At 72.8% G+C, this 114,493-nt stretch carries 97 protein-coding genes and 2 pseudogenes (2 of these 99 only partly in view); 58 read left to right on the forward strand and 41 right to left on the reverse strand.

Annotated features, from left to right (window positions below):
- Nucleotides 1-827: the 3' portion of an Fpg/Nei family DNA glycosylase gene (locus PUR26_RS19030; protein ID WP_329873604.1), read on the forward strand. It extends 34 nt beyond the left edge of the window; only the last 827 of its 861 coding nucleotides appear in the window; its start codon lies beyond the left edge, outside the window; the stop codon is at nt 825-827.
- A gap of 54 nt (nt 828-881) precedes the next feature.
- On the opposite strand, the gene PUR26_RS19035 is transcribed toward PUR26_RS19030, so the two are convergent.
- Nucleotides 882-1,538, reverse strand: a complete 657-nt coding sequence (locus PUR26_RS19035; RefSeq protein WP_329873605.1) for a hypothetical protein — start codon at nt 1,536-1,538, stop codon at nt 882-884.
- Nucleotides 1,539-1,643: 105 nt separating this feature from the next.
- On the opposite strand from PUR26_RS19035, the gene PUR26_RS19040 reads away from it, so the two are divergent.
- From PUR26_RS19040 to PUR26_RS19060, 5 genes are all read left to right on the forward strand, one after another.
- Nucleotides 1,644-2,387, forward strand: coding sequence for a LytR/AlgR family response regulator transcription factor (locus PUR26_RS19040; RefSeq protein WP_329873606.1), 744 nt, complete (start codon nt 1,644-1,646; stop codon nt 2,385-2,387).
- A gap of 291 nt (nt 2,388-2,678) precedes the next feature.
- The gene (locus PUR26_RS19045; protein WP_329873607.1) at nt 2,679-2,948 is read left to right on the forward strand and encodes a hypothetical protein; all 270 of its coding nucleotides are present in this window, start codon (nt 2,679-2,681) and stop codon (nt 2,946-2,948) included.
- Between the two features lie 77 nt (nt 2,949-3,025).
- Nucleotides 3,026-3,424 (forward strand): hypothetical protein, encoded by a 399-nt coding sequence (locus tag PUR26_RS19050; protein ID WP_329873608.1) that lies wholly within the window; start codon nt 3,026-3,028, stop codon nt 3,422-3,424.
- A complete protein-coding gene (locus PUR26_RS19055; RefSeq protein WP_329873609.1) occupies nt 3,421-5,154 on the forward strand; it encodes a sodium/solute symporter in 1,734 nt (577 codons plus the stop codon). The genes PUR26_RS19050 and PUR26_RS19055 overlap by 4 nt, the downstream gene beginning before the upstream one ends.
- A complete protein-coding gene (locus tag PUR26_RS19060) occupies nt 5,151-6,365 on the forward strand; it encodes a histidine kinase (protein ID WP_329873610.1) in 1,215 nt (404 codons plus the stop codon). Before PUR26_RS19055 ends, PUR26_RS19060 begins: the two co-directional genes overlap by 4 nt.
- Nucleotides 6,366-6,409: 44 nt before the next feature.
- Here the strand turns inward: PUR26_RS19060 and PUR26_RS19065 are convergent, their stop codons facing one another.
- A complete protein-coding gene (locus tag PUR26_RS19065; RefSeq protein WP_329873611.1) occupies nt 6,410-6,961 on the reverse strand; it encodes a hypothetical protein in 552 nt (183 codons plus the stop codon).
- A gap of 176 nt (nt 6,962-7,137) precedes the next feature.
- Entirely contained in the window at nt 7,138-7,677 is a 540-nt protein-coding gene (locus PUR26_RS19070; protein ID WP_329873612.1) for a sigma-70 family RNA polymerase sigma factor, read from the reverse strand.
- A 453-nt stretch (nt 7,678-8,130) separates the two neighbouring features.
- Here PUR26_RS19070 and PUR26_RS19075 point away from each other — a divergent pair, with 453 nt between their 5' ends.
- Complete coding sequence (locus tag PUR26_RS19075; protein WP_329873613.1) at nt 8,131-9,348, forward strand: CapA family protein; 1,218 nt, start codon at nt 8,131-8,133, stop codon at nt 9,346-9,348.
- Nucleotides 9,349-9,352: 4 nt separating this feature from the next.
- On the opposite strand, the gene PUR26_RS19080 is transcribed toward PUR26_RS19075, so the two are convergent.
- Together PUR26_RS19080 and PUR26_RS19085 are read right to left on the reverse strand one after the other, a co-directional pair.
- On the reverse strand, nt 9,353-10,801 hold the full coding sequence (locus tag PUR26_RS19080; RefSeq protein ID WP_329873614.1) for an amino acid permease: 1,449 nt from the start codon (nt 10,799-10,801) through the stop codon (nt 9,353-9,355).
- A gap of 283 nt (nt 10,802-11,084) precedes the next feature.
- Nucleotides 11,085-11,555: a universal stress protein gene (locus PUR26_RS19085; protein ID WP_329873615.1), complete on the reverse strand. Its 471-nt coding sequence runs from the start codon at nt 11,553-11,555 to the stop codon at nt 11,085-11,087.
- Between the two features lie 244 nt (nt 11,556-11,799).
- Between PUR26_RS19085 and PUR26_RS19090 the strand changes: the two genes are divergently transcribed.
- Nucleotides 11,800-12,621 carry a polysaccharide deacetylase family protein gene (locus PUR26_RS19090; RefSeq protein WP_329873616.1) on the forward strand — a complete coding sequence of 274 codons (822 nt, stop codon included), beginning with the start codon at nt 11,800-11,802 and terminating at the stop codon, nt 12,619-12,621.
- Nucleotides 12,622-12,637: 16 nt separating this feature from the next.
- On the opposite strand, the gene PUR26_RS19095 is transcribed toward PUR26_RS19090, so the two are convergent.
- Nucleotides 12,638-13,294, reverse strand: coding sequence for a class F sortase (locus tag PUR26_RS19095; RefSeq protein ID WP_329873617.1), 657 nt, complete (start codon nt 13,292-13,294; stop codon nt 12,638-12,640).
- 310 nt (nt 13,295-13,604) lie between these two features.
- On the opposite strand from PUR26_RS19095, the gene PUR26_RS19100 reads away from it, so the two are divergent.
- A complete protein-coding gene (locus PUR26_RS19100; protein WP_329873618.1) occupies nt 13,605-14,114 on the forward strand; it encodes a hypothetical protein in 510 nt (169 codons plus the stop codon).
- Nucleotides 14,115-14,294: 180 nt separating this feature from the next.
- Here the strand turns inward: PUR26_RS19100 and PUR26_RS19105 are convergent, their stop codons facing one another.
- Nucleotides 14,295-15,035, reverse strand: coding sequence for a hypothetical protein (locus tag PUR26_RS19105; RefSeq protein WP_329873619.1), 741 nt, complete (start codon nt 15,033-15,035; stop codon nt 14,295-14,297).
- A 196-nt stretch (nt 15,036-15,231) separates the two neighbouring features.
- Nucleotides 15,232-15,996 carry a bestrophin-like domain gene (locus PUR26_RS19110; protein WP_329873620.1) on the reverse strand — a complete coding sequence of 255 codons (765 nt, stop codon included), beginning with the start codon at nt 15,994-15,996 and terminating at the stop codon, nt 15,232-15,234.
- An 812-nt stretch (nt 15,997-16,808) separates the two neighbouring features.
- Between PUR26_RS19110 and PUR26_RS19115 the strand changes: the two genes are divergently transcribed.
- The 3 genes from PUR26_RS19115 (at nt 16,809) to PUR26_RS19125 (ending at nt 21,066) form a co-directional block, all read left to right on the forward strand.
- Nucleotides 16,809-17,834: an SCO0930 family lipoprotein gene (locus PUR26_RS19115; RefSeq protein ID WP_329873621.1), complete on the forward strand. Its 1,026-nt coding sequence runs from the start codon at nt 16,809-16,811 to the stop codon at nt 17,832-17,834.
- A gap of 245 nt (nt 17,835-18,079) precedes the next feature.
- Nucleotides 18,080-18,892: an SAM-dependent methyltransferase gene (locus tag PUR26_RS19120; RefSeq protein ID WP_329873622.1), complete on the forward strand. Its 813-nt coding sequence runs from the start codon at nt 18,080-18,082 to the stop codon at nt 18,890-18,892.
- On the forward strand, nt 18,889-21,066 hold the full coding sequence (locus PUR26_RS19125; protein WP_329873623.1) for a putative bifunctional diguanylate cyclase/phosphodiesterase: 2,178 nt from the start codon (nt 18,889-18,891) through the stop codon (nt 21,064-21,066). Before PUR26_RS19120 ends, PUR26_RS19125 begins: the two co-directional genes overlap by 4 nt.
- An 84-nt stretch (nt 21,067-21,150) precedes the next feature.
- Here the strand turns inward: PUR26_RS19125 and PUR26_RS19130 are convergent, their stop codons facing one another.
- Nucleotides 21,151-22,053 (reverse strand): LysR family transcriptional regulator, encoded by a 903-nt coding sequence (locus tag PUR26_RS19130; protein ID WP_329873624.1) that lies wholly within the window; start codon nt 22,051-22,053, stop codon nt 21,151-21,153.
- Between the two features lie 95 nt (nt 22,054-22,148).
- Between PUR26_RS19130 and PUR26_RS19135 the strand changes: the two genes are divergently transcribed.
- The 6 genes from PUR26_RS19135 (at nt 22,149) to PUR26_RS19160 (ending at nt 28,613) form a co-directional block, all read left to right on the forward strand.
- Entirely contained in the window at nt 22,149-22,853 is a 705-nt protein-coding gene (locus PUR26_RS19135; RefSeq protein WP_329873625.1) for a succinate dehydrogenase cytochrome b subunit, read from the forward strand.
- Between the two features lies 1 nt (nt 22,854).
- Entirely contained in the window at nt 22,855-24,846 is a 1,992-nt protein-coding gene (locus tag PUR26_RS19140) for a fumarate reductase/succinate dehydrogenase flavoprotein subunit (protein ID WP_329873626.1), read from the forward strand.
- The gene (locus PUR26_RS19145; RefSeq protein WP_329873627.1) at nt 24,843-25,589 is read left to right on the forward strand and encodes a succinate dehydrogenase/fumarate reductase iron-sulfur subunit; all 747 of its coding nucleotides are present in this window, start codon (nt 24,843-24,845) and stop codon (nt 25,587-25,589) included. Before PUR26_RS19140 ends, PUR26_RS19145 begins: the two co-directional genes overlap by 4 nt.
- A gap of 318 nt (nt 25,590-25,907) precedes the next feature.
- Nucleotides 25,908-26,291 carry an apotyrosinase chaperone MelC1 gene (gene melC1, locus PUR26_RS19150; RefSeq protein WP_329873628.1) on the forward strand — a complete coding sequence of 128 codons (384 nt, stop codon included), beginning with the start codon at nt 25,908-25,910 and terminating at the stop codon, nt 26,289-26,291.
- Between the two features lie 23 nt (nt 26,292-26,314).
- The gene (melC2, locus tag PUR26_RS19155; protein ID WP_329873629.1) at nt 26,315-27,142 is read left to right on the forward strand and encodes a tyrosinase MelC2; all 828 of its coding nucleotides are present in this window, start codon (nt 26,315-26,317) and stop codon (nt 27,140-27,142) included.
- A 430-nt stretch (nt 27,143-27,572) separates the two neighbouring features.
- Nucleotides 27,573-28,613: a glycosyl hydrolase gene (locus tag PUR26_RS19160; RefSeq protein ID WP_329873630.1), complete on the forward strand. Its 1,041-nt coding sequence runs from the start codon at nt 27,573-27,575 to the stop codon at nt 28,611-28,613.
- Between the two features lie 60 nt (nt 28,614-28,673).
- On the opposite strand, the gene PUR26_RS19165 is transcribed toward PUR26_RS19160, so the two are convergent.
- On the reverse strand, nt 28,674-31,028 hold the full coding sequence (locus PUR26_RS19165) for an excinuclease ABC subunit UvrA (RefSeq protein WP_329873631.1): 2,355 nt from the start codon (nt 31,026-31,028) through the stop codon (nt 28,674-28,676).
- On the opposite strand from PUR26_RS19165, the gene PUR26_RS19170 reads away from it, so the two are divergent.
- The 5 genes from PUR26_RS19170 to PUR26_RS19190 all read left to right on the forward strand — a co-directional run bounded on the left by PUR26_RS19170 (nt 31,027) and on the right by PUR26_RS19190 (nt 39,199).
- Nucleotides 31,027-31,581: a hypothetical protein gene (locus PUR26_RS19170; protein WP_329873632.1), complete on the forward strand. Its 555-nt coding sequence runs from the start codon at nt 31,027-31,029 to the stop codon at nt 31,579-31,581. The genes PUR26_RS19165 and PUR26_RS19170 overlap by 2 nt on opposite strands.
- A gap of 244 nt (nt 31,582-31,825) precedes the next feature.
- Nucleotides 31,826-32,809 (forward strand): BtrH N-terminal domain-containing protein, encoded by a 984-nt coding sequence (locus PUR26_RS19175; RefSeq protein ID WP_329873851.1) that lies wholly within the window; start codon nt 31,826-31,828, stop codon nt 32,807-32,809.
- 352 nt (nt 32,810-33,161) lie between these two features.
- Nucleotides 33,162-33,689, forward strand: coding sequence for an effector-associated constant component EACC1 (locus PUR26_RS19180; RefSeq protein WP_329873633.1), 528 nt, complete (start codon nt 33,162-33,164; stop codon nt 33,687-33,689).
- Nucleotides 33,686-38,347: a caspase, EACC1-associated type gene (locus PUR26_RS19185; protein WP_329873634.1), complete on the forward strand. Its 4,662-nt coding sequence runs from the start codon at nt 33,686-33,688 to the stop codon at nt 38,345-38,347. Before PUR26_RS19180 ends, PUR26_RS19185 begins: the two co-directional genes overlap by 4 nt.
- A 357-nt stretch (nt 38,348-38,704) precedes the next feature.
- Nucleotides 38,705-39,199, forward strand: a complete 495-nt coding sequence (locus PUR26_RS19190; RefSeq protein WP_329873635.1) for a phosphatase domain-containing protein — start codon at nt 38,705-38,707, stop codon at nt 39,197-39,199.
- Nucleotides 39,200-39,319: 120 nt separating this feature from the next.
- On the opposite strand, the gene PUR26_RS19195 is transcribed toward PUR26_RS19190, so the two are convergent.
- Nucleotides 39,320-39,544 (reverse strand): dodecin, encoded by a 225-nt coding sequence (locus PUR26_RS19195; RefSeq protein ID WP_329873636.1) that lies wholly within the window; start codon nt 39,542-39,544, stop codon nt 39,320-39,322.
- Nucleotides 39,545-39,787: 243 nt separating this feature from the next.
- Between PUR26_RS19195 and PUR26_RS19200 the strand changes: the two genes are divergently transcribed.
- The 3 genes from PUR26_RS19200 to PUR26_RS19210 all read left to right on the forward strand — a co-directional run bounded on the left by PUR26_RS19200 (nt 39,788) and on the right by PUR26_RS19210 (nt 43,197).
- Entirely contained in the window at nt 39,788-41,038 is a 1,251-nt protein-coding gene (locus PUR26_RS19200) for an extracellular solute-binding protein (RefSeq protein WP_329873637.1), read from the forward strand.
- A 261-nt stretch (nt 41,039-41,299) separates the two neighbouring features.
- Entirely contained in the window at nt 41,300-42,172 is an 873-nt protein-coding gene (locus PUR26_RS19205; RefSeq protein ID WP_329873638.1) for a GNAT family N-acetyltransferase, read from the forward strand.
- Nucleotides 42,169-43,197, forward strand: coding sequence for a lysophospholipid acyltransferase family protein (locus tag PUR26_RS19210; protein WP_329873639.1), 1,029 nt, complete (start codon nt 42,169-42,171; stop codon nt 43,195-43,197). The genes PUR26_RS19205 and PUR26_RS19210 overlap by 4 nt, the downstream gene beginning before the upstream one ends.
- On the opposite strand, the gene egtD is transcribed toward PUR26_RS19210, so the two are convergent.
- Genes egtD through egtA form a run of 4 tightly spaced genes read right to left on the reverse strand, consistent with a single transcriptional unit; the run spans nt 43,092 to nt 47,405 of the window.
- Entirely contained in the window at nt 43,092-44,057 is a 966-nt protein-coding gene (gene egtD, locus PUR26_RS19215; protein ID WP_329873640.1) for an L-histidine N(alpha)-methyltransferase, read from the reverse strand. The genes PUR26_RS19210 and egtD overlap by 106 nt on opposite strands.
- A complete protein-coding gene (egtC, locus tag PUR26_RS19220; protein ID WP_329873641.1) occupies nt 44,054-44,812 on the reverse strand; it encodes an ergothioneine biosynthesis protein EgtC in 759 nt (252 codons plus the stop codon). The genes egtD and egtC overlap by 4 nt, the downstream gene beginning before the upstream one ends.
- Entirely contained in the window at nt 44,812-46,119 is a 1,308-nt protein-coding gene (gene egtB, locus PUR26_RS19225; protein WP_329873642.1) for an ergothioneine biosynthesis protein EgtB, read from the reverse strand. Before egtB ends, egtC begins: the two co-directional genes overlap by 1 nt.
- Nucleotides 46,116-47,405 (reverse strand): ergothioneine biosynthesis glutamate--cysteine ligase EgtA, encoded by a 1,290-nt coding sequence (gene egtA / locus PUR26_RS19230; protein ID WP_329873643.1) that lies wholly within the window; start codon nt 47,403-47,405, stop codon nt 46,116-46,118. Before egtA ends, egtB begins: the two co-directional genes overlap by 4 nt.
- A gap of 125 nt (nt 47,406-47,530) precedes the next feature.
- Between egtA and PUR26_RS19235 the strand changes: the two genes are divergently transcribed.
- Entirely contained in the window at nt 47,531-48,349 is an 819-nt protein-coding gene (locus tag PUR26_RS19235; protein ID WP_329873644.1) for a TIGR02452 family protein, read from the forward strand.
- 145 nt (nt 48,350-48,494) lie between these two features.
- Here the strand turns inward: PUR26_RS19235 and PUR26_RS19240 are convergent, their stop codons facing one another.
- Nucleotides 48,495-48,959, reverse strand: a complete 465-nt coding sequence (locus tag PUR26_RS19240; RefSeq protein WP_329873852.1) for a type II toxin-antitoxin system PemK/MazF family toxin — start codon at nt 48,957-48,959, stop codon at nt 48,495-48,497.
- A 77-nt stretch (nt 48,960-49,036) separates the two neighbouring features.
- Here PUR26_RS19240 and PUR26_RS19245 point away from each other — a divergent pair, with 77 nt between their 5' ends.
- On the forward strand, nt 49,037-50,125 hold the full coding sequence (locus tag PUR26_RS19245) for a glycosyl hydrolase family 18 protein (protein ID WP_329873645.1): 1,089 nt from the start codon (nt 49,037-49,039) through the stop codon (nt 50,123-50,125).
- A 29-nt stretch (nt 50,126-50,154) separates the two neighbouring features.
- Here the strand turns inward: PUR26_RS19245 and PUR26_RS19250 are convergent, their stop codons facing one another.
- On the reverse strand, nt 50,155-50,853 hold the full coding sequence (locus PUR26_RS19250) for an alpha/beta fold hydrolase (protein ID WP_329873646.1): 699 nt from the start codon (nt 50,851-50,853) through the stop codon (nt 50,155-50,157).
- A 174-nt stretch (nt 50,854-51,027) separates the two neighbouring features.
- On the opposite strand from PUR26_RS19250, the gene PUR26_RS19255 reads away from it, so the two are divergent.
- Both PUR26_RS19255 and PUR26_RS19260 read left to right on the forward strand, forming a co-directional pair.
- Nucleotides 51,028-52,053 carry a LacI family DNA-binding transcriptional regulator gene (locus PUR26_RS19255; RefSeq protein ID WP_329873647.1) on the forward strand — a complete coding sequence of 342 codons (1,026 nt, stop codon included), beginning with the start codon at nt 51,028-51,030 and terminating at the stop codon, nt 52,051-52,053.
- 37 nt (nt 52,054-52,090) lie between these two features.
- Nucleotides 52,091-52,354, forward strand: a complete 264-nt coding sequence (locus tag PUR26_RS19260; protein WP_329873648.1) for a hypothetical protein — start codon at nt 52,091-52,093, stop codon at nt 52,352-52,354.
- Here the strand turns inward: PUR26_RS19260 and PUR26_RS19265 are convergent.
- Nucleotides 52,318-54,036 carry an IclR family transcriptional regulator domain-containing protein gene (locus PUR26_RS19265; protein ID WP_329873649.1) on the reverse strand — a complete coding sequence of 573 codons (1,719 nt, stop codon included), beginning with the start codon at nt 54,034-54,036 and terminating at the stop codon, nt 52,318-52,320. The genes PUR26_RS19260 and PUR26_RS19265 overlap by 37 nt on opposite strands.
- 111 nt (nt 54,037-54,147) lie before the next feature.
- On the opposite strand from PUR26_RS19265, the gene PUR26_RS19270 reads away from it, so the two are divergent.
- Nucleotides 54,148-55,332 (forward strand): thiolase family protein, encoded by a 1,185-nt coding sequence (locus tag PUR26_RS19270; RefSeq protein WP_329873650.1) that lies wholly within the window; start codon nt 54,148-54,150, stop codon nt 55,330-55,332.
- A gap of 189 nt (nt 55,333-55,521) precedes the next feature.
- Here PUR26_RS19270 and trxA read toward each other — a convergent pair whose 3' ends face one another.
- Nucleotides 55,522-55,911, reverse strand: a complete 390-nt coding sequence (gene trxA / locus PUR26_RS19275; RefSeq protein WP_329873651.1) for a thioredoxin — start codon at nt 55,909-55,911, stop codon at nt 55,522-55,524.
- Nucleotides 55,912-56,081: 170 nt separating this feature from the next.
- On the opposite strand from trxA, the gene PUR26_RS19280 reads away from it, so the two are divergent.
- Nucleotides 56,082-57,512 carry a dihydrolipoyl dehydrogenase family protein gene (locus PUR26_RS19280; protein ID WP_329873652.1) on the forward strand — a complete coding sequence of 477 codons (1,431 nt, stop codon included), beginning with the start codon at nt 56,082-56,084 and terminating at the stop codon, nt 57,510-57,512.
- A gap of 284 nt (nt 57,513-57,796) precedes the next feature.
- On the opposite strand, the gene PUR26_RS19285 is transcribed toward PUR26_RS19280, so the two are convergent.
- Nucleotides 57,797-58,141, reverse strand: coding sequence for a tetratricopeptide repeat protein (locus PUR26_RS19285; protein WP_329873653.1), 345 nt, complete (start codon nt 58,139-58,141; stop codon nt 57,797-57,799).
- Nucleotides 58,142-58,453: 312 nt separating this feature from the next.
- Here PUR26_RS19285 and PUR26_RS19290 point away from each other — a divergent pair, with 312 nt between their 5' ends.
- Nucleotides 58,454-59,419, forward strand: coding sequence for a pirin family protein (locus tag PUR26_RS19290; RefSeq protein ID WP_329873654.1), 966 nt, complete (start codon nt 58,454-58,456; stop codon nt 59,417-59,419).
- A gap of 491 nt (nt 59,420-59,910) precedes the next feature.
- Here PUR26_RS19290 and PUR26_RS19295 read toward each other — a convergent pair whose 3' ends face one another.
- Together PUR26_RS19295 and PUR26_RS19300 are read right to left on the reverse strand one after the other, a co-directional pair.
- Nucleotides 59,911-60,327: a CBS domain-containing protein gene (locus PUR26_RS19295; RefSeq protein WP_329873655.1), complete on the reverse strand. Its 417-nt coding sequence runs from the start codon at nt 60,325-60,327 to the stop codon at nt 59,911-59,913.
- A gap of 396 nt (nt 60,328-60,723) precedes the next feature.
- The gene (locus PUR26_RS19300; protein ID WP_329873656.1) at nt 60,724-60,951 is read right to left on the reverse strand and encodes a DUF5133 domain-containing protein; all 228 of its coding nucleotides are present in this window, start codon (nt 60,949-60,951) and stop codon (nt 60,724-60,726) included.
- Nucleotides 60,952-61,228: 277 nt separating this feature from the next.
- Here PUR26_RS19300 and PUR26_RS34710 point away from each other — a divergent pair, with 277 nt between their 5' ends.
- Nucleotides 61,229-61,480 (forward strand): glycine cleavage system protein H, encoded by a 252-nt coding sequence (locus PUR26_RS34710; RefSeq protein WP_443077108.1) that lies wholly within the window; start codon nt 61,229-61,231, stop codon nt 61,478-61,480.
- The gene (locus PUR26_RS19305) at nt 61,414-61,614 is read left to right on the forward strand and encodes a hypothetical protein (protein ID WP_329873657.1); all 201 of its coding nucleotides are present in this window, start codon (nt 61,414-61,416) and stop codon (nt 61,612-61,614) included. Before PUR26_RS34710 ends, PUR26_RS19305 begins: the two co-directional genes overlap by 67 nt.
- Before the next feature lie 125 nt (nt 61,615-61,739).
- Here the strand turns inward: PUR26_RS19305 and PUR26_RS19310 are convergent, their stop codons facing one another.
- A complete protein-coding gene (locus PUR26_RS19310) occupies nt 61,740-62,144 on the reverse strand; it encodes a type II toxin-antitoxin system PemK/MazF family toxin (RefSeq protein ID WP_329873658.1) in 405 nt (134 codons plus the stop codon).
- 109 nt (nt 62,145-62,253) lie between these two features.
- Between PUR26_RS19310 and PUR26_RS19315 the strand changes: the two are divergent.
- The 7 genes and pseudogenes from PUR26_RS19315 to PUR26_RS19345 all read left to right on the forward strand — a co-directional run.
- Nucleotides 62,254-62,849 (forward strand): annotated as a pseudogene (locus PUR26_RS19315) (IS701 family transposase); the annotation flags it as partial.
- A gap of 365 nt (nt 62,850-63,214) precedes the next feature.
- Nucleotides 63,215-64,615: a DUF7507 domain-containing protein gene (locus PUR26_RS19320; RefSeq protein WP_329873659.1), complete on the forward strand. Its 1,401-nt coding sequence runs from the start codon at nt 63,215-63,217 to the stop codon at nt 64,613-64,615.
- 287 nt (nt 64,616-64,902) lie between these two features.
- Complete coding sequence (locus PUR26_RS19325) at nt 64,903-66,180, forward strand: peptide ligase PGM1-related protein (RefSeq protein ID WP_329873660.1); 1,278 nt, start codon at nt 64,903-64,905, stop codon at nt 66,178-66,180.
- A gap of 114 nt (nt 66,181-66,294) precedes the next feature.
- Entirely contained in the window at nt 66,295-67,158 is an 864-nt protein-coding gene (locus tag PUR26_RS19330; RefSeq protein WP_329873661.1) for a helix-turn-helix transcriptional regulator, read from the forward strand.
- A gap of 398 nt (nt 67,159-67,556) precedes the next feature.
- The gene (locus PUR26_RS19335; RefSeq protein WP_329873662.1) at nt 67,557-69,614 is read left to right on the forward strand and encodes a transglycosylase domain-containing protein; all 2,058 of its coding nucleotides are present in this window, start codon (nt 67,557-67,559) and stop codon (nt 69,612-69,614) included.
- The gene (locus tag PUR26_RS19340) at nt 69,611-70,924 is read left to right on the forward strand and encodes a hypothetical protein (RefSeq protein ID WP_329873663.1); all 1,314 of its coding nucleotides are present in this window, start codon (nt 69,611-69,613) and stop codon (nt 70,922-70,924) included. Before PUR26_RS19335 ends, PUR26_RS19340 begins: the two co-directional genes overlap by 4 nt.
- A gap of 668 nt (nt 70,925-71,592) precedes the next feature.
- Entirely contained in the window at nt 71,593-71,772 is a 180-nt protein-coding gene (locus tag PUR26_RS19345; protein WP_329873664.1) for a DUF6480 family protein, read from the forward strand.
- A gap of 84 nt (nt 71,773-71,856) precedes the next feature.
- On the opposite strand, the gene PUR26_RS19350 is transcribed toward PUR26_RS19345, so the two are convergent.
- From PUR26_RS19350 to PUR26_RS19380, 7 genes are all read right to left on the reverse strand, one after another.
- Nucleotides 71,857-73,506: a M4 family metallopeptidase gene (locus PUR26_RS19350; protein WP_443077109.1), complete on the reverse strand. Its 1,650-nt coding sequence runs from the start codon at nt 73,504-73,506 to the stop codon at nt 71,857-71,859.
- 516 nt (nt 73,507-74,022) lie between these two features.
- Nucleotides 74,023-75,441 carry a DEAD/DEAH box helicase gene (locus tag PUR26_RS19355; RefSeq protein WP_329873665.1) on the reverse strand — a complete coding sequence of 473 codons (1,419 nt, stop codon included), beginning with the start codon at nt 75,439-75,441 and terminating at the stop codon, nt 74,023-74,025.
- A gap of 314 nt (nt 75,442-75,755) precedes the next feature.
- Nucleotides 75,756-77,105, reverse strand: a complete 1,350-nt coding sequence (locus PUR26_RS19360; RefSeq protein ID WP_329873666.1) for a PucR family transcriptional regulator — start codon at nt 77,103-77,105, stop codon at nt 75,756-75,758.
- 104 nt (nt 77,106-77,209) lie between these two features.
- Entirely contained in the window at nt 77,210-80,143 is a 2,934-nt protein-coding gene (locus PUR26_RS19365; RefSeq protein WP_329873667.1) for a helix-turn-helix transcriptional regulator, read from the reverse strand.
- Nucleotides 80,144-80,378: 235 nt separating this feature from the next.
- Nucleotides 80,379-81,236 (reverse strand): bis(hydroxyethyl) terephthalate hydrolase, encoded by an 858-nt coding sequence (gene bdeA / locus PUR26_RS19370; RefSeq protein ID WP_329873854.1) that lies wholly within the window; start codon nt 81,234-81,236, stop codon nt 80,379-80,381.
- Nucleotides 81,237-81,755: 519 nt separating this feature from the next.
- On the reverse strand, nt 81,756-82,673 hold the full coding sequence (locus tag PUR26_RS19375; RefSeq protein WP_329873668.1) for a S1 family peptidase: 918 nt from the start codon (nt 82,671-82,673) through the stop codon (nt 81,756-81,758).
- A gap of 844 nt (nt 82,674-83,517) precedes the next feature.
- Nucleotides 83,518-84,603, reverse strand: a complete 1,086-nt coding sequence (locus PUR26_RS19380) for a chitinase (protein WP_329873669.1) — start codon at nt 84,601-84,603, stop codon at nt 83,518-83,520.
- Between the two features lie 182 nt (nt 84,604-84,785).
- On the opposite strand from PUR26_RS19380, the gene PUR26_RS19385 reads away from it, so the two are divergent.
- The 4 genes from PUR26_RS19385 to PUR26_RS19400 all read left to right on the forward strand — a co-directional run bounded on the left by PUR26_RS19385 (nt 84,786) and on the right by PUR26_RS19400 (nt 87,766).
- The gene (locus PUR26_RS19385; protein ID WP_329873670.1) at nt 84,786-85,793 is read left to right on the forward strand and encodes an NADP-dependent oxidoreductase; all 1,008 of its coding nucleotides are present in this window, start codon (nt 84,786-84,788) and stop codon (nt 85,791-85,793) included.
- 271 nt (nt 85,794-86,064) lie between these two features.
- Nucleotides 86,065-86,667 (forward strand): hypothetical protein, encoded by a 603-nt coding sequence (locus tag PUR26_RS19390; RefSeq protein WP_329873671.1) that lies wholly within the window; start codon nt 86,065-86,067, stop codon nt 86,665-86,667.
- A gap of 4 nt (nt 86,668-86,671) precedes the next feature.
- Nucleotides 86,672-87,274, forward strand: a complete 603-nt coding sequence (locus tag PUR26_RS19395; protein ID WP_329873672.1) for a hypothetical protein — start codon at nt 86,672-86,674, stop codon at nt 87,272-87,274.
- A gap of 9 nt (nt 87,275-87,283) precedes the next feature.
- A complete protein-coding gene (locus PUR26_RS19400) occupies nt 87,284-87,766 on the forward strand; it encodes an NUDIX domain-containing protein (protein ID WP_329873673.1) in 483 nt (160 codons plus the stop codon).
- Between the two features lie 253 nt (nt 87,767-88,019).
- Here the strand turns inward: PUR26_RS19400 and ribA are convergent, their stop codons facing one another.
- Nucleotides 88,020-88,676 carry a GTP cyclohydrolase II gene (gene ribA, locus PUR26_RS19405; RefSeq protein ID WP_329873674.1) on the reverse strand — a complete coding sequence of 219 codons (657 nt, stop codon included), beginning with the start codon at nt 88,674-88,676 and terminating at the stop codon, nt 88,020-88,022.
- 125 nt (nt 88,677-88,801) lie between these two features.
- Between ribA and PUR26_RS19410 the strand changes: the two genes are divergently transcribed.
- Both PUR26_RS19410 and PUR26_RS19415 read left to right on the forward strand, forming a co-directional pair.
- Nucleotides 88,802-89,566 (forward strand): creatininase family protein, encoded by a 765-nt coding sequence (locus tag PUR26_RS19410; protein ID WP_329873675.1) that lies wholly within the window; start codon nt 88,802-88,804, stop codon nt 89,564-89,566.
- Entirely contained in the window at nt 89,563-90,492 is a 930-nt protein-coding gene (locus PUR26_RS19415; RefSeq protein WP_329873855.1) for a RibD family protein, read from the forward strand. Before PUR26_RS19410 ends, PUR26_RS19415 begins: the two co-directional genes overlap by 4 nt.
- Here the strand turns inward: PUR26_RS19415 and PUR26_RS19420 are convergent.
- The 5 genes and pseudogenes from PUR26_RS19420 to PUR26_RS19440 form a co-directional block, all read right to left on the reverse strand.
- Nucleotides 90,424-91,353 (reverse strand): annotated as a pseudogene (locus tag PUR26_RS19420) (lysylphosphatidylglycerol synthase domain-containing protein); the annotation flags it as partial. The gene PUR26_RS19415 and the pseudogene PUR26_RS19420 sit on opposite strands and share 69 nt — an antisense overlap.
- A 29-nt stretch (nt 91,354-91,382) precedes the next feature.
- Nucleotides 91,383-92,372, reverse strand: coding sequence for a class I SAM-dependent methyltransferase (locus PUR26_RS19425; protein ID WP_329873676.1), 990 nt, complete (start codon nt 92,370-92,372; stop codon nt 91,383-91,385).
- Entirely contained in the window at nt 92,369-93,493 is a 1,125-nt protein-coding gene (locus PUR26_RS19430) for a glycosyltransferase family 4 protein (protein ID WP_329873856.1), read from the reverse strand. Before PUR26_RS19430 ends, PUR26_RS19425 begins: the two co-directional genes overlap by 4 nt.
- 47 nt (nt 93,494-93,540) lie before the next feature.
- On the reverse strand, nt 93,541-93,939 hold the full coding sequence (locus PUR26_RS19435) for a 6-pyruvoyl trahydropterin synthase family protein (RefSeq protein ID WP_329873677.1): 399 nt from the start codon (nt 93,937-93,939) through the stop codon (nt 93,541-93,543).
- 80 nt (nt 93,940-94,019) lie between these two features.
- Nucleotides 94,020-95,012, reverse strand: coding sequence for a zinc-dependent alcohol dehydrogenase (locus tag PUR26_RS19440; protein ID WP_329873678.1), 993 nt, complete (start codon nt 95,010-95,012; stop codon nt 94,020-94,022).
- 110 nt (nt 95,013-95,122) lie between these two features.
- Here PUR26_RS19440 and PUR26_RS19445 point away from each other — a divergent pair, with 110 nt between their 5' ends.
- Nucleotides 95,123-95,887, forward strand: coding sequence for a CDP-alcohol phosphatidyltransferase family protein (locus tag PUR26_RS19445; protein ID WP_329873679.1), 765 nt, complete (start codon nt 95,123-95,125; stop codon nt 95,885-95,887).
- Between the two features lie 157 nt (nt 95,888-96,044).
- Here PUR26_RS19445 and PUR26_RS19450 read toward each other — a convergent pair whose 3' ends face one another.
- Nucleotides 96,045-97,826 carry a sulfatase gene (locus PUR26_RS19450; protein ID WP_329873680.1) on the reverse strand — a complete coding sequence of 594 codons (1,782 nt, stop codon included), beginning with the start codon at nt 97,824-97,826 and terminating at the stop codon, nt 96,045-96,047.
- A gap of 290 nt (nt 97,827-98,116) precedes the next feature.
- Between PUR26_RS19450 and PUR26_RS19455 the strand changes: the two genes are divergently transcribed.
- The 7 genes from PUR26_RS19455 to PUR26_RS19485 all read left to right on the forward strand — a co-directional run bounded on the left by PUR26_RS19455 (nt 98,117) and on the right by PUR26_RS19485 (nt 105,839).
- Nucleotides 98,117-100,303: a hypothetical protein gene (locus PUR26_RS19455; protein WP_329873681.1), complete on the forward strand. Its 2,187-nt coding sequence runs from the start codon at nt 98,117-98,119 to the stop codon at nt 100,301-100,303.
- Nucleotides 100,300-101,256, forward strand: coding sequence for a hypothetical protein (locus tag PUR26_RS19460; RefSeq protein WP_329873682.1), 957 nt, complete (start codon nt 100,300-100,302; stop codon nt 101,254-101,256). Before PUR26_RS19455 ends, PUR26_RS19460 begins: the two co-directional genes overlap by 4 nt.
- Nucleotides 101,257-101,431: 175 nt before the next feature.
- The gene (locus PUR26_RS19465) at nt 101,432-102,052 is read left to right on the forward strand and encodes an L-threonylcarbamoyladenylate synthase (RefSeq protein WP_329873683.1); all 621 of its coding nucleotides are present in this window, start codon (nt 101,432-101,434) and stop codon (nt 102,050-102,052) included.
- Between the two features lie 165 nt (nt 102,053-102,217).
- Complete coding sequence (locus PUR26_RS19470; RefSeq protein WP_329873684.1) at nt 102,218-102,847, forward strand: hypothetical protein; 630 nt, start codon at nt 102,218-102,220, stop codon at nt 102,845-102,847.
- A gap of 111 nt (nt 102,848-102,958) precedes the next feature.
- Nucleotides 102,959-103,192 (forward strand): ferredoxin, encoded by a 234-nt coding sequence (locus PUR26_RS19475; protein ID WP_329873685.1) that lies wholly within the window; start codon nt 102,959-102,961, stop codon nt 103,190-103,192.
- On the forward strand, nt 103,189-104,583 hold the full coding sequence (locus PUR26_RS19480; RefSeq protein WP_329873686.1) for an NAD(P)/FAD-dependent oxidoreductase: 1,395 nt from the start codon (nt 103,189-103,191) through the stop codon (nt 104,581-104,583). Before PUR26_RS19475 ends, PUR26_RS19480 begins: the two co-directional genes overlap by 4 nt.
- A 23-nt stretch (nt 104,584-104,606) precedes the next feature.
- Entirely contained in the window at nt 104,607-105,839 is a 1,233-nt protein-coding gene (locus PUR26_RS19485; protein ID WP_329873687.1) for a cytochrome P450, read from the forward strand.
- Nucleotides 105,840-106,486: 647 nt separating this feature from the next.
- On the opposite strand, the gene PUR26_RS19490 is transcribed toward PUR26_RS19485, so the two are convergent.
- Nucleotides 106,487-107,761 (reverse strand): ricin-type beta-trefoil lectin domain protein, encoded by a 1,275-nt coding sequence (locus PUR26_RS19490; protein WP_329873688.1) that lies wholly within the window; start codon nt 107,759-107,761, stop codon nt 106,487-106,489.
- 271 nt (nt 107,762-108,032) lie between these two features.
- Between PUR26_RS19490 and PUR26_RS19495 the strand changes: the two genes are divergently transcribed.
- Together PUR26_RS19495 and PUR26_RS19500 are read left to right on the forward strand one after the other, a co-directional pair.
- Nucleotides 108,033-108,503: a MarR family winged helix-turn-helix transcriptional regulator gene (locus tag PUR26_RS19495; RefSeq protein WP_329873689.1), complete on the forward strand. Its 471-nt coding sequence runs from the start codon at nt 108,033-108,035 to the stop codon at nt 108,501-108,503.
- 38 nt (nt 108,504-108,541) lie between these two features.
- Complete coding sequence (locus tag PUR26_RS19500; protein ID WP_329873690.1) at nt 108,542-110,158, forward strand: MFS transporter; 1,617 nt, start codon at nt 108,542-108,544, stop codon at nt 110,156-110,158.
- Between the two features lie 79 nt (nt 110,159-110,237).
- On the opposite strand, the gene PUR26_RS19505 is transcribed toward PUR26_RS19500, so the two are convergent.
- The 3 genes from PUR26_RS19505 to PUR26_RS19515 form a co-directional block, all read right to left on the reverse strand.
- On the reverse strand, nt 110,238-111,764 hold the full coding sequence (locus tag PUR26_RS19505) for a glutamate synthase subunit beta (RefSeq protein ID WP_329873691.1): 1,527 nt from the start codon (nt 111,762-111,764) through the stop codon (nt 110,238-110,240).
- Nucleotides 111,765-112,072: 308 nt separating this feature from the next.
- Nucleotides 112,073-113,935 (reverse strand): glycoside hydrolase family 15 protein, encoded by a 1,863-nt coding sequence (locus PUR26_RS19510; protein ID WP_329873692.1) that lies wholly within the window; start codon nt 113,933-113,935, stop codon nt 112,073-112,075.
- 213 nt (nt 113,936-114,148) lie between these two features.
- Nucleotides 114,149-114,493, reverse strand: partial view of an NAD-binding protein gene (locus PUR26_RS19515; protein ID WP_329873857.1) — the final stretch only. The gene runs 1,572 nt beyond the window's last position; the window shows 345 of its 1,917 coding nt (coding positions 1,573-1,917); the start codon falls outside the window, past its right edge — the gene reads right to left on this strand; the stop codon is at nt 114,149-114,151.

The following is a 114,493-nucleotide window of genomic DNA, read 5'->3' on the forward strand; positions in this document are numbered from 1 at the left end:
AGTTCCTCGACGAGAACCTGGTGGGCAAGCGGATCGCCCGCGCTCTGCCCGTCGCGATCAGCGTGCTCAAGACGTACGACCCGCCCCTCGGCGCACTCGACGGTGCTACGGTCACCGCCGTCGGCCGGCACGGGAAGTTCCTCGACATCGAGGCGGGCGGGCTCCATCTGCTGATCCATCTCGCCCGGGCGGGCTGGCTCCAGTGGAAGGACGTCCTGCCCTCCGGCCCGCCGCGCCCCGGCAAGGGGCCGCTCGCCCTGCGGGTCGCGCTGACCGGAGGCGACGGCTTCGACCTCACCGAAGCAGGTACCGCCAAACGCCTGGCCGTCCACCTCGTGTCCGACCCGGCCACGGTGCCCGGCGTGGCGAGGCTCGGGCCCGATCCGCTCGCCGACGGCTTCGACCGCGCCGCCTTCGCGGCCCTGCTCGCGGGGGAGCGCCGCCGGATCAAGGGAGCCCTGCGGGACCAGAGCCTGATCGCGGGCATCGGCAACGCGTACAGCGACGAGATCCTCCACGCCGCCCGGATGTCGCCGTTCAAGCCCGTCCAGAACCTGGACGAGGAGGAGACGACCACGCTGTACGACGCCATGCGCACCACCCTGGGCGATGCCGTCGCGCGCTCCCACGGGCTCGCGGCGGGCCGGCTCAAGGCCGAGAAGAAGAGCGGGCTGCGCGTCCACGGCCGTACCGGCGAACCGTGCCCCGTCTGTGGCGACACCATCCGCGAGGTGTCCTTCAGCGACTCGTCGTTGCAGTACTGCCCCACCTGCCAGACGGGTGGGAAGCCGCTCGCCGACCGGCGGATGTCCCGTCTGCTGAAGTGACGTCTGCCGAAGTGACGCCTGCCGAAGTGACGTCGGCGCCGCCCGAGGCCGAGGTCAGGGGCGTACGGACACCAGCCGTTCCCCGTCCGTGGCCCGCACTTCCAGTCGTTCGATGTCACCGAGGCGCAGCGCCGTGCTCGTCTCCACGACCGGCTCGTCGCCGTCCGGGACGGCCCAGTTCAGCACCGCCCGCTCCGCTCCGTCCGCCCCGACGACGACCAGCTCGCACACCCGCGGCGCGCTCACCCCCGCCACGCGCAGCGCCACTTCCGTACCCCACTCCCGGTCCCGCAGCGCCACCGCCGCCGCCACCCCCGTGGCGGCGTCCGTCGCCGAGACCCGCCGCATCGCCGGATCGTCGTCGCCGAGCAGCAGGAACCCGCCCGGCACCGCCACCGCCAGTGCCGCGGCCGCCGCGACGAGATGCGTCCGCAGGCGGCGGGCGGGCGGCCGGGCCCGCCCACGACGCCGGCCGCCCCGCCGCGCGGCACGCCTCCCGCCCGCGGCCGACGCGTCCGGCGCGCTCCACGGCTCCAGGGGCGTGTTCCCGGCCAGTTGTGCCAGAGCCCTCGTCGCCGCGCCGAAGTCCGCCAGCTGAGCCGCGCACGGCACGCACCGGGACAGATGCTCCTCGCACCGCGAAGCGTCGGCAGGCTCCAGCGCGCCCAGCGCGTAAGCGGCGACATCGTGATGCCGCTCCTGCAGACCCATGGGTGTGCCTCGATTCCCCGTACACGCGTATGTGATGTGCTTACGTGAACTGGTACGCACACGAGTGGCTTCTCGCTCAATCACCCCCCGCTTACACTCCGCACCATGCTGCGCGTACTGGCCGTCGACGACGAAGAGCCCGCTCTCGAGGAACTGCTCTACCTCCTGCGCTCCGATCCGCGGGTGCGCAGCGCGGAGGGCGCCACCGACGCGACGGAGGCTCTGCGCCGTATCGGCCGCGCCCTGGAAGCGGGCCCCGACGGCGAGGAAAGCGTCGACGTCGTCTTCCTCGACATCCACATGGCGGGGCTCACCGGACTGGACATCGCCCGTCTGCTGGCGGGGTTCGCCCGGCCGCCGCTCATCGTCTTCGTCACCGCCCACGAGGGTTTCGCCGTGCAGGCGTTCGACCTCAAGGCGGTCGACTACGTGCTCAAACCGGTCCGCCGGGAAAGGCTCGCCGAGGCCGTGCGGAGGGTCAGCGAACTGTCCGCGCCCGCCCAGCCCGGCCCGGCGCCGGAGCAGGTCCCGGTCGAGCTCGGCGGCGTCACCCGTTTCGTGCCGGTCGACGACATCGCGTATGTGGAAGCCCAAGGCGACTATGCGCGTCTGCACACGGACGAGGGGAGCCATCTCGTGCGCATCCCGCTCTCCACGCTGGAGGAGCGATGGGCGGCCCGGGGCTTCGTACGCATACACCGGAGCCACCTCGTCGCGCTCGGCCGCATCGACGAACTGCGGCTGGACGCGGGGGCGACCACCGTGCGCGTCGGAAGCGCGGAGCTCGCCGTCAGCCGCCGACACGCCCGTCACCTGCGCGACCTGCTCATGCGGCACACCCGCGGCTGACCTCCGTCCGTGGGGGCGCGCGTCACGGAGCCGGACACCCGCCGACGCCACACCGTGATGGCCAGGCCGGTGACGGCCCCGAACGTGACGGTGCCGAGCCGCGACGAGGCCGGCCGAGCAGTGACGGTGCCGGTCCGTGACGGCCCGGTCCGTTCGCCGGCCGGACCGTTCGACGCCCGGTCGTGGGCCGTTCGCCGACCCGGCCCCACCGCACGGCGACGGGGCGCCCCACCGGCGCCGGAACCGCCACGGCGCTGCTCCTACCCTTGATCCGGAAGGGGGCCTGTCCTGATGTCGGAGATCGAAGCGCTGCTCCAGGAGCTGCGCGCGCTGCCGGACCTCCGGCCGGCCGGCCCGTGCGAGGTCGAGGCGCTGCTGGCCGGCGCCAGGAGCGCGGCCGGGCGCTGGGCCGACGTGCTGTACGAGATCCGGGATTCCGTCCACGGACTCGTCGGCCCCCATGCCGCGGCCGCCCTGGAGATGGCCTTCCGGCGGGCCGAGGAGTCCTACGTCGAGCTGGAGATCGCCCTCGGCGACGTCACCCGGCGCACGGGACGGTGACCCCGGCAACGGGTCTACCTTCGGTAATGCCTTCTGCGTAGACTCCAGCAACCGATCCACGCGACCCACGGACGACGATGTCTGCAGAGCCCCAGCCCGTGCGCCGGCCCCGGCGCGAGACCGTCACCGGCGTACCGCGCGCCGGCCGCCGCCCCCCGGGCCACACCCCCGCCCGCTCCGAGATCAGCGAGCAGACCACCCTCGGGCACACCTACGTGCGGGCCCTGATGCGCAGCCAGCTGCGCGCGGCGCTCTACGCGCTGGGCACGCTCGCCCTCCTCGTCGGCTCGCTGCCCCTGCTCTTCGCGCTCCCCGCGGCCGCCGCTCCCCACGGCCCCGGCCTGTCGCCCGAACCGTTCGTCTGGGCCGCCCTCGGCTTCGGCGTCTACCCCGTCATGTGGCTGGTCGCCCACGGGTACGTGCGCCGGGCGGAGCGCAACGAACGGGACTTCACCGGCCTCGTGGAAGGACGGTGAACCAGGCCTACGCGGTGGCCGCCGTCACCGTCGTCGTCCTGGCCACCGTGCTCATCGGCGCGCTGGGCCTGCGCATATCCCGCACCACCTCCGACTTCTACGTCGCCTCCCGCAGCGTCAAGCCCGGCCTCAACGCCGCCGCGATCAGCGGCGAGTACCTCTCCGCGGCCTCCTTCCTCGGCATCGCCGGACTCGTCCTGCTCCAGGGCCCCGACATGCTCTGGTACCCGGTCGGCTACACCGCCGGATACCTCGTCCTGCTGGTCCTCGTGGCCGCCCCGCTGCGCCGCTCCGGCGCGTACACCCTCTCCGACTTCGCCGAGGCCCGACTGGAGTCCCCGCAGGTCCGCCGCCTGGCCAGTCTCTTCGTCGTCGGCATCGGCTGGCTCTACCTGCTGCCCCAGCTCCAGGGCGCGGGCCTCACCCTGGAGATCCTCACCGGCGCCCCCGACTGGGTCGGCGGGCTCGTCGTCGCCGTCGTCGTCACCGGAGCCGTCGCGGCGGGCGGCATGCGCAGCATCACCTTCGTCCAGGCCTTCCAGTACTGGCTCAAGCTCACCGCCCTGCTGGTGCCCGCGCTCTTCCTCGTCACCGCCTGGCTGGGCGACGACGCGCCCCGCGCCGGGTTCGACGCCCCGGCCGTCTTCCGCCAGCACACCTCCGTCACGATCGACGACACCGTACGCGTCGACCTCGACAGCCCCCTCACGCTCGGCGTCTCCGGGCACGTCGATTCCCTCGCGTACGACGGGCAGGAGGTCACCCTCGCCGAGGGCACCCACCGCGTCGAGGCCGGCACGACCCTGCGCTTCCCCGAGGGCGCCCACGTCCCCGAGCGGGCCGCCACCGGCGCCGACCCCCTCGGCTGGTCCCAGCCGCTGTCCGGCGGCCGTGACGGCAACCAGCTGTACGCCACCTACGGGCTGATCCTCGCCACCTTCCTCGGCACCATGGGCCTGCCCCACGTCGCCGTCCGCTTCTACACCAGCCCCAACGGCCGCGCGGCGCGCCGCACCACGCTCGTCGTCCTCGGGCTGGTCGGCGCGTTCTACCTGCTGCCGCCCGTCTACGGCGCCCTCGGCCGGATCTACGCCCCGGAGCTGGCCCTCACCGGCGCGGCGGACGCCGCCGTCCTCGTCCTGCCCGACCGGATCCTCGGCGGACTCGCCGGGGACCTGCTCGGCGCCCTGCTGGCGGGAGGGGCGTTCGCGGCGTTCCTGTCGACGGCCTCCGGCCTGACCATGTCGGTGGCCGGGGTCCTCAGCCAGGACGTGCTGCCGTCGCGCGGCGTGCGCCACTTCCGGCTGGCGACACCGATCGCCATGGCCGTGCCGCTCACCGTCAGCGTGTTCGCCACCAATGTGCCGGTCGCCGACGCGGTGGGCCTCGCGTTCGCCGTCTCCGCGTCGTCCTTCTGCCCCCTGCTGGTCCTCGGCATCTGGTGGCGCCGGCTCACCCCGCCGGGCGCCATGGCCGGACTCCTCACCGGCGGAGGGGCCGCGCTCACCGCCGTGATGGCCACCCGGGCGGGCCTCGCGCCGGAGGGCTGGCCCCACACCCTGATGGCCTGGCCCGCCCTCTGGTCGGTGCCCCTCGGGTTCCTGACCATGATCGCCGTGTCGCTGGTCACGCCCCGGCACATACCGCCCGGCACCCCCGCCATCCTGGCCCGGCTGCACCTGCCCGAGGACCTGGCCGGCCGGCCGCAGCCCGAAGGAGCCGAACGATGAGCGGCACGGTCCTGGCCGCCCTGGCCGCCGTCGGAGCGGTGCTGCTGGCCGCCGGGTTCGCCCTCGGCCGGCTGACCGTACGGCGGGGGAGCGAGAACGTCCACGACCTCGGCACCCCCGTCGAGCGCGCCACCTTCCACACCCTGCACACCGCCTCGCTCGCCGCGCCGCCGCTGCGCGCCGGGCTCACCGGGGACACGGCCCGCAAGGCGGCCCGCCGGCTGCGCTCCCTGCTGGGCACCGAGGCACTGTGCCTCACCGACCGCACCGCCGTGCTCGCCTGGGACGGGCCCGGCGGCTCCCACCACCGCGAGCAGGTGATGGAACGGGTCGCCGAGCTGCTCGACTCCGGCCGCAGCCAGAGCGTGCGGGCCGGCTGCGACGACCCCGACTGCCCCCTGCGCTGGGCGGTCATCGCCCCACTGACCGGCGAGGAAGGCGTGCTGGGCGCGCTCGTCGCCTACGGCTCCCGCGAGTCGGCCGTCCTGGTGAGGGCGGCGACCGAGGTGGCCCGCTGGGTCTCCGTACAGCTGGAACTGGCCGAGCTCGACCGGTCCCGCACCCGCCTCATCGAGGCGGAGATCCGTGCCCTGCGCGCCCAGATCTCCCCGCACTTCATCTTCAACTCGCTCGCCGCGATCGCCTCCTTCGTCCGCACCGATCCCGAACGGGCCCGTGAGCTCCTCCTGGAGTTCGCCGACTTCACCCGTTACTCCTTCCGGCGGCACGGCGACTTCACCCAGCTGGCCGACGAACTGCGCTCCATCGAGCAGTACCTGGCCCTCGCCGGCGCACGCTTCGGCGACCGGCTCCAGGTGACCCTCCAGATCGCCCCGGAGGTGCTGCCGGTGACCCTGCCGTTCCTGTGCCTGCAACCGCTGGTCGAGAACGCCGTCAAGCACGGCCTGGAGGACTCCCGCACGGCCTGCCGGGTGACCATCGCCGCCCGGGACGCGGGCGCCGAGGCCGTCGTCACCATCGAGGACGACGGCGTCGGCATGGACCCCGACGTGCTGCGCTCCCTCCTCGCCGGCGAACGCCCCCCGTCGTCCGGCCTCGGCCTGCCCAACGTCGACGAACGGCTGCGCCAGGTGTACGGGGACGACTACGGCCTGGTCGTCGAGACGGGCGTCGGCGCGGGCACCAAAGTCACGGTGCGGATCCCCAAATACCGTGCGGGCGTCCACCGCGGCCCGTCCTCGGTGTACTGACCCGGAGCGTTGTTCACACGGCTGATGGGCGAAAGGCCGCAGCCTCAGAACAGCCGCAGGGCCAGGTGGCCGAGGGGCAGGCCCAGGTGCCAGGCGGGCAGCCAGACCCGGGCCGACTCGTCCACGGTGACGTCGGCCGCCGTGGCGGGCGGGCGGACATCGAGGTCCGTGGCCAGTTCGGTGGCGAGCAGCTCGGTGCTCTCCAGCACACGCCAGGTCTCCAGAGCGAGGTCCAGGTCCGGCTCGCCGTTACCGCCCGCGCGCTCCCGCCGGGCGGCCAGCCCGGCGCGTACCCAGTCCCGCCAGGGGTGGCCGCAGGAGGTGCGGATCAGCCACTCGTCGAGCATGGCCTCGGTCCCGGAGCCGTTGACGGTTCCGGCCGGGACGCCGCCACCGGCGCCGGCGAGGCCGTCCGTGCCGTCGCAGAGGTAGATCGTCAGGGCGAGCGTGCGGCGGCCCGCGCGGTACTCCAGCGAGCCGGGTTCGACCAGATCGCCCACCCGCATCAGCTCATCGGCCAGATACTCGGCACACAACCAGGCCATCGGGACCGCCAGCCCGCCTCCGCCGGTGCCGTTCGTGCTCTCGGGACGCAACGTTCCCACCTTCTCCCGGACGCTTCCGTGCTTGTCTCGACGACGAGCCTCCACCGTGAGGCACGGCTCCGGGCCGCTCTTTGCTCAACTTGACGCTGTGGTTTCGCATACGTTCCGCCCTGGTCCGTGACGCACGGGAGCGGAGGTGTCGAGGGTGCCGACAGGGGCGCAAGGGGTCAGCCGGGGAGTGAGCCGGAGAGGGTGCGGCTGTAGCCGGGGAGGCACCGTCCGAGCGCCCGCAACGCGTAGTGGGAACGCGACTTGACCGTCCCCGCCGGTATCCCGAGATCGGCCGCCGCCTCGTTCACCGTCAGGCCGTGGAAGTAGATCCGCACGAGGACCGCGCGGTGCTCCGCGCTCAGCTCCCGTACCGCCGCGCGGACGTCGAGCGCGGCGACCGCCGATTCGGTGACGTCCGCGGGGTCGGGCGTCGTCTCCAGCACCCCGTCCCCGATCTCGGTGGGGCGGGCCATGCGGGAGCGGCGGGCGTCGATCGCGAGGCGCCGGCCGACCGTGAAGAGCCAGGGCCGCATCGACTCGTACGGAGCCTCGAACGCCTCGGGGTGCTGCCACGCCCGCACCAGCGTCTCCTGCACCAGGTCCTCGGCGCGCTGCCGGTCGCCGTAGGTCAGCCCCAGCAGGAAGCTCAGCAGCGCGGGCCCGTGGTCACGCTGGAGCTCCACCAAGGCCCGTTCGTCGGTGGTCGCCGTCGTCATCGTCAACACCCTTTCCCGCCGTACCCGGCCCTTGCAGCGGTATCCGAACGCATGAAGGCGCGGAGGGACAGGCGGCGCACCGGGATGTGCGGCGAGCGGTCGCACCGGTCGGCGAATGGTGCGGCGAACGGTCCGGCGGGCCGCTACCGGCCACTCGTTCGGATCGTGCAGCGGGCACGGGGGCGCCCCCACCGCGTCGCCTCCCTCCTCCGCCGTGCGATCCGTCCCCTCGGCCCCGGAGGGCCTGGTGATCCCCGGCACCCGGCGCCGCTCACCGATCCGGCCCCGTCCGAGCGGAAGACTTCAGGTCCGTTTCGGGTAATTTATGCGATTATGCAGTATTAATTATTGACTGCGGCTTTCGTCCCGTGTGGATTCGAGTGGGTCCACCACGCCCTCCAGGCCCTCCCCACGGCCCCGGAAAACCTCGAAGCCCCTTACGGAGCCCGGTCCATGACCACACTCACGACGCGACGGAAGACGGTGGCCGCCACCGCCGTACTGCTCCTGGCGACGGCAGGCTGCGGCAGTCCGCAACCCCCGCGGACCACGACGGTGCACAGGGAAGCACCCGCCGGGCCGGCCCCCGGCAAGGAGGCCCCCGGCCCCTCGTCGGCCGGCGGAGCGGCCGCCGCCGAACGCCCCTTCACCCTCGTGGCCAGCGGCGACATCCTGCCGCACGACTCGGTCAACCAGCGGGCCCGCGCCGACGCGGGCGGCCACGGCTACGACTTCACCAAGATGCTGGCAGGCGTCCGCCCGGTGGTCTCCTCGGCCGACCTGGCGATCTGTCACATGGAGACGGTGTACGGCCCCGACGGCGGCCCCTTCACCGGTTACCCGGCCTTCAAGTCGCCGCCGCAGATCGCCGCCGCCCTGCGCACCACCGGTTACGACTCCTGCTCCACCGCCTCCAACCACACACTGGACGACGGCAGCGCCGGGCTGGGCCGCACCCTGGACGCGCTGGACAAGGCGGGAGTCCGGCACGCCGGGTCGGCGCGGACCGAGGCCGAGGCCGCCCGTCCGACGCTGCTCCGGGCGGGCGGCGCGACGGTGGCCCACCTCGCCTACACCTACGGCACCAACGGCTTCCCGCTGCCGGAGGGAGAGCCCTGGGCGGTCAACCTCATCGACGAGAGCCGGATCGTCGAGGACGCCCGGGCGGCCCGCACGGCCGGCGCCGACGTCGTGGTGGTCAGCCTGCACTGGGGCACCGAGTGGCAGACCGCCCTCGACGACCAGCAGCTGACCCTGGGGCGGGGTCTCACCGCCTCCGCCACCGACGGCCGCCCCGACATCGACCTGATCCTCGGCACACACGCCCACGTCCCGCAGGCCTACGAGAAGGTCAACGGCACCTGGATCGTCTACGGCATGGGCGACCAGATCGCCGGCGACATGATCAACAACCTGGGTGCCCGCGACCCGCGAGGCAACCAGGGCACTCTCGGCCGCTTCACCTTCGCGCCGCCCGCGGTACCCGGACAGCGCTGGGAGGTCAGGAAGGCGGAGTTCCTGCCGCAGTGGTACAACACCGCGACCGGCAGGGTCATCAACCTGAACGCGGCCATCGAGCGGGGCGAGGACCACACCGAGGTGCGCGATGTGATCCGGCGGGCCGTCCTCGACCGCGGCGCGGCCGAGGACGGTCTCCTCATGGGCAAGTAGGCCGTCAGAGCCCTGGCCCGGGCGGCCGCGTGTCCGTCCCCCGGGCCCCGGCCTTCGCCAGTTCCGACCGGTGGTACGAGTAGCCGAAGTACACCACCAGTCCGATCAGGAACCAGACACCGAACCGCAGCCACGTCTGCACCTGCAGGAACGTGATCAGCCAGATCGAGAAGATCACCCCGATCGCGGGAACGAACGGCATCCCGGGCGTGCGGAACGTGCGCGGGAGGTCCGGCCGCTTGTAGCGCAGCACGATGACCGCGATGCACACCACCACGAACGCGAGCAGAATGCCGATGTTCGTCAGCTCCGCCGCCTCCCCGATCGGCAGGAAGCCGGCGATCGCCGCCGACGCGAACCCGACGATCCAGGTCACCCGGGTCGGCACGTGCCGTGTCCGGTGCGTCTTGGCGAACCACTTCGGCAGCAGTCCGTCACGGCTCATCGAGAACCACACCCGGGTGACGCCCAGCATGAAGGTGAACATCACGGTCAGGATGCCGATGATGGCGCCCACGGCGATCACGTTCGCGAGACCGCCCAGTCCCACGGCCTTGAACGCCGTCGAGAAGCCGCTCTCCGGGTCGATTTCCGTGTAGTCCTGCATGCCCGTCAGCACCAGGCAGGCCAGCACGTACAGCACCATCGAGATGGCGAGCGAGTACAGGATCGCCTTGGGCATGTGCCGCTGGGCGTCCTTGGACTCCTCCGCCGCCGTGGACATGGCGTCGTACCCGAAGACCGCGAAGAACACCGTGGCCGCACCCGTGAAGGCGCCGCTCACACCGAAGGGGAAGAAGGGGGTGTAGTTCGAGGTGTCGATGTGGAAGAAGCCCACGACGATCACCAGCAGGACCACCAGCACCTTCAGCACCACGACGACCGTCTCGAAACGCGCGGCGTTCTTAATGCCGAGCGTCAGCAGATAGGCGATCAGCAGACAGAGCACCGCGGCGAAGAGGTCCACCTGATGGCCCTCGCCCGTCCCCGGCGCCCCCAGCATCCAGGTGGGCAGCTCCAGGCCCATCTCCCCGAGGAGGAAGTTGAAGTAGCCGGAGATGCCGATCGCCACCACCGCGACGATGGCGGTGTACTCCAGCAGCAGGTCCCAGCCGATGAACCAGCCCACGAGCTCCCCGAGGACCGCGTAGCCGTAGGTGTACGCCGAGCCGGCCTTGGGGATCAGGCCGGCGAACTCGGCGTAGCTGAACGCGGCGGCGGCGCTCGCCACACCCGCGATCAGGAACGAGATCAGCACGGCGGGACCGGCGACGCCGTTCGCCACGGTGCCGGCGAGGGTGAAGATCCCCGCGCCGATGATGCCGCCGACACCGATGGCGGTGAGCTGCCACAGCCCCAGCGTCCGGGTGAGCCGCTGGTCCTCGGTGCCCTCTTCGATCAATTCGATGGGTTTGCGGCGGAGGAATCCCTGCCCCGCACGGATTCTGGCCATGAGCGTCACCTCTTTGCAGACGGCATCGGCTGACGGCGGATCATGATGGCCCAGCCGTGCCCCCGGAGGAAGACGACACACGACAAGCGGAAGGCACACCTGCGCGGGGAGCGGGGCAGGGGACACGGCCGGGAGGCCCCGGCCGGAGAACCACGGCCACGGGGCCGCGGCGGCGACACCGCTTCAGGGCCCGCACACAGGGCCTCGCGCACCGCGCGGGCGACCGCAGTGGCCCTCGTGGTCCTTGTGGCCCGGCGCGCGGTGCGGCGGGACTCCCGGGCGGTTACGGGACGACGGTCACGGGCCACCGGCCCGCCTTGACCAGCCGCAGCGCCACCGAACCGATGAACCGGTGCCCTGCCTGCTCGGAGGCGCCCACCACCACGGCGTCCGCCCGCAGCTCGTCGGCGGCCGTCACCAGGCCGGTGTACGGGTCGCCCCGGAAGGTGTGGAACTCCCAGCGGACCTCCCATATGCCCTTCACCCGCTCGGCCGCCGCGCGGATCTCGGCCTCCAGGCCCTCGGCGATCTCCCCGGTCGTCTCCGCGACCGGAACGCCGAGCGCCGTGCCCGCCGGCATCACCGGCTGTACGTAGACGATGGCGAGCAGCGCGTTCTGCCGTCGTGCCAGTCCGCCCGCGTACGCCGCGGCGCGCAGGGAGGACGCCGATCCGTCGACGCCGACGACGATCACCTTCGGACCGTCGGTACCGCGTTCGAATCGATGCGGCGCCGGTTGCTGCTGCTCAGTCACATCCCCCAGGCTATCCGCCGGGCTCCCGCCCCCGGCGCGGCCCTCCTCGGAGAGGGGGTCTCCTCATCGGGACGACCGTCCGCGAGGCGCTGCCGTTACCGCTGGTCCGGTGCCCCTGCCCCCCCGTAACGCCGGACCGTTCCGGTGCCGCTGGTCCCATCGGGTGGATTCGGCGGCACGGCCGGTGTGGGTGAGAAGCGGTCGGCGAAGGCCGTGCGAGCCATTGATAATGAAAAAGGATCAGATGCTTCCGGGACGTCGGATGGTGCTGCGCATCGCCGCCGCGCTCGGGGCCACCGCCGCCGCCGGCCTGTTCTCCGCGGGCCGGTCGAGCACCCCGGGACCGCCCGCCACCGCACCGCCCGGAGCGGCGGGCCCGCACGCCGCCCGGCGCCTCGCCCCCACCTCGTACCGCCTCCAGCCCATGACCGGGTACACCCCCGCGCGCGTCCGGCGGGCCATGCCGCCCGTGCGGCAGCGGCCCTTCCTGCGGGTCTCCGGCGCGGGCCGCTCGATGGTCCTCACCTTTGACGACGGGCCCGACCCCCGCTACACCCCCGACATCCTGCGCATCCTGCGCGAGCACGACGTGCCCGCGATGTTCTTCGTCTGCGGCGAGCAGGCCGCCGAGAGCCCGGACCTGCTGCGGGAGATGGCCGGGGACGGGCACGTGGTGGGCAACCACTCCTGGTCCCACCCGCTCGTCACCAGGCTCGGCCCGTCGCGGATCCGCGAAGAACTGGGGACCACCAGCGAGGTGATCGAGCGGGCCGTCGGGTCGGCGCCGCTGTGGTACCGGGCGCCCTACGGCGCCTGGAACCGGCACTCGTTCGAGATCGGCGCCGAGCTCGGCATGGAGCCGCTCGCCTGGACCGTGGACACGCTCGACTGGACGGAACCCGGTTCCGACACGATCGTGCGCCGGGTCCTCGACGGTGCCGGACCCGGCGTCGTGGTGCTCTCCCACGACGCCGGCGGCAACCGTTCGCAGAGCGTGGCCGCTCTGCGCGCCTACCTGCCGGAGCTGCTGGAGGCCGGCTACCGCCTCACCGTTCCCCGCAGGTGACCCGGGCGGCGGCTGCTCAGCGGGTCTCCACCATGCGGGCGAAGACGACCACGTTGCCGTCGTACCCCCCGGCCTTCGAGTAGCCGCCGCCGCAGGTGATCACGCGCAGCTCGGCGTGGCCGGTGTCGCCGTAGACCCGTACGCCCGGGAAGTCGTCCTTGGAGAAGACCTCGATGCCGTAGACCTCGAAGACGGCCACCCGGCCGTCGTAGCGGGTCACCTCGACGTGCTGCCCCTGCTTCAGGGAGCCGAGGCCGTAGAAGACGGCGGGGCCCGCCTCGTTGTCCACGTGGCCCACGATCACCGCCGTACCGCGCTGGCCGGGGGAGATGCCGTTCTGGTACCAGCCGGCCATGTTGCGGTCCTGGGCGGGGGGCGCGTCGATCCAGCCGCCCAGGTCCAGGCCCACGTCCATCACCGGGGCGTCGACGTCGATGGCGTCGATCCGCACGCGCGCCGCGGGGGCGTAGGCCAGCGGTTCCAGGTACGGCGGCGGAACGGGAGCCGTGCCGAGCCGGCTGTCCGCCGGTGACGTCGCCGCCGCGGGTTGGGGCGGGCCCTCCTTGACGTCGACGCCGTTCCGCATCATCGCGAGACCAGTGAGCATGACGAGAGCCAGCGCGCCCCACGGTGAGCGCCTCCTCGACTCCGAGCGGCCGTGGTCCAGGCCCATGGTTCTCCCTTCGTGGCATCTGCCCGCACGTTAAGCGCGGCGGACCGTCACGGCGATCAGTGAAGGGCGAACGGGTGGCGCGCTTCCCGGTGCTGCGCCATCCGAGTCGCCGCCGGGACAAAATCTCTGACGGTCTGTGACCTGCGGCTCCATCAGCCGAGGGGGCGTCACGTCGGCGTGTCGGCTCACCGGGGTGGACCAGTGCCGAAATGCGATGATCAGCCTCTCTTGTGATGGTTCGTCATGGGAGGCGTACTCGTCGAATTTCCCGGAGCACCGCTTCGGGGCGTCTTCCACTGGAGGTTCAACGATGCGTGCTTCACGCGCCCTCGCGGTGGCCGCCACCGCATGTGTGGCCGTCGGGCTCACCGCCCCGCTGGCCGCCGCCACGGACGGACAGGACGGAAGCAACACCGGACCGCGCAACGTCACGGTCTCCCCGAGCCATGTGCACCAGGGCGGCCAGCTGGCGGTGAGCGCCTCGGGGTGCCCCAACGGCGGCAGCGTCTCGTCCAACGCCTTCCCCAGGACGGCCCTGACCCTCAACCGCTCCGGCCAGTCCGCGGCCACGCCCCGGATCTACGACCACGCCACCCCGGGGCAGTACAACCTGGCGGTGCGGTGCAACAACAACGACTCCCGGGTGGTCACCCGCGTGTTCTCGGTCATCTCCGGGCGCGGCGCGCAGGGTGGTCTCGGTGGCTCCATGGCACCGAGCTCCACCGAGATGACCGTGGGCGCGGCCCTCGTCGGCACGGCCGCCATCGGCGGAGGGCTGTTCATCAGCCGTCGCCGTCGCCTGAGCGGCGAGAAGGTCTGACCGGCCGGACCTCCCGGCGAACGATCACGCCCGTCGCCCCGTGTCCTGGCCCAGGACACGGGGCGACGGGCGTGCGCGGCCCGTGGGCGGTGCAGGGCCCGTGGGCGGTGCGGCGCGCTGCGCGGTGGGGTGTGTGCGGCCGGTCGCGAGCGGCGCCCGTGCCGGTGACGGCCGGCGGGTTCAGTCGCGGCGGGCGGCGGAACGGCGGCGCACCACGAGCACGGCACCGGCCGTGGCGGTCACCACCAGGCCCGCGCCCCCGGCCAGCTGCGCGGTGTTCCACCCCTCCACACTGCCGCCGAGGCCGCCGCGCACGCCCTGCGAGGGCGCCGCGGACACCCCGGCGCCGGCGGGCGTGGCGGTTCGGGCGGGGGTCGCGGTCCGGATCACCGTGGCGGTCCCGGCGGGGGTGGCGGTGGCCGTCCGGATGGTCGTGGCGGTCCTGGTGGCGGTGGCCGTCCGGATGGTCGTGGCGGTGGCCGTCCTGGTCGCGGTCGCGGTGCGGGTGGCCGTGGCGGTCCTGGTCGCGGTCGCCGTCTTCGTCACGGTCGGAACGGCGGTCGAACTGATCGTCGGGGTGTTCGAGGCGACGGTGAGATTCACGGTTCCCGGAGTGCCGCCCGCGCAGCTGAAGGCCACCGTGTAGACGGCGCCCTGCCTGGCGTCCCAGTCGACGGTGGCCGTGGCGCTGCCACCGCGGGGGATGGTGGCCGTGTCGAAGACCCCCGACGACGCCATCGCGGTACCACCGCAACCGGGCGCGGTCAGCACCACCCTGCCGCCCGGTCCGACCGTCGAGGGGCTGACGGCGAAGTCGCCCGGTGCGAAGACGACGGAACCCAGCGCCCCGGCGGCGGTGGCGGTCAGGGCGAGGGCGGCCGCTCCGAGCAGAGCAGCGGAGGCGGCACGTATCGCACGCATGATCGAACCTCCGGGTCCCCGAGGAGCAGCCGCGGAAGGGGTATCCGCACAACTCGTGAAGCGCGCCTCGATGCCCGAAACGCTAGGAGCGCCTTATCACGGCCGCGATCGCAGTCAGGCGAATGGGGCACCGGATTGCCCCGGACGGCCCACGGACTGTTTCCCGTGCGCCGTCCCGCCCCGCCCCCTGCCGGCCTCAGCCGGTCAGATGGGGGAAGAGGGCGACGAACGGTGTGGTGGTCGCCGAGACCCCACGCCCGAACGGCGCGTCGAAGTCCCAGATCAGGAACAGCAGGAAGGCGATCAGCGCGCTGAACACGCCCGCCAGCAGCAGTTCGTTGAAGGTCCGGCGGATCTGGAGCGTGAAGATCATGCCGACGGTGATCAGCGCTCCGACGATCAGGCCGAACCAGACCACCCCGGGCATGGTCGCCCCCGCGCTCTGGCCGCGTGCGTTGCGGGCGTCGTCCGCGGCCGCGACCTGGTCGACGAGCGGCTGGTACGCCTCGCCCTGATGATCGTCCGTCGGCCGGTAGTCGGAGACGCCGCGCCGCACCTTCTCCAGGAGCTCCGTACCCTTCTCGGTGAGCTCACCCCGCTCGGACATGACCTGCCACTCGGTGTCGACGACATGCGAGACGTACGCGTCGACGTCGGCGCGGATACGTTCCCGCACATCGGCCGGCCAGACCTCGACGCGGGTCTCCACCTCGTGCAGGGCCTGTGCCTCGTGGCGGACCGTCTCCTGGGCCGCGCTGCGGGCCTCCCACACCCCGGCGATGGCCAGACCGAGCACGATCGCGTACACCACGCCGATCATCATCGTCATGTACTCGATGACGTCCGGCGTCTCGCTCGGGTCGTCGTCGTCGCCGACGCGACGATGGTTGATCACGACGATGGTCAGGACGACCGTGCAGGCGGCGGCCATCGCGATGGACAGAACAAGCCATTCCGACAAGGCATTCTCCGGTGGTCGGGTCGAGGTGGGTCGGTTCGGTCACGAGCGGGAGCGCGGGCGCAGCGCGGCGGCGGCCAGCACCGCGGGTGCTGTCACCAGCAGCGTCAGGGAGACCAGGGACGGGCCCCCTTCCGGCTCGGCACGCTGTGCGCGCCGGTAGGCGGGCAGGGGGACCGGCGACGGCGAAGGAGGTTTCACCCGGACCGGCGGCGACGGCCGGGGAGCGGGCGGGGGAGCGGGTCGAGGCGGGGGCGGCGGCGCCGGAGGGGCGGGCCTCGGTGCCTCGGTGCGCACCGGCGGTGGAGGCGGTTCGGGTGCCGGCGTGGGTGTGGGCGTGGGCTTGGGCTTGGGGGTGGGCTTCGGTGTGGGTGTGGGGGTGGGCTTCGGCGTGGGCGGGGGAGGAGGCTCCGGAGGCGGGGAAGGAGGCGGTGGCGTCGGTGTCGGGCTCGGGGTACACGTGCGGGAGCCCGCGACGGAGACCGCGTCCTGGCCGCCGGGGCCGACCGAGGCATAGGCGCAGCTGTCCGCCGAAGCGGGCAGCGGGGTGGCCAGCAGCCAGGCGAGGGTGGCGGCGGCGAACAGCCGCGCGACGAACATTCCGTACACGCCGAAGAGCTTGATCAGTCGGAGGCCGTGGCATCAGCCGATCGGCGGCGATTCGCCTGATGGAGGGGTTTTCGGGCGGTCGTGTTTGCGGTTGCCGCAGAAGTTTTTCCCTACGCGTTGAACACGGAGGACGGGACCGCCCGTACATAGGGCCATGAACGGCGCACTTCAACGCCGCGAATGACCTTCGGATAACGGGAGTTGACATGATGACCTGGCGTAACGCCTCGCTCGCGGTGACTGCGGCGGCCGTACTCGCGCTGACGACGGCGTGCGGTCAGGAACAGGGCGACCAGCGCCCCAACGGCCAGTCGGTCGGCGCCGCCGCGCCCGCCGGAGCTCCCGCCGCGAACGGCAACGGCAACGGTTACGGGTCCGGCGCCGGTTACGGGTCCGGTGCCGGTTCGGGGGCCCAGGCGGCCGCCGCCAAGCCGGCCGGTCAACTCGCCATCTGGGACAGCAAGCAGTTCGGTGAAGTGGTGACCGACAGCGAGGGCTTCACTCTCTACCGCTTCGACAAGGACACCACCAGCCCGCCCAAGTCGAACTGCGAGGGCGAGTGCGCCAAGGCGTGGCCCGTGGTCTCCGCCCAGGGCGCCAAGCCCCCGGCCGGCGTGGACGCCTCGCTCATGGGTGAGGTGACCCGCGCCGACGGCAGCAAGCAGCTGACCATCGACGGCTGGCCCATGTACCGGTACGCCAAGGACACCAAGGCCGGCGACGCCAAGGGACAGGGTGTGGGCGGCACCTGGTACGCGGCCGCTCCCGACGGGAAGAAGGCCGCACCCGGTGACGAGGTCGACGAGGAATCCGGTGAGGACAAGGAGACCGGTGACGACAAGGAGGGCGGCGACGCCGCTCCCGCCGACCGGGCCGGGCTCTCGGTGCGAAAGGACCCCAAGCTCGGCGACATCATCGTCGACAAGAACGGAATGACGGTCTACCGGTTCCAGAAGGACTCCGCCTGGCCGATGAAGACCGCGTGCACGGGGGACTGCCTCAAGAAGTGGCCGGTGGTCGAGCCGGTCGACAAGAACGACACCGAAGGCATTAGCAAGAAGGGCAATGTGACGTTCGACCGGCCCGACGGGATCAAGCAGCAGACCATCGACTGCTGGCCCATCTACACCTTCGCCGGCGACGAGAAGCCGGGTGACATCAACGGCCAGGGCGTCGGCGGCACCTGGTTCGCGGTTTCTCCCGAGGGCAAGGTGGTCAAGACGTCCAAGTAGAGTCCCCACGCACGTTTTCGGCCACCTCGTGGTCCGGCCCGGCCGGACCGGACCACCGCACCGGCCCACCGTTCCACGCCCCCCGCGTGGCCCGGTGGGCCGGTCGCACGTGCCGAAGGCGTGTGACCAAGAACGGACCGCTAATTTCCGTTTCCTCTCGCTCTCCTGGCGGGCGATCAGTAGCCTCGGCTCGAACACCGGCCACGAACATGGCCGATCCCCGTGGCGACTTGTTGGAGACATCGATGGAGCGTCCCGCCTGGGCCCCGCCGAGTATCGATATTTCGGTACCGAGCGTGTCCCGCATTCACGACTACTACCTGGGCGGTTCGCACAATTTCGAGGTCGACCGGGAAACCGCCCGCAAAGCGCTGGACTTCATGCCGGGCCTTCCCAAGATCATGCAGGCGAACCGCGCATTCATGCGCCGCGCGGTACGCTTCGCCGTGCATCAGGGCATCACCCAGTTCCTCGACATAGGATCCGGCATTCCCACCTTCGGCAACGTCCACGAAGTCGCCCGGCAGGCCCGGCCCGACGCCCGCGTGCTGTACGTCGACCACGACCCGGTCGCCGTCGCGCACAGCCGAGCGGCCCTGGAGGGCGACGAACTCGCCGGCGTCCTCGCCGCCGACCTGCGCAAGCCCCACGACATCCTGTCGAGCCGCGAGGCCGGCCGGCTCCTCGACCTGGAACAGCCGGTGGCCCTCCTGCTCGTCGCCGTGCTCCACTTCGTCGAGGACGGTGACCAGCCGTACCGGGCCGTCGCCGAACTGCGCGACGCGCTCGCGCCCGGCAGCCTCCTGATCCTCACCCACGCCTCGTACGAGGGCGTTCCGCTGCCCCAGGAACGCACGGACGGCGCCCTCGACGTGTACAGCGGCATCCGCCGCCCGCTGGTGATGCGCCCGCGGGACGAAGTCGCCCGGTTCTTCGACGGGTTCGGCATGGTCGAACCCGGTCTCGTGCCGATGCCGCACTGGCGGCCGGAGAGCCCCGACGTCCACGAGGATCCGTACGCCTTCTCGGGCTTCGCAGGGGTGGGGCACAAGGCGTGAGCATGCCCGCCCAGGCGTCGGGTTCCACCACGGCACCCGACGACATCGAAGACAGACTCCGCCGGTTCGCGACGATCTGGAGCCGTGCGATCTTCCCGGTCACCGCCACGTCGATGACCCGGACCGAGTTCGAACAGCACCTCCTGCCGTCGGCCCGCCGGCTGAGCGACGCCCTCCACGAGCGGCCCTTCGACCCCGCGCCGGCCCACGGCGTCGGAGCCGCCCTGGTGGCGGCCCACTGCACCGACCCCGACGCGCTCAGCCGCACGCTGGGCGTGGTCGACTCCTACCTCGTGCTGTACTGCGGCGGCGGCTCCGACGCGCTGTGCGCCGAGGAACTGCGCGCCCGCTGCGCCCGGTTGCAGCACGCGCTGGCCGCCGGCTTCGCCCAGGCGCTGCGGGAGCGGACCCTGGCGGAACAGGAGGCCATCGCACGCTCCTCGCTGGCCGCCCGCAGCTTCGCCGAACAGGCTCTGCACGACACCGAGACCCGTTTCCGCGCGGTCTTCGAGGGCGCGGCCATAGGGATCGGCGTCGCGGACCTGGACGGCAACGTCCTGGAGGTCAACGACACCCTCACCCGGATGTTCGGCGGCCTGGAGCACCATGTGCGCGGCCGCAAGGTGAGCGAGTGGGTCCATCCCGAGGACGCGCCGCACGTCTGGAAGCTCTACGCGGAGCTGGTGCGCGGTGAGCGGGAGCACTACCGGGTGGAGAAGCCGTACTACCGCAACGACGGCACCGTCCTGTGGACCAACCTGGCGGTGTCGCTGCTGCGGGACGCCGAGGGGCGCCCCCAGTACCAGCTGGTGCTGATCGAGGACACCACGGAGCGCCGGCTGCTCAATCTGCGGCTGCGGTACGAGGCGACGCACGACGCGCTGACGGGGCTGCCCAACCGGACGCTCTTCTTCGAGCGGCTGGAGAAGGCCCTCACCGCGGGGGACGGTTCCCGCTTCGGCCTGTGCTACCTCGACATCGACGGCTTCAAGGCCATCAACGACAGCCTCGGCCACTCGGCGGGCGACCGCCTGCTGGTGGAGGTCGCCGACCGGCTGCAGAGCTGTGCGACGGCGCCGGGGGAGATGGTGGCCAGGCTGGGCGGCGACGAGTTCGTCGCCCTCACCACCGGCCCCGACACCGAGGGGGAGGTCGACGAGCTCGCGCACCGCATCCTCGCCGCGCTGGCCACCCCCATCCGCCTGGACGGCCGTGAGCTGACCGTGCGCGGCAGCGTCGGCATCGTCGAGGGGCCCGCGGGGGAACGGGGCTCCGCCGAGGTGCTGCGCAGCGCCGACATCACGATGTACCGGGCCAAGTCGGCCGGCGGCAACCGCTTCGAGCGGGCCGACCCCGAGGCGGACGCCCGCGCCATCACCCGCCACAGCCTGACCACCGCGCTCCCCGCGGCGCTGGAGCGCGGTGAGTTCTTCATCGAGTACCAGCCGCTGGTGCACCTCGACGACGGCAGTGTGTACGGCGCGGAGGCCCTGGTGCGCTGGTGCCATCCGCAGCACGGAGTGCTCGGCCCCGACCAGTTCATCCCGCTCGCCGAGCACACCGGACTGATCGTGCCGCTCGGCCGCTGGGTGCTCCAGGAAGCCGTGCGCCAGGCGAGGTTCTGGCAGGAGCAGCCGCCCCGGAACGCGGCGGGCCGGCCCCTGCGGATCAACGTCAACCTCTCGCCGACCCAGCTGCACCACCCCGGCCTGGTCACCGACATCGTGGACGTGCTGGAGCGCTCCGGTCTCGAACCGGGCGCCCTGTGCCTGGAGGTCACGGAGTCGGCGCTGATCGGCGCCGACGAGGACCTGCTCAAGCCCCTGCGGCAGCTGGCCGAGATGGGTGTGGACATAGCGTTGGACGACTTCGGCACCGGCTACTCCAACCTGGCCAACCTGCGCAGGCTGCCGGTCAGCGTCCTGAAACTGGACCGCTCCTTCACCCAGGGCATGCAGCAGCACCCGGCCGACCCCGTCGACCTCAAGATCGTCGAAGGCATCGTGTCGCTGGCGCACAGCCTGGAGCTGGCGGTGACGGTGGAGGGCGTGGAGACGGGCGCGCAGGCCGAACAGCTGCGGGAACTGGGCTGCGACACGGCCCAGGGCTGGTATTACGCCAGGCCCGGGGCGCCCGACCGCATCCACTCGCTGGTGCTGGCCGACGCGGTGTGACCGGGCCGGCGGGGCGCGGGAGTGCTGCCGGGCAGGCGGGGCGCGGGAAGCGCGGGAGTACTGCCGGGCCGGCGCGGGCAGCGCCTACCCTCCGGTGCCCGTCGGCCCCGTCCGGGATCGCAGCAGCACCCTCTGGAGCTCGCGGGCCGCGCGCGGCGGTGCCACGTCGCTGCGGTGCGCGAGGGCGATCGTCCGGCGCAGCCCCGGGCGCGCCAGGGCGGTGACGCGCAGGTCGCGGCCCGCCCTGGCCGCCACCATGCTCGGTACGACGGCGAGGCCGAGGCCGGCCCGTACGAAACCGAGCACGGCGTCCATCTCGCCGCCCTCCACCGTGAACGACGGTTCGAAGCCCTCCGCCCGGCACGCGGCGACCGTCAGCTCCCGCAGGTCGTAGCCGTGCCGGAACATCACCAGCGGCTCGCCCTGGAGGTCGGCGATCCGGACCGGGCGGCGCGGGGCGGGCGCCGCGGCCGACGAGACCACCACCAGGTCCTCCTGGAGCAGCTCCACGGTGGTGAGGGCGGGGGAGGGGGTGGGCAGGGGCAGCACGACCAGGGCGAGGTCGAGCGAACCGCGCGCCAGCTCCCGCACCAGATCGTGCGAGCCGCCTTCCTCGATCAGCAGCTGGATGCCCGGGTGCAGGTCGTGGAAGGCCCGCAGGACATCGGGCAGCAGACCGGTGCACAGGCTCGGCGTCGCCCCGAGCCTCACCCGGCCGCGGCGCAGCTGGACCAGCTCCTGCACCTCGTGGCGGGCGGTGTCGGCGTCCGCCAGGATGCGCCGGGCCAGCGGCAGCAGCGCCTCACCCGCGTCCGTGAGGGCGATGTTGCCCCGCGCCCGGCTGAAGAGCTCCGCCCCCAGCTCCTTCTCCAGCGCCCTGATCTGCTGTGACAGGGACGGCTGGGAGACGTGCACCCGCTCCGCGGCATGGGTGAAGTGACGGGTCTCGGCGACCGCGACGAAGTAGATCAGCTGCTGGAACTGCATCGTCCCAGCGTAGAGCAGCCATAGGGAATGCCTATGAAGATGAGCCGATCCATGTCTTGGACCTCTCGGGCCGGAGGCCCCTAGCGTCTGACGACATGGCTCTGGCAACGCGGACGGATCGAAAACCGTCCCTCACGCGCACGCTCTGGGGATCGACCCTCGGCAAGAAGACGGTGATGGCCGTGAGCGGCCTCATCATGCTCGCGTATCTGGTGGCCCATGTGATGGGCAATCTGAAGGTCTTCTTCGGGCCCGACGAGTTCAACGCCTACGGCCACTGGCTGCGCACCATGGGCGAGCCGGTCCTGCACCGCGAGTGGGGGCTGTGGATCGCCCGCGTGGTGCTGCTCACGGCCGTCGTCGCCCACGGCGTGTCGGCCTACCAGCTCAGCAGGAGGGACCTGAGGGCCAGGCCCGTCGGGTACGCGCACAGGCGCCGCCGGGCGAGCTACGCCACCCGCACCATGCGCTGGGGCGGGATCATCATCGCCCTCTTCCTCGTCTGGCACCTGCTCGACCTGACGACGCTCACCGTCAACCCGCACGCCCAGCCGGGGCATCCGTACGAGAACGTCGTCGCCTCCTTCCACACCTGGTACGGCAACGTCATCTACATCGTCGCGATGCTCGCCGTGGGGCTGCACGTGCGGCACGGCTTCTGGAGCGCCGCCCAGACCCTCGGCGTCGGCAACGCCACCCGCGACCGGGTGCTCAAGACCGTCGCCGACCTCCTCGCGGTGGTGCTGACCGCGGGCTTCGTCTCCGTACCCGTCGCCGTCATGACCGGAGTGGTGAGCTGACATGGACTTCGCCCATCCCGCGGCCTTCACGATCGGCGCGCCGCTCGTCGACACCAAGGCCCCCGAGGGACCCATCGCCGAGCGCTGGGACAAGCGCCGCTTCGAGGCCAGGCTGGTCAACCCGGCCAACCGCCGCAAGCACACCGTCATCGTGGTCGGCACCGGCCTGGCCGGCGGCTCCGCCGGCGCCACCCTCGCCGAACAGGGCTACCACGTGGTCCAGTTCTGCTACCAGGACTCTCCGCGCCGGGCCCACTCCATCGCGGCCCAGGGCGGCATCAACGCCGCCAAGAACTACCGCAACGACGGCGACTCCGTCCACCGGCTCTTCTACGACACGGTCAAGGGCGGCGACTTCCGCGCCCGCGAGTCGAACGTGCACCGGCTCGCCCAGATCTCCGTGGAGATCATCGACCAGTGCGTCGCCCAGGGCGTGCCCTTCGCCCGCGAGTACGGCGGTCTCCTCGACACCCGGTCCTTCGGCGGGGTCCAGGTCTCCCGCACCTTCTACGCCCGGGGGCAGACCGGCCAGCAGCTGCTGCTCGGCGCCTACCAGGCGCTCTCCCGCCAGATCGCGGCGGGCAACGTGGAGATGCACGCGCGGACCGAGATGCTCGACCTGATCGTGGCCGACGGGCGGGCGCGCGGCATCGTCGCCCGGGACCTGATCACGGGGGAGATCTCCTCGTACTTCGCCGACGCCGTGGTCCTGGCGAGCGGTGGCTACGGCAACGTCTTCTACCTGTCGACCAACGCCATGAACTCCAACGCCACCGCCGTGTGGCGGGCGCACCGGCGCGGGGCGTACTTCGCCAACCCCTGCTTCACACAGATCCACCCCACCTGCATCCCGCGCACCGGCGACCACCAGTCCAAGCTGACGCTGATGAGCGAGTCCCTGCGCAACGACGGCCGCATCTGGGTGCCGAAGGCCAAGGGCGACACCCGGCCCCCGAACCAGGTCCCCGAGGAGGAGCGCGACTACTACCTGGAGCGCGTCTACCCGTCGTTCGGCAACCTCGTCCCGCGCGACATCGCCTCCCGCGCCGCGAAGAACGTGTGCGACGAGGGGCGCGGCGTCGGCCCCGGCGGCCAGGGCGTCTACCTCGACTTCGCGGACGCGATCAAGCGGATGGGCCGCGAGGCCGTCGAGGCGAAGTACGGCAACCTCTTCGACATGTACCAGCGGATCACCGACGAGGATCCCTACACGGTCCCGATGCGGATCTACCCCGCCGTGCACTACACGATGGGCGGCCTGTGGGTCGACTACGACCTCCAGACCACGGTGCCCGGTCTCTTCGCGATCGGCGAGGCCAACTTCTCCGACCACGGTGCCAACCGGCTGGGAGCCTCCGCGCTGATGCAGGGCCTCGCGGACGGCTACTTCGTCCTGCCGTCCACCATCAACGACTACCTCGCCCGGGCCCCGCGCCTGGAGCCGATGACCCCGGACCGCCCGGAGGCCGAGGAAGCGGTCGCCGGGACCGAGGACCGCCTCCGTCTGCTGCTGGCCGTCGACGGTGACCGCACCCCGGACTCCTTCCACCGGGAGCTGGGCGAGCTCATGTGGGAGTTCTGCGGCATGGCCCGTACCGAGGAGGGACTGCGCAAGGCGCTCGACCGGATCCCGCAGATCCGTGCGGAGTTCTGGCGCCGGATCAAGGTCCCGGGGGCCGGGGAGGAGTTCAACCAGTCGCTGGAGAAGGCCAACCGGGTCGTCGACTACCTGGAGCTCGCCGAGCTCATGTGCCTCGACGCCCTGCACCGCGCCGAGTCCTGCGGCGGCCACTTCCGCGAGGAGTCCCAGACCCCGGACGGCGAGGCGGCCCGCAGGGACGACGACTTCTCCTATGTGGCCGCCTGGGAGTACCGGGGAGCGGGCGGCCGGCCGCCCGCGGCGGACGGCGCCGGTACGCGGTCCGCTCCCGTCCTCCACAAGGAGGACCTCCGATTCGAACACGTCCACCCCACCCAGCGGAGCTACGCATGAAGCTCACCTTGCGCGTCTGGCGCCAGAAGCACGCGGACGTCCCCGGCGCCATGGCCACCTACGAAGTGGACGGCATCTCGAAGGACATGTCCTTCCTGGAGATGCTCGACACCCTCAACGAGGAGCTCATCCTCCGCGGCGAGGACCCGGTCGCCTTCGACCACGACTGCCGCGAGGGCATCTGCGGCGCCTGCAGCCTCGTCATCAACGGCGACGCCCACGGGCCCGAGCGCACCACCAGCTGCCAGCTGCACATGCGGTCCTTCCGTGACGGCGACACCATCGACATCGAACCGTGGCGCGCCTCCGCCTTCCCCGTCATCAAGGACCTGGTGGTCGACCGGTCCGCGTTCGACCGGATCATCCAGGCCGGTGGGTACGTCAGTGCCCCGACGGGTTCCGCGCCCGAGGCCCACGCCACGCCGGTGCCCAAGGCGGACGCCGACTTCGCCTTCGAGCACGCCGAGTGCATCGGCTGCGGCGCGTGTGTGGCGGCCTGCCCCAACGGCTCGGCGATGCTTTTCACCTCCGCGAAGGTCAACCACCTCAACGTGCTGCCGCAGGGCGCACCCGAGCGTGAGACCCGCGTCCTGGACATGGTCGCCGCGATGGACGCCGAGGGGTTCGGCGGCTGCACGCTGGCCGGCGAGTGCGCCACGGCCTGCCCCAAGGGCATTCCGCTGCCGTCCATCGCGGCCATGAACAAGGAGTGGTTGAGGGCCACGAGGAAGGCCCGCCGCTGATCCGGACCCGCGCGGGACACGGCTGATTCCGGACAGTCTCGGTGCGTGACCCTGACCACGTTTGGCACCCTGGGGCAGCAAATTCTTCACGAGAACGTCACACTCTCCGCAAGTCTTGCGTCCCGGGGTGTCGTGGTGGGGGCCAACAACAAGATCAACTTTGTTCAACTCTGCACAACGAATGGGGACATGTCCGTATCGCGGCCAACCCTCATCAGGAGATTTCCACCGTTCAACGGTGCCCAGGTAGGCATGGGATTGCCGGGGGCACATGACCAACCCCCGGAGCAACTGACCACTGCACTCTGGGGGTTTTCCATGTCCAGAATTACCCGTCGCAAGGCTCTGGGCGTCACCGCCGGCGCCGTCGCGGGCCTCGCCGTCGCGGGCAAGGTCGCCACCGCGGCGACGCAGGCCGCGGCTCCGGCGGCCGCCGCCGGGCCGGCGCCGTTCGACGAGATATACAAGGGCCGCCGCATCCAGGGAGGTCCCTCGCACGGCGGCGGGCACCACGGCGGGCACCACGGGGGCGGCTACAGCGTGCGCATAGACGGCGAGGAGCTGCATGTGATGCAGAACGCCGACGGCACCTGGATCAGCGTGATCAACCACTACGAGCCGGTCGCCACGCCCCGCGCCGTGGCCCGCGCCGCCGTGGTGGAACTCCAGGGCGCCGCGCTCGTCCCGCTCGTCACCGCCTGAATCCGACCAGGAGCCCCACGACCATGACCGTACGCAAGAACCAGGCCCAGCTCACCGCCACCGAGAAGCGGCGTTTCGTCGACGCGCTGCTGGAGCTCAAGCGCAACGGGCAGTACGACACCTTCGTCACCACGCACAACGCCTTCATCATGAGTGACACCGACAGCGGGGACCGGGTCGGCCATCGCTCCCCGTCGTTCCTCCCGTGGCACCGCAGATTCCTCATACAGTTCGAGCAGGCGCTCCAGTCCGTCGACGCCACCGTCGCACTGCCCTACTGGGACTGGACGGCGGACCGCACCGCCCGCTCGTCCCTCTGGGCGCCCGACTTCCTGGGCGGCACCGGTCGCGCCCGGGACGGGCAGGTCATGGACGGGCCGTTCGCCCGTTCCGGCAACCGCTGGACCGTGTCCGTCCGTGTCGACGGCCGCGACTTCCTCCGCCGGGACCTGGGCGCCGGCGGGCGACAGCTGCCCACGCGGGCCGAGGTCGACTCGGTCCTCGCCATGGAGACGTACGACATGGCGCCCTGGAACAGCTCCTCCGACGGCTTCCGCAACCACCTGGAGGGCTGGCGGGGCGTCAACCTCCACAACCGCGTGCACGTCTGGGTCGGCGGCCAGATGGCCACCGGCGTCTCCCCGAACGACCCGGTGTTCTGGATGCACCACGCGTTCATCGACAAGCTCTGGGCCGACTGGCAGGCCCGTCACCCCGGTTCGGCCTATCTGCCGGCCGCGGGCACGGCGAACGTCGTGGATCTCAACGACACCATGCGTCCGTGGAACGACGTGACGCCGGCCGACATGCTGGACCACACCCCCCACTACACGTTCGACACGGCGGCGTGACGGGCCGCCGACTCCGGGCTCGTCGTGCCTGTGGCGGTTGTGGGGCTTGACGTGTCGGTGGTGCTCGTGGGGCGGACGCCGCCCCGGGGGCGTACCGCACCGGAGCGGCGCCGGAGGCCGTGAACGACGATCATGCGAGGACCCCCGTGCGGGGGAGCCGTCCGAGGCGGCCCGCACGGGGGTCCTCGTGCCCCGTCCGGAGGGCGCCGGGCGCGGGCGCGGCGGGAACGGGCCTGCTTCGTCGGGCACAGCTGGACACGGCGGTCAAATCCGGCAAGTGTCGGCAGTTCCGGCGGGGTTTAGAAAAGGTTAAGTAAATACTTCGGTCGCGAGGTTGCGCGCGCGTGTGCGACCTATTGACGGGATGCCGTATTCGAGGCCAGGGTCATGGGGAAACCCCCCGTGTGGTCACGACGAAGGGAACACCCGCATGCCTGCGACCCGGTACCGAATTGCTGCGGCCATTGCCGCGCTGGCGGTTGCGACGGTTATGTCCGCAGGGCCGTCGGCAGATTCTGCGCAGGCGTTTCCGGCGACTTCAAGGCAGAACGTTCTGAACTATCTCAACGCCATTTCCGGAAACCATACGGTGTCCGGTCAGCACAACAAGGAGCCGGCGTCGGAACCGGGGCGCTACACCCAGCAGGTCAAGGACGTCACCGGGCAGTATCCCGGACTGTGGGGTGGTGACCTGATGTTCGGCGCCTCCGACGTCGCCAACCGTCAGCGTGTCGTCGACCAGGCGCGGACGGAGTGGGCCAATGGCTCGCTCACCTCGCTGACCTGGCATGTCTGCCCGCCGACCGGAGGCAGCACCTGTGCGTTCGAGGGCGGCGTGAAGTCGCGGATCACCGACGCGCAGTTCTCCCGGATCGTCACCGAGGGCACCGATCTCAACACCGCGTGGAAACGCCGGCTCGACGAGGTGGTGCCCTATCTTCAGCAACTCAGGAACGCGGGCGTTCCCGTTCTGTTCCGGCCGCTGCACGAGATGAACGAATCCTGGAACTGGTGGGGCAACAGGCCAGGGGCGACCGGAAGTGCGCGGCTCTATCAGATCACCCGCGATTACCTCGCGGGAACAAAGGGCCTGGACAATCTGATCTGGGTGTGGAACGTGCAGGACAATCCGGCCGGCGGGTGGAGCGATTACTACCCGGGCAACGGATATGTGGACGTGGTCTCGCTGGACGTCTGGTACAAGAACCACCCGAGTTCCGCCGATTACCAGCAGCTGCGGAACATCGCGGGCTCCAAGCCGATGGCACTGGCGGAAATGGGCAGGATGCCGACGGCGGCGCTTCTCGACAGCCAGCCGCGCTGGGCCTGGTTCATGATGTGGTCCGAGCACCTGCGCGGGAACAACACCAACGCCGAGATCCAGACCGCGTACTTCCTCCCCCGGGTGCTGAACCAGGGCGAGGTCGCCCTCCCGGCCGGCGCCTTCCGGGCGCCGGGGGGTCCCCGGTAGGGGACACCCCCGGGCAGCGGACCCCGCTCCCCGGGGGCGGCCCGGTCCCGGCGGAGGACCTCAGTCCCCTGTCCCCAGATACCGGGCCAGATACGGCGCCGTGCGGCTGTCCGCCGCGTGCGCCACCTCGTGGGGGGTGCCCGCGGCGACGAGGCGACCGCCGGCGTCACCGCCGCCTGGACCGAGGTCGATGACCCGGTCGGCGCCCGCCACAACGGCCATGTCGTGCTCCACCACCACGACCGAATGGCCGGCGTCCACCAGGCCGTGCAACTGGCGTGACAGGATCTCCACATCGGCCGGGTGCAGCCCCGCGGTCGGCTCGTCGAGGACGTAGAGGGTGTGGCCGCGCCGTACGCGCTGGAGCTCGGAGGCGAGCTTGATGCGCTGCGCCTCGCCTCCCGACAGCTCCGTGGCCGGCTGCCCGAGCCGCAGGTACCCCAGCCCGACGTCGAGCAGGGTGCGCAGGGTGCGTACGGCGGCGGGGTCGTCCGCGAAGAAGTCCGCGGCCGCCTCCACCGTCAGGTCCAGCACCTCGGCGATGCTGCGGCCCCGCAGCCGCACCTCCAGGGTCTCGGCGTTGTAGCGGGCGCCCCCGCACTGCGGGCACGGCGCGTACGTACTGGGGAGGAAGAGCAGCTCCACCGAGACGAACCCCTCGCCCTGGCAGGTCTCACAACGGCCGCCCTTCACATTGAAGGAGAACCTTCCCGCCTTGTAGCCACGGGCCCGCGCCTCGTCGGTGGCGGTGAAGAGCCTGCGCACCACGTCGAACAGCCCCGTGTACGTGGCCAGGTTCGACCGGGGCGTACGGCCGATCGGCCGCTGATCGACCGTCACCAGGCGCTCCACGCCGGGAAGTGCGGTGGTCAGCTCGCCCACCAGGGTCGACTTGCCCGAACCGGACACACCCGTCACCGCGGTGAACGCGCCGAGCGGCAGTCCCACCCGCAGTCCGCGCAGGTTGTGCCGGGTGACCGGACCGACCTCCACCCACCCGGTCGGCTCGCGCACCGCGCGGGCGGGCGGAGCGGTGTCGCCGAACAGGAACCGCCGCGTCGCCGACTCCGTCACGTGCGCGAGTCCTTCCGGCGGGCCGCTGTGCAGCACCCGGCCGCCGTGCTCACCCGCCTTCGGGCCCACGTCGACCAGCCAGTCGGCCCGGCGGACCACGTCCAGGTGATGCTCGACGACGAACACGGAGTTCCCGGCCGCCTTCAGCCGGTCCAGCACCACCAGCAGCGCCTCGATGTCGGCCGGATGCAGACCCGCCGACGGTTCGTCCAGGACGTACACGACACCGAACAGCCCCGAGCGGAGCTGGGTGGCCAGCCGCAGCCGCTGGAGTTCACCGCTGGAGAGGGTCGGCGTGGGACGGTCCGTACTGAGATAGCCCAGCCCCAGCTCGGTCACCGTCGCGATCCGGGCCAACAGGTCCGCTGTCAGGACCCGGGCCGTCTCGCCATCCCCGCCCGCCGCGAGGACCTCCTCCAGGGAGGTCAGCGGCAGCGCCGCCAGCTCCGCGATGGTCCGGCCCGCGAACGTCACCGCCATCGCCTCGGGCCGCAGCCTGCTGCCGCCGCAGACAGGGCACGGCACGCTCGTCAGGAAGCGCTCCGCCCGCGCCCGCAGCGTCGGGCTCTTCGAGTCGGCGAACGTATGGAGCACATAGCGCCGCGCGCTCATGTACGTCCCCTGGTACGGGCGCTGGATCCGGCCGGCCTCCCGTACCGGATGGACCGTGACGACCGGCTGCTCGTCGGTGAGGAGGATCCACTCCCGGTCCCGGGCGGCCAGCTCGCGCCACGGCCGGTCGATGTCGTACCCGAGGGCGTCCAGCACATCGCGCAGGTTCTTGCCCTGCCAGGCGCCCGGCCACGCGGCGATGGCTCCCTCGCGGATGGACAGCCCCGGGTCCGGCACCAGGAGTTCCTCGTCGGTGCGGTGGACAAGGCCGAGGCCGTGGCACTCGGGGCACGCGCCGGCCGCCGTGTTCGGCGAGAAGGCGTCCGAGTCGAGCCGCTCGGCACCCGCCGGGTACTCGCCCGCCCGCGAGAACAGCATGCGCAGCGAGTTGGACAGAGCGGTGACCGTGCCGACGGACGAGCGCGAGGTGGGGGAGGAGCGGCGCTGCTCCAGCGAGACGGCCGGCGGCAGCCCGCTGATCCCGCCCACCTTCGGCGCGCCCACCTGGTGGATCAGCCGGCGGGCGTAGGGCGCGACCGACTCGAAGTACCGGCGCTGCGCCTCGGCGTAGATGGTGCCGAAGGCGAGCGACGACTTGCCCGATCCGGAGACCCCGGTGAACACGACGAGCACATCACGCGGGATGTCGACGTCGACCGAGCGCAGATTGTGCTCCCGGGCGCCGCGGACCCGTACATACGGGTCGTGCCGCCCCGGTGTGCCCCGCATGTCCAGTGGGTCGTGCGTGTCGTGCGGGCCGTGTGGGTCCGGGGAGCCGTGCATACCCGCAGATACTAGGCAATGGCCACGAAGCGGCGCCGCCCGGCCCCCGCGCCTCGGACTCCGTCCCCCCGGTCCCGGACGCCCGGGGGCACCTCGGCCGTCCGGCCCCCTCACCGGTCCGGCGCGGCCCGAGCACCGAGGCTCCGGACGCCCGGGCCGTCCGGCCCCGCGAGCCCTCTTCGGGCCGTTGGCGGATCAGGCGATCCGCGCACTGCAGGTCGATCTGCTGATCGTCGGCGCACACGGCGTGTCCGAACGCGCAGGCGTGACAACGCCGAACCTCGCGGAGGCGGAGACCGACCGCGCCATGATCGCCGCCACGCGGTTGGCTGTGGTGGCCGACCACAGCAAGTGGGGAATCGTCGGCCTCAGCCGGTTCGCCGGCCTGTCCGAGATCGACTATTTCGTGTCCGACGACGGCCCCGGCACGCAGGCGCGCACCGTCCTGGGTGAACAAGTGGGCCACCTCGTCCTGGCGGACGCCCAGGGCGCTCCGTAGGCCACTCGGTACGTGACCACGAGCGGTCGTCCCGGCTTCACAGGTGAGGCCCTCCGCCTCAGTGTGACGAGGGCTGGTCTCCTCAGCGATAGCGGGGCGAGGGCCGAAGGCTCGACGGCGGGGCGGGAGCCGGGCCACTCGGCTGCCGTCCCGGCACTGGCCTGTGCGGCGGAGCGTGCCCGGGACACGGTGGTCCGACAGGCTCTCGCGTGTCGTCGTCCGGCGGGGGAGGAGAATGAACGGCATGGCCCTGGTGAAAGACATCGATGCCCGTGGCGTGCAGCACTGCGAGACGACGGCCCTGGGAGTGCTGCTGCGGCATGAGGGAATCGACCTGTCCGAACCCATGCTGTTCGGGCTCGGCTCCGGGTTGTCCTTCATCTACTGGGACAGCAAGGGTATGGACTTTCCCTTCCTGGGAGGCCGGGTCAAGCCGTTCGAGCTGACCAGGAACCTGGCCGCCGTACTGGGACTCGAGCTTCTGGTCCGGGAGACCACCTCCCCGCGCAAGGCGTGGCAGAACGTGGCGGCACCTGTCGACGCCGGCCGGCCGGTCGGCCTGCAGCTGGACAGCTACCACCTGGACTACTTCAGTACCAAGGTGCATTTCGGCGGGCACATCGTGGCCATGTACGGCTACGACGAACAGGACGCCTACCTGGTGGACACCGACCAGCAGGGCGGAGCCGTCACCACCAGCCTCGCCGGACTGGCCAGGGCCAGAGCCGAGCGCGGCCCGATGACCGCCAAGCACCGCTCATTCACCATCACGGCGCCCACCGGCCTGACGTCACCGCGAGACCGGATCATCCCAGCGATCACAACCTGCGCCGCCGCCTTCCTGAACCCGCCCATCGCGAACCTGGGTCACCGCGGCATCGAGAAGACCGCCAGGCAAGTGCCGAAATGGCTGCACCGCAGCGACAAACCGTGGGAGGACCTGCCGCGGGCCGCCGTCCTCATGGAGAGGGCCGGCACCGGGGGCGCCCTGTTCCGCAATCTGTACCGGGACTTCCTCGCCGAGTGTGCCCAGCTGATCGACAGCGGCCACCTGCGCACGGGACACAGCCTGTACACCGAGGCCGCCACCCTCTGGACACAGGTGTCGGCACTCATCGCGGCAGCCGGCGAATCCGGCGACGCGAAGGATCTCGTGCGGGCCGGGTCCGTCCTCGATGAGCTTTCGCGTATCGAGCGCGATGCGATGCGGGCACTCAGCATGCTCTAGTACCGCAACGTGCTCTAGTACCGCGACGGTCTTCGGCCTGACGGCCGGGCAGGCTCTGACGGTGTGTGCCCGCGTCGTTCCTGTAGTGGCTGAGGCGAGCCCGGTGTTGCCGTCGCCTGCGGAACCAGTACGGAACGTGATCGATGCTCGGGCGGGACCGGTCGGGCCGGCTGTCGGGCGTCGTGGTTCAGGGAGAGCAAGCGGTATGAGCTGGGAGGTTACGGTTCCGCGTCGGCGACCGTTCGCCGTGGGCGGCGGCGGGCTGCTCCGGTCGAAAGTGGGCGCTACCGAGAGGCGATCTTCAGTACAGTGAGGGGCAGTTGGCCTTCGTACTGTTCCAGGCGGGAGAACCATGCAGATCGCCATCACGGCGCGGGACGACGGCGGTCGGGTCGGTACGGACGATCTCAGGGGCTGGCTCGGGAAGCAGCGGGAGCTGCGCGGGCGCGTGCAGCGCGGGGCCGGTGAGCCGCCGGCGCCGGGGACGATGGGAACGGCCACCGAGTTCGTCACTGTGCTGCTGGAGTCGGGGGGCATCGTCACCGTGCTGGTGGCCGCGGTGGTCACCTGGGTGCAGAGCCGCAGCGGCAGTCAGACCGTGACCATCACGCGGCCCGACGGCACCCAGGTGACCGTGACGTCCGAGCGGGTCAAGGGCCTCAACGCCCAGCAGGCCGGCGCACTCGCCCAGGAGATCGCGGGACAGCTGGACGTCCCGATGCAGCGCCGGGACCCGGCCGAGCGCGCCGGGCATGAGGTCCGGGCCGAGCCGGGCGCCGCCCCGGCGGAACCCCGGGCGGCGGACGGAACCGCCCAGGCACCCGGTGACGGACACGAAGAACCCGACCCCGAGCCGGGGGCCGACGGCCGCCGTCCGTGACCGCCCCGCCGCGCCGTACCAGCGACCTCGCGGGCCCCGGCGTCCGCGCCGTGATCGTCGGCACAAGCGTCCACGGCGCCGGGTCTCGACTCCCCGACCTGCCCAGCGTCGAAGCGTCCGCCCGCGACCTCGCCCGCGCCCTCCACGAGATCTGCGGCATGGAGCCCGCGCAGATCGAGCTGCTCCTCGACCCCGCCGACGGCGCCACCGTCGTCGAGGCCGTCGAGCGGGCCGTCGCCGACGCCCGCGGCCTCGTCCTCTTCGCGTTCATCGGCCACGGGCTGTTGGGCCCGCAGGACCAGCTCTACCTCGCCACCGCCACCAGCTCCGCGCAGGGCATCGCGCGCTCCATCCCGTACCAGGTCATCAGGGACACGCTCGGCAACAGCGACGCCCGCGTCGTCGTCCTGCTCGACTGCTGCTTCTCCGGTATGGCGCAGGCCGCCTCCCGGGGATCCGTCCGCGACCCCTACGTCACCGCACGGCCCGACGGCAGCTTCCTGCTGACCTCCGCCTCGAACTACGCCGTCTCCTTCGCCCCCGAGGGCGAGCGTCACACGCTCTTCACCGGGAATCTGCTCGACCTCCTCCACGCGGGCGATCCCTCCGCACCCGCCTGGCTCACCCTGGACGGCGTGTACGCCCACCTCGACCGCCGGTTCCAGGACAGGCCCGTACGGCCCCACCGGCAGAGCGAGGACCGGGCGGGCGAACTCGTCGTCGCCGCCAACAGGGCCTACCCCGCCGCCTCCGTACCGACGCCCGGGCCCGCGCACCCCGCCGACGGCACGGCCTGCCCCTACCCCGGCATGGAACCCTTCCGGGCCGAGGACCACGAGCGCTTCTTCGGCCGGGAGGCGCTCGCCGACGATCTGATCACCGAAGTCGTACGGCCCGCACAGCCGACGGGCGCGTCGGAGGCGGCGGTCCCCGCGCCGGTCGTCCTTGTCGGCGCCTCCGGAGTCGGCAAGTCCTCCATCCTGCGGGCGGGTCTGCTCGCCGGCCTCGAACGCCGCTACGAGTCGGACCCCGCCACGCCCTGGCCCGCGCTGTTGCTCGCCTCCCCCGGACCGCACCCGCTGCGCGCCCTCGCCGACCTGTGGTCCCGGGCCTCCGGCACACCGCGGGCGGAGATCGAGCGGCAGCTCGGCGACGGCCGCCTGCCCGGCGACGGGGCCTGCCGGGTGCTGGTCGTGGACCAGTTCGAGGAGGTCTTCACCGCCTGCAAGGACACCGACGAGCGCGCCCGGTTCATCCGCGCCCTGTGCCACGGCGCGACCGCCACGGACGGCGACAGCCCCCGCGTCGTCCTCGGCCTGCGAGCCGACCACTACGGCAGCTGCCTCGAACACCCCGAACTCCGTCCCGCCCTCAAAAGACAGCGGAACGTCTGGCCCATGGACGAGGACGCTCTGCGCGCCGTCATCGAGCACCCGGCCCACGACGCCGGACTCCGGCTGGAGACCGGACTCGTCGACCTCCTCCTGCGCGATACCCGCGAGGGCGGCGGCCGCGACCACGGCTCGGCGCTGCCGTTCCTCGCCCACGCCCTGCGCGAGACCTGGATGCGCCGCAGCGGCGCGACCCTCACCCTCTCCGGATACGCGGCGACCGGCGGAATCTGGGAATCCGTGGCCCGTACGGCCGAGGACATCTACGAGAGCTTCGACGAGCCGGGCCGCGAAGCCGTCCGCGAACTGGTCCTCGCCATGGTCACCCTCACCGGCAGCGGCGACGAGGCCGTCCGCCGCCGCATCGGCCTCGACGAACTGCTCGACGACCGCTCCGGGGCCCGGCGGCGCACGGTCACCGGCGTCCGTGACCGGCTCGCCCGGGCCCGCCTCATCACCGTCGACCGGACCACGGCCCAGATCTCCCACGAAGCGCTCCTGCGTGCCTGGCCCCGGCTCCGGCGCTGGATCGAAGAGGACCGGGCCGGGCTGGCGACCCGCCAGCAGCTGACCGACGCCGCAGACGCCTGGAACCGCGCCGGGCGTTCCCCCGAGTACTGCTACCGCGGTACGCGCCTGGTGGCGGCCGACGACTGGCTGGGCGAACAGCGGCACGCACGGCTGGTACGCCCCCTCGACCGGGAGTTCGTCGCCGCGAGCCAGGCCCTCGACCGCTCCGAACGACTGCGCGAGCGGCGCCAACTGGAGGTGGAGAAACGCCGTACGCGCGAGCTCCAGGAAGCGCTGGAGCGGGAGCACGAGCAAGGGGAGAACCTCCGTCAGGCGGGGTTACGGCTGCAGCGCCAGGCACGCCGGCTGAGGCAGTTCGCCGGGGCGATCGGCGGGATACTGTGCCTGGCCCTGGTCGCCGCGGGAGTCGCGCTCCATCAGCGGTCGAACGCCCGGGCCAACGGCGAACAGGCACAGAACCGCCAGCTCCAGGCAGCCGCCCGCGCCGGCATCGGCACCGATCCGCGCGCGGCCCTGCTGCTCGCGGTCGCCGCCTACCGCGAGGCCCCGTCGTCACAGACCCGCGACACACTGATGGACGTACTGAGCGGAACGCAGTACGCGGGCTCCCTCGACGCCGGGGGCGCGGTCGAGACGATGGCGTACAGCGGCGACGGCCGGACCCTGGCCGTGGGCCGGTACAACGGGGTCGTCGGCCTGTGGGACGCGGCACGGGCCGGCGGGGAGCCGCGCAAGCTCGCCGAGGTCGTCGCGAAGGAGTCGGGCTTCCAGGGGAAGACCGCGATCTGGATCGGCGACGGCACGTCCCTGCTGCTCACCGGGGCGGACGACGAGAAGTCCGTGGGCGCGTTCTCGCTCGCCGCCGACCGCGGCCGCCCGCAGCCCCGGGGCAGGTACGCGCTGCCGATGGAGGGGTTCGTGGAGCAGGCGGAGTTCAGCCCCGACGGCCGGCTGCTGATGACGTCCTCCTCCTACGAGACGAGGCTCTGGTCGGTGGAGCCGGGACGCGGCGCCGTCCGCGCCCGCGCAATCCTCCCGCAGCGCGAGAGCAACGTCCAGGCCGCCGCCTTCGGGCCGGGCGGAGCCTTCGTCGCGCTGGCCTGGCAGGACGGCACGGTGGAGCTGTGGGACGTCGGGAACCCAGGTCGGCCGCGCAGCCTCGGCACGCTGGAGGGCACCGGCGGCCCCGCCCGCGCCATGGCCGTCAGCTCGGACGGGAGCACCCTCGCCGTCGGCTCCGGCGACGCCCAGGTCCGGCTGTGGGACGTCTCCGGGGCATCCGGCGGAGGCCTTGACGCCGCGGACCGCCGCCCCACCGCCGTGGTCAGCGGCCACGGCGGCCCCGTCGAAGCCGTCGCACTCAGCCGGGACGGCCGCCACCTCGCCCTCGGCAGCACCGACCACTCGGCGACGGTATGGGACGTCTCCGGGTCCCGCCCGGCCCGTTCGGCCGTCCTGAACGGTCATGCCACCACCGTCTCGGCCCTGGCCTTCGCGCCCGACGGCCGTACGCTCGCCACCGGCGACCGCGACGGGGACGTACGGTTCTGGTCGCTGACGGACCGGCTGCTCCCCACCGTCGCGGCGCGGCCGTTCACCGTACCCGCCTCGGACTACTACCGGTGGTTGGAATCGGTGGTCCCCCATGTCCTGTCCCCCGACGGGCGCCTGCTGGCCGTGGCCACCGCCGGCGATCAGCTCGGTCTGATTCCGCTGACGGGGCTGTCCGCGGGCCACCGGGCGGGCGCGGTCCGCCTGGACGCGGGCGGAGAGTTCCGGAACGCGGCGATGTGGTTCTCGGCCGACGGCCGTCGGCTTGCGGCCGAAGGCCCGGAGGGCGTCCTGACGGTGTGGAACGTAGAAGATCCCGCCCGCCCGAAACGGGAGTTCCGGTTCCAGGCGGGCGCGGCGGGCGACAGGTACGAACTGAAAGTCTCCATCCGGGGCGGCCTCATGGCGACCGGCTCCAAGGCCGGAACCACCCTGTGGGACCTCTCCCGGCCCGGCCGGCCGAAGCGGCTCGGCTTCGTCGAACAGAAGTGGAAGCACGTCCCGGAAGTCCTGCTCGCCCCCAACGATCCCGTCCTGGCCGTCGACGGGGCACTGTACGACGTCGGCGACCCGCGCAAGCCCGAACGGCTTTCCGACCTGCCCTCCGCCGACGGCAGCCGCCCCTATCCGACGCCGCGCGCGTTCTCCCCCGACGGCACCCGACTGGTGGTGACGGAATTCGGTGAAGGGGGAGGCTTCCTCTACGACGTCTCCGAACCGGCCCGGCCCCGGTTCCGGGGCCACCTCCCCCAGGCCGGCGAGACGGGGCCCTACGCGTTCAGCGCGGATGGCCGACTGCTCACGGGAGCCGGCTCCGGCACCCGCCTCCTGGCCTGGGACGTGTGGGACCCCACCGCTCCGCACCCCGTCGCGACCCTCACCCTGGACGACGAGGCGCGCGCCCTCGGCATGTCCTCCGACGGCGTCACACTGACCACCTACAACTACCCCGGTCAGGCGATCCGCTGGAACATCGCCCAGCTCGGCGCCACCCTGCATGACCCGGTCGCCCGCGCCTGCCGACTCGCCGCGGCCAACCCCACCCTCGCCGAATGGGAGCGGATGGCCCCGGGCGTCCCGTTCCGCCGCGTCTGCCCCACCCTCACCCCCGCCCCCTCCCCACCCCCCACGGACGCCTTTCCGACCTTCCCCGTCCGCCCGACTCCGCTCCCTGCGGGCAACTGAGGACGTCCGGGCTCCCGAACCGCTCGATCGGCCTGCCCGCCCCGACCACCCTCGTCCCCGACGACGAAGCCCGACGCCTGCCGTGCTGGTGCGCCCCGTCATGGCAGCCGAGCGGGGGCTTCTTCCCGCCGGTCGTACCGGTGTCACCGAGACAGAGGTCGCCCCGCGGCTTCACCGGGCCCCGGCGGACGCGGAGCGCGGGGGTGTGCCGCACCACCCGCACCCCACCCCTGAGGAGCCCGCCGGCGCCGTACGGCGCCGCGCTCCTGGGCTGCCGGACCGGCACACCGTGGTCGGGCCGGGGTCAACGCCGGTGCCGCGTGAGGATTCCCCGATGCGCATGCATAAGGTCGGAGGGTGACGCGAACCACCTCCCGACCCCCGCTGGCCGTGTTCGATCTCGACAACACGCTGTCCGACACCCGGCACCGGCAGCGCTTTCTGGACCGCAGGCCGCGCGACTGGAACGCCTTCTTCGCCGCGGCGCCGCACGATCCGCCCCTGGCGGAGGGCGTGGCGCTGTGTCTGGCGGCGGCCGCCGAGTGCGAGATCGTGTATCTCACCGGCCGGCCCGAGCGGTGCCGGGCGGACACGGTGGAGTGGCTCGCGGCCCAGGGGCTGCCCGCGGGCGCCCTGCACATGCGCCGCAACGACGACCGCCGCCCCGCCCGGGTGACCAAGCCGGAGCTCCTGCGCAGGCTGGGGCGGGGGCGTGAGGTCCGGATGCTGGTGGACGACGACGAGCTGGTCTGCGACGCCGCCGAGCGGGCCGGGTTCCGCGTGGTGCGGGCACGCTGGGCCGAGAGCTCCGAAGCGCTCCAGGAGGCCCAGGAGAAGGAGGGCCGCACCTGAGCCGCTGACCGGCCCCGCGCGGACCGGCCCCGCGCGGACCTGCCCGGGGTGGCCGGCCCCGCGGCCGGCCGCGCGAAGCGCCGGGCACCGGTTCCGGCGGCCCGGACCGCGGCGCTGCCGTCAGGCGCCCTCGTGCCCGTCGTCCAGGCGGAAGCCGACCTTCATGCCGACCTGGTAGTGGGCGATACGTCCGTTCTCGATGTGCCCCCTGACCTGCGTCACCTCGAACCAGTCGAGATTGCGCAGGGTCTCCGAGGCGCGCGCGACGCCGTTGCGCAGGGCATCGTCCACACCTTCGTGCGAGGTGCCGACGATCTCGGTGACGCGGTACGTGTGGTGCGACATGGAGGTCTCCTCGTTCACCCGGCCGTGATCGCCCGGTATGCGTGCTTATACGGTGCCCCAAGCCGTCCGGCTCCGCGAGGCATCGCGCGCAGGCGTGCGACGAGGGTCGTCCGGACGGGATGTCCACGGACTTGACCCGACCTTTGGTCCATACCAAAATCCAGCCATCAAACCCGTGCGAACGCGCTTCGCTCCCCCACGTCGGGTCCACTCCGCCTGCATCGACGCAAAAGGTGACCTACCGTGAAGAAGCGCCTCCTCGCCTGTACCAGTGCGCTCGTGTCCGCCACCGCGCTCTCCGGTTGCGGCCTCCTGCCCGGCGAGGGGCCCGGCACCCGCACGGTCACCGTATGGCTGATGAAGAACAGCGTCTCCGACGACTTCCTCGCGCGCTTCACCGAGGCGTACGAGAAGGAGAACCCCTCCGTCGAACTGGAGGTCACCTTCCAGGAGTGGACGGGCATCGGCAAGAAGGTCACCTCCGCGCTGGAGAGCGGCGACACGCCGGACGTCATCGAGGTCGGCAACACCCAGGTCGCCCAGTACGCCGAGACCGACAAGCTGTACGACCTGACACTGGAATCCGTACGCGACCTCGGCCGTGAGGACTGGCTGCCCGGCCTCGCCGAACCCGGCAGCATCAAGGGCTCCCAGTACGGCATCCCCTGGTACGCGGCCAACCGGGTCGTCATCTACAACAAGGACCTGTTCCGGCGTGCGGGTATCGAGGAGCCGCCCAAGACCCGCGCGCAGTGGTTCGACGACACCGAGAAGCTCAACGACGGCGACACGCAGGGCATCTACCTCGCCGGGCAGGACTGGTACACCCTCGCCGGGTTCATCTGGGACGAGGGCGGAGAACTGGCGGTCGAGAAGGGCGGCGAATGGGTCGGCTCGCTCGACAGCCCCGCCGCGCTCAAGGGCATGGACGTCTACCGGCAGCTCCAGTCGCTCGGTTCCGGGCCGACGGACGCCGACGAGGAGAACCCCCCACAGGCCCAGGTGTTCGCGAAGGGCGACGTCGCCCAGATCATCGCGGCGCCCAACGCCGCCAGCGCGATCATCAAGGGGAACCCCGGGCTCAAGGACAAACTCGGATTCTTCCCGATACCCGGCAAGACCGCCGACAAGCCCTGCGCCGTCTTCACCGGGGGCTCCGACCTGATCATCCCGGAGAAGGCGCGCGAACGGGGTGCAGCCATCGACGTCGTCAAGGCACTGGCAGGGGAGAAGTGGCAGACCGACCTGGCCCGCACCATGAGCTACGTCCCCAACAAGTCGACGCTGGCGTCCGTGGTCGACGGTCAGGCCGCCACCGCCGCCATGGCCGTGGCAGCCGCCCGGGGCCGGGCCACTCCCAACTCACCGCAGTGGGCCGCCGTCGAGACCGACAATCCCATCAAGCCGTACATGACGGCCGTACTGGAGGGCCAGGACCCCAAGCAGGCCGCGAAGGCCGCCTCGAACCGGATCACCGACGCGCTGTCGGGCTGACGCCCGACGGGCCGGGTCCCGCCGGGTGACGCGCCCGGGCGCGGCTCCGTACGGAACCGCCGGCCACTCGGCCGAGAGCGCGGGCCCGCCCCCGGCCGGGGCGCACACCGCGGCTCCCGGCCGGTGGCCCCGGCCATTCAGCCTTCGCACATCCACGCTCCGCCGCACGGTCATGTCGAATCCAGCCGGTCACGGAAGAAGTAGGGGGCGGGGCCCCGCAGCCGCGGCACGCCCCCCTTCCGTCCGGCAGAGGAGACCGCCATGCCCGCATCGCCCGCCGCGCTCGTCCCCGCCTCCACCGCCCCGGCACCCGGAGCCGGCCCGCGTGCCGTTCCCGCCCTCGCCCCCGGCGCCCCGGGGACCTCCGGCGACACGGCCCCCGCCGAGCACCCGGCCGCGGACGAGCCCCGCTACCTCGTCTCCCTCGCCCGCGACCAGGCGGACGTCCGCGCCGCCCAGCGGCTGCGCCACCAGGTGTTCGCGGGCGAGCTCGGTGCCCACCTCGACGGACCGGAGCCGGGCCTGGACAGCGACGCGTTCGACGCCTATTGCGACCACCTCCTGGTCCGCGAGGAGGCCACCGGTGACGTCGTCGGCACCTACCGCCTCCTGCCGCCCGACCGTGCCGCGATCGCCGGGCGGCTGTACTCGGAGGGCGAGTTCGACCTGACCCGGCTCGCCCCTGTCCGCCACGACCTCGTCGAGGTCGGCCGCTCCTGCGTCCACCCCGCCCACCGCAACGGCGCCGTCATCTCGCTCATCTGGGCCGGTATCGCCCGCTACATGGCACGGACCGGCCACAACTGGCTCGCGGGCTGTTGCTCCGTACCGCTCACCGACGGAGGCGCCCTCGCCGCCGCCACCTGGGACACGGTCAGGGCCAAGCACCTCGCCCCGGAGGAGTACTGGGTCACCCCGCACAAGCTCTGGTCCGCCGACGGCATCGTCCGGCCCGCCGGACGCACCGAACTGCCGCCCCTGCTCCGGGGCTACCTGCGGCTCGGCGCCTGGGTCTGCGGCGCGCCCGCCCACGACGTCGACTTCGGGGTCGCCGATCTGTACGTCCTGCTCTCGCTGCGCCGCACCAACCCCCGCTACCTGCGGCACTTCCTGTCCCTCGCCCCGGGCCGATGAGCGCCGCGCGGGCCGGTTCGCCCTGGCTGCCCAGCGCCCCCTGCACGCCGCACCCCTGCGCGCGCCACCACGGACCGGCCGTCGCACGGTCCCGCGCCGTCGGCAGACTGCTGGCAGGTCTGCTCGCCGTACTCGCCGGAGTGCTCCTCGCGCCGCTGACCGGGCTGCTCGGCCGGGCCGCCCGCGCCTCGCTCACCCGGTTGTGGTGCCGGGCGGTGCTGCGCGCCTTCGGGGTGCGGATACGGGTCGTCGGCGCGCCCGCCGGGGGCCCGCAGCTCGTGGTGGCCAACCACATCTCCTGGCTCGACATTCCGCTGGTCGCGGCGGTCCTGCCCGGCCGGATGCTCGCCAAGAGCGAGATACGGCGATGGCCCGTCCTGGGACCCGTGGCGGCCAGGGGCGGCACCCTCTTCGTCGAACGCGACCGGCTGCGCGCCCTGCCCGGCACGGTCCGGGCCCTCGCGGGCGCGCTCGCGGCGGGCTCCCGGGTGGTCGTCTTCCCGGAGGGCTCCACCTGGTGCGGCCGCGCGCAGGGGACGTTCAGGCCCGCGGCGTTCCAGGCCGCGCTCGACGCGGGCGTCGCCGTCCAGCCCGTACGCCTCACCTACCGGCCCACCGGGCCGGCGGCCTTCGTCGGCGACGACCCGCTCGCCGCGTCGCTGTGGCGGATCGCGACCGCCGGCGGGCTGACCGCGGAGATCCGTGTGCTTCCGCGGATCCCGGCAGGCCGCCACCGCGACCGCCGGGCGCTCGCCCGCGCCGCTCAGACAGCGGTCGCCGCCGCATCCGCCGTCCTCCCGGAGCCCGCCGCCCCCCAGCCCGCCGGGCCGGGGAGGACCGCCCGGGGAAGGCCCGCCCCCGGGACGGCCGGTCCGGGAGGAAGCTCCCACGGGACGGCCGCCCCCAGGCGCGCGGTCCCTCAGACGGCCGTGGCGAGCGACAGCGCGAAGCGCCCCTCCTCGTCCGTCCACCAGCGCGCCAGCTCCAGCCCGGCGACCGCCAGTTCCGCGCGCACTCCTTCCTGACGGAACTTCGCCGACACCTCCGTGCGCATCTCCTCCCCGGCCTCGAACGTCACCGCCAGGTCCAGCTCCGGGATCTTCACCGTCAGCCCGTGACGGGCCCGCAGCCGCATCTCGATCCACTCCCGGTCCCCGTCCCACACCGCCACGTGGTCGAAGTCGGCCGGATCGGCGTCGGCGCCCAGCTCGCGGGCGAGCACCGACAGCACGTTCTTGTTGAACGCGGCCGTCACGCCCGCCGCGTCGTCATAGGCCGCGACCAGCGTTGCGGGGTCCTTCACCAGGTCGGTGCCGAGCAGCAGCGCGTCACCGGGCGCCAGCAGCGCGCGCACGGAGCGCAGGAAGGCCGCCCGTTCGGAGGGCAGCAGATTTCCGATGGTGCCGCCCAGGAAGGCGACCAGCCGGGGCCCGGGCGTGCCCGGCAGGGCGAGCCCCCGGGTGAAGTCGGCCACCAGGGCGTGCACCTGCAGATCCGGCAGATCGGCGGCCAGCGCCTCGGCCGCCCCGGTCAGCGCGCTCTCGCTGACGTCCACCGGCACATAGGCCGCGAGCTCCGGCAGCAGCGCGTCGATCAGATGGCGGGTCTTCTCCGAGGAGCCCGAACCCAGCTCCACCAGGGTCCGCGCCCCGGTCGCGGCGGCGATCTCCGGGGCCCGGGCGATCAGGATCTCCCGTTCGGCGCGGGTCGGGTAGTACTCGGGCAGCCGGGTGATCTCCTCGAAGAGTTCACTGCCCCGCGCGTCGTAGAACCACTTGGGCGGCAGCTCCTTGGGTGTTCGGGTCATGCCCTGCAGTACGTCGGCGCGCAGGTCGGCGCCGGTGGCGTCCTCGGGCAGGGTGCGGGTCAGCAGGAACGGGCTCACGCGGGGGGCTCCTTGAGCGGGGTCAGCAGGACTTCGCCACGGTTCGCGGCCAGCAGGGTGCGGTCGGGGACCTCACGCCACCGAGGATCGTCGTCGTACGGTTCCGAGGCCACCACCGTGCGGCCGGGGCCGGGCTCGGACAGGTACCAGAGGGTGTCGCCCCAGGCGGTCGCGGCGATCGTCGCGCCATCGCCGAGCAGCAGGTTCAGACGGGAACCCGGGGCCGCCGCCGCGACGTCGAGCACGGTGTCGGCCAGCGCCTGCGGCGGCTCGTCGCCGTCCCGCAGCCGGTGCAGCACCATCGCCCACACCAGGGCGGAGTCGTTGCGCGCCTCCAGCGAGAGCAGCTCGACGGCCGGAAGCCGGCCGGCCGGCAGCGCCAGCGAACCGGGCCAGCCGGCGACCGCCCCGTTGTGGCTGAACAGCCAGCGGCCGGCCGCGAACGGGGCCGCCGCCGCCTCGGCGTCGGCACCCGACAGGGTCGCGTCGCGGACGGCCGCCACCAGCGCCCCGGTACGTACCACCCGGGCCAGGTCGGCGAACGACCGGTCGGCCCAGATGGGGCCGGCCCGGCGGTAGCGGGCGGGCACCGGGTCGCCCTGCGCGTACCAGCCCACACCGAAGCCGTCCGCGTTGACCGTGCCGTACCGCTGGTGGCGTGGCGCCCAGGACTGCCGGTACAGGCCGTGCGCCGGTTCGACCAGCACCTCGCCGAGCGCCACCTCCGGGCCCAGGTAGGCGATATGACGGCACATCAGGAGGCCACCGCGTCCCTCGCGGTGCGGAACCCGGAGAAGATCTGGCGCCGCACCGGCAGGTCCCAGTTGCGGAACGTGCCCCGGCAGGCGACCGCGTCGACGGCGAACGAACCGCCCCGCAGCACCTTGTGCGCGGGGCCGAAGAACACCTCCGAGTACTCCCGGTAGGGGAACGCGACGAACCCCGGGTACGGCAGGAAGTCGCTGGACGTCCACTCCCACACGTCGCCGATCAGCTGCCGCACCCCGAGCGGTGAGGCCCCCGCCGGGTAACTGCCGGCGGGCGCGGGCCGCAGATGCCGCTGCCCCAGGTTGGCGCGTTCGGGCGTCGGGTCCTCGTCCCCCCACGGATGGCGCAGCGAACGGCCGGTGACCGGATCGTGGCGGGCCGCCTTCTCCCACTCCTCCTCCGTCGGCAGACGCCGGCCGGCCCAGCGCGCGTAGGCGTCCGCCTCGTACCAGCTCACGTGCAGCACCGGCTCGTGCTCGGGCACCGGTTCCACCACGCCGAAGCGCCGCCGAAGCCACTGGCCGGCCTCACGACGCCAGAACAGCGGCGCCCCGATGTCGTGCTCACGGATCTGCGCCCAGCCCTCGGGGGCCCACCACCGCTCCTGGCGGTAGCCGCCGTCCTCGATGAAACGCAGGTAGTCACCGTTGGTGACGGGCACCGTGTCGATGAAGAACTCCGCCACGAAACGCTCGTGGGCGGGCCGCTCGTTGTCCAGCGCCCATGGCTCCGCGGACGTGCCCATGATGAACGGACCTGCCGGGACCCGCACCTCGGGCGGCAGTCCGTCGGTGTTCCCCGCCGGCGGCTCGGGCGCGGTGAGCGCCGCGGGGCCCCTGCGCAGCTGGTGCGTGATGAGCATCGTCTCGTCGTGCTGCTGCTCGTGCTGGGCGATCATGCCGAAGGCGAACGCCGCGTCGGTCAGCGGACGTCCCTCCAGAGGGGCGCTGTCGAGGATGTCGATGACCCGGCCCCGTACATCGGACGCGTAGGTCCTGGCCTCGGCCGGGGCGAGCAGCGGAAGCGTCGGACGGGTGGCCCGGGGGTGCTCGAAGGCGTCGTACACCGAGTCGATCTCCGGGCGCAGCGCCTGGTGGCCCGCCACGGCTCGCACCAGCCACTGCTCCTCCTGGTTGGATATGTGGGCCAGGTCCCACACCAGCGGCGACATCAGGGGCGAGTGCTGCGCGGTCAGTTCACCGTCGTCGACGCAGTCGGTCAGGAGCGCCGTGCGCGCCCGGGCGGTGGTCAGCGCGTCAAGGGCACGCCGCCGGAGCGCTTCGGGGTCGGTCATGTGGGGATGTCCTTCCCGGATACACCGGATACAGGGGCGAACAACTCGTCGGCGGGGCAGCGGCCCCGTACGACGAAGCGGTCGTTGAAGGCGGCCACCGCGTCCTGGACGGCGGTCTCGGCGCCGATGCGGGGCAGCGCCTCCAGAGCGAGCTCGAAGCAGGCGACGGCCGCCGCGCGCAGCGCGGGATCGGTCAGACCGTCGCGCGCGGCGGTGCGCCAGACGGTGTCGCGCGGGGGTTCGAGCGGTGCGGCGGACCGCGCGAGCGGCTCGACGACGCGGTACACGGCCTCCGCGGCCTCCGGATCGTCGAACAGCGCGGTCGTGACGGCCAGCGGCACGATCCAGCCGTCCTCGCCGGCCTGGGCGTCGATCATGCGCAGTTCCAGATGGCCGCGCGGGCGGACGGGCGGGAACAGGGTGCTCACGTGGTAGTCGAGATCCCCGCGGGTGGCGGCCCGGGGCTTCCCCTCGCGCAGCCAGGAGCGGAACGAGAGCCCCTCGGGCACCGGCCACGGCCCGTCGCCCCGCGTCCGCACACACATCACCGGCGCGTCCAGGACATGAGCGGCCCAGGCCGAGCGCGGCTCCCGGTCGATCGGCGGGGCCAGCCCCCGGACCGGGTCGAGGTCCGCCCACAGGGACTGCCGGGTGGACCGCTGACCGGTGCACGTGCCGTGCAGGCACGGGGAATTGGCGAAGGCCGCGACCAGTACGGGACCGAGCAGATGCGCGAGCCGCCAGCGCTGCTCGAATCCGAGCGGTCCCGGCTGCTCGTACCCGGCGTCCAGACAGACCTGGACCGAGGCGGAGTCGCGCATCATGGCACGGCCGGCCGGACCGGACCGGTCGAGGTAGCTCTCCATGGCGTCGTACCGCGGTTCGCGCAGCAGCCGGTCGCGGGGCGAGTGCCAGGGATCGAGGCCGAAGCCGTTGAGGGTGAGGCCGGAGGCGCCCAGCGCGGTCCGGACGGCGGTCAGGTCGGCCGATACGGCCGTGATGCACTCGGTGAGGGTCGCGGCGGGTTGCGAGCTGAGCTCCAGCTGCCCGCCGGGTTCGAAGGTGAGCGCCGAGCTCAGCGGCAGGGACCGGATCCCGTCGAAGGCCTTGCGCAGCCGGTCGCCCGGGACGGGCAGCCGCGGCAGGTGCAGATCATGGACGAACCACTCCAGTTCGACCCCGACGGCACGGGGCGGACCGGTCTTGAAGCAGATACATCGCAGCAGGTCCTCTGCCTCGTCCTCCGTGAGCGGGGTTCCGCCCTGCGGGAAGTCGTACGGCGGCATGTCGGGTCCTCCTTTCGAAGGCGTTCCGTTCCACCTAAAGCCACCGCTGTCCATTCACACAAGAGTGCCTGTGGGGGCGGAAATCGGGTTGCCTCGACCGAGAATGATTATCGACGATGCCGGGTATGAGTGCACGTCTGCGAGAGATCGCCAAGAGAACCGAAGAGATCACCGCGAGGGGCTGGTACGAAGCCCCCGACGGCCGGCGGGTGACCATCGCCCCAGCCGTGGCCGAGGCACTCGCCGGAACCCGGATGTACGGGCCAGGCCCCGTCCCCATCAGCCCCGATGCCGACCGGACCACCCGTGTCGAGGTCACCGGGGAGTCCAGCCTGGAGGCCGCCCGGCGGCTCCACGAGGCCGGCACCGACCCGGTCGCCGTCCTCAATTTCGCCTCCGCGCGCAACCCCGGCGGGGGGTACCTGAATGGCGCTCAGGCGCAGGAAGAAGCGGTCTGCCGCGCCTCGTCGCTGTACACCGCACTACTGCGGGCGCCTGAGTTCTACGACCACCACCGTACGGAGCGGAGCCCCTTCTACAGCGACCGGGTGATTCACTCGCCCGGTGTGCCGGTCTTCCGCGACGACCGGGGCCGGCTGCTCGACTCCCCGTACACCGTCGGCTTCCTCACCTCGCCGGCGCCCAACGCGGGAGTGATCGCCGCTCGTCTGCCGGACCAGGTCCACCGGATCCCGGCCGCCCTCGCCTCGCGGGCCGAGCGCGTCCTGGAGACGGCCGCGGCCAACGGATACCGCCGCCTGGTGCTGGGCGCCTGGGGCTGCGGGGTGTTCCGCAACGACCCCGCACAGGTGGCCGGCGCGTTCCGGGACCTGCTCGTCGGCGAGGGCCGGTTCGCCCGCCACTTCGACGAGGTCGTCTTCGGGGTACTGGACCGCACCCGCGAGCAGTCCACGCTCGGGGCGTTCCGCGCGGCCTTCGGCTGAGGCCGCCCGGCCTTCGGCCGCCGCACGGACTTCCGCCGGGGGCCGAGGCCGGGGCGTGGCCGACCGACCCGGCCACCGGGAAGCCGGGAAACCGGGAAGGCCGGCCGGCCCCGGACAGCAGGCCCGCGGCCCTGAAGCCCGGGTGTCAGCTCCAGCCGTAGCGCTCCACGAGCCGCGCCACGACGGTGTCGAAGCGCGGACGGTCCAGGGCGCACGCCTCGCGGCGCATGCCCTCCTCGTGGACCCGCAGCACCCGGTCGAGGTCCACCCAGGACTCGCGTCCCGCGGCGTCCCAGGGCCCGACGCCGATCGCCACCCATTCGCGCTGCCGGTCGTGCGTCCTGCTGGAGAGCTGTACGGCCAGCAGGGTGCCGGCCGCCTCACGGGCCACGACCAGGACGGGACGGTCCTTGCCCCGTCCGTCGTTCTCCTCGTAGGGCACCCAGGTCCACACGATCTCGCCCGGGTCGGGCGCCCCGTCGCGGTCGGGGGTGTACGAGGTACGGACCGGCCCCACGGCAAGGGGTTCCGCCTCCGTCGTCGCGGTCGGGCCGAATCGGCCGGGCAGGTCGGCGAAGCCGTCGAGATCGCCGTTGGCGTTGGAGAACATCGTCATCCTCCTCACCGTACGACCTGTACGGCCCAGTGCGCAGGGCGGGCCGCCCCGGCGGGCGGCAGGCTCGGGACATGATCACTGAGACACCGCCCCGCGGGGCGCCGCGCTTCCCCGTCACCAGACGGCTCATGACCGCCCTGATCGCCGCCGCCCTCGTGGCCGCGACACCGGTCGCCTCCTCCGCCACGGCCCCGCGGGAAGGCGACACGGACCCGCCGGCCCGGACCGTCTCCGGGTGGCTTCCCTACTGGGACCAGGAAGGCGCCTACCAGGACGCCCTGCGCAACGCCGCGCAGCTCCACACGGTCAGCCCCTTCTGGTACCTGGCGACCGGGTCCGGACAGGTCGAGGGGCACCCCGGCGCCGGAGAGCGCCGCATCGTCGACGGCCTGCACGCGGCCGGGATCAAGGTCGTGCCCACCGTCAACGAGACGATGGGACCCGGCGTGCTCGGCGCCCTCGTCTCCAGCCCGGCCCGCCGCACCGCGCACGTCGAAGAGCTCCTGACCACGGTCCGCAGCCGCGACTACGACGGCCTCGACCTCGACTACGAGTCGATCGCCCCGACCGGTGACGCCGAGCTCAAGGCCGTACGCGACGGGTACGCCGCCCTGGTGACCGAGGTGTGCCGACGGCTGCACGAGCTGGGCAAGCAGTGCGTCATCACCGTCTCCCCCCAGACCGCCACCACCGGCCGCGTCTGGGACTACGCGGCGATCGGCAAGGCCGCCGACCGCATGCGGATCATGGGGTACGACCTGCACTGGAGGGGCGGGGAGGCCGGGCCGCTGGCGACCGGCGAGTGGTACGACGAGACGCTGCGCCGCGCCACCGCCCTCGTGCCCCGCGAGCGCCTCGAACTGGCCCTGCCCGCCTACGGCTGGGACTGGGCCGACGGTGCCGCGACCCGCCACGTCACCTGGAAGGAGGCGGAGGCGCTGCGCCAGGCGAAGGGCCGCCCCTACCAGCTCGACCCGGCCTCCGGGACGCCCCACTTCACGTACCAGGAGAACGGCAGGACCCGCCAGGTCTGGTACCAGGACGCCCGGGGGATCGCCGAGCACCTGCCGGTGCTGCGCCGTCATGGAGTGACCAACACGGCGCTGTGGGCCCTGAACTTCGAGGACCCGGGGATCTGGCCGGTCCTCGCCGGGGGCTGAGCCGGAGCCGGGTACCGGCCGGCGCGGCGTCAGACCCACCCCTCCAGTGCCGCCATGAAGGCGTCGTGGTCGTCCCGGTGGATCGTGTGGCCGGCGCCGGTGACCGTGCGTACCTCGAAGCCCCGTTCGGCCAGGAGCCGGGCCCGCTCCGGCGGGACCAGCCGGCTCGGGTCGGCGAGGGTCACGAGCGAGGGGACGACCGGTCCGGCCGGCAGCAGGTCCTTCCCGACGATGCTCTCCACTCCGTACGCCGACGCCTCGTCCCACACCTTCAGCGTCTCCAGCTCGGTGGCGACGTCCACGTCGTCCCAGCGAGGGTTCAGCGCCGCGATCTGCTCGCCGTCCATCGTTTTGGCCCGGGCGAGCAGCTCGCCGTGATAGCCGTCCTCTCCGTCCGGCAGGTGCCAGACCGGATCCGAGTAGACCGCTCGGCGGGGAGCGAGCCGTTCGACCGCGAGCGAGAGGGCCAGACCGCCCAGGGAGTGCCCGACGGCCAGCTCCGCGCCGGCCGGCAGGGTGGCGACGACGTCGTCGGCGAAGTCCTCGGCCGCGTAGGAGCCGGCCGGCCCGGTGAGTCCGTGGCCGCGCAGGTCGACCGCCAGGACGCGGTAGCCCCTGTCGGCCAGAGCGGGGCCCACCCGCCGCCAGGTGCGGTGATCGGACATGATGCCGTGGATGAGCAGTGCGACACGGTCGCCCTCGCCCCAAGTGGTGGTGTGCAGGCGCACGTCGAACCCTTTCGCCGAGGTGGAAGTGCGAGGTGCCGGGGGCTCACGGTACGTACCGCGAAACCGTCCGATCGGAGGATCGCACGTGTCACTGCGGCGGGGGACCCACGGTGCGGCACGCGCTTCGGGGTATCCGCGCCATCCGTGCGCCGGTGTCTGGAAGGATGCCGGGCGATGAGCCAGACACCCCCGAGGCCGCCGGCCGAACGCCCCGTACCGACCAGCGCCGACGTGGCCCGGCTGGCCGGAGTCTCCCGGGCCACCGTCTCGTACGTGCTGAACGACATCCCGGCCGTACGCATCAGCGAACCGACCCGCCTGCGGGTGCGGCAGGCCGCCGAGGAACTGGCCTACGTACCGCACGCCGCGGCCCGCAGCCTGCGCGCCGGACGCACCCGGATCGTGCTGCTGCCCACCGCGCATATCCCCATGGGCCCCCTCTACCACCGTTTCCTCAACGAGCTCCAGTGGGCCCTGCGCCGTCTCGACTACACGGTGGTGCAGTACGCCGGCATGGGCATGGACGCCGACGAGGCGGCCCGGGCCTGGGCCGAGCTGCGTCCGGTGGCAGTGGTGTCGCTCGGTGAGACCGCCCTGACGCCCCACGGGGTGGACCTTCTCAAGCGCTCGGGCGCGAGAGCGGTGATAACGCTGGGCCCGCACCCCGTGCCGGGCGCCCACACCCTGGCCATGGACCAGCGGGAGGTGGGCCGGTGTGCCGCGGGCCACCTGCTGGAGCGCGGCTACCGGCACATCGGCGTGGTGGTGCCGACGGAACCCGGCCTGGACATGTTCTCCGGACCCCGCCTCGAAGGTGTTCGCTCGGCGGCGGCGGGCAGGGACGTCGTCGTCGAACCCCTCTCCCTGGGCCAGACGGAGGAGTCCGCCGAGGCCCTCGCCCGTCAGGTGCGGGAACGCGGCCTGGACGCGGTCTTCGCCTACAACGACGAGTACGCGATGCTGCTCATGCGGGCGCTGCAGGACGCGGGGGCGGCGGTCCCGGGCGACACGGCCGTCATGGGCGCCGACGACCTGCTCCTGGGCCGGCTGCTCCGCCCCCGGCTCAGCACGGTCGAGATCGACATGACGACCGGGCAGCACCTGGCCGAGCTGGTCGACCGGGTGGTCCGCGACCCGGCAGGCCCGCCCGGACACCACGGCCTGATGGGGGCCAGGGCGATCCCCCGCGACTCCACCTGAGGTGCGCGCACGGAGGAACGTCTCTAGCGTCGCCTGCATGAGCACAGATCCGCAGCGCTTCGAGATCCTGGTGGTACCCGAGCACATCGAAGGACGCGACGCGGCGCACCTCGCGCAGAGCGCGATCCGCTCGGCCGTCGTCCGGGCCACCGGACGGACGGGGGCGTCCGGATACCCCCGCTACGTGGGGGACGGCATGGAGGCCGACATCGACCCCGGCACCCGCACCGTCGAGGCGCTGCTGGTGGACGGGGCGGAGCTGGACTACGGCCTGTCGGCGCGCGTCTCGGACCGGTACTGACCCGGCGTCGTCCAGCCCAGCGCGCCGAGAGCCCGCAGGTCCGTCTCGATCTCGCGAGCGGTCTCCCGCAGGGCGGGCAGCAACTCGTCCCGCATCGAATCCGCCGTTCCCACGCCGGCGTGCCGCGCCACGTTCAGCGCCGCCACGACCCTGCCGTGAGCGTCGCGCACGGGGACGGCCAGCGACCGCAGACCGTCCTCCAGCTCCTCGTCCACCACGGCGTGACCGTCGGCCGCCGCCCGTGCCACGATCCGCTCCAGAGCGGCGCCCGAGGTCACGGTGTGCCGGGTCAGGGCCGGTGACCGCGCGGGCAGGGGCGGCCGTTCGGCGGGGGAGAGGCCCGCGAGCAGGACGCGCCCCATCGACGTCGCGTACGCCGGGAAGCGCGTCCCCACGGTGATGTCGACGCTCATGATGCGCACGGTGGGGACACGGGCCACGTAGCGGATGTCCGTCCCGTCGAGCACCGCGAGGGACGCCGATTCGCCGACCCGCTCGACCAGGCGCACCAGGTGCGGCTGGGCCAGCTCGGCCGTCCCCAGTCCGGAGAGCCGGGCACAGCCCAGCTCCAGCACCCGTGGCAGCAGCCGGAAACGGCCCCCCTCGCAGGTCGCGTACCCCTCCCCGGCCAGCGTCAGCAACGAACGGCGCGCCGTCGCGCGGGCCAGCCCCGTCGCCCGGGCGACCGCCGCGAGCGTCATCCCCTCGCCCCGGTCCGCGCCCAGGGCCTCCATGACCGCGAGACCGCGCGCCAGCGACTGCAGGAAGCCCGCGCCCAGTTCGCGCTTGCCGTCCAGGGAGGTGTCCCGTACGGCGAGGGAACCGTCGTGTGCGCCGCCGGGCCTCGCCTCCCGTTCCTCCGTCACGCCGTCGCGTAGATCCGCCGAGGCGTCCCGTTCCTGTGCCGGGCCGTTCCCGGGGCCCCCGGGCCGGCCCTCCCGTACGTCCGCGGGTCCGGCGGCCGTACGCCGGGCCGCCAGTGACGCCTCCAGCTCGTCGCGCACGGCGTTCAGCCGGGGCAGCGCGGCCTCGCGCAGCGACGCCGGTGAGTGCCTGCTCGTATGGCTGGCGACGCTCACCGCGCACACCGTTCGCCCCGCCCCGTCCCGTACCGGCACCGCGAGGGCCACCAGCCCCGGCTCCAGCAGCTGGTCGTCGACGGCCCAGCCGTCCCGCGCGGCGGCCGCGACCCGCTCCCGGAACCCGCCCTCCCGCACCGTCGTCCCCGCACCGTCCGGCAGGCCGGCGAAGAGCGCCCCCGGTGCGCACCGCTCACCAGGCACCAGCTCGCCGAGGCGGAAGGCGGGCGACACGGCCCGCCGCCGCGCGCTCTGGCGGACGAAACGCACCCCGTCCCCGTCCGGTACCGCGACGGACACCGACTCGTCGAGCTCGTCGGCCAGCCGCTCGGCCGCCGGGCCGAGCGCCGCCGGGATCCCGCAGGCCGACAGGTAGGCCCCGGCCAGCCGCAGCAGCGGAGGCGCGACGGCTGCCTCCCGGCCGTCGCTGCGCACCAGTCCGAGCAGGCCGAGGGTGGAGATCACCCGGTCCACCGTGGAGCGGGCCAGACCGGTGACCCGTACGAGATCACCGTGCCGCACCCGGTCCGGGGCCTCCGGCGCGGCGAGGGCCCGCAACACGGCGAGACCGCGCTCCAGCGGGCCGACCGATGTATCCGGCATGTGATCCTCCCGAGGCCGTTGACAGCGGCCGCCTCCGCACGGAGACTCGGCCCAGGCCAGGGTGAACGATAGTTCACTGGGCGAACACCCGAGGTACTGGGAGAGAACACGATGACCATCCGCGACGTCTACATCGTCGACGCCGTCCGCACGCCGATCGGCAGATTCGGGGGCGCGCTCTCCTCCGTGCGGCCCGATGATCTGGCCGGGCACGTCGTCAAGGCGCTCGTGGACCGCACCCCGGCACTGGATCCGGCCCGGGTGGACGACGTCTTCTTCGGCGACGCGAACGGCGCGGGCGAGGACAACCGCAACGTCGCCCGCATGGCCGTGCTCCTCGCGGGTCTGCCCGTCTCGGTGCCGGGTGTCACCGTCAACCGGCTCTGCGGGTCCGGTCTGGAAGCGGTGATCCAGGCGGCCCGGGCGATCGCCGTGGGCGATGCGTCCGTGGTCCTCGCGGGCGGCGTCGAGTCGATGTCCCGCGCCCCGTGGGTGCTCCAGAAGCCGGAGCGGGCCTTTCCCGCCGGACATCAGCAGCTCCACTCGACCACTTTGGGCTGGCGCATGACCAACCCGGAGATGCCCGCCGAGTGGACCGTGGCGCTGGGTGAAGGCGCCGAGCTCGTCGCCGACAAGCACGCGATCACCCGCGAGCGGCAGGACGCCTTCGCCCTGGCCAGCCACCGCAAGGCCGCCGAGGCGTGGGAGAAGGGGCTGTACGACGGCGAAGTCGTGCCGTACGAAGGGGTGTCCCTGGCCCGGGACGAGTGCATCCGCGACAGCACGTCCATGGAGGCCCTCGCCAAGCTGAAGCCGTCCTTCCGCCCCACGGGCACGGTGACGGCGGGGAACGCCTCGCCGCTCAACGACGGCGCCGCGGCCCTGCTGCTGGTCGACGAGGAGGGCCTGCGGGAGTGCGGCCGGGAGCCGCTCGCCCGGATCCGCGCCTCCGCCGTGACGGGCGTCGAACCCCAGCTCTTCGGCCTGGGTCCGGTGGAGGCGGTCCGGCGGGCCCTGGCCAGGGCGGACCGGTCCTTCGCCGACCTGATCACGTTCGAACTCAACGAGGCGTTCGCCGCCCAGGCGCTGGGCTGTCTCGCCGAGTGGCCGGAGCTCGACCCGGCCGTGGTCAATCCCCGGGGCGGCGCCATCGCCATCGGGCATCCGCTCGGCGCGTCGGGCGCGCGCCTCGCCGGATCCGTCGCCCACCAGCTGGCCGCGGCCGGTTCGGGCACGGGCCTCGCGGCGCTCTGCATCGGGGTCGGCCAGGGGCTGGCACTGGTGCTGGAGCGCTGACGGCCGGCGGCACGCGACCGGTAGGAACGACCGCGCCCCGCACCCGACGCCGTGGTCGGTGCGGGGCGGAGCCCCGGCGCGGTCCGCGCCGGGGCCGTACGGCGCGGCCCGTGGAATCGGGCCCGGGGCCGGCGTGCGTAGAGTCGGGCCCGGGGCCGGCGTGCGCTGCGGGGAGGAGGGCCGGCCGGGTCAGCCCTGGGGCTGCGGGCCGCCCTCGGCTCCGGTCTGCTGCGCGATCGACTTGCGCACCTCGTCCATGTCCAGCTTGCGGGCCTGTCCGATGACGTCCTCCAGGGCGGCCTCGGGCAGTGCGCCGGGCTGGGCGAAGACGGCGACGTTGTCGCGCACGATCATCAGGGTCGGGATCGACCGGATCTCGAAGGCGGCGGCCAGCTCCTGCTGCGCCTCGGTGTCCACCTTGGCGAACACGAGGTCGTCGTGGCGCTCGGACGCCTGCTCGTAGACCGGGGCGAACTGTCGGCACGGACCACACCAGGAAGCCCAGAAGTCGATCAGGACGAAGTCGTTGTCGCTGACGACCTGATCGAAGTTGTCCTTGGTGAGCTCAACAGTGCTCATTCTGCCTACCTCTTCCCGGTATCGGCTCGTCGCTGCCGCGGTGTCCGCCCGGTCGGGCTGCTCGCGCCCCGGGCGGACCTGCTCTCGCCCCCGTACGAACGGTGCCCGGGGTCGCGCTATTCCGCCTGCCCATGTGGCCACGCGTCACACGCCCCAGCAGACTGTCGTCCATGACCGAAACGCAGGAGTACGACGTCGTGGTGCTGGGCGCGGGCCCGGTCGGGGAGAACGTGGCGGACCGGGTCGTGGCGGCCGGGTTGACCGTCGCGGTGATCGAGAGCGAGCTGGTCGGCGGAGAGTGCTCGTACTGGGCGTGCATGCCCAGCAAGGCGCTGCTGCGCCCGGTGATCGCACGGGCCGACGCGCGCAAGGTGCCCGGTCTGAACCGTGCGGCGCAGGGCCCGTTGGACGTCGCCGCCGTGCTCGCCCACCGGGACGAACACGTCTCCCACTGGAAGGACGACGGCCAGGTCGACTGGCTGGAATCGATCGGGGCCCGCCTCTTCCGGGGGCACGGCCGCCTGGCCGGCGACAAGCGGGTCACCGTCGACGACCCGGACGGCCGACGGCACGTACTGACCGCCCGCCACGCCGTCGCGGTCTGCACGGGCAGCCGCGCCGTCCTGCCCGGGCTGCCCGGCATGGCCGGCGCCGCGCCGTGGACCAGCCGTGAGGCGACCGGCGCACAGCATGCGCCGGACCGGCTGATCGTGGTGGGCGGGGGAGTGGTGGGCACCGAGATGGCCACGGCCTGGCAGGCGCTCGGCTCCCGGGTCACCATGCTGGTGCGCGGCGGGGGCCTGCTGCCGAGGATGGAACCGTTCGTCGGGGAGCACGTGGCGGACGCGCTCACCGAGGCGGGAGCCGACATCCGGACCCACGCGTCGGTCAGCGGGGTGGAACGGCCCCGGGCGGGCGGCCCCGTCACCGTCGTTCTCGACGGCGGCGAGCGGATCGAGGCCGACGAGGTCCTGTTCGCCACCGGTCGCGCGCCGCGCACCGACGACCTCGGCCTGGAGACCGTCGGTCTCGAACCGGGCTCCTGGCTGTCCGTCGACGACACCTGCCGGGTCGAGGGCAGCGACTGGCTGTACGCGGTAGGCGACGTCAACCACCGTGCCCTGCTGACCCACCAGGGCAAGTACCAGGCCCGCATCGCCGGAGCGGCCATCGGCGCCCGGGCCGACGGCGCCGGCCTGCTGGACACCGGGCCCTGGGGCGCCCACGCGGCGACGGCCGACCACACGGCCGTCCCGCAGGTCGTCTTCAGCGACCCCGAGGCGGCGGCGGTCGGCCTGACCCTCGCGGAGGCGGAGGAGAGGGGACACCGGGTCCGCGCGGTCGACCACGACCTCGGCGCGGTGGCCGGCGCGGTCCTGTACGCCGACGGCTACCGCGGCCGTGCCCGCATGGTCGTCGATCTGGACCGCGAGGTGCTCCTCGGAGTCACCCTCGTCGGCCCGGCGGTGGGCGAACTGCTCCACTCGGCCACCATCGCGGTCGCGGGCGAGGTCCCGCTCTCCCGTCTGTGGCACGCGGTCCCGTCGTACCCCACGATCAGCGAGGTCTGGCTCCGGCTGCTGGAGGCGTACCGCGGCTGAGCGCGGCCGCCGAGGGCGACCCGCGGTGACGGCATCGGTGTGCCGCGGAACACCGATGCCGCATTCCCCCGGTCCAAGCTTCACCGGTGCCCCGGAATCCACGAATCCGGGTGGAATGCGGGGAACGCTTCTCCATCGAGCGTATTCGGGTTCGTCGTGGTGGGCACCGGCTGCGTGATCGACCGCGACCTCGTTACCCGTCGTATCGCCGAGATGCGCCGGGGCGCTTCGAGCAGGGCCGGGAACCCCGGGGGCCCGGCGGCGGACACCGCCGGGCCCGGCCCTCACGGGGTCCCGTCCCCGGACATCGCGGCCGCCATCCGCAGATGGGGCGCCGCCTCCTCCGCACGGCCCTGGCGCTCCAGGGTGCGGCCCAGCATCAGACGCGCGTAGTGCTCCACCGGGTCACGCTCCAGTACGGTGCGCAGCTCCGCCTCCGCCTTGCCCAGCCGCGCCGAGTGGTAGTACGCGCGGGCCAGCAGCAGCCGAGGGGCGACCTGCTCCGGCACCTCGTCCACCAGCCCGCCCAGGATGCGCGCGGCCGTGCCGTACTCCTTGGCCTCGAAGAACATCCGGGCGCGGTCCCAGCGCTCGGCGGCCGTCCCGAACTCGTAGTACGTGTCGTTCACGTGCGTCCCTCCTCGGTCCCCGAACCGATCCCTCTCGGTGCGGGCAGCCGGTTCAACGAGGGGCAGTAGTTGAATATTCCACTAACTTGGGAGGGTGCGGCGGGCGCGGACCGTGAGAGCCAGGGGCGCGGCGGGCCGCACGATCGAGGCGGGAGGCGGGAGGCGGGAGGCGGGAGGCGGGAGGCGGGAGGCGGGAGGCGGACGTGTGCCGCCGTCGATGGCTCGCACGGTCCCGGGGGCACGGGTCCCCGCTCGCCACCGGCCGCTCACAAGGCACTCACGAAGGGCACCCGCACCCCCTAGGTTGGGCGCATGAGCAATCTCGATCGACAGGCCACACCCTCGGTCTGCGGTGGCCGCGGATTCGTCGTCGCGGAGCCGGTACGGGAACTGTTGAGCCCCCGCCGCGTCCAGCTCGGTGAATCCACCGAGGTGCGCCGCCTGCTTCCCAACCTCGGCCGCCGCATGGTGGGAGCGTGGGCCTTCGTCGACCACTACGGGCCCGACGACATCGCCGACGAGCCCGGCATGCAGGTCCCGCCCCATCCGCACATGGGCCTGCAGACCGTCAGCTGGCTGCATGAGGGGGAGGTGCTGCACCGCGACAGCACCGGCAGCCTCCAGACGATCCGGCCGCGCGAACTGGGACTGATGACCTCGGGACGCGCCCTTTCCCACTCCGAGGAGAGCCCCAGGCCGCACGCCCGGTTCCTGCACGGCGCGCAGCTCTGGGTGGCCCTGCCCGCGGCCCACCGCCAGGTCGAGCCGCACTTCCAGCACCACGCCGACCTCCCCCGGGTGACCGCCCCCGGCCTGACGGCCACGGTGATCCTCGGCTCCCTCGACGGCGCCCTCTCGCCGGGCGCGACGTACACGCCGCTGGTCGGCGCCGACCTGGCGATGGCGCGCGGCACGGCCACGAAGCTGCCGCTCGACCCGGACTTCGAGTACGCCGTCCTGTCCATGTCGGGCGAGGCCCATGTCGACGGGGTGCCGGTCATGCCCGGCTCGATGCTCTACCTCGGCTGCGGCCGCACCGAACTCCCGCTGCGCGCGGAGTCCGACGCGGGACTGATGCTGCTGGGAGGCGAACCGTTCGAGGAGGAGATCGTGATGTGGTGGAACTTCATCGGGCGGTCGCACGAGGAGATCGAGGAGGCGCGGCGGGACTGGATGGAGGGCACCCGTTTCGGTGAGGTGAAGGGCTACGACGGTGCCAGGCTCCCCGCTCCCGAGCTCCCGCCGGGGCCGCTGAAGCCACGGGGCCGGGTGCGCTGAACCGCGCCGTGCCCGGCGCGCCCCGGTTCGTGCGGAGGCCGGGCCGACGACGAAGCACGGCAACGCCGGTACCGGCAGGACCCCGTGGTCAGTGCGTGGTCAGAGCGCCGGGGCACGCGGCGTACGGCGCGCTCGGCGCATACCGCGCGGGCCGGGACGTGGCTCAGGCGCGCGGCACATCAGGACGTTCGTCGGGAACGGTCCGGTGACGGTGATCGGCGCGGCCGTGGGTCCGTCGGCCGCCACCCCCCTGGACCGCCGCCCGCCGCCGGCCGCCCGCCGCCCGCCGCCCGCCGTGAGGCGCGGCTCGGCCGGACCCGACGCGGCACCGCTCCGGAAGGCGCGTCGGGTCCGGCCGAGCAACCGGGCGGGGACCCCCGGGAGCAGCCCTCGCGAGCCGGCCACGGGCTTCGGCCACGACGACGCGTCGTCGGCCGCAGGGCATCGGCCGGTCAGGGGCCGGGCCGGTCTCCCGGGGAGGTCGGCGCAGGTCAGTCCGTGGACAGCGACTCCAGGAGGTCACCCGCCTTGGCATCGGGCAGGGAACGGGCGACATCGGCCAGGGCCACCATGCCGACCAGGCGGTGGCCGTCGATCACCGGCAGGCGCCGCACCTTGTGCCCGCTCATGGTGCGCAGGATCTCCTGCGCGTCGTCGTCGGCGCCGATGGTGACCGCCTCGCCCTGCGCCAGGTCACCGGCCTTCACCTGCGCCGGGTCCTTGCCCGCGCCCAGCACCTTGACCACGATGTCACGGTCGGTCAGGACGCCCTTGAGCCTGTCGTCCGTGCCGCAGATCGGCAGCGCGCCGACACCCAACCGGGTCATCTTCTTCGCGGCGTCGAGCACCGTCTCCTGGGCGCCGACGCATTCGGCGCCCTCCGTCATGATCTGGCGAGCCGTTGTCATCCCGCACCACTCCCTTCTGTGCGCTCCGTTCACCACACCACCCGCCACGCGCGGACGGCGTCCAAGCGGAAGATGGGTGCCCCGAGCGGGGGTGGCGCGTAACAGGCGTGGGCGGCGTTCCACCCGGCCGCGCTGCGCCGGGCGGGTGGACGACGAGTTCCGGCCACCGGCTTGCCGGTGCGTCCCGGCCGGATCGTGCCCGGGGGGATCCGGCCGGAAGGCAGGGAGGCGGAACGGGTCTCCGGGCCGGGACGCTCGTCCCGCCGGCCCCGGTGCGGTCGGCGGGTCCATGAGCCGGCCGGCGACCGGGGCCGGCGCACACAGCCGTGCGGCAGGCGCGAGGGGCCAGGGGGGGGAGGGGGGAGGGGGCAGGCGACGAACCGTCGGCGGACGCCCTCAGGCGATGAGGAGGGAGTCGTCCTCCAGGCGTGTGGCGCGCAGTTGCCGACGGGCCGCGGCCAGGGCGGACTCGCCGTCCCGTGTCCCGGTGGAGACACACAGCGTGTAGGTCACGTCCTCCAGACGCCGGCGTACCTGAGGCGTGTCGGCCTGGGCGTGCAGGCCCTTCAGCGTCTCGTACTCCTCGATGAGCTTGGCAAGAACAGCGGGGTGTGCCATCAGCACAACAGATCTCCTTCGTCACACCGTCAGGCGCCGTGGGCCACGGGTGTCACGCTGGTGCCCCGAGCACTTCCTTCCATGCGGGAGGGAGCACACTTGGCCGAATATGACTCCTCGTCACGCGTGCGTCGGCGGTTCCGGACGGCGGCGGACGGCGCCCGGCTCACCGGCGCGGGTGATGCTCCGGAGCGTGCGGCACGACCTGTAGCAGGCTCTGTGACCGGCTCGCGTCCCGCAGGCCGCGGGGGCCTCGAACGGCGACCTCTGCGGAGGGTTTCGCATGGCTCCGTTCCCGGACGAGCGCAAGTACACCAGGGGCCACGAGTGGGCGCGTCCCACGGGTGACGGGCGGGTGCGGATCGGCGTCACGGACTTCGCGCAGCGGCAGCCGGGCGACATCGTCCATGTCGAGCGGCCGAAAGCCGGGGACACCTTCGAGGCCTCCGAGCCGTTCGGCAGCGTGGAGTGGTCAAGTCGCTCAAGGCGGTCTCCGAGGTCTCCCTGCCGGCCGCCGGCGAAGTCACCCAGGTGAACGAGAGCCTCGACGGCGAGCCGGAGCGGCTCAGCACCGACCCGTACGGCGAGGGCTGGATCGTGCGGACCGCCCTGTCCGGTCCCAGGACCTGGACGGCCTCCTCGCGGCCGCCGAGTGCGAGCGGTACGTGAAGGACGGGACCGCCGACCAGTACTCCAGCCGTAGATCGTGATCTCGATGGTGAGGGGCGCCGAGGCGCCAGTCGGACAGCGTCGGCCATCTGGCCGACCACCCACGTCGTCGGCTCCTTCTCCCTCTACCCGAGTTCACCGAGACGGAGGGCGTCCCTCATCTCGCTGAGCTTCGCGGTCGTCGCCGGCGTCTGCTCCTGCGCTTGTTCGGCGAGTCGGAGCGCGTCGTCGATCTCGCTGAGCTTCGCGGAGGACAGGACGGCCGCCCGCTCTATGAGGTCGTCCCGGGACACAGTGGTCAGCCACGTGCAAGGGGTGAAGCCCGGACGCGGGAACGCGAGCCGCAGCACGCCTTCGAACGGCAGTCCTTCACCGGCGCCCACCATCACTTCGATGCCCAGACCGCTGATGTCGACGCCCGCCGGAGCGACGACCTGCATCACCCGGATCCCGGACGTGTCCTCTCCTGACAGCAGTACGACCAACCTCCGCTCGTCGAACCGGACCCACCAGACTTCGCCACGTTGCACAAGTCCTCCAGCCACAGGACGGCAGACAGACGCTGCGCGACCCTGACGCGCAGTGGAGACGGGCGCGGCCCCCGTTGATCATCGGTGTGTGAAGACCGAAGATCACGCGGTGGCGGCAGGTCACAGCGTAGACCCTGCCCACTGGCAGGAGGTGTTCGAGGGCCTGATGAACCGGATAGCTGGACGGTTCACGCGGGTCGAATCCCGGCACCAAGCCCGGAAGTCGGCACTCGGCCTGCTGTCGGACCTGCCGCGCAAGAACCGCTGGACCATCGCCGAGCCGAGTGGGCCGGGGACAGAGCCCCGGACGGATGCAGCACCTGCTCGGGCGGGCCAAGTGGGACGCCGACCAGGTCCGCGACGACGTGGGTGACGACGTGGTGGAACATCTGCACGACGACGAGGCGGTGCTGGTGGTCGACGAGACCGGCGACGTGAAGAAAGGCACCGACACTGCCGGTGTCCGGCGCCGGTACACCGGCACCGCCGGACGCGTCGAGAACAGCCAGGTAGCCGTGTACCTCGCCTGCTCGACCCCGCGAGGGCACGCGGCGATCGACCCGGGAACTGTACGTTCCGCGTTCCTGGGCCTGCGACCCCGGCCGCTGCCGGGCAGCCGGCCTCGGTGACAAGACGGAGTTCGCGACCAAGCCGGAGCTGGCCGCTCGCATGGTCACCCGATTCCTGGACGCCGGCCACCGGGCACGAGGGCGCCGCCGGGCCGGGCCCGGGGAGTCGGCAACCTGTCGAAGACCAGGTTCACTCCCGCGGGTTCGGGCGTGGCGGATCAGGCCGGAGGTTTCGGCCATATGGGTGGTGGACCTGGTTGCTGTGGTGACCTGAGTGCCGGGGGATGCGCAACCCGGAGGAGCGCCGAGAGACACGCCGGGCATTCCTCCGTACATATGTCACGCAAACCTGCCCAACGGCATTGGCCGAAGCAGAATCATGGTCACTTTCGGTGGTTCCCTCTGTGCGATGTGCTTCCCGGGGTCCCGGTCCGGCCCGGCACACATCCGTGGTCCGGTCGGCGGCACCTCCCAGCCAGCGCCGAACGAAGGGAACAAGCAATGTCCACGCCTCCTCCCGCTCCGCTCCGTGTCGCACTGGTCAACGGCAGCTTCGAAGAGCCCGTCGTCACCGATTACGAGATCCTGCCGGACGCCTCCCAGACGCAGGCCGCCAAGAAGGTGCCGGGCTGGCTCACCACCGCGACCGATCACCGCATCGAGCTGTGGCGGTCCGGCTTCTCGGGAGTGCCGGCGGCGGACGGCGCCCAGTTCGCCGAACTCAACGCGAACCAGGTGGCCACGCTCTACCAGGACCTGCCGACCACCCCCGGCTCCAAGCTCTACTGGCGGCTCTACCACCGTGGACGCAACGGCCAGGACACCATGGCGCTCGACATCGGCGCGCCGGGCTCCACGGTCGAGCAGCGGCGTTTCACCGACGGCAACACCGCCTGGGGCTACTACACGGGCACCTACACCGTTCCGGCCGGTCAGACGAACACCCGGTTCGCCTTCCGCTCGATCTCCGCGGCGGGCGGGAACCAGGGCATCGGGAACTTCCTGGACGGTGTCTTCTTCGGCACCGCGCCCCTCGTGGTGCTCACCAAGACCGCCATCCCCGCGGGGCCGCTGGAGGTGGGTGACGTCATCACCTACCGCGTCAATGCCAGGAACGAGGGCGGCGGCGCGGCAGAGAACCTGACCCTGTCCGACGTCGTCCCACCCGGTACCACGTACCTGCCGGGGTCCCTGCGCGTCGTCGACGGACCCAACGCCGGACCCAAGAGCGACGGCGACGGCGACGACCAGGCGTACTTCGACGCCCGGGGGAACCAGGTGGTGTTCCGTCTCGGCAACGGCGCCTCCGGAGCCCAGGCGGGCAGTCTGCCCAGCACCGAGACCCTGCCCGGGGGGACCACGGTGGAGTACCGGGTGACCATCGACCGGGCCAGCGGCGGCAAGCGGATCGCCAACACGGCCACCGCCACCTACGAGAACCGTCTGGGGCCGGCCCCCGAGAACCTGACGGCCACGTCCGACGAGGCGGTCACGGACGTCAGGCCGGCTGCCGACCTGACCGTGGTGAAGGCGGCCGACGCGACCACGGTGACCGTCGGACAGACGGTGACCTACCGGGTCACGGTCGGCAACACCGGGCCGAACCGGGCCACCGGGGTGACCGTCGCCGACCAGCTGCCCGACGGCCTCACCTTCCTGTCCGCCGACTCCTCCGCCGGCACCTACGACCCCGCCGCCGGCGTGTGGACGGTCGGCGACCTGGCCGAGGGAGACACCGCGACGCTCGTCCTGCGGGCCAAGGCCACCACGACGGGCCGGACCACCAACACCGCGACCGCCACGGCCGCCGAGAAGGACCCCGACCCCACCGACAACACCGACGGCGTCACCGTCTGCGTCGAGCGCGCCCCCTCCTGCTGCGACCCCTGCGCCACCGAATAGGAGCGCCTGCCGCCGCTGCGACGCGCCGTTCTCCGCCGCCGGGCGGCGGCGAGGCGACGAAGGCGCGGCCCGTCGCGCGCCGGCCGGGCACCGCGGGCACCTCCACCGGCCCCCGGCCGGCCCCCGCTGGCGGGTCGCCCCGGCCCGGAGGCGCGCTGTCGTGCGCCGGGGCACCCGCCGGCCCCGGCCCGGCCGCGCGGGAACTCCCGGCGGGCGGGCGGCCGGCGGGCGGCGGAGGTAGGTTGCCGGTGTGGGCCGGTGCTCCCCGAGGGGAACGGAGAAGCGGTGTGGAGCAACGTTCGCCGTGGATCGTCTACGCGAATTTCGTCTCCGATCTGGCACTGGGTCTGGAGGCGGACGCCGTGCTGGAGCGGTGGGCCACGCAGGCCCCCCGTAAGGTCTGGCTGCTCCAGGCCGGGGACGTCCTCGTCTCGCCTGTCCCGGTGGGCCGGGCCTTCACCTCCTACGCGCTCGATCTGCTCGGCGTTCCCGGCGACAGCGTGTCCGTGGTCCACGTGCCGTCCCGTGGGGGCACCGCCATGGCGGAGGCCCTGCGTCACGCGGGGCTGATGGGGCCCCTGAGAGCGCTGCTCGCCGACCGTGACGGTGCCGCCCTGCTGCCCACCGCTCTGGACGCCTCGTCGGTCGCCCTGGCCGCGGAACTGGGTGTCCCCGTGGCCCCCTATACGGAGGTCGGCGCGGCAGCGGCCGCGCTGGACGTCACCTCCCGGCTCAACACCAAGACGGGCTTCCGTCAGGTGGCCGGAGAGCTGGGCATCCGGCTGCCGCGGGGGTGCGCGTGCCCCCGGAGCCGGCTCGACGAGGTCGTGCCGCGGCGGCTGGCCGCCTCCGGTCGCGCCGTGCTCAAGCCCGATCGTTCCGCGGGGGGCCACGGCATGAGGTTCGTCTCGCCCTCCGACGCGTGGTGGTCGGGCATCGACCAGGAGGGCCTGGGCGGTGCCGAGGGGCTGTGGGTCGTGGAGGAGTGGCTCGACGTGGCCCACTCCGTGAGCATCCAGATGGAGGTGGGCCCGCAGGGGGTCCGCCCGGTCTTCAACGGAGAGATGCGCACGGTCGACGGGGTGTTCGCCGGGTACGTGTCCCCGCTGGCCGGGGAGAGGGCGGACGCGGCGGCCGAGCTGGAGCAGTGGGGGGCGTCCCTGGGGGACCACCTGGCGAGCGGCGGGTACGCCGGTCCGTTCAGCATCGACGCGGTGATCACCCGGGACGGCACACTGCTCGCCACGGAGAGCAACATCCGTCGTACGGCCACCACCACCCCCCAGGTCATGGTCGATCGGCTGGCACGCTCCGCCGGCCTGGACGAGCCGCCCGTATGGCTCCTCGACAACGGGCGCACCGTGCTCGCGTACGACTTCGAGACGGCGGCGAGCCGGGTGGGCGCGGCCGGCGTCGGCTGGAACCGCGACACCGGGGAGGGGGTGGTGCTGTACGCGGACGCCCCCGGTGACGGACGGTCGTGGCGCTACGGGATCATCGGTGCGAGGCATGATCGGGTCCTCGAACTGGAGGCCCGCCTGGCTGATGTGATGGACTTCGGCTGATCAGTCGATCGGCTGGACCGGCGGCTCTCCGGAACGCTCCGTGCCGGCCGTGGATCCCGCCAGGATGTGTCCACACCGCCGGGTCCCTCCGGCGCCCCCGAAGGAGCCGGACAGATGCCAACCCCCGCCGCCGGCCATGAACTCGGTGCGTTCCTCCGGGCCCATCGCGCCCTGCTCAAGCCCCAGGACGTGGGCCTGCCCACGACGTCCCGTCGCCGGAACCCCGGTCTGCGCCGGGAGGAGGTCGCCGCGCTCTCCGGTGTGAGCATCGCCTGGTACACGTGGCTGGAGCAGGGAAGGGTCACCGCGTCGCGACAGGTACTGGAGTCCATCGGCCGGGTGCTGAGGCTCGACGACTCCGAAGTGCGCCACGCGCTGCGGCTGGCCGGCTACGACGAACCCGACGCGAGCGCCGCCCTCGGATCCTCGGAGGGGGCGCTCCAGTCCGTGCTGGACTCCTGGCCCGCCAGCCCGGCCGCCCTGCTCGACCGGAACTTCGACCTGACGGCGTGGAACGCGGCGTGGTCGGCCGTCTGGGGTGATCCCTCGGCCCTGCCCGCCGACCGCCGGAACCTGATGTGGTTAGTGGCGGCCGACGAGCACATGCGCGACGTGCTGGGGGACACCGAATGGGAGCCGCTGGCCGCGAGCGTCTTCCGGTACTTCCGGGCCCAGACCGGGCTGAACCTGCCGGACGAGCGCACCGCCGAGCTGTACAGCCGGCTCGCGGTCGACGCCCCGGAGCTGAGTCATTGGTGGAGCTGCCACTCCCTGGACGAGCCCGCCTCCCGCGTCGTCACCGTCACACCGCACGGCAGCGCGCCGATCCGGGTGTCCATGTCGTCCCTGCGTCCCATGGACGCTCCCTCGTCGTTGATCCTGCTCTTCACCCCGGTGAACGGGGAGGACGGTGCCAGGGTCTCGGCCCTCGTGCACCGCTCGCCGCGTTCGGTCCGTTCGGCGACCGGCGTGCTCTGAGAGCGGGTCAGGGACCGATGGAGGCGCACCTCGCGCTGCTTCCGCCCGCGGGCGGAGGCCGCCGTCACGCGCGGGCAACGGCTCCGCGGCCCGCGGGGGCCGTCCTCGCACCGCCTTCGCCGTGCGGCCCGGTGGCCGTCCTCGTCCGGTCCGCTGGGCCCGGTGTCGTGGCGCGGTCGGCGGAGGCCGCCCGCCTGCCCGCCGCCCCCCCCGCCCCAACGGTCGCGGCAACGGTTCCCGTTAGGTCGTCGGAGGGGCCTGTTATCTTTACGTGACGTCGCGAAGATCACTCTCGGTCAGGTTTGAGGGGGTGGTTTTGTGGTGGATTCGTCGCGCCGCTTACAGATGTCGGACGGGTGCTCGCTGTTGCGTGCGGCCCTAGTCATGGCTGGACGGGGATGACCGAGCACAGCACTTACAGAAGAGCCGCGCAGTATCTGCGGGACGCGGCAGAGCCCCTGACCAGGACGAGACACCGAGGCAAGCGGGCAAAGCCGCGCCGGCCGCGCCTGCGCAGGCCGGACTACCCGCGATCCGGCCGCACCGGCTGGCGACGCTGGATACCGTCATGGCGTCAGCTGGTGCTGTCGTTCCTGACGGCCGTGGTGTCTCTCACCGTGGTGGTCGGCGTTGCCTATTCGCGTACCGAGATACCCGAGGATCTCAACTCCTTCGCCACCCAGCAGGACAACGTCTACTACTGGTCGGACGGTTCGCGGATGGCCCGCACGGGCTGGGTGAGCCGCCAGGAGATGCCCCTGGAGAAGATCCCCGAGCACGTCCGCTGGGCCGTACTCGCCGCCGAGAACGCCGACTTCTACTCGGACCCCGGTGTCTCGGTGGGCGGCATCACCCGTGGTCTGCTGCGGACCGTCGGCGAGGGTGACACCCAGGGCGGGTCCACCATCACCCAGCAGTACGTCAAGAACGTCTACCTCACCCAGGACCAGTCGTTCTCCCGGAAGTTCACCGAGATGCTGCTGGCCATCAAGCTGGACCGCCACCTCAGCAAGGACCAGATCCTTGAGGACTACCTCAACACCAGCTGGTTCGGCCGGGGCACCTACGGACTGCAGCGGGCCTCCCAGGCGTACTACGGCAAGGAGGTCACCCAGCTCAACGCGAGCGAGGGAGCCTTCCTCGCCGCCCTGCTGAAGGGCGCCTCGCTCTACGACCCCGCCGTCCGGCCGGCCAACCGCGAGCGTGCCGTCGAGCGGTGGTCGTGGACGCTGGACCGGATGGTCGAGATCGGCAAGCTCTCCCGGGAGGAGCGCGCCCGCTACACGACGTTCCCCGAACCGAGGAAACCGACCCGGCCGAACAGCGCGGGGGGCCAGGACGGTTACCTCGTCGAGCTCGCCGAGACGTACGCAAAACGCGCGGGACACATCACCGAGGAACAGTTCGCCCTCGGCGGCTACCAGATCTACACGACCTTCGACAAGCGACGCATGACCGCCCTCACCAAGGCCGTCGGGGACTCCCGCGCCACGCTGGACCCGAAGGACCGCGACGCCGACCGGTACGCCCGATTCGGAGCCGCCTCCGTCGCTCCCGACGGCCGCATACTCGCCGTCCACGGCGGACCGGACCACAAGAAGCAGGCCTTCAACGAGTCCAACACCGCCACCGTCCCGGCCGGAACGGCCTTCACCCCCTTCGTCTACGCCGCCGCCCTGGAACACGGCGTCCAGCGCGAGCGCAACGGCCCCCGGGTCCCGGTCACCCCCTCGACCGTCTACGACGGCGACGACGGCGTCACCCTCAGAACGCCGGAGGGGCCCTACTGGGACCGCGGCGGCAAGATGGTCAAGGGCCACAACCTCGACGGCCGCTCCCACGGCCGTATCTCCCTGCGACAGGCCATGGCGGACTCCGCCGACGCGCCCTTCCTGCAACTCGGCATGGACGTGGGTCTGGACCGGGTGCGCGGCACGGCCCAGTCGGCCGGACTGCTCCCCGCCAGTTTCGGGCCGCCCGTGCCCGACTTCGCGCTCGGCAACTCCACGCCGAGCGCCATCCGCATGGCCGCCGCCTACAGCACGTTCGCCGCCCGGGGCACCCATACGGAGCCGTACTCCGTGCAGCGGATCACCCGCAACGGCGCGCCCGTGCCCCTGACCGCGCCGCGCTCCAAGCGGGCCGTGAGCCCCGCCGTGGCCGCTCGGGTCACCGAGGCGCTCGGTCCCGGTGGACGGGGCGAGTACGCCGGGAAGAGCGGCGGCACCAAGGACGACACGGCCCGTTGGTACGTCGGGTACGGCGGTGGCGAGTCGACGGCGGTCGTCGTCTACCGCATGGACCTCGCCAAGAGCCTCGCGCCGCTGCCGCTGGAGGGCCTGGGCGGGGAATCCTCGGCCGGCCCGGACCAGCCCGCGGAGATCTTCGACCAGTACACGGACGCGGTGTCGCGGAGCAAGGGCGCCACCGAGACCCAGAAGGGGAAGTCGAGATGACCTGGAACAAGGCGGCCGTGCGGCGGGCGTGGTCCCGGGTGGGCACCCGCGGCGTGGGCCTCGGGGCGGCGGCGGTGCTGATCGCGACCGGCTCGATCACTCTCCTCCCCCGGCTGACGGGCGGCGCCCAGGAGGACACGGCGTCCCCGACGAGCCCCAGCACGGCACCGTCGCCACGGTCGGCGACCGGCGGGAAGGGCACGGGCGCCGCCAAGGGGGCCGACGAGGAGAAGTGGGACGGGAAGGTCGAGATCCTGGGCGACGGGTCCACCTCGTACACCGGTCCTCAGCCCGGACAGCTGAAGCCCCAGCGCCTCAAGCCCGGCCAGAAGCCGCCGCAGTTCGTCGTCTTCTCCTGGGACGGCGCCCTGGAGGGCGACGACCGGATGTTCTCCAGGTTCCGCAAGGTTGCCGAGGAGAGCGGCGCCCACATGACCTTCTTCCTCACCGGCATCTACCTTCTGCCGGAGGAGAAGAAGAAGCTGTACCGGCCGCCCCAGCACGGGGTGGGATCGGCCGCGATCTCCTACCCCACCCGCGAGCACATCCGCACCACCCTGGAGCAGCTCGGCAAGGCGTGGAAGGAGGGCCACGAGATCGGCTCGCACTTCAACGGCCACTTCTGCGGCGCCAAGGGCGGCGGCGACTGGAGCAAGGACGAGTGGACCGCCGAGATCGACCAGTTCTACTCCTTCGTGCAGAACTGGAAGACGAACACGGGCTTCGACGACATCGACCCGCTGCCGTTCGACCCCACCCGTGAGGTCGTCGGCGGGCGCGCGCCCTGTCTGGAGGGGCAGAAGACCCTCATACCGGCCTCCAAGCCCTTCGGCTGGCGCTACGACGCGAGCTCCGCGGGCGACTTCCAGATATGGCCGCAGAAGAAGAACGGGGTCTGGGACCTCCCCCTGCAGATGCTCCCCTTCCCGGGCAAGGACTTCCAGGTCCTGTCCATGGACTTCAACTATCTGTACAACCAGTCCAAGGGCCTCACCCAGGGCGATCCGTCCCAGTACTCCCTCTGGCGCGAGCAGACGCGGGACTCGTACCTGGCCGGCTTCGAGCGCGTGTTCCACGGGAGCAGGGCGCCGATGTTCATCGGCAACCACTTCGAGGACTGGAACGGGGGCATCTACATGGATGCCGTCGAGGACGTGATGCGGGACGTCTGCCGGCGCAAGGAGGTGCGGTGCGTCTCCTTCAGCGAACTCACCGACTGGCTGGACGCGCAGGACCCGAAGGTGCTGGCCCAGTGGCGTCTGCTCGACCCCGCCCAGCCGGCCGGCTGGGCGTCGCCGGGCACGTCGTGACACCGGGCGCCTGACGGACCGCGCGCCGGATACGGCGCGGTGGGGTCCGCCGTGGCGGTCCGTGGTGAGGGTTCCGCCGCGGCGGACGGTGACGCGGCGTGCGCCCGGACGGCCGGGAGCGGCGGCCCTGCGGCTACGGCCCCTGCCCCGTCGTGCCTCCGCCCTGGGCGGTCCCCGCCGGAGTGACGGGGGCGGGTTCCGCGGCCGTGCCGACCGTGTCGGCCGGCGGCCCGGCGGGCCGGCCGGCCGCCCCGCCGCTCGCCGGGAGCCCCGGCCCGCGACCGCCGTCGGTCCGGGCGGGGACCGCCTGTCCGAGCATCAGCCCCCCTCCCATCGCGAGGACAGCCGTCACCTGGCGTCCTCCCACCCGTGTACTTCGGCCCGACATCGGTCCTCCTGCCGCCCTGTCACCGGATCGTTCCGGTCGGTGTCGACCAGCAGGGTGGCAGGCCCCGCTCGGCGCGCGCCCGTTTTCCCGCCGGGCTTCGCCCGTACGGAGCAATCGCGCGCCCCCGCCGGTCCGGCGGCGGTCCCTTCGGGGTGCCCCGGAGACGCGCCCGCCGGGCGGGTACCGCCCGCCGCGGGGCACCGGGCCGGAGCGGGGCCGCCGACCGGGGCCGCGGCACGTTGCGGGTGCGGGCACCCGGCCGCGGGGTCAGCATGGAGGTATGCCCAATGACCGAAAGCCACCCGGGGAGACGCCCCCGGCGGAGGGGTCGACGGCGGAAGCCCACGAGGAGCGCCACGACGGCGGTGTGTGGGAGCACCCGATGCTGTGGGTCGCCGTCATCGGCCTCGTCGTGATCTTCGTCGCCGCGTACTTCGTCGCCCGCGTCTTCAGCCTCTGAGGACCGGCCCCCGCCCGCGCCGAGGGAGACGACGGACCTGCCGGCGCCCCCGAGGGGGCACCGGCAGGCACGTGCGTGCGGGAGCTACTTCACATTGACCGCGGCCCAGGCCTTGCCGACGGCCTGGTACTCGGCGCCGGTCGCACCGTAGAGGTCGCTCGCGGCCTTCAGCGTGGCGGTACGGGCACCGGCGTAGTTGGTCGAGGACGTCATGTAGGTGGACAGGGCCTTGTACCAGATCTTGTACGCCTTGACCCGGCCGATGCCCGTGACGGTGGAGCCGTCGGAGGTCGGGGAGTTGTAGCTGACGCCGTTCACGGTCCGGGCGCCGCTGCCCTCGGCGAGCAGGAAGAAGAAGTGGTTGGCCACCCCGGACGAGTGGTGCACGTCGAGGTTGCCGACGCTCTTCGACCAGTAGTCTGCCGAGCTGCCGTCCTTGCTGGGCTTGTCCATGTAGCGCAGCGGGCTGCCGTCGCCCCGGATGTCGATCTTCTCGCCGATCAGGTAGTCGCCCTTGTCGGCGGTGTTGTTGGCGTAGAACTCCACGGCCGTGCCGAGGATGTCGGACGTCGCCTCGTTGAGCCCGCCGGACTCACCGCTGTAGCGCAGACCCGCGGTACGGGAGGTGAGGCCGTGGCTCATCTCGTGACCCGCCACGTCCAGCGAGGTCAGCGGGTGGGTGTTGGCCGTGCCGTCGCCGTACGTCATGCAGAAGCAGCTGTCGTCCCAGAAGGCGTTGACGTAGGCGTTGCCGTAGTGGACCCGGGAGTAGGCGGCCTTGCCGTCTCCCGCGATGCCGTTGCGGCCCAGCTCGTTCTTGTAGAAGTCCCAGGTGGTGGCGGCGCCGTAGTGGGCGTCCACGGCGGCCGTCTGACGGTTGGTGGCCAGGCCGTTGCCCCACACGTCGTCGGTGTCGGTGAAGAGGGTGCCGGTGCCGCTGGTGCCACCCTTCAGGTCGTACGTCCTGTGGGCTCCGCGTCCGGCGTCGGTGAGGCTGAAGCCCGACGACGTGCTTGTGGTGCCGAGGGTCACGGAGCCGCTGTACTGGCTCGTGCCGCTGCCCGTCTCGATCGCCTCGAAGGCGAACAGCTGCTTTCCGGTGGTGGCGTCGGTGACGACGTGCCGTTCACTGGGCGTGCCGTCGTGGGCGACGCCGGTGACGACGGTCTCGTAGGCGAGGACCGGCTTGCCGGAGGCGGCCCAGACGACCTTGCGCGGAGTTCTGGCGGCGGTGGCCCCCGCCGCGTCGCCCGCTTCGAGGGCGGCGGCGGTCAAGGCGCTCTTCCTGGCGGCGGCGGCACCGACGGTGGCGTCCGTGGACGCCACGGCTATCCGCGCCTCCGTCGCCTTGGTGACGCCCTTGAGCTTTCCGTCCCGGGCGGTGTGGGTGACCAGGTCGCCGCCGAGGACGGGCAGCCCGGCGTAGGTGCGTTCGTAACGCGTGTGGACGGTGCCGTCGGCGTCCTTGACGACGTCGCGGACCACCAACTGCTCCTTGGTGGTGTCCAGTCCGATGCCGCGCGCGGTGGTCGCGGCGCCGGCCTGGGCCTGCTGGAGGGCGCCCGCGCGCTGTGCGGCGCTCAGGGGCAGCGCCGAGGCGGAGGGGGCGTCGGAGGCCGGGCGGGGCGCCGCGGCGGGGCCGGCGGTCGCGGTACCGGCCTGGAGGCCGAGGACGACCATCGCTGCGGTGGCGGCGAGCGTGGTGGCGCGCAGGGAAGTCTTGCGAGGGGACACGAGGTCTCCGTTCTCTCGCTCGGTGGGGGGTGCGGCTGGAGCGAGAGTGCCAGCGAATGATCACAGTTGACAGGAGCAGTTCAACTTCTTGACCAGCTCTTGTCCTTCTGATGAACAACTGTGTTCGTTATGCGGGCGGAGTGGGTGCTCATGACACGGCTTGGGCAACACGCCCCGGAAAAGGCCCCGTTGGTCTTTCTTGACGGACCGTGACATCGCTTGGGTGCGCTTGTGGAGCTTTGACGGTGTTGCGCCCGGCTCCCGGGCCGCCGTGGTCGGGGCGGGGCGGGCCGGGTGGGGCGGGGCGGCAGGCGGTGTTTCCATCCGCTCACGTGGCCGGGCGCCCCGGCGGTCGTGGGCGCCTGCCCGTGGCCGACGAGCCGGGCCGGGCCGTGGCCCGGCCGGACGGGGACGACGGACCGCTCCGAGGGCCGAGGCGGCCGGCGGCGGAAGCAGGGTCCTGCTCGGAGGGCGGCCGCTCGTGACGGCGGCCTGTACGGCGGCTCCGTACGGCGGTCAGTGCGCCTTGCGCACCCGAGCGGCCTTCCTGGCCTCGGCGGTCCTGCGAGCCTCGGCCGCCCGGCGGGATTCCTTCGGGGCGCGGCCCGTCGAGGTACCCAGACCCCGGAAGGGGGCGTTGGAGCCCTTCGCCCCGTCCCCCGCGGGGGGGCGCTTGGCGCCGGTGATGCTGGACAACCGCGCCTCGCCGGACCGCACCTGGGTGACCGTGGGACGGATCCCGGCGTCCGACATCAACCGGTTCACGTCCCGCCTCTGGCCCGGGGTGACCAGCGTGACCACGCTGCCGGACTCGCCCGCGCGAGCCGTACGCCCGCCGCGGTGCAGGTAGTCCTTGGCGTCAGCGGGCGGATCGACGTTGACCACGAGGTCCAGACTGTCGACATGGATGCCGCGGGCGGCGACGTTGGTGGCCACCAGGACCGTGATCAGGCCGTCCTTGAACTGCGCGAGGGTGTGGGACCGCTGCGGCTGCGACTTCCCGCTGTGCAGGGCGGCGGCCCGGATGCCGCTGCCCCGCAGGTGGCGGGTGAACTGGTCCACGCCGTGCTTGGTGTCCAGGAACATCAGCACCCGCCCGTCCCGGGCCGCGATCTCGGTCGCCGTGGCGTACTTGTCGGCCGGATGGACGTTCAGGACGTGGTGTTCCATCGTGGTGACCGCGCTCGCCGCCCGGTCGACCGACGCGAACACCGGGTCGTGCAGATAGCCCCGGACCAGGTGGTCGACATTGCGGTCGAGCGTGGCCGAGAACAGCATCCGCTGCCCGTCCGGGCGCGTCTGGTCGAGGATCTCCGAGACCTGCGGCAGGAACCCCATGTCGCACATCTGGTCCGCCTCGTCCAGCACGGTGATCCGTACACGGTCCAGGTGGCAGTCCCGACGGGCGACCAGATCGGCCAGCCGCCCGGGGGTCGCGACGACGACCTCGGCGCCGGTCCGGATGGACGTCGCCTGCCGCCCGATGGACAGCCCGCCGACCACGGTCGTCTGGCGCAGCCCCAGCGCCTGCGCGTAGGGCTCCAGCGCGTCGCTCACCTGCTGCGCGAGTTCCCGGGTCGGTACGAGGACCAGCGCGAGGGGCCGCTTCGCCTCGGCGCGCAGGCCGGCCGTCCGGACGAGCAGCGCGAGACCGAAGGCGAGCGTCTTGCCCGAGCCGGTCCGGGCCCGGCCGAGGACATCGCGGCCGGCCAGGGCGTTCGGCAGGGTCGCGGCCTGGATGGGGAAAGGCTCCCGCACCGAGAGCCCGGTCATCGTCTCGACCAGCCGCGGCGGCAGGTCCAGCTCGGCGAAGGACCCGGCCGGCGGAAGGCCCGGCACCACCGTCTCGGGCACCGAGAGCTCGCCCCGCGGCGCCTGGCCGCGGTCCTTGTTGCCGGCACCGGAGCGCCCAGTGGCTGACGGCTTCGCGTTCATGGGGAACCTTCCTTGGTCTGGCCGCCCGGAACGGGCCGGGGCCCGTACCTCGTCTCGGTACGGGCCCCGGCAGCGTCGAAGCGTGGGCTCCATTTTACCAGCGCCCGGCCGGCCGCAGGCCGCCGGCCGGCGAGCCGCGGAGGATGACGGCGAGGCGCTCCTGCTCCGGCTCCGCTCCACCGCGATGGCCGGCCTCGTCGCCTCGTGCCTGCCGCCCGTGCTCGTCGTGGGCCGGCCCACTGCCTCGTCCCTCCGTCCGGCGGACCGCGGTGATCGCCGGACGGATCACGGGAGCCCACCGCGGCGGCGGCCCCTCAGGGGACGTCCAGGTGACGCAGGGCCGTCAGGGCGAGTGAGATCTCCACGACGTCCCTGGGGCGTGTCAGGGACCTCCCCGTGAGCTGTTCGCAACGGCGGAGCCGGTTGAGGACCGTGTTGCGGTGGCAGTAGAGGCGGGCGCCGGCCCGCTGGGCCGATCCGTCGCAGTCCAGCCAGGCCGCGAGCGTGTCCAGCAGCAGATCGCGGTCGGTCCCGTCGAGGCGCAGCAGCGGGCCCAGTGCCCGCTCGGCGAGCGCGGTCCCGAGGGCGGGCGCCCGGACGACGAGGGCCGCGGGCAGGTGGTCGTCCAGCAGGACGGTGCCGCCGCTGTCGGGGCAGATCCCCAGAGCGGTCTCGGCGAGCCTGCGGGCCTCGCCCACGGCGGCGAGTCCCTCGACGGCCGAACCGATCCCGATCCTGGCGCCGGGGGGTCCGGTCATACGGCGCGCCACGTCCGCCGGACCGCTGTCGCCGATCAGCACGATGCCGCGCTCGGTGCCGGCGCCGGTGTGCCACACCGCCCGGGTGCCCGCGGGTCCCCGCGGCCGCCGGGCACCGGCGTACGCGGCCCGGTCGCCTCCGGAGACCAGCACGACGAGGTACCGGCCCCGCTCCGGCAGATCGAGCGCGGCGGCCACCTCCGGCAGATCGGCGATGCGGGTCGTTCCGTCCAGCAGCGCGGCCGTCATGAGCCGCAGCCGGTCCTCGTGCCGCCGGGCCAGCCGCCGCTCGACCTGCCGGTAGCCGTCGGCGACGAGGGCGCAGTGCTCGTCGACGAAGTTCCACACGTCGGCCGCGACATGGACCAGCAGGTGCACGTCATGGGGATGGTGGTGCGCCGTCCTGTCGACGAGGCCCTGCCAGACCATGCTGCCGCCGAGCCGGAAGGCGTGCAGCAACGCGTCCAGCGGCAGCCCCTGACCCGCCCTGGTGGCGCCGATCCTCCGGGAGCAGCGGCGGGCGGCGTCGCGCGCTTCCCGGGGGTGCAGCAGGGAGTCGAGACCGTGACCCAGGGAGCGCAGGGCCTCCTGCCGGATGTCGGCGCGATCGGCGTCGATGGCGGCACGGTACGCCGGTTCCCGATCCCGCAGGGCGTCCACCAGCCGGTCGGTCAGCTCGGGCAGTTCCTCCCTCAGCGCCCGGGCGGCCCGGTGCAGGACCGCCAGCGCCTTCTCGTCGACGGCGGGCAGGGGGCGGACGGGGGAGCGGAGCGGGGGTTCGGCCGGGCCGCCCCGTGCGCCGGGCAGGACCGCCCGGGCGGACACCGCGGGCACGGTGGGCGGTGTGGGCGTGGGGGGCTGGGTCCCGGGCAGTGCCCGGGCCCGGGATCGTACGACGTGGGGCATCGCGGTCCTCCACCGGAGTCGGCTCGCTCCGGTACGGGGAGCGGCCCGCCCGCCGTACCGGGACTACGTGGATTCCGAAGGATGACATACCGTCCGGTCGGTCCCTAGAGGTCTGCACCGCCCTCCTCCGCCCGGTCCACCAGCCGGGCGAGTTCCACCCGCGAACGCACGCCGAGGAGCGCGAAGACGTTGCGCAGATGATGGTCGACCGTGCGGGGGCTGACGGAGAGGCGCAACGCCACCTCGCGGTTGGTCGCGCCCGACGCGACACAGCGCGCGATCCGCAGCTGTTGCGGCGTCAGACGTGCCAGACCCCCCGTCGGCAGCGGGGCGGGTGCCTCCCCGGTGGCCCGGAGCTCCGCCCGCGTCTGCTCCGCCCAGGGCCTGGCACCGCCGCGTTCGAAGGCGACGAGCGCGTCCCGCAGCCGGCTCTTCGCCGCACCGGGCCGCCGCCGGCGCCGCAGCCACTTCCCGAACAGCAACTGGGTCCGGGCCCGTTCGAAGTCCCCGTCCGCCAGCTCGTGGCCGGCCAGGGCGGCGGCGTACAGGGCCTCCGTCTCCTCCGGTGGGGCGATCAGCGCCCTGCACCGGGCCAGCTGGGCCGGTGCGTGGGGGTCGGCGCCCTGGGCCGCCCACAGGGCGAACCCCTCGACGGCGGAGCGCGCCTGGGCGTGCTCGCCCGACGCGACGGCCGCTTCGACGAAGCACGGCACGGCGAGCATATGGACGGCGAAGTGCCCGCGCCGGGCCCCCGGCCGGACCAGCGGGCCGAGCCGGGCCGCGGCCTCGAACGCCCGGCCCCGGCAGAGATCGGCTCGGGCCACCGCCCACTCGGCGAGCGTGGCGGCCTGCGCGAGACCGTGCGGACCGGCCGTCTCCATGGCCGCGTCGGCGTGCGAGGCCACAGCCGCCGCGTCGTCCTGGACCGAGGCCACCATGGCGAGGATCGCGTGCAGATGGGCGCAGACGTTGCGCTGGCCCGCCCGGTGCGCGGCACGCAGTCCTTCCTGGGCGTGGGCCCTGGCCCGGGCATGCTGTCCGGCCCGGAGCTCGGCGTAGGCGAGGTGCTCCAGGACCTGCGGGACCAGGGCGTCGAGCCCACGCGAACGTGCGACGGCCAGGGCCCGGGCGTTGACATGGCACGCCGACCCGATGTCGCCCAGGACGAGCGCCGCGACCCCCGCCCGCAGCAGCCGCGTCGGCTCGTCATCGCCCCGGGCCCGGTCGAGCACCCGCCGCAGGGGCTCCCGGGCTTCGAGGAGGCGCCCGTCGAGAGCGGTACGCAGACCCTTCCGGTACTCGTTCGCCTCGTCCTCCACGGACGGGGACCAGGGCGCCGCCGTGGACGGCGCGAGCGGGGACCGGAGCGCCTCGGGCGCGAAGGGCGAGCGCGCCACGGAGGAGAGCGGCGGGAACCAGGGCGTCTCGGGCACGGAGGACCCGGCCGTGGGCGGTGCGGGCGGGGACGGGCACACGGGGGCCGGGGCCCGGCCCTCCGCGGCGGGGACGGCGCCCCCGTCGAGCGCGAGAAGGCAGCCCTGGGCGTCCCCCGCGGCCCACGCGGCGTCCATCGCCGCCAGCCTGGCGGCCATGGCACGTCCCGGGTCGTAGGGGCCCAGACGCGCGGCCGCCATGATCAGCGCCTCGTGGGCGTCGCGGACCGGACCGTCCCGCAGGGCGAGGGCGCCGCGGACGAGATCCGCCCGGCCGCGCACCGCGTCATGGGCCGCCCCGTCCCGGGCGCCGGACAGCAGCTCCCGTGCCCTGCGGGGGCGCCCCGACAGGCGGGCGTGCTCCGCCGCCGCCGTCAGCCGCGCCACACGGGTGTCGTCGTGCGGGGTGAGCTCGGCGGCCCGGGCGAGCGCCACCGACCGTTCCATGCCGGACGCCCGGACGTCCGGGGACGTCGCCGCGGCGGTGAGCTCGGCGCCGAGACGGCAGTCGGGGCCCTCGGCCGACAGGGCGAGGTGGAGGAGATGCCGCAGGCGGTGCCGGTCGGCGTCGATGACCGAGGCGAGCAGGGAATGGGCGGCCCGGCGCCGCGACAGGGGCGAGCCGCCGTACACGGTCCGGCGCCACAGGGAGCTGCCGAACAGGATCCGGTCGCCGGCCGTGCGGGCCACCCCCGCCGCCTCGGCCGGGTCCAGTGCCGTCGGGTCCAGGCCCGCCGCCCGGGCGGCGCGCAGGACATGGGCGGCGTCGACACCCGGGCCGTCGGGGTCCGGCTCGTGGGCGGCGCTCGCCAGCAGCAGCAACAGGCGGGTGTCGGCGGGCAGCGGGGCCAGCCGGTCACCGAAGGCGGCCGACAGGGCGCCGCTGCCCGCGAGCGGCCGGGGCAGCGGCCGCCGGCCGCGCAACTGGTCCGGCGAGAGCCGTTCGGCCAGCGCCACGAGCAGTGCCGGATTGCCCTCGCCCTCGAACAGCAGCTCCTCCCGTACGGCGTGGTCGGTGCCGGGGCCGGTCAGCCCGTCGAGCAGCGCCCCCGACGCCCGGTCGTCGAGCGGACCGAGCCGTACGACGGGGACTCCCGACAGGTCGGCGTCGGCCACCGCGTGGTCCGCCACCGAGAGCAGCAGTCCCGTCCCGCCCAGGAAGTCGGGCCGCCGGGCGGCGAAGCCGAGCGCGGCGCGCGACGGGGCGTCCCACAGGTGCACGTCGTCGACGCAGACGAGCAGCGGCGCCCCTGCGGAGACGCCCCGCAGCAGTTCCAGCAGTTCGCCCGGTGCCAGTCCCCTGCGCAGGACATCGGCGGGCGCCGTGCCCATGCGCCCGGCTGCGGCGCAGAGCAGCGCGTGCGCACCGCTGTAGGGGACACGGCTCTCGGCCGGGGCGGTACGGGGGCTCAGCACGGGACCGGCCGTGAAGCCGCGGGCGGCGCCCGCCAGCAGGGCGGTACGGCCCAGTCCTGGCGCCCCGGAGAACAGCAGGGCTCCGCCACGTCCGGTGCGCAGCCGCTTCGTCAGGCCTGCCACGGCGTCGAGTTCAGCGCTCCGGCCGTATATCCGGAGAGGACTTTCCGAGATCGTCTTTCCGGTCACCCCCTCACGTTACTTCCGCGTAAACAGAGGCGGAAGCAGGGCTTCACTCACCCCTCGCTGAGCTGAAGGCCCTTGTGAGCTGCGGCGACACGGCTTGTGCCGCCGGGGGGATGGGCGTGCTCCCAGTCGCGGCGGCGCAGTTCTGTGCGGGCGCACAGCCCGGGGCCGGGGCCCTGAACGCGACGGAACCGGTGGCGGCCGCGGGAGACGCGACCGCCACCGGTGGTGGCGAACCTCAGGAGGCGTGGGGGCAGTTGCCCCGGTACTCCTCGATGGACAGGCTCGGACGGGGCAGCGGGCAGAGGAACTGCTCGTAGCGGGTGTCGTTGTCGATGAACCGCTTCAGCCAGGAGATGCTGTACTTCGCGATGGTGGTGTCCGAGGTGTTCGGTGTGAAGTGCGTCGCGTTGTTGAGCTCCAGATACGCCTTGTCGAGGGAGCCGGGCAGGCTCTCGTAGAAGGGCTCCGAGTGGGTGGCGACCGGGGCCACCGTGTCGCCGTCGGCGCCCACGAGCAGGGTCGGCGTCGTTATCTCGGGCCAGGACTTGTCGAGGTTCCACCCGGTGAGCGGGATTGCCGCCTGGAGGGACGGCCGGCTCTTGGCGGCCTCCAGCGAGCCCCCGCCGCCCATCGAGTGGCCCATCACGCCGAGCCGGGAGCTGTCGATCCGGGCGCGCACACTGCTGCGCTCCGTCAGGTAGTCCAGGGCGGAGAGCAACTGGCGGCCTCTGCTGTCGGGCTGGTCGAGCGTGGTGAGCGTGTCGATGGTGAAGACGACGAAGCCCTGCGAGGCGAGCCGTGGCCCGAGCCAGGCGATCGACGACTGGGTGCCGGTGAAGCCGGGGGAGACGGCGACCGCGCCGAAGGTGCCGTCGGAGGTGGACGTCGGGTAGTAGATGGTGCCTCCGCCGAAGCCCGTGACGCTCAGGGAGGAGACGGTGCTCTGCGACACCGCGTACGGGCCGCGTACGGCTTCGATGCTCGACGTGGTCGGCGCCGGACCGCGCTCGTAGGGGTTGTCGGCGGCCTGGGCGCCGGGGGTCATGACGGTGTTGAGACCACCGACGGCCAGGAGCGCCGCCAGGCCGGCCATGAGCGGCCGGAACCGGCCCTTGCCGCGAAGCCGGCCGCGGGGGGCGGGGGCGGGGGCGTGGTGGCTGCTCTCGTTGCTTCGCTGCTGCACGACTGAGTCGTCCTCTCGGTCGTGGCGGAGCCGGGTCGGCACGGAGGGCCCCGAGTTCCTCACGAGGCCGTGCACCGCGACCGGCCGGTACCGCCGTGTTCGCTGGCGGGACCTACTGTCGAGGGGCGTCGGGGCGCGCACATCGGTGTAATCACCTGTCGCGCAAGCGGTCCCCGGTCCCCGTGCCGGCGCAGCGCGCACGGCGGACAGGGGTGACGGCCGGACGGTCCGGCGGGCGTTGTCGCGGGGGCGGGCCGTGGCGCGGCCGCGGAACGGGATCGGCCTTCCGCGCCGGAAGGCGACCGCGGGCAGGGAGCGCGGAAGGGCCGGCGGCCCGCCGCGTGGCGGACCGCCGGCCCGGTCGACCCGGTGTGCGGAGGACCCGGTGTTCAGGGGGCCCGCCGGACAGAGGGCCGGATGGACAGGGGGTCAGATGATGGTGACCCCATAGGCGCTGAGCGCCTCCGTCACCGGCTGGAAGAACGTGGTGCCGCCGGAGGAGCAGTTGCCGCTGCCGCCCGAGGTCAGGCCGATGGCGGTGCTGCCGGAGAACAGGGGGCCGCCGCTGTCGCCGGGCTCCGCGCAGACGTTGGTCTGGATCAGCCCGTAGACCACGTCCCCGCCACCGTAGTTGACCGTCGCGTTGAGACCGGTGACGGTGCCGCCGCGCAGACCCGTGGTGCTGCCGCTGCGCTGGACGGACTGACCGACGGAGGCGTTGCCGGCGCCCGTGATGTCCCGGTAGCTACCGTTGTAGAGGTAGACCCGGCCGTCGGCGGCGGAGGCGTTGGTGTGCCGGATGAGGCCGTAGTCGTTGGTCGGGAAGCTGGACCCGGCCGTGGAACCGAGCACCGCGGTGTTGGCCGAGTTGGTGTACCACGTGCCACCCGACTCGGTGCAGTGCCCGGCGGTGAGGGCGTAGTACGTGGTCCCGCTGCGGACGTTGAAGCCCAGGGAGCAGCGTCCGCCACCGGAGTAGATGGCCTGGCCGCCGGCGATCAGCTTGTTGAACGTGCCCTCGGTGCGCTTGATCTCGAGGTTGCCGGCGCGGACGCCCGCCGCCTTCCTGATCGTGGCGATCTCGGCGGCCGAGACGGTGTCGTCGGCCGTGACGACGATCTTGCCCGTCGCCTGGTCGGTGTACCACGCCGTGCCGGGGACGTCCGCGGCGAGAACGGCGTCGCTCGCCTGGGCGAGCTGCGCGGTGGTGGCCCGTGCGCTGGTGCCCGACTCGGCGACGGCGGTGGGGGCGGCGAGGGCGGAGACGGCCATGAGGGTCGAGGCCACGGCGATCAGCCGGGCACGTCTCGCGACGCCGCCGAGGGGGGAGAAGCGCTTGATGTTCACTACATCCTCCGGTGGGGGTTCTGGAGCCCGCTGGGTGGGCGGGCCCGTCGGCGCGAGGTCATGAGGGCCGACGGCGGATTCACCGTCATGACCCTGACAACCTGCGTGGGAATCCTGTGCTCCGGATGGGGTTCGAACAAGATCGCCTTTCGGCCGCTCTACGCGCGTACCGCCCCCGGTGCCCGGCAGGAGCGAGGGAGCGCGCTCCGGGCCGACGGCCCTGTGTGCACCCGGGGGCACCCGTCCGGCGCGAACGGTCAGGCCGGGCGCCGCTGGAGCAAACGGTTCCCCGCGTTTGCTGACGCGCTGTCGGCCCGGGCGCCCCGGTCATGAGCCGGACGGCGCCGCCGGACGATGCCCGGCCGCCCCGACGGAACGCCCCTCTCCTCTTTCCCGCTGCTCAGACCCGGCGGGTGTTGAACGTGGGACCGTGCGACGGTCGGCGCCCCTCCGCTTCCCGCCCGCGCGCGCCGCGTACCGCACGGTGGCGCCCCGTAGTGATGGCTCCCGCATACGCCCCGGCTCCCCGTCCGTCGGCCGCCCGAGGGCGCCGGGGGTGCCGCTCGGCCGCCCTCCTGTCGCGGGGGCGTCCGCCCAACGGTCGTCGCATCCGGGCGTCGCGGTACCGGAGGACCCTCGCCGGCCGACGGTATGCCGAGATCACCACTGTTCGTCCACCGGGTCGGCGTGTCCGGTTCTCGTCGGTGGCCGGTCGCCCGCCCCCCGGGAGCGCCGCGTCCGGTCGTGTTTTTTCGCGAGCGCCGCGTCCGGTCACAGGCCCCCGGAGCGCTGCGGGGCGGCCGCACCGGGAGGGGTGCGGCCGCCGCCGGTCATCGGTGGCCGGTCATCGGCGCTGCAACGCCTTGACGTTGTTGCCGAACGTCCAGTTCCTCGACCCGTCCCAGTTGACGGACCAGGTCATCAGCCCTTTCAGGCCGTTGCCGTAGGTGTTCCACGCCTGCGCGACCTGGTTCGTCGTCAGGTAGCCGCCACCGGCACCGGGCTGCGCCGGCAGCCCGGGCACCTGCTTGTCGTAGGGCACCTTGATCGTGGTGCCCTGGATGACCAGGCCCTTGTCGAGGCAGTCGGTCTGTGCGGTGAACCCCTGGACCGTGCCGGCCGAGTACGAGTCGCCGGAACATCCGTACATGCTGCCGTTGTAGTACTGCATGTTCAGCCACCACAGGCGGCCGTTGTCGGCGTACTTCTTCACGATCGGCAGGTAGGCGCCCCAGATGGAGCCGTAGACGACGCTGCCTCCCGTGACGTACGCCGTCTCGGGGGCCATGGTCAGGCCGAAGTCCGGGGGCATCTGGGCCAGTACGCCGTCGATGATGTGGATGAGGTTCGCCTGCGAGGGCGACAGCTGTTTGATGGAGCCGCTGCCGACGAGGCCGGTCTCGATGTCGATGTCGATGCCGTCGAAGTTGTACGTCCTGAGGATCGGGACGATCGTCTGGATGAACCGGTCGGCCACGGCGCGTGAGCTGAGGTCGATGCCGGCCGTCGCGCCGCCGATCGACATCAGAAGGGTGAGGCCGGACGCCTTGGCCTCGCACATCTCGGCCGGAGTGGCGACCTTGACCGTGGCGTCCATCCCGTCCTCCCAGAGGACGGTGCCGTCCGAGCGGATGACGGGGAAGGCGGCGTTGAGGACGTTGTAGCCGTGTTCGCGGATACGGGGGTCGGTGATCGGTGTCCATCCGAAGGGCGGGTGTACGCCGTTGGACGCGCCGTCCCAGTTCTCCCAGTAGCCCTGGAGCACCTTTCCCGCGGGCTTCCCCTTGACCGCGCATGTGGCGGACGGCGCTTCGGCGCGCGTGGCGGGCTGCTCCGCGCGGGCGGCATCGGGCGCCGCCATCCCGAGTATCTGTGCCATCCCCGCGAACGCGAGGCCGATTCCCAGCAGTCGTGACGTGCGACCAGTCATGCCGTGCTCTCCTCTCGGTGCCGGTGGGTGCAGCGTGGTCTGGTCCAGACCTTTCGTCAATAGGTCTGGACCAAAGCGGGGTTCCGGATGTCCGGCCGTCCAGATCGTGGCGCACCTCACACTGTCGGTCGTACCTACTGGTCGGTATGGTCGAAAGCGAGTTGTGAACCACAGGAGGCTTCATGTCTGCGACCAATCGTCAGATCCGGCTGGCTGCTCGTCCCTCGGGTGCGGTGCGACCCGAGGACTGGGAGCACCACTCCGCTCCCGTGGAGGAGCCCGGGCCGGGCCGGTTCGCCGGCCGGACGCGCGTCATCTCGCTGGACCCCGCCATGCGGGGCTGGCTCGACGACCGCCCCTCCTACCTGCCGCCCGTGGGGATCGGCGAGGTGATGCGGGCCGGATCGGTCGTCGAGGTCACCGCCTCCAACCACCCGGACTACCAGGTCGGCGACCATGTCGTCGGCACCTTCGGCGTGCAGGAGCACGTGGTCTCCGACGGCAGGGGCGCTCTCCGGATCGACACCTCGCTCGCCCCGCTGTCGACGTACCTCGGCGCCCTCGGCATGCCCGGTATGACGGCGTACTTCGGTCTGCTGGACGTCGGCGCGCTGAAGGAGGGCGAGACCGTGGTGGTCTCCGGCGCGGCCGGCGCGGTCGGCACACTCGTCGGCCAGATCGCCAAGGTGAAGGGCTGCCGCGTCGTCGGCATCGCCGGCGGTCCGGAGAAGTGCGCGCTGCTCACCGATGAGCTCGGTTTCGACGCGGCGATCGACTACCGCTCCGACGACGTCAAGCGCTCACTGCGTGAGCTGGCCCCCGACGGGATCGACGTCTACTTCGACAACGTCGGCGGGGACATCCTGGACGCGGCGCTCACCCGGCTGGCCATGCGCGCACGCGTGGTGATCTGCGGAGCGATCAGCCAGTACAACAACGACACGGCGGTCGTCGGCCCCTCGAACTACCTGTCCCTGCTGGTGCGTCGCGCACGCATGGAGGGCTTCGTGGTCTTCGACTACGCCAAGCGTTACGGCGCGGCCGCCCAGGAGCTCGCGGGCTGGATCGGGGACGGCCGGATCAAGGTCAAGGAGCACGTGGTGAAGGGCACCGTGGACGACTTCCCCGAGACGTTCCAGATGCTGTTCCGCGGGGACAACGTCGGCAAGCTCGTCCTGGAACTGGCGTGACCTCCACCGCCGGCGAGGCGACCGCCCCGCGGGCGTAGCCCGCGGCGTGCAGGGCGGGGCCGTGAAGCGGCGGGCACGGCGCCGCGTCCCGGACACGGCCCCGCGCCCGCGGACCACGCCACCCGGAGGAGCGCTCCTGAGCACCGGAGCGCTCCTCCGGGGGTGCGCTCGTCACCGGGCCGAGGAGCCGCACGGCTCCGGCGGACGCGAACCGGCCCGTTCGGCGGCGCTCGCGCAGACCGGCCTGCGGATCGGCCGGCTACGGGCCCCGGTGCGTCTCGTCACCGAGCTCGCCGGCCAGCGGGCCGCCACCGACATGGGCGGATCCGTCCTCGACCAGCTCCTGGCCCTGGCCCTGCTGGCCCGGACCGGCGAACTGATGCCGTCCCGTCCGGAGCTGCTGCGCGAGCAGCGCGCCGCCCTGGCCGCCGCTCCGACCGAACACCTCCCGCAGTGGACCCGGCAGGTACCGCCCGTTGGCCTGTCGCTGTGGGTCGACCTCCGAGAGATCGCCTCGGCGCCGGCCGAGCGGCCCCTCGACCACGGAGTGCGGATCGAGGGCGGTACGGCCTTCGCCACCGACCCGGGCATCTTCGAACAGCGGCTCCGCATCCCCTGCACCCCGCCCCCGGACGTCCTGCGGGAGGCCGTGCGCCGCATGGCCGGCGCCCTGGCCGACGGCCCCTCCCCGTCATCAGCGGCCCCCCCGGTCGCACCGGATCGCCTGAACACGACCCCGGCCGGAGGGAGCGGACGCCGGCCCGTGCGAGGAGGCCGCCGGCCGGGCCCGGCGGTCCGCTTGCCGACGGCCGCCCGTCGCTGCCGGGAACCTCGCCAAGCGGGCCCCGTACGGCCGGGGCCGCCGCTAGCGTGAGTCCATGGCCGACCTCGAAGAGCGTTCCGACAGCCACGACCCGGGCGGCTCGGCGTCGGCCGAAGCGGCCCGCGAAGCACCGCCGGCCCTGGAGCTGGTGCCGGAACCGGCGCCGGAAGCCGCGTTACCGGCCCCGGCCGCCGGTGCGGCCGACCCCGAGACCATGCGGGAGTTCTCGCTGGAGCGCTACCGCTACATCCTCCAGCAGATCCACACCCTGAACGAGAACGTCTACCGGTTCCTGGCCCTCTACCAGGCGCTCGCGACCGCCGTGGTCGGGGCTGCGCTGGCGCTCTTCGTGGGGTACGAGAGCTGGGGCCTCGAACCCGCCACCGCGCGGGCCGGGATGGTCGCGCTGATGTGGCTCAACACGGTGATCGCGGGCTTCAGCGTGATGCTGATCATCATCGGGGTGATTGCCTGGCTCGACTACCGAAGGGAAGAATGCGAGCTGACCGACGAGATCGTTCGCCCGGGCTTCCGCAAGAGGCCCCAGGTCCGGAACCTGTTCAGGTGGTACGAGACGTACATCGTGGCCTTCATCGTCACCGCCACGGTCTTCGCCTGGGTGGGGACCGTCCAACTGCTGCTCCCCACAGTGAAATGAGCCCCCTCCGTGATCCAGGAAAGACCTGAAGCGCACGTGGTCCCCGAGGTCGAGCCGGGGCGGCACTGTGTCGGTGTCGGAGTGGGGGCCCTGGTGTTCGACGGGGACGGCCGGGTGTTCATGGCCCGCCGGGGTGCCGAGGCGCGCAACGAGCCGGGGACGTGGGAGTTCCCGGGCGGCGGCGTGGACTTCGGCGAGCGCCTGGAGGATGCGATCCGTCGCGAGTACCGGGAGGAGTACGGCATCGGCATCGCGGTCACCGGCTTCCTGGGGGTCTTCGACCACATCCTTCCGGCCGAGCGGCAGCACTGGGTTTCCGTGACGTACCTGGCACGCCACACCGAGGGCGTCCCCGAGATCCACGAACCGCGCAAGTGCACCGCCATCGGCTGGTTCGATCCGGGTGCTCTGCCGGAACCGCTGTCGCAGATCTCCCGGGAGAACGCGGCCCGGTTCCGCGCCGCGGACTTCCGGGGCGCGCACGGGAGGTGACTCCCGGCCCGGGCGTGCTCGCGTGACGTGTCAACCGGCCCGTCCCGCAGGGCGGTCGGGCAGAGGTACGGGCCCGGCGCGCGCCCCGAGCTCCTCGTGCGACGCGGAACCGTGAGCGTGTGCGCGTGGGCACCGTCATGGCGGGGGGCCGGCGGGCCGGGGAGGTGGTGGAGCGGTCCGTCGACCGCTCCACCACCTCCGGCACAGCCCCCCGCGGGGACGGCGGGGCTCCTGGCCCTGCCGCGCACCGCGTTCAGGACCGGTCGGCCGTGCGGTCCAGGTGCGGCAGGTGATGGCCGAGGCGCTCCCGCTTGGTCCGCAGGTAGAAGAGGTTCTCCTCGCGCGGGGGTATCAGCAGCGGAACCTGCTCGCTGATCCCGATCCCGTGCCGCTGCAACGCCTCCCGCTTGCGCGGGTTGTTGGACAGCAGCCGGATGGACCGTACGCCGAGGTGGTGCAGGATGTCCGCCGCCACCCGGTAGTCGCGGGCGTCGTCCGGGAGGCCCAGCGCCAGATTGGCCTCGACCGTGTCCATGCCCTCGGCCTGCAGCCGCATCGCCTGGAGCTTGGCGAGCAGACCGATGCCCCGGCCCTCGTGGCCCTGGAGGTAGATGAGGACGCCCCGGCCCTCGGTCACGATGGCGCGCAGGGCCGCCGAGAGCTGCTCACCGCACTCGCAGTGCCGGGACCCGAAGGCGTCCCCCGTCAGGCACTCGGAATGTACGCGGGTGAGGACGTCGTCCGCCTCGATATCGCCGTACACCAACGCCATTTGTTCATCGCCGCGAATGCGGTCCAGGTACCCGGCGGCAAGGAAATCGCCATGATCGGTGGACAGTTGTACATTCACCACATGTTCGACGTCCGATGAACGAGTGGTTTCCTGGCGTGCGCCATCGGTATCTATCATGGCCAGATCATATCGGGTAACCTCCGGCAGTGGGTGGGAAACCGACGAGAGGTTTCAACTGGCTTGCCGGTTCATTGTGGATCGTCCGGCAGGTGCGTACGTCACGAAGGAAAAGGGCGGGGAAGATGAGCGTTCCGCAACCGCGCATGCCTGCGTTCGGCATGCTGCCACTCGACACCACGACGACCGATGTGGGGGAGCGGCAAGTCGATACGGCCGTACTCCCCATAGGGAGTTTCGAACAGCACGGCCCGTTTCTCCCCTTGATGACCGACACCGTCATCGCGTGCGCCATCGCCCGGGAGATCGCTGCCGCCTACCCCGTACACCTGCTCCCACCAGTGACGATCTCCTGCTCGCACGAGCACGCGGCGTGGCCGGGGACCGTGAGCATCTCCGCCCCGACGCTGTATGCCATCGTGCGGGACATCGCCGAATCACTGCGCCGATCAGGGATCGACAACCTTGTTCTGGTCAATGGGCACGGCGGCAACTATGTACTGCGCAATGTGGTTCAGGAATCATCCGTGAGCAATACGCGCATGGCCCTTTTCCCTGGATCGGCCGATTGGGCCGCCGCGCGTGAGCGCGCAGGCGTTGTCACGCCGTCGCACAGCGATATGCATGCCGGTGAAGTGGAGACGTCCATCCTGCTGCACGATCACCCGGAACTGGTCCGTGCCGGTTATGAGACCTCAGACTTCCTCGCCGATGACCGTAGGCATTTGCTCTCCCTCGGTATGGGTGCCTATACCGATTCCGGTGTGATCGGCCGCCCTTCGAGGGCGTCGGCAGAAAAGGGTAAGCAATTGTTGTCCGCCCTCGTCGATTCATTCGCCGAATACCTTCCGGTGCCGGCCCCGGCGGAATCGGGGAGGAGCGACCGATGACCGGCCGGGCCGCGGGCCGCACCCGCCCCCTCGACGCGGCAGAGGCCTGGCAGCGGCTGCGTTCCGTCCGGACCACCACGGACGCCGAGTCCGCCGGACTGGCGCGCGACGCCGACGACCGCCTCCGATGGCCGGACGCCTCCCCCGAGGCACAGCTGCTTGCCGACCGCTACCTGCCCCTGTGCCTCGCCGGCCCGCGGATCGTCCTCGCCCAACTGGGCCAGAGCCTGGACGGGTTCATCGCCAGCCGCACCGGAGACGCCGACTACGTCACCGGTGAGGAGGACCGCGAACACCTGCACCGGCTGCGGGCCCTCGCCGACGCGGTGGTCGTCGGGGCCGGAACCGCCGTCGCGGACGATCCCCGGCTGACGGTCCGCGCCTGTCCGGGGGACAACCCGGTGCGCGTCGTGCTCGACCCGGAGGGGCGGGTACCGCCGCGGCACCAGGTGTTCGAGGACGGAGCGGCGCCGACCCTGTGGGTCGTGGGCGCCCACAGCGAGCGCGGCCGGAGCGCGGCCGCACGCGCCGGCGCCGGCAGCGTTGACGCCGTCAACGCTGTCGACGTGCTTGTCCTGCCCGACCGGGCGGCGTTCACCCCCCACCGTGTGGTGCGGGAGCTCGCACACCGGGGCCTGGGCCGCGTCCTCGTGGAGGGCGGGGGCGTCACCGTGTCGCGCTTCCTCCGCGAGGGCGCACTGCACCGGCTCTACGTCACCGTGGCACCGGTCCTGCTGGGCGACGGCGTTCCCGGCCTGCGCTTCCCCGGACCGGAGGCGATGCGCGACGCGCTCCGTCCGCCGGTGCGACGCGCCGTGCTCGGCGACGACACCCTCTTCGAGTTCGACCTTCGGACGCCGCAGGCCGGTGAACCACTGCGAGAGGAGCACGCCGGCACCGGGCAGGCTCGCGGCGAAGCTCAGTAGGCCGTAGACCACGGCGACGGTCAGCCCCTGGGCCGCTCCCAGCCCCGCTGCCCCGAAGGCCCAGGCGGTGACCCCCTCCCTGGGGCCCCAGCCGCCCACGTTCAGCGGAAGCGCCATGGCGAGCAGCGCCAGCACCATCAGCGGCAGCAACTCCGCCGCCGGCGCCGTCGCACCGGCGGCGCGGGCGGCGAGGAGGAACATGCCGAGATAGCCCGCCAGCACCACGACGGACGACAGCAGCACCCCCGGCCAGTTCCGGGGGGCGAGCAGCCCGGCGCGCGCCTCCGACAGGGCGGCGCGGACCGGGCGCCCCCGACGCGCCGGGCCCCGCCGCCCGCGCAGCCCCGCGGCCGCCGCGGCCGACAGCGCGCAGACGGTAACGGCGACCGACGCCGCCTCGATCGGCTTCGTCACGACGAGGCCGACGAGACCACCGGCGAAGGAGCCGGCCGCCGTCCGCACCGGTGACGGCGCGGCGGCCAGCAGCGCCGCGCCGGCGGCCACCAGGACCACCTGGCCCGCGACCCGTTCGAGGACGACCGCGCGGACGCCCCGGCCGACGTCCCCGGCGCTGCGCCCGTGCCGTACCGCCCGGTGCACATCGCCCAGGACACCCCCGGGCAGCGCCGCGTTGAGGAACAGCGCGCGGTAGTAGTCGGCGACGGCCCGGCCCAGCGGCAGCCGGATGCCCAGGCCCCGGGCCACCAGGCACCAGCGCCACGCGCTGAGCACGGTCGTGAACAGGCCGAGGCCCAGCGCGGCCAGGAGCGTCAGGCCGTCGAGACCCCGTACGCCGTCCACGAACGCCCCGCTGCCGTGCCACCAGACCAGCCCCACGAGGATGACCGCCCCGGCCAGCATGCCCAGTCTGGCCCGTACCGCCCCCGCGCTCACCCGCCGCCGCCCGTCCGCCCCGGCAGGGCCAGCACATCGCTGTGGTGCACCACCACTCCCAGCCCGCCCGCCTCGCAGGCCTCCAGCCGGCGCCGCAGATACGCGGTGGCGCGCGGCGCGAGGTCGGGCCGCTGTTCGCGGGCGGCCCCGACCCAGCCCCGCAGCCACTGCGCCGTCAGCGCGGAGTCGTCGGCGCGGTCGGTGCCGGTACCGGTACCGGTGCCGGTGGTGTCCCGCCCGTCGGCCGCCCGGCCGTTCGCGCCACCCGCCGGCCGGGCGGGCCCCCGGCCCAGGCGCCAGGGGCTGGACTCCACGTGCACGGTCATGCCGTGGCGTGCGAACACCTCGCGGGCCGCCGCGACGGCATCGGGGCCGAGGAGGCGGCGGCCGCCGTCCAGGCGGCGCTGGTGGTCGTTGAACGCGCTGCCGATCGCGGCGTCCAGCGGGTCGGCCGGTGTCAGGTCGACCCGCCCCGCCACGGAGAGCGCCAACAGTGCCGGGCAGCCCGCCTCGGCGCAGGCCGCGGCCAGCCGGTCCAGCTCCTCATGGGTGAGCAGGTCCAGCAGGGCGGAGGCCGTGACCAGGTCCGTGCCGGTGCCGGTGAGCTCCTCCGCGGTCAGCCGGGCGAGGTCGCCCGGCCGCGTGGCGACGGTGACGCGGCCGCCGTCGGCACCCGTCCGGGGCAGCCGGGCCGCCGCCAGGTCGAGCAGATCGGGATCGTGGTCGTGGAGGATCCAGTGCTGGGTGCCGTTCAGCCGGGGAGCGAGCCAGCGCCCCATGGAACCCGTGCCGCAGCCCAGGTCACGGATCACCAGCTCCGCATCGGCCGAGGGGGCGGCCCGGCCACGGCCCGGGGCCGGGCGCACCCGGCCGGCCAGGAAGTGCCGAAGCGGGCCGAGGAGCCCGGCAGCGCGCGCCGAGGCGTCGGCGCCCTCCCGCAGGGCCAGCCACTCGGGGGCGAAACGGGTCTCACCGGGCGTGTTCACGCGGCCTCCTGGGGCCGAGGTTCCTGCCGGAGCTGTTCCAGCGCCCTGGCCAGACTCCGGGCGGTGGACTCCCAGCCGGCCAGCGCGGTGCGTCGCCGCCGCGCGGCGACCTTCGCGCGATGGCGCTCGCCGGGCTCACTCAGCCAGCGGCGCAGCGCCGCGGCGAGTGCCGTGGGGTCGCGCGGTGCCACGAGGGCGCCCGGCACACCGCCGTCGGGCGCGCGCCCGACCGCCTCCGGGAGCCCGCCGACCGCGGTCGCGAGTACGGGGACGCCGCGCGCGAGCGCCTCCGTCACGGCCATGCCGTACGTCTCCGCGCGCGAGGCGAGCACCAGGAGGTCGGCGCCGGCGTAACTCGCGTTGAGCTCGGGCCCGTGCCGGGGGCCCGTGAGCTGGACGCGGTCGTCGAGGCCGTACTCCGCGATCAGCCCGCGCACCTGGTCGACGTAGCCGGGATCCTGCTCCAGCCCGCCGACGCAGACGCAGCTCCACGGCAGGTCGGTGAGGGCCGAGAGGGCCTCCACCAGTTCCCGCTGCCCCTTGCGGGGCGTCACCGAGGCCACGCACAGCAGGCGTGGGGCGCTCCCCGTGCCCGACACGGTGCCGGGCACGGTCGCCGGCCCGCCACCCGGCGTGCTGCCGGGCGCCAGGGGTGCGATGTCGACGCCGGGCGGGGCCGCGTGCACCCGCTCGCCGCGGAGCCCGTGGTGGGCCACGAGCCGGTCGGCCGCCCACCGGCTGGTGGCGACGACCGCCGCCATCGCCCGCAGCGTCGTCCGCTCGCGGGCGTCCAGGACCGCCGCCGGTCCGGGGGCCAGCCCCGTCTCCTCGCCCAGCGGCAGATGCACCAGCACCGCCAGGCGCAGCCGTCCCGCCTCGGGAACGACGACGTCGGGAGCGGCACAGGCCACGAGCCCGTCGAGGAGGAGGATCGCGCCGTTCGCCGACCCGCGCAGAACACGCGCCAGTTCGGCCCGCGCGGCGGCCGCGGGCCGGGGCCAGTCGCCCGCGATCACGTGCTCGTGGACCTGCCAGCCGACTCCGGGCAGGTCCCGGCACATCCTGCGGTCGTAGACGTTGCCGCCGCTCGGCGTGGCCGGGTCGTCGACGGAACCCGGCATGACCACGTGCACCGAACGCGCGGGCAGGGCGGAGGTGCCCGCGCCCTTCACAGCGCCCGCTCGTAGGCGGCCCACGCGATGTGGGATTCGTGCAGGGTGACCGTGAGGCCGGTCAGCCCGCGGGCCCCCTCGCCCAGCGCCCCGGTGTGCACCCGGTCGGCCAGCCGGTCGGCGATGACCTTGGCCAGGAACTCCGTCGAGGTGTTGACCCCGGCGAACTCGGACTCGTCGTCGAGATTGCGGTAGTTGAACTCCGCCACCACGCCCGCCAGCTCCTTGGTGGCGAGCCCGATGTCGACGACGATGTTGTCGGCGTCCAGCTCGACGCGGCGGAACGTGGCGTCCACGAGGTACGTCGCCCCGTGCAGACGCTGCGCGGGGCCGAAGACCTCCCCGCGGAAGCTGTGGGCGATCATGAGGTGCTCGCGGACTGTGACACTGAACAACGGCTGTGACCTCCCGGTCCGTCGTGTGGGAAACCCGATGGTGCCCCTGTGTTTCAGTACGGCCGGACGGGGCCCCGCGTTCAGGCCGGATCGGCGGCCGTTCCGTACCGCACGCGATGGCACAGTCCGGGCAGCTCACCGGAGACGATCGCGGGCATGACCGACGGCAGCTCATCGAAGGCGCACTCGCCCGTGACCAGCGCGTCGAAGACCGGGTCGGCGAGCAGACCGAGGGAGAGCGCGAGCCGGTCGGCGTACGTCCGGTGGGAGCGCCGGGCCGGCGACACCCGCCCCACCTGGCTGGCGCGCAGGACCAGGCGTCCGGAGTGGAACGCCTCGCCGAGCGGCAGGCTGACGCGCCGGTCCCCGTACCAGCTCAGCTCCAGGACCGTTCCCTCCGGGGCGAGGAGCTCCAGAGAGCGGGTCAGGCCCGCCTCGGTGGCACTCGCGTGGACGGCGAGGTCGCAGTCGCCCAGGGCCTCCTCGGGGAGCGCGAAGTCGACGCCCAGCGACGCCGCGACGCCCGCCCGGGCCGGGTCGGCGTCCACGAGCTGGACGCGCACGCCGGGGAACCGGGCCAGCAGCGCGGCGACCGAGCAGCCGATCATCCCCGCCCCCACGACCGCGATCCGGTCACCGACCAGCGGCGCCGCGTCCCACAGGGCGTTGACCGCGGTCTCCACCGTCCCGGCGAGTACCGCCCGCTCGGCAGGTACGGAGTCGGGCACCGGCGTCACGGCGTCGGCGGGGACGACGAAGCGGCTCTGGTGCGGGTGGAGCGAGAAGACGGTGCGGCCGACGAGGCCCCGCGGTCCCTCCTCGACGAGACCCACGTTGAGATAGCCGTACTTGACCGGCCCGGGGAACTCGCCGTCCTGGAACGGGGCCCGCATCGCGGCGTGCTGACTCACCGGCACGCCGCCGCGGAAGACGAGGCTCTCCGTCCCCCGGCTGATCCCGGAGAACAGCGTGCGCACGACGACGTCGTCGTGCGCCGGCTCCGGCAGCGGGACGTCGCGTATCTCGCCCCGGCCGGGTTCGCGGACCCAGAAGGCACGTGCGGTGCGGTTCATCGGCGTCCTCCTGCTGAACGCTCGGGTGACGGTTCACGTTCTGATAGTCACGAGGCCGCGCAGACGGTGGGCGGCGGCCATGACTCTGTCATACGTCCGGAAGGTGACCCGTGTCCGTGGGCGACATCAGCAGTGCACGTCCGTTGCGCCATGAGCCGGCCGTGGGGGCGGCCGGGCAGATCCTCGTGCTGGTCCTCCTCGGCGCGGTGGCGGGGCTGGGGCTCGTGGGGTGGCTGGCGGGTCTGGCGTTCGCGGTCGCCACCTGGGCCGTGCTCGTCCGCGCCCTGGCCCGTTCGTGGCCCGCGCCGGCGCCCTTCGGCCCGGCGAACGCCGTCACCCTGGCCAGGACCACGCTCGTGGGGGGCGTGACGGCGCTCGTCGCCGACCTTTTCGTGAGCCGGCCCCCGGCCCTGGCCCTGGTCGTCCTCACCGCTGTGGCGCTGGCGCTCGACGCGGCGGACGGCCAGGTCGCCCGGCGCACCGGGACGGTGTCGCAGCTGGGGGCGCGCTTCGACATGGAGGTGGACGCCTTCCTCATCCTGGTGCTCAGCGTCCTGGTGGCCATGTCGATGGGGCCCTGGGCCCTCGCGATCGGCGCCATGCGCTACGTCTTCGTCGCGGCCGCCCGGGTGCTGCCGTGGCTGAACGGGCCGCTCCCGCCGAGCATGGCCCGAAAGACGGTGGCCGCCCTGCAGGGCGTCGTCCTCCTCGTCGCCGGCGCCGGGATCATCCCGCCCGGGCCGGCGCGGGCGGCGGTGGCGGTGGCGCTGGCCACGCTCGTCTGGTCCTTCGCCCGGGACATCCGGTGGCTGTGGCGCGTCCGGGTCCCGGCCCCCGGGGCGATGTCCCCGCAGGCGGCGCGCGAGAGCGTCTGACGCCCGTCCGCACGCCGCCCGTCCGGGACGTGTCCCGTACGACCGTGTCCCCGCGCGGACGTCGTCCCGCACGTGTCCCGTACCTCCACGCTCCCCGGCCGTACGGCGGACGACGCGGCCCCGGCCGGCATCTGCCGGCCGGGGCCGCGTCGCGCCGTCACCGCGGGCCGTAGGCGGTGAGGAAGCGGTCGCGGAAGGAGTCCATCCGCCACACCGGGGCCTGAGGACCGGGCTTCAGACCGTCCTGCCAGCCCCAGCCGGAGGTACGGGCCAGTACGGCCGGGTCACGGGCGACGATCGCGATCGGCACGTCACGGCCGTAGCGTTCGCGGGTGACGGTCGGCACGGGCTGGTGGTCGCCGAGGAAGACGAGCACGGTGTCGTCGTCGCCGTACTTCTCCACGTACGAGATGAGGCTGGTCAGCGAGTACTCGATGGCACGCCGGTACTCGGCGCGCACCTGGGCGGGGTCCCGCCACACCTCCTTCGGGTCCTTGCCCGCCTCCTTGACGGCGTCGTAGACCGAACCGTCCCCGACCTCGTCCCAGCCGACGGTCCTCGGGACGGGCGCCCAGGGATGGTGGCTGGAGGTGAGGATGATCTCCGCCATCAAGGGGTCGCGGCCCTTCTTCCCGTGCTCCAGCCGCTCGAAGGCCGAGAGGCTGAACTGGTCGGGCACACGGGACCAGCTGAACCTGGGGCCTTGGTACCCGAGGTTCCGGGAGTCGTAGACGTTGTCCAGACCGTAGAAGCGCCCCTCCGGCCAGGCCATTGTGACGCCGGGCATGATGCCGACCGTCCGCCAGGCGTCCGTGCGGCGGAAGGCGCTGGTAAGGGTCAGGCGGTCGCCGCCGGTCAGGTCGCCGTAGCGCTGCTGGTTGTGGATCCACAGCCCCGACGCGAAGGTGGAGTGCGCCAGCCAGCTGCCGCCGCCCGAGGTGGGGGAGGTGAGGAAGGCGCTGCGGGAGGAGAATCCGGCGGCGCCCAGCCGTCGGGTCCCGTCGTCGAGCACCGCGCCGACCTCGGACGCCATCTCCGGGTCCTCGATCGCGTTGCGGCCGTAGCTCTCGATGAAGACGAAGACGACGTCCTTGCCGCGCAGCCCTGTGAGCAGCCGCTCGGGCGGAGTGTCCCGGAAGGCGTCGACGGCGGACTCCCTGGCGAACGCCTTGCGGTCCTCCCAGCCGGCGCGCACCTGCTGCGCACGGCTCTGCACGAAGCCGGCCGTGTTGCGGGAGGCGACCGGGGAGCCGGAGAGCTGCACACCGAGCGCCGCGCAGACGACCCAGACGGTCCCGAGGACCAGCGTGGCCCGGGTCGCCACGGCGCCGTGCCGGACCACGAGGCGGCTGAGCCGCAGCACCGACCACGCCACCAGGACGAGCAGGACGACGACGCCGGCCACGGCCCCCGCCACGACCCAGAGCGCACCGGTCCGGCCTATGGAGTCGCCGAGGAAGTCCTCCGCGTCGCCGAGCAGGACCCAGTCGAGCGTGGGGTCGAACGGCCGGGCCAGTACGGACCGGAAGCCGATGTCGAGGAGCTTCAGGACGGTCAGCGCTCCCAGCACCGCACCGGCGAGCAGGGCCACCGCGCGCCTGGCCCCGGCCCGCAGCACGAGGATCAGCGCCGCTCCGCACAGCGCCTCGACGGGTATGCCGGCGAACGCGCCGGGGGAGAGGCGGGCCGGGTCGTTCGGCAGCAGCAGGACGCCGAGCACGAGCACGGCGGCGAGCGCGGTGTTCACCCGCCCCGCGATCCGCCACAGCTCCGGGTGCCTGCCGCGCGGACCGCCGGCCACGGCCCCGGGGCCGGCCGCGCCGGGGCCGGCGGGGGCCTCGGCGGTGGCCGCGGTGGCGGTGCCGTCCGGGGGCGGGTCCCCCTCCGTGCCCGAGGTGTCCGCATGGGGCAACTGCCGGGAGCGAATCCAGATCGACACCCGAAGGTCCTTCCGTACGAGGCCAGGTGGCACGGCGGCCGGACCCGTGGGTCCGGCCGCCGATATCTGTACGGCTGGTCGCCGCTTTCGTCTCAAGCGGGGTGAAGCCCCTCATGGCCCGGAGGAGTCGCGGGCCCGCGGGGAAGGGCGCGAGGGCACTCGCGCCGACGGGACGCCCCACGGCGCCCCGCACCGGCCGGAAACACGCGTTGACGGCGTCCGAACGCCCCAAATACCTTTGCGGCAAGGTCGATCGGTGTGGCTGGACGGCCGTGTGGCTGGACGACGGTGTGGCTGGACGGGGACGTTACGTGGGCAGCGGCGGGGACGGCATTCCCGAGGGCACCGACCTCACCGAGCTGCTCGCGGTCCGCCCCGAGCAGTTGCGCCGCCACCCCCGGCTCCTCTACGCCCGGCGGGCGGGCGAGGCGGCCGCCCTGGCCCGGGCCTACGCGCGCGGTGGTACGTCGCGGACGTACGACGACATCGCCTTCCGCCACTTCTCCGCCTGTCCGCCCCACCCGTTCGGGAGCGTGGAGACGCTCGCCGGCCTGGCCGTCGCACGTGAACGCGGAAGGAACCTGCGTCTGCCCGACGACCTCGCGCGACTGGCCGGGCAGCACGTCCACCTGGCCCACCGGCGCCTCGTCGTGCCGGACGGGGAGTTCCGGTACGGGATCCGCAACGGTCTGGTGCACTCGACGTCCCTGAGCGGCGACACCGTCGACGTGTTCCCGCTGTGGGCGCCGAGCCGCTCGCTGGAGGGGGCCGCCGAGGACTCCGACGTCATGGTGCAGCCGACCGGGCGGTTGAGCCGGCTCGCGACCGACTCCCGCTGGCTCCCGCTGGCCGAACTGGTCGCGGCAGGGCGCTTTCCGGTCATGCGTGAGGCCGCTCCCCTCCTCAGCCGGGGCACCGCCCCCGGGCACCACTACGTGTTCGTCTCGCACCGCTGGCTGAGCACACGGGAGCCGGACCCGGACGGCGAACAGGCCAGGGCGGTCGCCTGGCACCTCTTCGGTGCCCTCTGCGAAGCCGTCCGGATCGCGCACGAACGGGGACTGCACACACCGCGCCGCTACCTCGGCGCCCTGCGGGCGCCGGTGGGCCCCGCCGGGTCGGACCTCGTCGAGTCGCTCCTGGTCGGCCTGTTGCGCCCCACCCTCGGCGAAGAGGGCCTGGCGGAGGCGGCCGCCGAGGCGGAGCGGATCGAGGAGCACGTCGCCGACCTCGGGGCGGGACAGGCACGCGGCGACACGGGACTGGCGTTCCTCCGCGGCCTGCTACCGCGGCTGCCCGCCCTGCGGGCCCTGGTCGGCCGCGTCCGGCTCTGGTACGACTACAGCTGCGTACCGCAGGCTCCCCGCACCGATGCCGAGCAGCGGCTCTTCGAGCGGACGATGCGCGGCCTGCCCCTGCTGCAGACCGTCGCCCGCACCCTGATCGTGCTGGACGACACCGCCGACTACCTCAGCCGTGCCTGGTGCCATCTGGAAGCCTCGACGGCCTTGCTCACCACGTTCAGCGACCGCCCCGACGTCCTGGCGACACCCCACTACAGGGACCGCCCCGACGTCCCGGACCCGGAAGCACTCGACAGCCTGCTGCGCGACCGGCGCCTCGTCGTATGGCGCGGCCTGCTGGACACCGAGCTGTTCGGATTCCAGACGCCGGCCGAATGCCTGCGCCGCCTCGGTCTGTCCATGACGGACCCGAACGACCTCGACCACATCTACGACGCCCTGCTGGCCGCCCCGCCCCCGCTGGGCCGCCTGGCCCAGGAGGCGCTGGTCACCGGGGCCTTCCCGCTTCCCGACACCGGCGACCGCGGCTTCCTCGCGCCGTCGCCGGAGTACCGCCCCTCCCAGCCGGTCGGGCCGGCCCCGCGGGGCCGGGTCCTGGGGTCGCTCGACTGGCGCGAGGGCATCGACGCCCGGCGTGCCGCCCGGGCCCGTGCGACCTCCGGAGTCCCGTCGTACTGGAGCCTGCCGGCGTCCGGCGGTTCGCGGCCCGCCTGCCATGTCGCGGTCGTCGCCGAGTGCGAGGGCGAGGCGCTGCTGATCTCCTCGTGGGTGCGCGGGCATCTCCAGGAACTGGCCGGGCTGCTGGGGGTGACCGTCGTCTCGGGGAGCTGGACGTCCGTCGACCCGGTCCCGGTCGGCCATCTGCCCGACGGAACGCTGCGAGGGGTCGCCGTGAAGGCCCAGGTCTGGGCAGTCGTCGGGAAGTCCCACCTGGTGCGCAACGACCTGGGCCAGACGATCACCGAACTCGCGTCGGAGGCCGGTGTTCCCACCGTGGCCGTGCACATGGACCTGGAGAAGGACAACGTGCGCGTCGGCGACCGGAACGCCGCGCCGCCCGAGCAGCGGGCCCTGCTGGTCTCCGCGCCCGGTGGTCCGCCCGTCCACCGGCACGGGCTGCTGCACATGCACCTCTTCCGTCACCTGCTGCAATCGGAGGCCCCGGTCGCATGAACGACGAGCTGCCCGGCCCGCGCGACGACGGGCCCGCACAGAACCTGTTCCGGGCCCTGTCCGCCGCCCACCGGGCGGGTGACGACAAGAGGTTCCGGGAGCTGTGCCGGGCGAACGCCGACTGGCTGGACGCCCACCGGGTCCATTGGACCCGGGTCCCGGAGCGTCTCCGGCAGACGTTCCGGCGCGATCCGGAACGCTTCCAGGCACATGGCCGCCTCATGATCCGGGTGGCGCGGGAACTGGACGCCGCGGGCAGGCCCGCGGCCCTGCGGCGCATCACGGGCGGCGGGGACCGGTCGCCCCACGAGAAGCTCCACGAGGCGGAGGTCCTCGCCGAGGCCGGCGAGCACGCGGCATGCCGGACGGTGCTGCTCGCACTGCTCGGCGAGTGGTCGGGAAACGACGCGTGGGCGGCGGAGATACACAGCCGGCTCGCCGTCTGCGCGGCCAGGACGGACGACCTCGACTCGGCCGTACACCACGCGGGTGAGGCCGACCGCCTGCACCGGAGAGCGGGAAGGCCTCGCACCGCGACGACGGTGATGCTCGAAACCGCCCTCGTGGCACGGGCGCTGCGCGCCGGCACGTCCGGCAGCGTCCGGCTGGCCGAGTGCCGCGAGGCCATCACACAGGCCCAGATCCTCAGCGACCGGGGCCGGTACGCGGCCAGCAACAGGGTCCTTCGGCGCCTGCTCGCACAGGGGGAGCACGTGCCGCCCGGCGAGGACCCCGCGGGGCACTACCGCGGCAAGATCTACGGTCTGATGGGACTCAACCACTTCCGCTCCGGGGACCGCCCCGCGGCCGCGGTGTGGACGCGGGCGGCGCTGGAACAGTGCCGGCACGAGCGGGACGAGCTCGGCGTGGCGGTGTACCAGGCGAATCTCGACGAGATCGACGGAGCCGCGCCCGGCGCCGCGGCCCCGCCCGCCCGGCCGCCAACGCCCTGATCCGAACGCCACTCGCCGATCGTGCCGGGCTCGCGACGCCTGGCACCGCGCCTCGCCGCGTTGTCGTCGGTCGACGACGCTCCGCGTCGCCTCCCTCCTCCGCCTTGCTATGCACGGCACCAAACGCCACTCGCTCATCCGGCCCGATCGGCACGACACCCCCTAGACTCGGCGGATGGCGAAGTACTTCGACGTGCACCCCGAGAATCCCCAGCGGCGCACCATCAGCACGGTGGCCGACAGCATCCGCTCCGGCGCGCTCGTCGCCTACCCGACCGACTCCTGCTACGCGCTCGGCTGCCACCTGGGCGACCGCGAGGGCATCGGCCGGATCCGGACGATCCGGAACCTCGACGACCGCCACCACTTCACCCTCATGTGCCAGAACTTCGCCCAGCTGGGGCAGTTCGTGCACATCGACAACGACGTGTTCCGCGCGATCAAGGCGGCCACGCCCGGCAGTTACACCTTCATCCTGCCCGCCACCAAGGAGGTGCCGCGCCAGCTGCTGCACCCCAAGAAGAAGACGGTCGGAGTCAGGATCCCGGACCACGCCGTCACACAGGCCCTGCTCGCCGAACTCGGCGAACCACTGCTGTCCAGCACCCTCCTCCTGCCCGGCGAGGAGGAGCCGTTGACACAGGGCTGGGAGATCAAGGAACGGCTCGACCACGTGGTGGACGCCGTGCTCGACTCGGGCGACTGCGGAACGGAGCCGACCACGGTCGTCGACTTCTCCGGCGGCGATGTCGAGATCGTACGCCGGGGGGCGGGCGACGTGACGCGCTTCGAGTGACCCCGCCGCCGCGCGGTCCGGTCACCCCCGTCCGGCGCGGCCGGGTGCGCGGCCCGGACGCCGTACCCGCGAAGCGTCACCCACCTGGGGCGCCCCCGATGGCGCGGACGGGCCGGCGCCTGCTTCCTGGACCCTGAGGGGCACCCGGGAGGAGAGCGAGCGTCCATGGAGCCGAAGGCCGAGCGGCTGCAGACGCCGCGGGCCGCCGGGCTGGCGGGAGCCGTGTTCGCGGTGCTGCTGGCGGCGGCCATCGTACTGATGCGCGTCGCCGTGCCGGAGGGAGACGCCGCCGACGCGGCCGTCCCCTCCGACCGGCGCTGGGCGGTGCGCCTGGCGCTGGAGATCGTCCCGTTCGCGGGAATCTTCTTCCTCTGGTTCATGGGCGCTCTGCGCGCGCACGTCGGCGACGCCGAGGACCGGTTCATCGCCACGGTGTTCCTCGGCAGCGGACTGGTCTTCGTCGCCACCCTCTTCGCGGCCGCCGCCGCCGCGGGGACGGTGCTGGACGAGAGCTCGCCCTCCGACTTCGGCCGTCACTACGCGTACACACTGCTGACCACCTACGCGCTGCGCGTGGCGGCGGTGTTCATCTTCACCATCTCGACGATGGGACACCGCCTGGGGGTCTTCCCGCGCCCGCTCGCCGTGCTCGGATACGTGGCGGGACTCGTCCTGCTGGTGGTGGGGTCGGGCGTCCCCTGGTCCGAGCTGGTCATGCCGGTCTGGGCGCTGATCGTCAGCGCCCACATCATCCGGGCCGCACGTCACGCGGCCCGTGCCGGGGCCGGGGGATGAGGGCGCCGCGGGCGTTCCCCCCGGGGGACGTCCCGGCGAGCGGCCCGGCGGCCGTACGCGCATGCTGGAAGGGCGGGGACGAGACGGGGGCCACGGAAAGGCTGATCCTCGGTGAAGCTTGTCGTAGATCTGAACCGATGCCAGGGCTACGCGCAATGCGCGTTCCTCGCACCGGACGTGTTCACGATGCATGGCGAGGAGTCGCTCCTCTACGACCCGCAGGCCGACGACGAACACCGCGACACAGTGGCCCAGGCCGTCGCCGCGTGCCCCGTCCAGGCCATCTTCGTGGACGCGGTGGACGCGGTGGACGGGACCGAGCCGGCCACGAGGAGCGAGCGGTGAGCCTGGACGGAGCGCTGGAGCGGCTCAAACGCGAGGGACGCATCGTCGTCGTCGGAGCGTCGCTGGCCGGCCTGCGGGCCGCGGAGACACTGCGGGAGAAGGGCTTCGCCGGTTCGCTCACACTCATCGGCGCCGAGCCCTACGAGCCGTACGACCGGCCACCGTTGTCCAAGCAGGTCCTGCTGGGCAAGGCGCGCGCCGACCGTACCGCCCTGCCCCGGAGGCGGGAGCTGAACGCGCGGTGGCGCCTCGGCGTTCCGGCGAGCGGCCTGGACATGGCGGGCCGGCGCGTACGGCTCGCCGACGGCGACGAAGTGGAGTACGACCGCCTGCTCATCGCCACCGGAGTGCGGGCCAGACCGTGGCCGCAGGAGAACGAGGCGGAACTCGACGGGGTGTTCGTCCTGCGCGACCGCGACGACGCCGTGGCGCTGGAGCGCCGGCTCTCGCAGCGCCCCCGCCGGGTGCTCGTCATCGGCGCCGGGTTCACCGGCTCGGAGATCGCCTCCGCATGCCGGGAACGGGGGCTGGAGGTCACGGTCGCCGAGCGCGGCGACGGCCCGCTCGTCGGGGCGCTCGGCGGGGTCATCGGCGAGGTCGCCGCGGAGCTGCACCGGGAGCACGGTGTCGACCTGCGGTGCGGAGTCATGGTGACGCGCCTGGAGGGTGATTCCGCGGGACGCCTGCGGGTCGCCCACCTCTCCGACGGAAGCACGGTCGAGGCGGACGTCGCGGTGGTCTCGCTCGGCGCCACCCGCAACACCGAGTGGCTCACCGGTTCCGGGCTCGGCGCGGGCCCCCGGGGCATCGCGTGCGACGCCGGCTGCCGGGCGTTCGACATCCGCGGCATCGTCACCGACGACATCTTCGTGGCCGGCGACGTCGCCCGGTCCCCGCACCCGCTGTTCGGGTACCAGTTCCTGTCCCTGGAGCACTGGGGCAACGCCGTCGCCCAGGCGGAGGTCGCGGCGCACAACATGGTGAGCGACAGCGCGGACCGCCGCCCCCACATGTGGGTGCCGGCCTTCTGGTCCTCGCAGTTCGGCGTGAACATCAAGTCCGTCGGAGCGCCCTCGATGGGGACGGAGATCCTCATCGCGCAGGGTTCCCGCTCCGAGCGCAGGTTCACCGGCGTCTACGGCTACCAGGGGCGGGTCATCGGCGCCGTCACCTTCGACCAGTCCCGGTGGCTGCCGTTCTACCAGCGGCTCATCGAGACCACCGCTCCGTTCCCTCCGCCCTTCCCCACGGTGGACCGCCGTCCGGGAGGACAGCGCCCGATGCCCGCGGACTTCCCCGACCCCTCGGTGCCCACCCACGGACCGACCGTGACCCTCAGCGGCTACTCGCCGGCCGACCAGCGACTGACCTTCCGCCCCGCCGGGCACTGAGCCGAAGCCTTCGAGGAACCCCCATGACGCAAGCCACCCTGCGGCAGATCATCGACTACTCCAGTCGCGCCGACCCGTACCCGCTGTACGAGGAACTCCGCCGCACGCCCGTGTTCCACGACGGGGACGGGCCGTACGCCATCAGTACGTACCACTGCATCCACAGCCTCCTGCACGACCCCCGGATCAGCTCCGACGCGCGCAACCTGACCTCGACGGCGGGAGACCCGCTGGCCGGTCAGGAGGAGAGCACCGCTCTGCCGCCGAGCTTCCTGCGGCTCGACCCTCCCGACCACGACCGGCTGCGCCGCATGACGAACCGGCCGTTCGGGCCGCCGCACTCGCCGCGGCGCGTCCACGAGATGCGCGGCGAACTGCACGGCATCGTGTCGGGGCTCATCGACGGGATCGAGGGCACCGAACGCGTCGATCTGGTCGACCAGTTCTCCTACCCGTTCCCGGTGACCGTGATCTGCCGGCTGCTGGGCGTGCCCCGGGAGGACGAACCACGCTTCCACACCTGGGCGGAGACCATCGCCGCAAGCCTGGACCCCGACCCGGACGCGGACCCCGCCGAGCGGGGGAGCGTGTCGCACAACGCCCGTATGGAACTGGGCATGTACCTGGCCGGGCTCATCGAGGAGCGCCGCAGAAAGCCGGGCGACGACATGCTCTCCCAGCTGGCGACCGTACAGGGGCCCGACGGCGTCATGACGACCATGGAAGCGCTGAGCACCTCGGCGCTCCTGCTGATCGCGGGGCACGAGACGACGGTCAACCTCATCACCAACGGGATGCTGACGCTGCTGCGCAACCCCGACGCGCTCCAGCGGCTGCGCGACGACCCCGCACTGTCCGTCCCCATCGTCGAGGAACTCCTGCGCTTCGAACCGCCGGTGCAGCTGCTGCCCCAGCGCACCACGCTCACCGACATCGAGGTCGCCGGGGTCACCATCCCCAAGGGCGCGTCGCTCTGGCTGATGCTGGCGGCGGGGAACCGCGACCCGCTGCGCTTCGAGGATCCCGACCGGTTCGACCCGGACCGCAAGGACATCCAGCACCTGGGCCTCGGCAGTGGTATCCACAGCTGCTTCGGGGCCCCGCTGGCGCGGCTGGAGGCCCAGGTCGCCCTGGGCGAACTGGCCCGCAGACTCGTCAACCCCCGGCTGCTGGAGGACCCGCCCCCGTACCGGCAGAACGCGGTGCTGCGCGGGCCCCGCCACCTCCCGATCGCCTGCGACGACATCCGGCCGTAGGGAAGCCGCCTTCCTGGCACGCCGACCGGTGCCCCGCCGCGCGGACGAGGCGGGTTACGAGGCGTGTTACGAGGCGCAATACGCGCGATGCGCGGCCCGGCTGCCCGGACGGTCCGACCGTCCGGGCGCCGAGGGGCGCCCTTTCGCCCACCCCCTCCGCGCCGGACGGCGCGCCTCCGTCGGGCGGAACGGGTGTCCGTGCGCCGCGGACCTCCGGCCGCTCCTCCGGCCGCTCCTGCGGCGTCGACGGTCCGCCGGGGCGTCCCGGGGGGAGTACCGTCGGGGCGGGACGTGACCCGGGCACCCATGGTGCGGGTGCCCGGGCCACCGGGAGATCAGGTCGTCCGGGCCCTCAGGTCGTCATCAGCGCCGGCAGCCCGGTCCAGGGCCGGGGTTGCGGCGGCCCGCCCGGGGCGTGCGCGGGGATCGGAGCACGTCTTCTCCTGTGCCGGCTGTGCGGCGTCGGGGACGGTGGACCGGAACGGGTGGTCGGCCGTGGTACGGGGCCGGGGGCCCTGGCGAGCCCCCCCGGTCGCCGAGGGCACCCGAGGGGGAGCCGGCCCCGCCGCCGGCCCGGCCGGTCAGGAGCGGCGCGGCCGCGGCGTTGTCCCGGGACCGCGCCCCGGGGCCCGAGGAGGGCCCCACCGTCACCGCGTCACGGTCCATTTCTGGTTGGCGGCTCCGGTGCAGGTCCAGATCTGGAGCCGGGTGCCGTTGGCGGAGCCGCCGCCGATGGCGTCCAGACACTTGTCGGCCCGGGGGTTGACGATGTCGCGGGCGGCGGGGACGGCCCATTGCTGGGCGGCGCTGCCGTTGCAGTCCCACAGCTGGACCGGGGTGCCGTCGGCCGTGCCGCCCGATGCCACGTCCAGGCACTTGCCGAGGGCCCGGATCGTTCCGTCGGAGCCGACGGTCCAGCGCTGGGCGGCCGAGCCGTTGCAGTCGTAGAGCTGGACGGGCGTGCCGTTGGCGCTGTTGGCGCCGGGCACGTCCACGCACTTGCCGCCGACGCCGGTGATGGGGCCGCCCCCGCCCGGCTGGCCGGCGTCGCTGCTGACCCGGACGTAGTCCACCAGGAGCTGCTGGGGCAGGACCGTGCTGCCGTCGGGGTCGCCGGGCCAGTAGCCGCCGACCGCCAGGTTGAGGATCACGAAGAAGGGCTTGTCGAAGACCCACTGGCGCCCGCCGAGGTCGGCCGGGGTGCGCCGCTGGTAGACGGTGCCGTCGACGGACCAGGTGATCGCGTTCGGGCTCCAGTCGACGGCGAAGGTGTGGAAGGCGTCGGCGAACGCCTGGCCGCCCGGGAGGCTGTAACCGGCACCGATGCCGCCGGATCCGGAGTAGCCGGGGCCGTGGAGCGTGCCGTGGACCGTGGAGGGCTCGAAGCCGACGTTCTCCATGATGTCGATCTCGCCCGAGTTGGGCCAGCCGACCTGGCCGATGTCATTGCCCAGCATCCAGAACGCCGGCCAGATGCCCTGCCCGCGCGGGATCTTCATCCGCGCCTCGACGCGTCCGTAGGTGGTGGTGAACCTGCCGGACGTGTTCAGCCGGGCGGAGGTGTACTCGCACCTCCCGTACCAGCACTGGTAGTTGCCCGGGTTCTCCCGGCGTGCGGTGATGACGAGGTTGCCCTGGCCGTCGAGCGCGGCATTGCGATTGCCCGCGGTGTAGTACTGCCGCTCGTGGTTGCTGACGTTGTCGCCCGTCTCGATCTGCCATTTTCCGCTGTTGACGGCGGACCCCGCGGGCCCGTCGAACTCGTCGGAGAACGTGACGGCGGCGGCCGCGACCGCCGGGGTCACGGAGGAACCGGCCGCGGGGGCGGCCGCGCCCTGGGCCGGCCCGGTGGAGAGCGACGCGACGGCGACGACCGAGAGGAGGGACAGCAGCAGGCGTTTGGACAGGCGCGAGGGGTCCATGAATTTTCCCTTCCGGAACACGAGGGGGGCGTCGTCATTACGTGTACATGACAGACGTGGGGCCGGATGGTCGGTGTGTCGGCGGGGCGGGGGCGGCGGGCGCGTCGAGGGTGGGGTGCCCCCTTAGTTCACTTCGTGATTTAAGAAGTGAACAAATATCCTGTCAAGGGTTTGGTATGGACCACATCGTCGAACGGTCACCGGGGGAGCGCGGGGCGAGGGGCGATTAAGTATTTGGTCATAGGTATGTGGTCATGGTGAAATGGACTCCATGACCCCCGCCAGCGCGTCCGACCAGGACATCCGTCGCATCGCCCACGGGCTCGCGACCGTCCTGCCCGCGCTGCACCGGGCGCTCGACCGGCGGTTCGCCCATGACGCGGACTTCCCGCACCCCAGGCTGCCCGAGGGCCGGCTGGCGCTCCTGCGGCTCGTCGGCGAGCGCGAGGGCATCACCGTGCGCGAGGCCGCCGGTGAACTGCTCATGAAGCCGAACAACGTGAGCGCCCTGGTCTCCCAGCTGGTCGGCATGGAGCTGCTGGAGCGCCGGCAGGACCCGGCGGACAAGCGGGTGGCCCATCTGTATCCGACGGCCGAGGCCCGGCGACGGACCGCACAGGCCGGAGAGCTCAAGGACGGGTATGTGATCGAGGCGCTGCACGCGCTCACCGATGGGGATCTCGACGCCATCGGTTCGGCGCTCGGCGCCCTTCAGGGACTGGCGCGGCGCATCCAGCCGTAGTCCGCTCCCTCAACCGCCTCAAGAAGCAAGGCACTTCCATGCCCTCCACCTCAGTGGACCGCTCAGCCCTGCCCACCGCCCTCCCGCCCGACGCCCCGGGTGCCCCGGGTGCCCCGGACGCCCCGGGCGGCCGGCGCGGCAACCCCTGGCTGACGCTGGTCGCGGTCGCCTTCGGTCTGTTCATGGTCGGTCTGGACGGCTCCGTCGTCTCGATCGCCAACCCCGAGATCGGCCGTGATCTGCACGCCTCGACCGCCGACCTGCAATGGGTCACCAACTCCTACCTGCTGGCCCTCGCCGCCGCGCTGATCCTGGGCGGCAAGCTCGGTGACCGCTTCGGCAGGCGTACGTACTACCTGATCGGCGTCGCCGGCTTCACCCTCGCCTCCGTCGCGATCGGCGTGGCCGGATCCATCGAGGGCGTCATCGCCTTCCGGGCCGTCCAGGGCTTCTTCGGCGCCCTGCTGATGCCCAACACCCTCGGTCTGCTGCGGGCGGTCTTCCCGCCCAGGAAATTCGGCATGGCGGTGGGTATCTGGGCGATGGTGTCGTCCGTTTCCACGGCGCTCGGCCCCATCGTGGGCGGGCTGCTCGTCGAGCACGTCTCCTGGGAGTCCGTCTTCTACATCAACGCCCCGATCGGCCTCCTCGCGCTCGGCTTCAGCGCGCTCGTGCTGCCGCAGAGCAAGAGCCCGGTGGGCGGCGGCCACCGCTTCGATCTGGCCGGGGTCGTCCTGCTGGCCCTGGGGCTTCTCGCCGTCGTCTTCGGCGTCGTCAAGGGCGAGACCTGGGGCTGGAGTTCGGGCAGCACGCTCGGTGTGCTCGCCGTGGGCGTGGTGGTCCTGCTTCTCTTCGGCTGGTACGAGACGCGGGTCGAGCACCCCCTGCTGCCGATGCGGCTGTTCCGCAGCCCGGCGCTGACCATCGGCACGGTCATCACCGCGGTGAACTTCTTCGTCCTGCTCGGTGTGATCTTCTTCGTCATGCTCTACCTGCAGAACGTCCGCGGCTTCACCCCGGTGGAGGCCGGTATCCGTACGCTGCCGCTCAGCCTGGCCTCCGTCGTCGCCTCGCCGCTGGGCGCCAAACTCACCGAGCGGTTCGGGGCCCGGCTGACCATGCCGCTCGGCATGGTGCTCCAGGGCGCGGCCTCGTTCGGCATGCTCGCCTGGGGCGTGGACTCCCCGTACGCCGTGATGTGGCCCCCGTTCATCGCCCTGGGGCTCGGTGTGGGCATGGTGATGGCCGCCTCGTCCGACGCCATCGTCGGGAACGCCCCCGTCCACGACGCCGGAGTGGCCGGCGGTCTGCAGGCCACGGCACTTCAGGTCGGCGGGGCGCTGGGCACCTCCGTGCTCGTCTCCCTGATCAGCGGCCGGGTGGGCGCCACGCTCACCGGTGAACTGGCCTCCGCGGGAGTCCCCGCGCCCCTGGCCGAGCAGCTGCGCGAGGCCAAGGACGCGGTGGCGATGGGCGTGGCGCCGGTCTCCGGCGACATGCCCGCGCAGCTCCGGGCCGCGGTGGCCGAGGGCAGCGGCCAGGCGTTCATCAACGGTGTGCACACCGCCGCGCTCGTCACCGGGGCGCTGTGCGTGGTCGGCGCCGTTGTCGCCGCGGCCGGCGTACGCCGTGAGAAGGAGACCCCCGCCGCATAGCGGGCGCCGGGAGACACCGGCGCGGACGACCCGGTTCACGTGACGCCGGGGCCGACGGCACGGCCGACCGGCCCCGGTCTCATGTCAGCAGGGGCCGGTCCTTCGGGGAGACCGGGGCCGGGAGCTCGGTGAAGCCGGAAAGGAAGCGGTCGGTGGCAGCGGCCGCGGCCCGCCCCTCCGCGATGGCCCACACCACGAGGGACTGGCCGCGCCCCGCGTCACCCGCCACGAAGATCCCGTCCGCCCCGGTGGAAGCCGTTCCCTGCGCACGGCCGCCCCCCTCGTCCCCAGCGGGCGCCTGGGCCCTGAAGGCGTCGTCCCGCGCGAAGTTGCCCCGGTCGTCCCTGGCGAGACCGAGCTGCCGCATCAGGCCCGGGTTCCGCTCCGGGCCGGAGAAGCCGAGGGCGAGCAGGACCAGCTCCGCCGGGAGCACCCGCTCGGTGTCCGGCCGGGGCCTTCTGGCCTCGGGCTCCACCTCCGTCAGGTGCAGGGCGCACACCTGACCGTCGCGCCCCTCCTCGAAGCGGAGCGTGGCACTGGAGAACAGCCTCGGATCCGTACCCTCCCGGCCCCGGGCCTCCTCATGGGCGTGGGAGATCCGGTAGACCTTCGGGTACGTCGGCCAGGGCTCGGCGTCGCTCCGGGAGCCGACCGGTTGCGGATTGATGTCCAGCTGCACCACGGAGGCCGCGCCCTGGCGCAGCGCCGTGCCCAGACAGTCCGAACCGGTGTCCCCGCCGCCGACGATCACCACATGCCTGCCCTCGGCGCTGACGGGGGACGAGGTGTAGTCGCCCTCCCCGACCCGGTTGGCGAGGGTCAGGTACTCCATCGCCTGGTGGATGCCGCGCAGCCGGCGGCCGGGCACCGGAAGCTCCCGTTGCCGGGTCGCCCCGACGGCGATGACGATCGCGTCATGGCGCCTGCGGAGCTCGGTCGCGTCCAGATCGCCCCCGACGTCTGCGCCCGTGCGGAACTTGGTGCCCTCCGCCCGCATCTGCTCGATGCGGCGGTTCAGATGCCGCTTCTCCATCTTGAACGAGGGGATGCCGTAGCGGAGCAGCCCGCCTATGCGGTCCTCGCGCTCGTAGACGGCCACGGTGTGGCCGACGCGGGTGAGCTGCTGCGCCGCGGCCAGCCCCGCCGGGCCGGAGCCGATGACGGCGACGCTCTTGCCGCTCAGCCGCTCCGGGGGGAGCGGCGAGGCGTATCCGCGCTCCCAGAACTGGTCGGCGATGGCCTGCTCGACGTTCTTGATCGTCACCGGATCGGCGTTGATGGTCAGCACACAGGCGTCCTCGCACGGCGCCGGGCACAGCCGGCCGGTGAACTCGGGGAAGTTGTTGGTCGCGTGCAGGCGCTCGGCGGCCGTCCGCCAGTCGCCGTGGGCCGCGTACGCGTTCCACTCGGGGATGAGATTGCCCAGCGGGCAGCCGCTGTGGCAGAACGGAATGCCGCAGTCCATGCATCGCCCCGCCTGCTCCGACACGAGCGGAAGCAGGGCCTGGCCCGCGTAGACCTCGTGCCAGTCGTTCAGCCGCTCGTCGACGGGACGCGCCGGGACGGGGCGACGGGGGGTTCTGAGGAAGCCGAACGGATCGGTCATGCGCCGCCTCCCTCGCCGGCTCAGGGTGCGCTACGGCGTTCTGGTCAGCCTACGCCCACTTTGTTCGGGTTTCACCGGTCGGCGCCCTCAGACTGCCGGATCCGGGCGCCCGCGTGTCCCTCCGGCGGCCGGGCTCTCGAGAACGGCCACCGTCATGGCGCCGGGTTGACGGCCACCGGTTGACGGCCACCGGTTCACGGCATCGGTCCATGGCAGCGGTCCATGGCCACCGGTTCACGGCCGCCGCCGATGGCGGAAAGGTCCTGGGTCCCCGGCGGCGTGAGAACCGGGAACCTGCCTCGGACCGGTCAGCCCAGCGCCCTGTCGAGGGTGAAGGCGGCGCTGATGAGCGCGAGGTGGGTGAACGCCTGCGGGAAGTTGCCGGTCTGCTCGCCCGTCCGGCCGATCTCCTCCGCGTACAGACCGAGGTGGTTGCCGTACGTCAGCATCTTCTCGAACGCCAGCCGGGCCTCGTCGGGGCGCCCCGCCCGGGTGAGTGCCTCCACGTACCAGAAGGAGCAGATCGAGAACGTGCCCTCCTCGCCCCGCAGCCCGTCCGGGCTGGCCTGCGGGTCGTAGCGGTAGACCAGGGAGTCGGAGACCAGATCCTCACCCAGCGCGTCCAGTGTGGACAGCCACTTCGGATCGGTGGGGGAGATGAACTTGGCGAGCGGCATCATCAGGACGGAGGCGTCCAGGACATCACTGTCCTCGTGCTGTACGAAGGCTCTCCGCTCGTCGGACCAGCCCCGCCCCATGATCTGCCGGTAGATCCGGTCCCGGGCCCGGCTCCAGCCCGCCATGTCGGCGGGCAGCCCCCGGTGCCGCGCCATCCGCATGGCCCGCTCGATCGCCACCCAGCACATCAGCCGCGAGTACAGGAAGTTCCTGCGCCCGCCCCTCGTCTCCCAGATGCCCTCGTCGGGCTGGTCCCAGTTCGCGCACACCCACTCCACCAGCTCGCAGACGGTGTCCCAGTGCGCGCTGGAGATCGGCTCCCCCCACTTGTCGTAGAGGTAGACCGAGTCGATGAGCGCGCCGTAGATGTCCAGTTGCAGTTGGCCGACGGCGTCGTTGCCGACACGTACGGGCGCCGAGCCCTGATGGCCCTCCAGATGCAGCAGTTCACGTTCGGGCAGCTCACGGCGGCCGTCGACGCCGTACATGATCTGCAGCGGCGCACCGCCGTCGCGCGCGAGGGAGACGTGCTCGAAGAGGAAGCGGGTGAACGCCCTGGCCTCGTCGGTGAAGCCCAGCCGCAGCAGCGCGAAGACGCAGAACGCGGCGTCGCGGATCCAGACGTACCGGTAGTCCCAGTTCCGTTCGCCGCCGATCAGCTCGGGCAGGCTCGTCGTGGGCGCGGCCACGATGGCGCCGGTCGGCGCGTAGGTGAGCAGCTTCAGCGTCAGCGCGGACCGGTGCACCATCTCGCGCCAGCGGCCGCGGTAGCGCGATGTCGACAGCCATCGCCGCCAGTAGCGCACCGTGGCCTCGAAGAGCTCCTCCGCCTCCGCCACGGGGCAGGCACGTGGCATCAGGTCGCCGTCGAGCCGGTCGAGCGCGAAGACGGCGGTCTCCCCCTCGTGCAGCTTGAACAGCGACCACATGTCCCGGCCGTCGTTCTCGACCGGCACGCTGGAGGTCAGCGCGAGCGTGAGGTCCGGGGACTCGAAGACCGGATGCCCGAGCAGTTCGCGGACCGTGTGCGGCTGGGACCCGTAGGCGAAGCGGGGAGCCACGCAGGCGCGGAACGGCAGCGATCCGCGGACGCAGACCACCCGCCGGACCAACCGGTGCCGGTCGGCCTCGCGCGGGTCCCCGGTGATCGGCATGAAGTCCTGGACCTCACCGACCCCGTCCTCCGCGAAGAACCGCGTGATCAGCACGTTCGTGTCGGGGAAGTAGAACTGCTTCGTGCGGGCGGGCACGTCCGGGGCCAGCTCGAACGAGCCGCCCTTCTCGGCGTCCAGGATGGACGCGAAGACGCTCGGCGCGTCGAAACGGCCGCAGCAGTACCAATCGATCGTGCCGTCCGTGCCCACCAGTGCCGCGCTGCGCAGATCCCCGATCAGCCCGTGCTCCGAGACGGGAAGGTACCGGGGGGTACGCCCGTCCCCGGCACCCCGGCCGGCGCCGGGGAGCCCCGTGGTCGAATCGGCCCGAGCGCTCACGGGTCCTCCTCCGCCGCAGCAGCGTGTGAGGCTGTCCACCCGCCCTCATTCTAGGTCCCTCCCCCCGGATCCCGCCGGTCTCGCGCGGCCCCGGCGGGCGGTGAACCGGGCGGAGGCGGACGGGCTGCGCGCCAGGGGGAGGGCGGGGCCGTCGCAGCGGACACCGGACTGCCCGCCCCGAGCCGCCGGCGTGCAGCGGTCGGCGTGCAGCGGTCAGCGCTCGGCGTTCCGCACCGGTCCGGGCCCGTAGCTCTGGTGCCGGCCCAGGAGTTCGGCCAGGCCCCGGCGGGTGGCGGCCAGGACGACGCGGTCCTCGGGCCGCAGGACGTACCCGGGGTGGAGGTCCCAGACCAGGCCCGTGGGGCGCCGCGCGCCGTCGACGGTGCGCGGGGTGGTGAGATCGGGGCGCCGCTCGGCGGGGGCGGTGGTGTCCAGGGCGAGCACGCGCCAGGCGCCCGGCCGGAAGGCCTCCTCGATGGTGCGGCCCTCCAGCCGCGGGTGGCCGGCCACGTCGAGTGCCGCGAAGACCAGGACCTTGCGCTCCACCGGTATGGCGCC

Origin of the sequence: Streptomyces sp. SP18CS02, from assembly GCF_036322365.1 — a bacterium.
Lineage (GTDB): Bacteria > Actinomycetota > Actinomycetes > Streptomycetales > Streptomycetaceae > Streptomyces.

Bases quoted from the DNA above. Each gene is read 5' to 3' on its own strand.
- PUR26_RS19340 (WP_329873663.1), top strand. From the start codon at position 69,611: ATGACCTGGAACAAGGCGGCCGTGCGGCGGGCGTGGTCCCGGGTGGGC.
- PUR26_RS19355 (WP_329873665.1), bottom strand. From the start codon at position 75,441: ATGAACGCGAAGCCGTCAGCCACTGGGCGCTCCGGTGCCGGCAACAAG.
- PUR26_RS19470 (WP_329873684.1), top strand. From the start codon at position 102,218: ATGGAGCCGAAGGCCGAGCGGCTGCAGACGCCGCGGGCCGCCGGGCTG.
- PUR26_RS19335 (WP_329873662.1), top strand. From the start codon at position 67,557: ATGACCGAGCACAGCACTTACAGAAGAGCCGCGCAGTATCTGCGGGAC.
- PUR26_RS19360 (WP_329873666.1), bottom strand. From the start codon at position 77,105: ATGCCCCACGTCGTACGATCCCGGGCCCGGGCACTGCCCGGGACCCAG.
- PUR26_RS19500 (WP_329873690.1), top strand. From the start codon at position 108,542: ATGCCCTCCACCTCAGTGGACCGCTCAGCCCTGCCCACCGCCCTCCCG.
- trxA (WP_329873651.1), bottom strand. From the start codon at position 55,911: ATGAGCACTGTTGAGCTCACCAAGGACAACTTCGATCAGGTCGTCAGC.
- ribA (WP_329873674.1), bottom strand. From the start codon at position 88,676: ATGATAGATACCGATGGCGCACGCCAGGAAACCACTCGTTCATCGGAC.
- PUR26_RS19035 (WP_329873605.1), bottom strand. From the start codon at position 1,538: ATGGGTCTGCAGGAGCGGCATCACGATGTCGCCGCTTACGCGCTGGGC.
- egtA (WP_329873643.1), bottom strand. From the start codon at position 47,405: ATGCCGCCGTACGACTTCCCGCAGGGCGGAACCCCGCTCACGGAGGAC.
- PUR26_RS19270 (WP_329873650.1), top strand. From the start codon at position 54,148: ATGACCATCCGCGACGTCTACATCGTCGACGCCGTCCGCACGCCGATC.
- PUR26_RS19170 (WP_329873632.1), top strand. From the start codon at position 31,027: ATGTCCAGTGGGTCGTGCGTGTCGTGCGGGCCGTGTGGGTCCGGGGAG.
- PUR26_RS19050 (WP_329873608.1), top strand. From the start codon at position 3,026: ATGTCTGCAGAGCCCCAGCCCGTGCGCCGGCCCCGGCGCGAGACCGTC.
- PUR26_RS19410 (WP_329873675.1), top strand. From the start codon at position 88,802: ATGAGCGTTCCGCAACCGCGCATGCCTGCGTTCGGCATGCTGCCACTC.
- PUR26_RS19265 (WP_329873649.1), bottom strand. From the start codon at position 54,036: ATGCCGGATACATCGGTCGGCCCGCTGGAGCGCGGTCTCGCCGTGTTG.
- PUR26_RS19330 (WP_329873661.1), top strand. From the start codon at position 66,295: ATGCCAACCCCCGCCGCCGGCCATGAACTCGGTGCGTTCCTCCGGGCC.
- PUR26_RS19045 (WP_329873607.1), top strand. From the start codon at position 2,679: ATGTCGGAGATCGAAGCGCTGCTCCAGGAGCTGCGCGCGCTGCCGGAC.
- PUR26_RS19205 (WP_329873638.1), top strand. From the start codon at position 41,300: ATGCCCGCATCGCCCGCCGCGCTCGTCCCCGCCTCCACCGCCCCGGCA.
- PUR26_RS19165 (WP_329873631.1), bottom strand. From the start codon at position 31,028: ATGCGGGGCACACCGGGGCGGCACGACCCGTATGTACGGGTCCGCGGC.
- PUR26_RS19100 (WP_329873618.1), top strand. From the start codon at position 13,605: ATGCGTGCTTCACGCGCCCTCGCGGTGGCCGCCACCGCATGTGTGGCC.
- PUR26_RS19105 (WP_329873619.1), bottom strand. From the start codon at position 15,035: ATGCGTGCGATACGTGCCGCCTCCGCTGCTCTGCTCGGAGCGGCCGCC.
- PUR26_RS19095 (WP_329873617.1), bottom strand. From the start codon at position 13,294: ATGGGCCTGGACCACGGCCGCTCGGAGTCGAGGAGGCGCTCACCGTGG.
- egtB (WP_329873642.1), bottom strand. From the start codon at position 46,119: ATGACCGACCCCGAAGCGCTCCGGCGGCGTGCCCTTGACGCGCTGACC.
- PUR26_RS19235 (WP_329873644.1), top strand. From the start codon at position 47,531: ATGAGTGCACGTCTGCGAGAGATCGCCAAGAGAACCGAAGAGATCACC.
- PUR26_RS19180 (WP_329873633.1), top strand. From the start codon at position 33,162: ATGCAGATCGCCATCACGGCGCGGGACGACGGCGGTCGGGTCGGTACG.
- bdeA (WP_329873854.1), bottom strand. From the start codon at position 81,236: ATGGCCGGCCTGGCGGCGCTCCTGGCCGTCGGTGGTCTCAACACCGTC.
- PUR26_RS19495 (WP_329873689.1), top strand. From the start codon at position 108,033: ATGACCCCCGCCAGCGCGTCCGACCAGGACATCCGTCGCATCGCCCAC.
- PUR26_RS19345 (WP_329873664.1), top strand. From the start codon at position 71,593: ATGCCCAATGACCGAAAGCCACCCGGGGAGACGCCCCCGGCGGAGGGG.
- PUR26_RS19130 (WP_329873624.1), bottom strand. From the start codon at position 22,053: ATGCAGTTCCAGCAGCTGATCTACTTCGTCGCGGTCGCCGAGACCCGT.
- PUR26_RS19080 (WP_329873614.1), bottom strand. From the start codon at position 10,801: ATGGCCAGAATCCGTGCGGGGCAGGGATTCCTCCGCCGCAAACCCATC.
- PUR26_RS19135 (WP_329873625.1), top strand. From the start codon at position 22,149: ATGGCTCTGGCAACGCGGACGGATCGAAAACCGTCCCTCACGCGCACG.
- PUR26_RS19090 (WP_329873616.1), top strand. From the start codon at position 11,800: ATGCTTCCGGGACGTCGGATGGTGCTGCGCATCGCCGCCGCGCTCGGG.
- PUR26_RS19195 (WP_329873636.1), bottom strand. From the start codon at position 39,544: ATGTCGCACCACACGTACCGCGTCACCGAGATCGTCGGCACCTCGCAC.
- PUR26_RS19290 (WP_329873654.1), top strand. From the start codon at position 58,454: ATGAGCAATCTCGATCGACAGGCCACACCCTCGGTCTGCGGTGGCCGC.
- PUR26_RS19115 (WP_329873621.1), top strand. From the start codon at position 16,809: ATGATGACCTGGCGTAACGCCTCGCTCGCGGTGACTGCGGCGGCCGTA.
- PUR26_RS19320 (WP_329873659.1), top strand. From the start codon at position 63,215: ATGTCCACGCCTCCTCCCGCTCCGCTCCGTGTCGCACTGGTCAACGGC.
- PUR26_RS19295 (WP_329873655.1), bottom strand. From the start codon at position 60,327: ATGACAACGGCTCGCCAGATCATGACGGAGGGCGCCGAATGCGTCGGC.
- PUR26_RS19060 (WP_329873610.1), top strand. From the start codon at position 5,151: ATGAGCGGCACGGTCCTGGCCGCCCTGGCCGCCGTCGGAGCGGTGCTG.
- PUR26_RS34710 (WP_443077108.1), top strand. From the start codon at position 61,229: ATGGCTCCGTTCCCGGACGAGCGCAAGTACACCAGGGGCCACGAGTGG.
- PUR26_RS19175 (WP_329873851.1), top strand. From the start codon at position 31,826: ATGGCCCTGGTGAAAGACATCGATGCCCGTGGCGTGCAGCACTGCGAG.
- PUR26_RS19430 (WP_329873856.1), bottom strand. From the start codon at position 93,493: ATGCCGGGTTCCGTCGACGACCCGGCCACGCCGAGCGGCGGCAACGTC.
- PUR26_RS19240 (WP_329873852.1), bottom strand. From the start codon at position 48,959: ATGTTCTCCAACGCCAACGGCGATCTCGACGGCTTCGCCGACCTGCCC.
- PUR26_RS19380 (WP_329873669.1), bottom strand. From the start codon at position 84,603: ATGACTGGTCGCACGTCACGACTGCTGGGAATCGGCCTCGCGTTCGCG.
- egtC (WP_329873641.1), bottom strand. From the start codon at position 44,812: ATGTGCCGTCATATCGCCTACCTGGGCCCGGAGGTGGCGCTCGGCGAG.
- melC2 (WP_329873629.1), top strand. From the start codon at position 26,315: ATGACCGTACGCAAGAACCAGGCCCAGCTCACCGCCACCGAGAAGCGG.
- PUR26_RS19210 (WP_329873639.1), top strand. From the start codon at position 42,169: ATGAGCGCCGCGCGGGCCGGTTCGCCCTGGCTGCCCAGCGCCCCCTGC.
- PUR26_RS19070 (WP_329873612.1), bottom strand. From the start codon at position 7,677: ATGACGACGGCGACCACCGACGAACGGGCCTTGGTGGAGCTCCAGCGT.
- PUR26_RS19440 (WP_329873678.1), bottom strand. From the start codon at position 95,012: ATGAACCGCACCGCACGTGCCTTCTGGGTCCGCGAACCCGGCCGGGGC.
- PUR26_RS19490 (WP_329873688.1), bottom strand. From the start codon at position 107,761: ATGGACCCCTCGCGCCTGTCCAAACGCCTGCTGCTGTCCCTCCTCTCG.
- PUR26_RS19140 (WP_329873626.1), top strand. From the start codon at position 22,855: ATGGACTTCGCCCATCCCGCGGCCTTCACGATCGGCGCGCCGCTCGTC.
- PUR26_RS19040 (WP_329873606.1), top strand. From the start codon at position 1,644: ATGCTGCGCGTACTGGCCGTCGACGACGAAGAGCCCGCTCTCGAGGAA.
- PUR26_RS19145 (WP_329873627.1), top strand. From the start codon at position 24,843: ATGAAGCTCACCTTGCGCGTCTGGCGCCAGAAGCACGCGGACGTCCCC.
- PUR26_RS19075 (WP_329873613.1), top strand. From the start codon at position 8,131: ATGACCACACTCACGACGCGACGGAAGACGGTGGCCGCCACCGCCGTA.
- PUR26_RS19160 (WP_329873630.1), top strand. From the start codon at position 27,573: ATGCCTGCGACCCGGTACCGAATTGCTGCGGCCATTGCCGCGCTGGCG.
- PUR26_RS19395 (WP_329873672.1), top strand. From the start codon at position 86,672: ATGGCCGACCTCGAAGAGCGTTCCGACAGCCACGACCCGGGCGGCTCG.
- PUR26_RS19245 (WP_329873645.1), top strand. From the start codon at position 49,037: ATGATCACTGAGACACCGCCCCGCGGGGCGCCGCGCTTCCCCGTCACC.
- PUR26_RS19260 (WP_329873648.1), top strand. From the start codon at position 52,091: ATGAGCACAGATCCGCAGCGCTTCGAGATCCTGGTGGTACCCGAGCAC.
- PUR26_RS19280 (WP_329873652.1), top strand. From the start codon at position 56,082: ATGACCGAAACGCAGGAGTACGACGTCGTGGTGCTGGGCGCGGGCCCG.
- PUR26_RS19505 (WP_329873691.1), bottom strand. From the start codon at position 111,764: ATGACCGATCCGTTCGGCTTCCTCAGAACCCCCCGTCGCCCCGTCCCG.
- PUR26_RS19255 (WP_329873647.1), top strand. From the start codon at position 51,028: ATGAGCCAGACACCCCCGAGGCCGCCGGCCGAACGCCCCGTACCGACC.
- PUR26_RS19120 (WP_329873622.1), top strand. From the start codon at position 18,080: ATGGAGCGTCCCGCCTGGGCCCCGCCGAGTATCGATATTTCGGTACCG.
- PUR26_RS19385 (WP_329873670.1), top strand. From the start codon at position 84,786: ATGTCTGCGACCAATCGTCAGATCCGGCTGGCTGCTCGTCCCTCGGGT.
- PUR26_RS19485 (WP_329873687.1), top strand. From the start codon at position 104,607: ATGACGCAAGCCACCCTGCGGCAGATCATCGACTACTCCAGTCGCGCC.
- PUR26_RS19460 (WP_329873682.1), top strand. From the start codon at position 100,300: ATGAACGACGAGCTGCCCGGCCCGCGCGACGACGGGCCCGCACAGAAC.
- PUR26_RS19465 (WP_329873683.1), top strand. From the start codon at position 101,432: ATGGCGAAGTACTTCGACGTGCACCCCGAGAATCCCCAGCGGCGCACC.
- melC1 (WP_329873628.1), top strand. From the start codon at position 25,908: ATGTCCAGAATTACCCGTCGCAAGGCTCTGGGCGTCACCGCCGGCGCC.
- PUR26_RS19415 (WP_329873855.1), top strand. From the start codon at position 89,563: ATGACCGGCCGGGCCGCGGGCCGCACCCGCCCCCTCGACGCGGCAGAG.